This is a genomic window from Rhizobium sp. BK619 (assembly GCF_014195245.1).
GTDB classification, from domain to species: domain Bacteria; phylum Pseudomonadota; class Alphaproteobacteria; order Rhizobiales; family Rhizobiaceae; genus Rhizobium; species Rhizobium acidisoli.
In genome coordinates, this window is the sequence record NZ_JACIBH010000007.1 from 113,245 (window position 1) to 228,587 (window position 115,343).

Annotated in this window: 98 protein-coding genes, 1 tRNA gene and 2 pseudogenes (2 of these 101 only partly in view); 59 read left to right on the plus strand and 42 right to left on the minus strand. The window is 62.2% G+C overall.

Going from position 1 to position 115,343, the window contains the following annotated elements:
* Positions 1–257, plus strand: partial view of a YciI family protein gene (locus FHX14_RS14845; RefSeq protein ID WP_003590281.1) — the 3' portion only. It extends 82 nt beyond the left edge of the window; the window shows 257 of its 339 coding nt (coding positions 83–339); its start codon lies beyond the left edge, outside the window; it ends in the stop codon at positions 255–257.
* Between the two features lie 7 nt (positions 258–264).
* On the plus strand, positions 265–1,515 hold the full coding sequence (locus tag FHX14_RS14850; RefSeq protein WP_184377641.1) for a DUF6596 domain-containing protein: 1,251 nt from the start codon (positions 265–267) through the stop codon (positions 1,513–1,515).
* Here the strand turns inward: FHX14_RS14850 and FHX14_RS14855 are convergent, their stop codons facing one another.
* From FHX14_RS14855 to FHX14_RS14915, 13 genes are all read right to left on the minus strand, one after another.
* Positions 1,516–2,547: a peptidoglycan -binding protein gene (locus FHX14_RS14855; RefSeq protein WP_184377642.1), complete on the minus strand. Its 1,032-nt coding sequence runs from the start codon at positions 2,545–2,547 to the stop codon at positions 1,516–1,518.
* A gap of 3 nt (positions 2,548–2,550) precedes the next feature.
* Entirely contained in the window at positions 2,551–3,654 is a 1,104-nt protein-coding gene (locus tag FHX14_RS14860; RefSeq protein ID WP_054185080.1) for a MotA/TolQ/ExbB proton channel family protein, read from the minus strand.
* 112 nt (positions 3,655–3,766) lie between these two features.
* On the minus strand, positions 3,767–4,567 hold the full coding sequence (locus tag FHX14_RS14865) for an inositol monophosphatase family protein (RefSeq protein WP_003566429.1): 801 nt from the start codon (positions 4,565–4,567) through the stop codon (positions 3,767–3,769).
* Positions 4,568–4,764: 197 nt separating this feature from the next.
* Positions 4,765–5,862, minus strand: coding sequence for a chemotaxis response regulator protein-glutamate methylesterase (locus FHX14_RS14870; protein WP_003590277.1), 1,098 nt, complete (start codon positions 5,860–5,862; stop codon positions 4,765–4,767).
* Between the two features lie 7 nt (positions 5,863–5,869).
* Positions 5,870–6,727, minus strand: a complete 858-nt coding sequence (locus FHX14_RS14875; RefSeq protein ID WP_054185081.1) for a CheR family methyltransferase — start codon at positions 6,725–6,727, stop codon at positions 5,870–5,872.
* 29 nt (positions 6,728–6,756) lie between these two features.
* Complete coding sequence (locus FHX14_RS14880; RefSeq protein WP_003590275.1) at positions 6,757–7,233, minus strand: chemotaxis protein CheW; 477 nt, start codon at positions 7,231–7,233, stop codon at positions 6,757–6,759.
* A gap of 2 nt (positions 7,234–7,235) precedes the next feature.
* Complete coding sequence (locus FHX14_RS14885) at positions 7,236–9,044, minus strand: methyl-accepting chemotaxis protein (RefSeq protein WP_184377643.1); 1,809 nt, start codon at positions 9,042–9,044, stop codon at positions 7,236–7,238.
* Between the two features lie 216 nt (positions 9,045–9,260).
* Positions 9,261–11,183 (minus strand): methyl-accepting chemotaxis protein, encoded by a 1,923-nt coding sequence (locus FHX14_RS14890; RefSeq protein ID WP_184377644.1) that lies wholly within the window; start codon positions 11,181–11,183, stop codon positions 9,261–9,263.
* 216 nt (positions 11,184–11,399) lie between these two features.
* Positions 11,400–13,109, minus strand: a complete 1,710-nt coding sequence (locus FHX14_RS14895) for a methyl-accepting chemotaxis protein (protein ID WP_184377645.1) — start codon at positions 13,107–13,109, stop codon at positions 11,400–11,402.
* 32 nt (positions 13,110–13,141) lie between these two features.
* Positions 13,142–13,654 carry a chemotaxis protein CheW gene (locus FHX14_RS14900; protein WP_003585722.1) on the minus strand — a complete coding sequence of 171 codons (513 nt, stop codon included), beginning with the start codon at positions 13,652–13,654 and terminating at the stop codon, positions 13,142–13,144.
* A complete protein-coding gene (locus tag FHX14_RS14905; protein ID WP_184377646.1) occupies positions 13,651–15,690 on the minus strand; it encodes a chemotaxis protein CheA in 2,040 nt (679 codons plus the stop codon). The genes FHX14_RS14900 and FHX14_RS14905 overlap by 4 nt, the downstream gene beginning before the upstream one ends.
* The gene (locus FHX14_RS14910) at positions 15,687–16,055 is read right to left on the minus strand and encodes a response regulator (protein WP_184377647.1); all 369 of its coding nucleotides are present in this window, start codon (positions 16,053–16,055) and stop codon (positions 15,687–15,689) included. Before FHX14_RS14910 ends, FHX14_RS14905 begins: the two co-directional genes overlap by 4 nt.
* A complete protein-coding gene (locus tag FHX14_RS14915) occupies positions 16,052–16,381 on the minus strand; it encodes an STAS domain-containing protein (protein ID WP_184377648.1) in 330 nt (109 codons plus the stop codon). The genes FHX14_RS14910 and FHX14_RS14915 overlap by 4 nt, the downstream gene beginning before the upstream one ends.
* Before the next feature lie 341 nt (positions 16,382–16,722).
* Between FHX14_RS14915 and FHX14_RS14920 the strand changes: the two genes are divergently transcribed.
* Positions 16,723–18,465 carry a chemotaxis protein gene (locus FHX14_RS14920; protein WP_184377756.1) on the plus strand — a complete coding sequence of 581 codons (1,743 nt, stop codon included), beginning with the start codon at positions 16,723–16,725 and terminating at the stop codon, positions 18,463–18,465.
* 38 nt (positions 18,466–18,503) lie between these two features.
* Here the strand turns inward: FHX14_RS14920 and FHX14_RS14925 are convergent, their stop codons facing one another.
* Positions 18,504–19,586, minus strand: a complete 1,083-nt coding sequence (locus FHX14_RS14925) for a tetratricopeptide repeat protein (protein WP_184377649.1) — start codon at positions 19,584–19,586, stop codon at positions 18,504–18,506.
* 10 nt (positions 19,587–19,596) lie between these two features.
* A complete protein-coding gene (locus FHX14_RS14930; protein ID WP_003585734.1) occupies positions 19,597–20,250 on the minus strand; it encodes a thiamine phosphate synthase in 654 nt (217 codons plus the stop codon).
* Positions 20,251–20,358: 108 nt separating this feature from the next.
* Here FHX14_RS14930 and FHX14_RS14935 point away from each other — a divergent pair, with 108 nt between their 5' ends.
* Positions 20,359–21,123 (plus strand): sulfite exporter TauE/SafE family protein, encoded by a 765-nt coding sequence (locus FHX14_RS14935; protein ID WP_003585735.1) that lies wholly within the window; start codon positions 20,359–20,361, stop codon positions 21,121–21,123.
* 158 nt (positions 21,124–21,281) lie between these two features.
* Complete coding sequence (locus FHX14_RS14940) at positions 21,282–21,542, plus strand: metalloregulator ArsR/SmtB family transcription factor (RefSeq protein ID WP_003542830.1); 261 nt, start codon at positions 21,282–21,284, stop codon at positions 21,540–21,542.
* Positions 21,543–21,742: 200 nt separating this feature from the next.
* Here the strand turns inward: FHX14_RS14940 and FHX14_RS14945 are convergent, their stop codons facing one another.
* On the minus strand, positions 21,743–21,916 hold the full coding sequence (locus FHX14_RS14945; RefSeq protein ID WP_003566443.1) for a DUF465 domain-containing protein: 174 nt from the start codon (positions 21,914–21,916) through the stop codon (positions 21,743–21,745).
* 228 nt (positions 21,917–22,144) lie between these two features.
* Here FHX14_RS14945 and FHX14_RS14950 point away from each other — a divergent pair, with 228 nt between their 5' ends.
* The 6 genes from FHX14_RS14950 to FHX14_RS14975 all read left to right on the plus strand — a co-directional run bounded on the left by FHX14_RS14950 (position 22,145) and on the right by FHX14_RS14975 (position 26,121).
* Complete coding sequence (locus FHX14_RS14950) at positions 22,145–22,348, plus strand: YdcH family protein (protein WP_003566445.1); 204 nt, start codon at positions 22,145–22,147, stop codon at positions 22,346–22,348.
* Between the two features lie 18 nt (positions 22,349–22,366).
* Positions 22,367–22,861 (plus strand): 5-(carboxyamino)imidazole ribonucleotide mutase, encoded by a 495-nt coding sequence (gene purE, locus FHX14_RS14955; protein WP_037073830.1) that lies wholly within the window; start codon positions 22,367–22,369, stop codon positions 22,859–22,861.
* Positions 22,858–23,934 (plus strand): 5-(carboxyamino)imidazole ribonucleotide synthase, encoded by a 1,077-nt coding sequence (locus FHX14_RS14960; RefSeq protein ID WP_003585740.1) that lies wholly within the window; start codon positions 22,858–22,860, stop codon positions 23,932–23,934. The genes purE and FHX14_RS14960 overlap by 4 nt, the downstream gene beginning before the upstream one ends.
* A 164-nt stretch (positions 23,935–24,098) precedes the next feature.
* Positions 24,099–24,224 (plus strand): type B 50S ribosomal protein L36, encoded by a 126-nt coding sequence (ykgO, locus tag FHX14_RS14965; RefSeq protein WP_003566454.1) that lies wholly within the window; start codon positions 24,099–24,101, stop codon positions 24,222–24,224.
* A 110-nt stretch (positions 24,225–24,334) separates the two neighbouring features.
* Positions 24,335–24,949 carry a hypothetical protein gene (locus FHX14_RS14970; RefSeq protein ID WP_003585742.1) on the plus strand — a complete coding sequence of 205 codons (615 nt, stop codon included), beginning with the start codon at positions 24,335–24,337 and terminating at the stop codon, positions 24,947–24,949.
* A gap of 116 nt (positions 24,950–25,065) precedes the next feature.
* Positions 25,066–26,121, plus strand: coding sequence for an alpha/beta hydrolase (locus tag FHX14_RS14975; protein WP_184377650.1), 1,056 nt, complete (start codon positions 25,066–25,068; stop codon positions 26,119–26,121).
* Positions 26,122–26,141: 20 nt separating this feature from the next.
* On the opposite strand, the gene FHX14_RS14980 is transcribed toward FHX14_RS14975, so the two are convergent.
* The gene (locus FHX14_RS14980) at positions 26,142–26,858 is read right to left on the minus strand and encodes an SDR family oxidoreductase (protein ID WP_184377651.1); all 717 of its coding nucleotides are present in this window, start codon (positions 26,856–26,858) and stop codon (positions 26,142–26,144) included.
* Between the two features lie 120 nt (positions 26,859–26,978).
* On the opposite strand from FHX14_RS14980, the gene FHX14_RS14985 reads away from it, so the two are divergent.
* The 3 genes from FHX14_RS14985 to FHX14_RS14995 all read left to right on the plus strand — a co-directional run bounded on the left by FHX14_RS14985 (position 26,979) and on the right by FHX14_RS14995 (position 30,741).
* Positions 26,979–27,833 carry a helix-turn-helix transcriptional regulator gene (locus FHX14_RS14985; protein WP_172643232.1) on the plus strand — a complete coding sequence of 285 codons (855 nt, stop codon included), beginning with the start codon at positions 26,979–26,981 and terminating at the stop codon, positions 27,831–27,833.
* 74 nt (positions 27,834–27,907) lie between these two features.
* Entirely contained in the window at positions 27,908–29,644 is a 1,737-nt protein-coding gene (ggt, locus tag FHX14_RS14990) for a gamma-glutamyltransferase (RefSeq protein ID WP_003585750.1), read from the plus strand.
* Between the two features lie 122 nt (positions 29,645–29,766).
* Positions 29,767–30,741 carry a threonine/serine dehydratase gene (locus FHX14_RS14995; RefSeq protein WP_003585752.1) on the plus strand — a complete coding sequence of 325 codons (975 nt, stop codon included), beginning with the start codon at positions 29,767–29,769 and terminating at the stop codon, positions 30,739–30,741.
* 95 nt (positions 30,742–30,836) lie between these two features.
* On the opposite strand, the gene FHX14_RS15000 is transcribed toward FHX14_RS14995, so the two are convergent.
* Positions 30,837–31,643: a phytanoyl-CoA dioxygenase family protein gene (locus FHX14_RS15000; RefSeq protein ID WP_184377652.1), complete on the minus strand. Its 807-nt coding sequence runs from the start codon at positions 31,641–31,643 to the stop codon at positions 30,837–30,839.
* A 229-nt stretch (positions 31,644–31,872) separates the two neighbouring features.
* Positions 31,873–32,769 carry a LysR substrate-binding domain-containing protein gene (locus FHX14_RS15005; RefSeq protein WP_184377653.1) on the minus strand — a complete coding sequence of 299 codons (897 nt, stop codon included), beginning with the start codon at positions 32,767–32,769 and terminating at the stop codon, positions 31,873–31,875.
* Between the two features lie 114 nt (positions 32,770–32,883).
* Between FHX14_RS15005 and FHX14_RS15010 the strand changes: the two genes are divergently transcribed.
* From FHX14_RS15010 to FHX14_RS15020, 3 genes are read left to right on the plus strand one after another with little or no spacing between them, the layout of a single operon-like run.
* A complete protein-coding gene (locus FHX14_RS15010) occupies positions 32,884–33,303 on the plus strand; it encodes a tautomerase family protein (RefSeq protein ID WP_184377654.1) in 420 nt (139 codons plus the stop codon).
* Positions 33,300–33,704 (plus strand): cupin domain-containing protein, encoded by a 405-nt coding sequence (locus FHX14_RS15015; RefSeq protein WP_183698195.1) that lies wholly within the window; start codon positions 33,300–33,302, stop codon positions 33,702–33,704. Before FHX14_RS15010 ends, FHX14_RS15015 begins: the two co-directional genes overlap by 4 nt.
* Positions 33,701–34,252, plus strand: a complete 552-nt coding sequence (locus FHX14_RS15020; RefSeq protein ID WP_184377655.1) for a DUF4865 family protein — start codon at positions 33,701–33,703, stop codon at positions 34,250–34,252. The genes FHX14_RS15015 and FHX14_RS15020 overlap by 4 nt, the downstream gene beginning before the upstream one ends.
* Positions 34,253–34,260: 8 nt before the next feature.
* On the opposite strand, the gene FHX14_RS15025 is transcribed toward FHX14_RS15020, so the two are convergent.
* The 3 genes from FHX14_RS15025 to FHX14_RS15035 form a co-directional block, all read right to left on the minus strand.
* Positions 34,261–34,896 carry a LysE family translocator gene (locus tag FHX14_RS15025; RefSeq protein WP_184377656.1) on the minus strand — a complete coding sequence of 212 codons (636 nt, stop codon included), beginning with the start codon at positions 34,894–34,896 and terminating at the stop codon, positions 34,261–34,263.
* A 133-nt stretch (positions 34,897–35,029) separates the two neighbouring features.
* Complete coding sequence (gene pyk, locus FHX14_RS15030) at positions 35,030–36,469, minus strand: pyruvate kinase (protein ID WP_003585763.1); 1,440 nt, start codon at positions 36,467–36,469, stop codon at positions 35,030–35,032.
* Entirely contained in the window at positions 36,469–36,954 is a 486-nt protein-coding gene (locus FHX14_RS15035; RefSeq protein ID WP_183698198.1) for a DUF1036 domain-containing protein, read from the minus strand. The genes pyk and FHX14_RS15035 overlap by 1 nt, the downstream gene beginning before the upstream one ends.
* Before the next feature lie 199 nt (positions 36,955–37,153).
* On the opposite strand from FHX14_RS15035, the gene FHX14_RS15040 reads away from it, so the two are divergent.
* The 3 genes from FHX14_RS15040 (at position 37,154) to FHX14_RS15050 (ending at position 38,631) form a co-directional block, all read left to right on the plus strand.
* Complete coding sequence (locus tag FHX14_RS15040; RefSeq protein ID WP_184377657.1) at positions 37,154–37,942, plus strand: N-formylglutamate amidohydrolase; 789 nt, start codon at positions 37,154–37,156, stop codon at positions 37,940–37,942.
* Positions 37,943–37,972: 30 nt separating this feature from the next.
* On the plus strand, positions 37,973–38,278 hold the full coding sequence (locus FHX14_RS15045) for a DUF1244 domain-containing protein (protein WP_054185096.1): 306 nt from the start codon (positions 37,973–37,975) through the stop codon (positions 38,276–38,278).
* A gap of 89 nt (positions 38,279–38,367) precedes the next feature.
* A complete protein-coding gene (locus FHX14_RS15050; RefSeq protein ID WP_003585771.1) occupies positions 38,368–38,631 on the plus strand; it encodes a DUF2312 domain-containing protein in 264 nt (87 codons plus the stop codon).
* Positions 38,632–38,897: 266 nt separating this feature from the next.
* On the opposite strand, the gene FHX14_RS15055 is transcribed toward FHX14_RS15050, so the two are convergent.
* Positions 38,898–40,745 carry a DUF882 domain-containing protein gene (locus tag FHX14_RS15055; protein ID WP_184377658.1) on the minus strand — a complete coding sequence of 616 codons (1,848 nt, stop codon included), beginning with the start codon at positions 40,743–40,745 and terminating at the stop codon, positions 38,898–38,900.
* 178 nt (positions 40,746–40,923) lie between these two features.
* Positions 40,924–42,468 (minus strand): sigma-54 dependent transcriptional regulator, encoded by a 1,545-nt coding sequence (locus FHX14_RS15060; protein WP_003585777.1) that lies wholly within the window; start codon positions 42,466–42,468, stop codon positions 40,924–40,926.
* 207 nt (positions 42,469–42,675) lie between these two features.
* Between FHX14_RS15060 and FHX14_RS15065 the strand changes: the two genes are divergently transcribed.
* From FHX14_RS15065 to FHX14_RS15125, 13 genes and pseudogenes are all read left to right on the plus strand, one after another.
* Positions 42,676–44,529, plus strand: a complete 1,854-nt coding sequence (locus FHX14_RS15065) for a M3 family oligoendopeptidase (RefSeq protein WP_184377659.1) — start codon at positions 42,676–42,678, stop codon at positions 44,527–44,529.
* A 185-nt stretch (positions 44,530–44,714) separates the two neighbouring features.
* Positions 44,715–45,903, plus strand: a pseudogene (locus FHX14_RS15070) (aminodeoxychorismate synthase component I).
* The gene (locus FHX14_RS15075; RefSeq protein ID WP_184377660.1) at positions 45,900–46,529 is read left to right on the plus strand and encodes an aminotransferase class IV family protein; all 630 of its coding nucleotides are present in this window, start codon (positions 45,900–45,902) and stop codon (positions 46,527–46,529) included. The pseudogene FHX14_RS15070 and the gene FHX14_RS15075 overlap by 4 nt, the downstream one beginning before the upstream one ends.
* A gap of 2 nt (positions 46,530–46,531) precedes the next feature.
* Positions 46,532–46,816 carry a YciI family protein gene (locus FHX14_RS15080; RefSeq protein ID WP_184377661.1) on the plus strand — a complete coding sequence of 95 codons (285 nt, stop codon included), beginning with the start codon at positions 46,532–46,534 and terminating at the stop codon, positions 46,814–46,816.
* Between the two features lie 99 nt (positions 46,817–46,915).
* The gene (locus FHX14_RS15085; RefSeq protein WP_184377757.1) at positions 46,916–47,167 is read left to right on the plus strand and encodes a transcriptional regulator; all 252 of its coding nucleotides are present in this window, start codon (positions 46,916–46,918) and stop codon (positions 47,165–47,167) included.
* Between the two features lie 2 nt (positions 47,168–47,169).
* On the plus strand, positions 47,170–47,520 hold the full coding sequence (locus FHX14_RS15090) for a type II toxin-antitoxin system RelE/ParE family toxin (protein WP_184377662.1): 351 nt from the start codon (positions 47,170–47,172) through the stop codon (positions 47,518–47,520).
* Positions 47,521–47,650: 130 nt separating this feature from the next.
* Positions 47,651–49,102: a homospermidine synthase gene (locus FHX14_RS15095; protein WP_003585787.1), complete on the plus strand. Its 1,452-nt coding sequence runs from the start codon at positions 47,651–47,653 to the stop codon at positions 49,100–49,102.
* 171 nt (positions 49,103–49,273) lie between these two features.
* Positions 49,274–49,642: an outer membrane lipoprotein Omp10 gene (gene omp10 / locus FHX14_RS15100; protein WP_012558911.1), complete on the plus strand. Its 369-nt coding sequence runs from the start codon at positions 49,274–49,276 to the stop codon at positions 49,640–49,642.
* A gap of 26 nt (positions 49,643–49,668) precedes the next feature.
* Entirely contained in the window at positions 49,669–49,989 is a 321-nt protein-coding gene (locus FHX14_RS15105; RefSeq protein ID WP_183698043.1) for a hypothetical protein, read from the plus strand.
* 170 nt (positions 49,990–50,159) lie between these two features.
* Positions 50,160–52,139 carry a bifunctional UDP-sugar hydrolase/5'-nucleotidase gene (locus FHX14_RS15110; protein ID WP_184377663.1) on the plus strand — a complete coding sequence of 660 codons (1,980 nt, stop codon included), beginning with the start codon at positions 50,160–50,162 and terminating at the stop codon, positions 52,137–52,139.
* Between the two features lie 124 nt (positions 52,140–52,263).
* The gene (hemH, locus tag FHX14_RS15115; protein ID WP_184377664.1) at positions 52,264–53,298 is read left to right on the plus strand and encodes a ferrochelatase; all 1,035 of its coding nucleotides are present in this window, start codon (positions 52,264–52,266) and stop codon (positions 53,296–53,298) included.
* A gap of 146 nt (positions 53,299–53,444) precedes the next feature.
* The gene (locus tag FHX14_RS15120) at positions 53,445–54,482 is read left to right on the plus strand and encodes an SPFH domain-containing protein (protein ID WP_054185104.1); all 1,038 of its coding nucleotides are present in this window, start codon (positions 53,445–53,447) and stop codon (positions 54,480–54,482) included.
* Between the two features lie 3 nt (positions 54,483–54,485).
* Positions 54,486–54,941 (plus strand): NfeD family protein, encoded by a 456-nt coding sequence (locus FHX14_RS15125; RefSeq protein ID WP_184377665.1) that lies wholly within the window; start codon positions 54,486–54,488, stop codon positions 54,939–54,941.
* A 14-nt stretch (positions 54,942–54,955) separates the two neighbouring features.
* Here the strand turns inward: FHX14_RS15125 and FHX14_RS15130 are convergent, their stop codons facing one another.
* A complete protein-coding gene (locus tag FHX14_RS15130; RefSeq protein ID WP_184377666.1) occupies positions 54,956–55,951 on the minus strand; it encodes a KpsF/GutQ family sugar-phosphate isomerase in 996 nt (331 codons plus the stop codon).
* 143 nt (positions 55,952–56,094) lie between these two features.
* Between FHX14_RS15130 and FHX14_RS15135 the strand changes: the two genes are divergently transcribed.
* A complete protein-coding gene (locus FHX14_RS15135) occupies positions 56,095–57,633 on the plus strand; it encodes an outer membrane beta-barrel protein (protein ID WP_184377667.1) in 1,539 nt (512 codons plus the stop codon).
* A gap of 22 nt (positions 57,634–57,655) precedes the next feature.
* Here FHX14_RS15135 and FHX14_RS15140 read toward each other — a convergent pair whose 3' ends face one another.
* A complete protein-coding gene (locus tag FHX14_RS15140) occupies positions 57,656–58,507 on the minus strand; it encodes a LysR family transcriptional regulator (protein ID WP_184377668.1) in 852 nt (283 codons plus the stop codon).
* A 132-nt stretch (positions 58,508–58,639) separates the two neighbouring features.
* Here FHX14_RS15140 and FHX14_RS15145 point away from each other — a divergent pair, with 132 nt between their 5' ends.
* From FHX14_RS15145 to FHX14_RS15155, 3 genes are read left to right on the plus strand one after another with little or no spacing between them, the layout of a single operon-like run.
* Complete coding sequence (locus FHX14_RS15145) at positions 58,640–61,090, plus strand: FAD-dependent oxidoreductase (protein WP_184377669.1); 2,451 nt, start codon at positions 58,640–58,642, stop codon at positions 61,088–61,090.
* Entirely contained in the window at positions 61,087–63,540 is a 2,454-nt protein-coding gene (locus tag FHX14_RS15150; protein ID WP_184377670.1) for an FAD-dependent oxidoreductase, read from the plus strand. The genes FHX14_RS15145 and FHX14_RS15150 overlap by 4 nt, the downstream gene beginning before the upstream one ends.
* Positions 63,541–63,548: 8 nt before the next feature.
* The gene (locus tag FHX14_RS15155; RefSeq protein WP_184377671.1) at positions 63,549–64,775 is read left to right on the plus strand and encodes an aromatic ring-hydroxylating dioxygenase subunit alpha; all 1,227 of its coding nucleotides are present in this window, start codon (positions 63,549–63,551) and stop codon (positions 64,773–64,775) included.
* Positions 64,776–64,904: 129 nt separating this feature from the next.
* Here FHX14_RS15155 and galU read toward each other — a convergent pair whose 3' ends face one another.
* A complete protein-coding gene (galU, locus tag FHX14_RS15160) occupies positions 64,905–65,792 on the minus strand; it encodes a UTP--glucose-1-phosphate uridylyltransferase GalU (RefSeq protein ID WP_003585803.1) in 888 nt (295 codons plus the stop codon).
* 204 nt (positions 65,793–65,996) lie between these two features.
* Between galU and FHX14_RS15165 the strand changes: the two genes are divergently transcribed.
* Positions 65,997–67,220 (plus strand): lytic murein transglycosylase, encoded by a 1,224-nt coding sequence (locus FHX14_RS15165; protein WP_003585804.1) that lies wholly within the window; start codon positions 65,997–65,999, stop codon positions 67,218–67,220.
* A 62-nt stretch (positions 67,221–67,282) separates the two neighbouring features.
* Positions 67,283–68,518, plus strand: coding sequence for a DUF459 domain-containing protein (locus FHX14_RS15170; RefSeq protein WP_174293581.1), 1,236 nt, complete (start codon positions 67,283–67,285; stop codon positions 68,516–68,518).
* A 187-nt stretch (positions 68,519–68,705) separates the two neighbouring features.
* On the opposite strand, the gene FHX14_RS15175 is transcribed toward FHX14_RS15170, so the two are convergent.
* Entirely contained in the window at positions 68,706–70,160 is a 1,455-nt protein-coding gene (locus FHX14_RS15175) for a glutamate synthase subunit beta (RefSeq protein WP_184377672.1), read from the minus strand.
* A gap of 227 nt (positions 70,161–70,387) precedes the next feature.
* Positions 70,388–75,112 (minus strand): glutamate synthase large subunit, encoded by a 4,725-nt coding sequence (gene gltB / locus FHX14_RS15180; protein ID WP_184377673.1) that lies wholly within the window; start codon positions 75,110–75,112, stop codon positions 70,388–70,390.
* 536 nt (positions 75,113–75,648) lie between these two features.
* On the opposite strand from gltB, the gene FHX14_RS15185 reads away from it, so the two are divergent.
* Positions 75,649–76,701 carry a low specificity L-threonine aldolase gene (locus FHX14_RS15185; RefSeq protein ID WP_184377674.1) on the plus strand — a complete coding sequence of 351 codons (1,053 nt, stop codon included), beginning with the start codon at positions 75,649–75,651 and terminating at the stop codon, positions 76,699–76,701.
* Positions 76,702–76,750: 49 nt separating this feature from the next.
* Here FHX14_RS15185 and FHX14_RS15190 read toward each other — a convergent pair whose 3' ends face one another.
* A complete protein-coding gene (locus FHX14_RS15190) occupies positions 76,751–77,605 on the minus strand; it encodes a LysR substrate-binding domain-containing protein (protein ID WP_184377675.1) in 855 nt (284 codons plus the stop codon).
* An 89-nt stretch (positions 77,606–77,694) separates the two neighbouring features.
* Between FHX14_RS15190 and FHX14_RS15195 the strand changes: the two genes are divergently transcribed.
* Positions 77,695–78,699, plus strand: coding sequence for a bile acid:sodium symporter family protein (locus FHX14_RS15195; protein WP_184377676.1), 1,005 nt, complete (start codon positions 77,695–77,697; stop codon positions 78,697–78,699).
* A gap of 63 nt (positions 78,700–78,762) precedes the next feature.
* Here the strand turns inward: FHX14_RS15195 and FHX14_RS15200 are convergent, their stop codons facing one another.
* A complete protein-coding gene (locus tag FHX14_RS15200) occupies positions 78,763–79,233 on the minus strand; it encodes an Hsp20 family protein (protein WP_012558929.1) in 471 nt (156 codons plus the stop codon).
* A gap of 423 nt (positions 79,234–79,656) precedes the next feature.
* On the opposite strand from FHX14_RS15200, the gene FHX14_RS15205 reads away from it, so the two are divergent.
* Complete coding sequence (locus FHX14_RS15205) at positions 79,657–80,631, plus strand: alpha/beta hydrolase (RefSeq protein ID WP_184377677.1); 975 nt, start codon at positions 79,657–79,659, stop codon at positions 80,629–80,631.
* 28 nt (positions 80,632–80,659) lie between these two features.
* Here FHX14_RS15205 and hisN read toward each other — a convergent pair whose 3' ends face one another.
* Positions 80,660–81,433 (minus strand): histidinol-phosphatase, encoded by a 774-nt coding sequence (hisN, locus tag FHX14_RS15210; protein WP_003585816.1) that lies wholly within the window; start codon positions 81,431–81,433, stop codon positions 80,660–80,662.
* Between the two features lie 312 nt (positions 81,434–81,745).
* Positions 81,746–82,627 (minus strand): N-formylglutamate amidohydrolase, encoded by an 882-nt coding sequence (locus FHX14_RS15215; RefSeq protein ID WP_164008263.1) that lies wholly within the window; start codon positions 82,625–82,627, stop codon positions 81,746–81,748.
* Positions 82,628–82,814: 187 nt separating this feature from the next.
* Here FHX14_RS15215 and cpdR1 point away from each other — a divergent pair, with 187 nt between their 5' ends.
* From cpdR1 to FHX14_RS15235, 4 genes are all read left to right on the plus strand, one after another.
* Positions 82,815–83,177 carry a response regulator CpdR1 gene (cpdR1, locus tag FHX14_RS15220; protein WP_003542883.1) on the plus strand — a complete coding sequence of 121 codons (363 nt, stop codon included), beginning with the start codon at positions 82,815–82,817 and terminating at the stop codon, positions 83,175–83,177.
* Between the two features lie 84 nt (positions 83,178–83,261).
* A tRNA-Val gene (locus tag FHX14_RS15225) sits at positions 83,262–83,336 on the plus strand.
* 543 nt (positions 83,337–83,879) lie between these two features.
* A complete protein-coding gene (locus FHX14_RS15230; protein ID WP_003585820.1) occupies positions 83,880–84,923 on the plus strand; it encodes a porin in 1,044 nt (347 codons plus the stop codon).
* A gap of 368 nt (positions 84,924–85,291) precedes the next feature.
* Positions 85,292–85,786 (plus strand): hypothetical protein, encoded by a 495-nt coding sequence (locus FHX14_RS15235; protein WP_246713408.1) that lies wholly within the window; start codon positions 85,292–85,294, stop codon positions 85,784–85,786.
* 63 nt (positions 85,787–85,849) lie between these two features.
* Here FHX14_RS15235 and FHX14_RS15240 read toward each other — a convergent pair whose 3' ends face one another.
* A complete protein-coding gene (locus FHX14_RS15240) occupies positions 85,850–86,575 on the minus strand; it encodes a hypothetical protein (RefSeq protein WP_184377679.1) in 726 nt (241 codons plus the stop codon).
* A 219-nt stretch (positions 86,576–86,794) separates the two neighbouring features.
* Here FHX14_RS15240 and FHX14_RS15245 point away from each other — a divergent pair, with 219 nt between their 5' ends.
* Positions 86,795–87,307 (plus strand): MgtC/SapB family protein, encoded by a 513-nt coding sequence (locus FHX14_RS15245; RefSeq protein WP_184377680.1) that lies wholly within the window; start codon positions 86,795–86,797, stop codon positions 87,305–87,307.
* Between the two features lie 55 nt (positions 87,308–87,362).
* On the opposite strand, the gene FHX14_RS15250 is transcribed toward FHX14_RS15245, so the two are convergent.
* Both FHX14_RS15250 and FHX14_RS15255 read right to left on the minus strand, forming a co-directional pair.
* On the minus strand, positions 87,363–87,575 hold the full coding sequence (locus tag FHX14_RS15250; RefSeq protein WP_128715566.1) for a hypothetical protein: 213 nt from the start codon (positions 87,573–87,575) through the stop codon (positions 87,363–87,365).
* A 20-nt stretch (positions 87,576–87,595) separates the two neighbouring features.
* Complete coding sequence (locus FHX14_RS15255; RefSeq protein WP_033179672.1) at positions 87,596–87,826, minus strand: hypothetical protein; 231 nt, start codon at positions 87,824–87,826, stop codon at positions 87,596–87,598.
* Positions 87,827–88,163: 337 nt separating this feature from the next.
* Between FHX14_RS15255 and FHX14_RS15260 the strand changes: the two genes are divergently transcribed.
* On the plus strand, positions 88,164–89,255 hold the full coding sequence (locus tag FHX14_RS15260) for a DUF475 domain-containing protein (protein WP_184377681.1): 1,092 nt from the start codon (positions 88,164–88,166) through the stop codon (positions 89,253–89,255).
* A gap of 123 nt (positions 89,256–89,378) precedes the next feature.
* On the opposite strand, the gene FHX14_RS15265 is transcribed toward FHX14_RS15260, so the two are convergent.
* The 4 genes from FHX14_RS15265 to FHX14_RS15280 all read right to left on the minus strand — a co-directional run bounded on the left by FHX14_RS15265 (position 89,379) and on the right by FHX14_RS15280 (position 92,739).
* Positions 89,379–89,549 carry a hypothetical protein gene (locus FHX14_RS15265; RefSeq protein ID WP_184377682.1) on the minus strand — a complete coding sequence of 57 codons (171 nt, stop codon included), beginning with the start codon at positions 89,547–89,549 and terminating at the stop codon, positions 89,379–89,381.
* A gap of 150 nt (positions 89,550–89,699) precedes the next feature.
* Positions 89,700–91,217: a tripartite tricarboxylate transporter permease gene (locus tag FHX14_RS15270; protein WP_003585833.1), complete on the minus strand. Its 1,518-nt coding sequence runs from the start codon at positions 91,215–91,217 to the stop codon at positions 89,700–89,702.
* An 89-nt stretch (positions 91,218–91,306) separates the two neighbouring features.
* Positions 91,307–91,798: a tripartite tricarboxylate transporter TctB family protein gene (locus FHX14_RS15275; protein WP_012558939.1), complete on the minus strand. Its 492-nt coding sequence runs from the start codon at positions 91,796–91,798 to the stop codon at positions 91,307–91,309.
* Positions 91,795–92,739 (minus strand): tripartite tricarboxylate transporter substrate binding protein, encoded by a 945-nt coding sequence (locus tag FHX14_RS15280; protein ID WP_184377683.1) that lies wholly within the window; start codon positions 92,737–92,739, stop codon positions 91,795–91,797. Before FHX14_RS15280 ends, FHX14_RS15275 begins: the two co-directional genes overlap by 4 nt.
* A gap of 441 nt (positions 92,740–93,180) precedes the next feature.
* Between FHX14_RS15280 and FHX14_RS15285 the strand changes: the two genes are divergently transcribed.
* Entirely contained in the window at positions 93,181–94,794 is a 1,614-nt protein-coding gene (locus FHX14_RS15285) for a right-handed parallel beta-helix repeat-containing protein (protein WP_184377684.1), read from the plus strand.
* 6 nt (positions 94,795–94,800) lie between these two features.
* Here FHX14_RS15285 and FHX14_RS15290 read toward each other — a convergent pair whose 3' ends face one another.
* Entirely contained in the window at positions 94,801–95,847 is a 1,047-nt protein-coding gene (locus tag FHX14_RS15290; protein WP_184377685.1) for an ABC transporter substrate-binding protein, read from the minus strand.
* An 82-nt stretch (positions 95,848–95,929) separates the two neighbouring features.
* Positions 95,930–96,798, minus strand: a pseudogene (locus tag FHX14_RS15295) (ornithine carbamoyltransferase).
* Positions 96,799–97,225: 427 nt separating this feature from the next.
* On the opposite strand from FHX14_RS15295, the gene FHX14_RS15300 reads away from it, so the two are divergent.
* From FHX14_RS15300 to glgC, 10 genes are all read left to right on the plus strand, one after another.
* The gene (locus FHX14_RS15300) at positions 97,226–99,094 is read left to right on the plus strand and encodes an adenylate/guanylate cyclase domain-containing protein (protein ID WP_184377686.1); all 1,869 of its coding nucleotides are present in this window, start codon (positions 97,226–97,228) and stop codon (positions 99,092–99,094) included.
* An 89-nt stretch (positions 99,095–99,183) separates the two neighbouring features.
* A complete protein-coding gene (locus tag FHX14_RS15305) occupies positions 99,184–99,861 on the plus strand; it encodes a response regulator transcription factor (RefSeq protein WP_003585843.1) in 678 nt (225 codons plus the stop codon).
* Positions 99,858–101,240, plus strand: a complete 1,383-nt coding sequence (locus FHX14_RS15310) for a sensor histidine kinase (RefSeq protein ID WP_184377687.1) — start codon at positions 99,858–99,860, stop codon at positions 101,238–101,240. The genes FHX14_RS15305 and FHX14_RS15310 overlap by 4 nt, the downstream gene beginning before the upstream one ends.
* A gap of 98 nt (positions 101,241–101,338) precedes the next feature.
* On the plus strand, positions 101,339–104,665 hold the full coding sequence (locus FHX14_RS15315) for a transglutaminase family protein (RefSeq protein WP_184377688.1): 3,327 nt from the start codon (positions 101,339–101,341) through the stop codon (positions 104,663–104,665).
* Positions 104,666–104,695: 30 nt separating this feature from the next.
* The gene (locus tag FHX14_RS15320; RefSeq protein WP_184377689.1) at positions 104,696–107,113 is read left to right on the plus strand and encodes a circularly permuted type 2 ATP-grasp protein; all 2,418 of its coding nucleotides are present in this window, start codon (positions 104,696–104,698) and stop codon (positions 107,111–107,113) included.
* 5 nt (positions 107,114–107,118) lie between these two features.
* Positions 107,119–107,997 carry a transglutaminase family protein gene (locus tag FHX14_RS15325; protein WP_184377690.1) on the plus strand — a complete coding sequence of 293 codons (879 nt, stop codon included), beginning with the start codon at positions 107,119–107,121 and terminating at the stop codon, positions 107,995–107,997.
* A gap of 113 nt (positions 107,998–108,110) precedes the next feature.
* Positions 108,111–109,346 carry a TadE/TadG family type IV pilus assembly protein gene (locus FHX14_RS15330; RefSeq protein WP_184377691.1) on the plus strand — a complete coding sequence of 412 codons (1,236 nt, stop codon included), beginning with the start codon at positions 108,111–108,113 and terminating at the stop codon, positions 109,344–109,346.
* Positions 109,347–109,612: 266 nt separating this feature from the next.
* Positions 109,613–112,075 carry a glycogen/starch/alpha-glucan phosphorylase gene (locus FHX14_RS15335; protein WP_184377692.1) on the plus strand — a complete coding sequence of 821 codons (2,463 nt, stop codon included), beginning with the start codon at positions 109,613–109,615 and terminating at the stop codon, positions 112,073–112,075.
* Positions 112,072–114,279 carry a 1,4-alpha-glucan branching protein GlgB gene (gene glgB, locus FHX14_RS15340; RefSeq protein WP_012558949.1) on the plus strand — a complete coding sequence of 736 codons (2,208 nt, stop codon included), beginning with the start codon at positions 112,072–112,074 and terminating at the stop codon, positions 114,277–114,279. Before FHX14_RS15335 ends, glgB begins: the two co-directional genes overlap by 4 nt.
* Before the next feature lie 18 nt (positions 114,280–114,297).
* Positions 114,298–115,343 carry the 5' portion of a glucose-1-phosphate adenylyltransferase gene (glgC, locus tag FHX14_RS15345; RefSeq protein ID WP_003585857.1) on the plus strand. Its footprint extends 217 nt past the window's final position, so 1,046 of the gene's 1,263 nt are visible here — the first part of the coding sequence; its start codon is at positions 114,298–114,300; its stop codon lies off the right edge, out of view.

Consider the following 115,343-nt stretch of genomic DNA (forward strand, 5'->3'; position numbering starts at 1 on the left):
CCTACAGCAAGGCGCTTGCCCAGGCGGGGATCATGACCGGCGGGGCCGGGCTGACGGCTCCGGAGACCGGTACGATCGTGCGCCGCAAAGGCGAGGATCACGACGTTCAGGACGGCCCCTATCCGGAAGGCAAGGAACAGCTCGGCGGTTTCTATCTGATCGAAGTCCCCGACATGGACACCGCGCTCGAGTGGGCAACACGCGTTCCGATCTCCGACAGGGGTTCGGTCGAGGTGCGTCCGCGCCTGCAGATGTGAGGCGGTGATGCCGCCCGATGCCGGACGCGCCGCCGAACAGGTGGCGCGTCAGTCCTACGGCAAACTGATCGCCTTTCTCGCCGCCCGCTCGCGTGACGTGCCGGCGGCGGAAGACGCATTGTCGGAAGCGCTGGCTTCGGCCCTTCGCGTCTGGCCGGAGCGCGGCGTTCCCGACAAGCCGGAAGCCTGGCTGCTGGTGGCCGCACGCCGCAACCTGATGCAGGCCGCCCGCCACCGCACCGTCGCGGCCAATGCGCAGACGACGATAACCGTCGCCTTCGAGGAGGCGGAGGAACGCATGAACGAGGCCGGCAAAGCCGTCTTTCCCGATGAGCGGCTGAAGCTGCTTTTCGCCTGCACCCATCCCGCCATCGACAGCTCGGTGCATACCGCGCTGATGCTGCAGACCGTTCTCGGCATCGAGGCGAAAACCATCGCACGGGCCTTCGTCGTTTCGCCGGAGGCGATGAGCCAGCGGCTGGTGCGGGCCAAGGTGAAGATCCGCGATGCCGGCATTCCCTTCGCCGTTCCCCCTCGTCCCGCCCTGCCGGAGCGGCTCGCTGCCGTACTTTCGGCGATCTACGCCGCCTACGGTCTCGGATGGGACGGTCTCGACGGCGAGGAAGAGCGCCATTCGCTTGCCGGCGAGGCAATCTGGCTCGGCCGCGCGCTTCTGGCGGTACTGCCCGATGAACCGGAAGCGATCGGCCTGCTGTCGCTGATGCTTCACTGCGAGGCTCGCCGCAGCGCCCGGCGTGACCGCAATGGCCGATATGTGCCGCTCGACGAGCAGGATACGGCTGCCTGGAACGCGATCATGATCGCCGAGGCGGATGCGCTGCTGCGCAAGGCCGGAAGTTTTAACCGTTTTGGTCCCTTTCAGTGCCAGGCTGCGATCCAATCCGTGCATGCGGCGCGCCGGCTTTCGGGAACGACCGATTGGCAGGCGCTGACAACGCTCTACGCGGCGCTGGTGACGATGAAACCCACGCTCGGCGCACGCGTCGCCGAAGCAGCGGTGATCGGCAGGGCCCTCAGCGCCGCCGCCGGCCTGGAGCGGCTCGACAGGCTCGATCCACGCGATACCGCGGCCTATCAGCCCTATTGGGCTGTGCGTGCCTTTCTTCTGGCGCGCGCCGGCGACCATGCAGCAGCAGCCGACGCCTACATGACGGCGATCGGCCTCAGCGACAGCCCCGCCGTGCGCGATTTTCTCGCCGACCGGCTGAAGGAAGCGCGGCAAGCCGCGGCGGGCTGATTATTTCTCGGTCAGCTTCAGCTCGATGCGGCGGTTGGTGGCGCGTGCATCCGGCGTTTCGCCGGGCGCGATCGGCTGGAACTCGCCGAAGCCGGCGGCAACCAGCCGGTCGGCAGGCACGCCCTGCCCGATCAGGAACTTGACGACCGAAATCGCACGCGCCGAGGAGAGCTCCCAATTGTCGCGGTAGCGGCCCGTCCCGGCCAGCGGCACATTGTCGGTATGGCCGTCGACACGCAGCACCCAGTTGATTTCCGGCGGAATTTCCTTGGCGAGATCGAGAAGAGCGGCGGCGAGTTTGCCCATCTCGGTCTGTCCCTCCGGATTGAGATCGGCGCCGCCCGAGGGAAACAGCACTTCCGATTGGAAGACGAACCGGTCGCCGACGATGCGGATATTCTCGCGGTCGGAAAGGATCTCGCGTAGGCGGCCGAAGAAGTCGGAACGGTAGCGGTTCAACTCCTGCACGCGCGCGGCGAGCGCAACGTTGAGGCGGCTGCCGAGATCGGCGATCTTGGTCTGCGAGACCCGGTCTTTCTCCTCCGAAGCTTGAAGGGCTGCTTCGACGGCGGCGATCTGGCTGCGAAGTGCTGCAATCTGCTGGTTCAGCAGTTCGACTTGGCTCAGCGCCCGCTCGCTGACCTGCTTTTGCTCGTCAAGCTCCTGCGTCATCGCGCCGATCCGCTTCTGCGCGGCGTCCTGGCCGCCGGACCCGGCATTCAGCAGCGCCTGCAGCCGCGAACGATCGCCCTCGGCACTGGCAAGCGAGGCCTGCAGATTGGCGACCGAATCCTGGAGGTCCTGATTGCTGCCCTTTTCCAACGCGAGAAGCTGCGTCAACTCGTTGATCTGGCTGTTGAGGCGACTGAGCACCTCATCGCGTCCGGTGATCTCGCGGCTGAGGATGAACTGCCCGACGACGAAGACCGTCAGCAGGAACATGATCGAGATGAGCAGCGTCGACAGCGCGTCAACGAAGCCCGGCCAATAATCCACCGTACGTTCTCGGCGCCGGTTGCGGGCAAGAGCCATGGCTTACTTGCCCTCGCTCTTTTCTGCCTGGCTGGCGCGGTCACGCACGCGCTCGCTCCGGTCGCCGGCGCGCTCCTGAACGCCGATGCGTTCGGCCAGCCGATCGAGCGTGCGGCGCATCGCCTTGGCCTCGTCCTGTTGCGCCTCGATCCAGTCGCGCAACATCTGCTGCTCGTTGCGCATGTTCTTGACCAGACCCTGAATGCCTTCGGCAAGGCTCGCCATGGCGGCGACCGAGCGCTGGCTGCCGGCGCCCCCCTCCTCGGAGACCTTGCGCAGATAATCGGAGAGCGCACGCATATCGTCCGAGGAAGCGCCGGCAACGGCGTCGAGGGCCGGCGCCAGGTCGGAGCCGACATCGGTGACCGAGGAGAGCCAGTTTTCCAGCTCCATGTAAAAGCGGTTCTGCGCGCGGCCGGCCTGAAGATCGAGGAAGCCGAGAATGAGCGAGCCGGAAAGGCCGAGCAGCGAGGAGGAGAAGGCCTGGCCCATGCCCGAAAGCGGCGTGGAAAGCCCTTCCTTCAGCGCCGCCAGCACATCCCCCGTGCCGTTCGAGCCGGCATCGAGCGACTGAATGACCATGCTGATCGAACCGATCGTGCCGATCAGGCCCCAGAAGGTGCCGAGCAGGCCGAGGAAAACCAGAAGGCCGATCAGGTAGCGCGAGACATCCCGCGATTCGTCGAGGCGGGTGGCGATGGAATCGAGGATCGAGCGCAGCGCCGTCGTCGATAGCGCCACCGAGGACTTGCGGCTGCCGATCAGCGCCCGCATCGGCGCGAGCAGCCGCGGATTGCGATTGACCTTGTCGGCGCTGCCGGCGGCGCGGAACGAATTGAACCAGCGCACTTCGGGGCGAAGCGCCAGCACATGGTTGAAAACAAGAATGATTCCGACTGCGAGAACACCGACGATCAGGCCGTTGAGGCCCGGATTGTGCATGAAAGCGGTCTGCGTCTGCCGGAAGAGGATGGCGGCGATAAAACCGACGATGACGAGGAAAAGCAGCATCGTCCAGAGGAAGGGCATGGGGCTCGAAAGCCTGTAGGCATAACCGCTGGCCGTCTTTTCGGTGGAGCCGATCTCCGCCACATTCACATTTTCCATAGGGTCCGCTGCCTCCGGAGTCATTGCTGGCGGAGACTAGAGCAACATTGTGCCGAATTGAAGTATGCCGAGGCGAAAACCGTGACTTTACAACAGCCGGATTTTCGTCCGCTCACTTGGCGGGAATTGGCCGCTTGACGACTTCGATCAGCGCCTTGTGGATGGCTTCGTTGCCGGCGACGATCGCGCCGCTCTCCAGAATGGCCGTCCCGCCGTCCCAATCGGTGGCAAATCCGCCGGCTTCGCGGATGAGCAGGATGCCGGCCGCCATGTCCCACGGCGCAAGCTCGGCTTCCCAGAAACCATCGAAACGCCCGGCCGCGACATAGGCGAGATCGAGCGTCGGCGATCCCAAGCGGCGGATGCCCGCCACTTCGCCCATCACGTGGCGAAGCTCGACCAGGAACTTGCCGTGATTGCGCTTGCCGAGCGCCGGCACGCCGCAGCCGATGACGCAATCCGACAGCGCGCGACGTGCGGCGACGCGCAGGCGCCGGTCGTTGAGGAAGGCGCCGCCGCCGCGCTCGGCGGTATAGAGTTCGTCGGTCGCCGGATTGAAGATGACGGCGGCGACGATCTCGCCATTGCGTTCGAGCGCGATCGAGACGGCGAAGGCCGGGATGCCGTGCAGGAAGTTCGTGGTGCCGTCAAGCGGATCGACGATCCAGCGATGCGCGCCGTCCGTGCCCTTGATCTCCTCGCTTTCCTCGCCGAGGAAGCCATAGGTCGGACGCGCCTTGAGCAGTTCTTCCCTGACGATCTTCTCGGCCTTGCGGTCGGCGGTGGAAACAAAGTCGCCCGGTCCCTTCACCGAAACCTGCAGGTTCTGCACTTCACCGAAATCACGCCCCAGCGATTTTCCTGCCTTGAGGGCAGCCTGAACCATGACATTGAGAAGAGCTGAACGGGCCATCGGCGCATTTCCTTGGGACTGATACGGGGTGCGCGCTGCCAGGGGCGGGAAGTGTCCCTGAACTTGCATGACAGGCAGCGCTGCAAAGATTGGCGGCCTCAAGACCACAAAATCAGGGAAATTTCAAGGGCCGGCGCGCATAGCTGCCATCCTGTGCAGGAAACCGGGATTGATACTGGACTATCGGACAATCAGTCTCAGAATTTCTGCTGCGCCATCAGCACTTCGCGGGCGATCTGATCGAGCGGCAGGATACGGTCGACCCCGCCCTTGGCGATCGCCTCTTTCGGCATGCCGAAAACGACCGAACTCGCCTCGTCCTGCGCCACCGTATAGGCGCCCACCTCATGCATTTCCAGCATGCCGCGCGCACCATCATCACCCATGCCGGTCATGATGATCCCCATGGCGTTCGAGCCGGCCGAGCGCGCCGCCGAACGAAAGAGCACGTCGACGGAAGGCCGGTGCCGCGATACCAGCGGCCCGGTCTTTACGCTCACATAATAGCGCGCACCCTGGCGTTCGAGCAGCATATGCTTGTCGCCTGGCGCGATCAGCACGTGGCCGCGCAGCACGGGATCGCCGTCGACGGCTTCCTTGACCTCGACCTCGCAGAGACCGTTCAGCCGTTTGGCGAAGGCGGCGGTGAATTTTTCCGGCATATGCTGGACAATCACCATGCCGGGCGCATTTGCCGGCAGCTCCTCCAGAAACTCGCGCAGCGCTTCGGTGCCGCCGGTGGAGGCGCCGACGCAGACGACCATTTCCGTCGTCTTCGCCATAGCCCGCCCCGTCGGCGGCGGCAGCATCGCATCCGCCGTCAGCTTTTTGGTCGGCCCGTCGGCCGAAGCCGAGCGGATGGTTCCGGCAGCGCGGCGGACGGTGGTAAGCCGAGCATGCGAGGCGCTCTTGACGATTTCGCGAATGCGTATCGCATCATCCGAAAGACTGTCGGCGGCCCCGATCTTCGACTTCAAAATGACGTCGACAGCGCCGGCCTCCAGCGCCTGGATCAGCGTTTCCGAACCGGCTTCCGTCAGCGACGAGCACATCACGACAGGGATCGGCCGCTGCGCCATCAGTTTGCGCAGGAAAGTGATGCCATCCATGCGCGGCATCTCGACATCGAGCGTGATGACGTCGGGGATTTCTTCCAGCAGCTTGCGCGCCGCCACGAAGGGGTCGGACGCCACCGCCATGATCTCGATATCGGGATCCTGCTCCAGCACATGCGTCAGTGTCTGACGGATGCTCGCGGAATCGTCGATGATGAGAACGCGGATTTTCTTAGCCATGAAGCCTCTAAATGCGCTGAAACACCGTGTTCGAGACCTGCTTCAACGGCAGATCGAAACCGGTGATCGATTCGGAATGGCCGATGAACATGTACCCTCCCTTCGCCAGGCAATCGCAGAGGCGGTTGAGCACGCCGGCCTGAGTCTGCTTGTCGAAGTAGATCAGCACATTGCGGCAGAAGATGACGTGCATCGGCTCGCCGATCGGGTATTTCTCGTCCATCAGGTTCATGCGGGCAAAGCCGATCCTGCTGCGCAGTTTCGGCGTGATGCGCACCTCCCGCCGATCCGGCTGCTTGGCCGTCAGCACGTATTTGCGCTGCAGGTCGCGCGGCACCGGCGCGATGAGATCTTCCGGGTAGATGCCCCGGCGGGCCGTCTGCAGCACGTCGGTGGAAAGATCGGTCGCCAGCACGCTGTAGGAGACGTCGTTACGGCCTTCGGTAAACTCCGCCAGCACCATCGCCATCGTATAGGGTTCGGCGCCGGTCGAGCAGGCCGAACTCCAGGTACGAATGGTGCGGACGCCGCTGCCGGCGATCGCCGGCAAGGCCACGCTCTGCATATAGTCGAAATGTTTGGCTTCGCGGAAGAAGTCGGTCTTGTTGGTCGTCACCACGTCGATCAGGTAGACGGTTTCCTGGGCAAGGCCATCCTGATTGAACAGGAAGTCGCAATAATCGTCGAAGGTCGCATGATTGGTTGCCCGAAGGCGGCGCCTCAGCCGCCCCTCGAGCATCGTCAGCTTGGCCGGGGGCATCTTGATGCCGCTATAGTCGTAGATGAACCGGGCAAGCTTGTCGAAATTGCGCTTGCTGATCCGGTCGCCCGGCAATTGGGTTTCCACCGCTGCTGCCATACTCATGAAACGCAATACTCCGAGTGACGCGGCGGTCAGGCCGCCGATTGCAGTGCAGAGGCGTCCTCGCGCGACAGCAGCCGCGCGAGATCGATGATGACGACAAAGCCGTTTTCACGGCGAACGACGCCGGCGATATAGTCCGAACGCCAGCGCACACCGATATCGGGCGCCGCCTCGATCTGGTCACGCCGAAACGGCGTGACCTCGAAGACGCGGTCGGCAACGAGGCCGAGAGTGAGAAGCCGGCTTTCCATCGGCACGTCGAGGACGAGCACCCGCGTATGCGGTGTCGGCTCGGTCTTCGTCATGCCGAGCTTCAATCGAAGATCGATCGTCGGCACGCCCTGCCCGCGCACATCGCGCAGGCCGAGCAGATAGTCGGGACCATTCGGAATCTTGAAAGCTTCCGCATAGTCGAGGATTTCCCGGACGACCTCGACCGGCACGGCGAAAATCTCCTCGCCGAGGCTGAAGGTCACGAATTGCGCTTCCAGAGATGTTGGAGCCATGATCAGGCGCTTTCCTTAAATTCGACGTCCCTATCATCGGGACCGCCCATGGAGAGATCGAGAGCGAAGCCCTTTGCCCGCGCTTGCTGACCAGCAACGCTGTTGGCGGCGAGCTTCCTGCCGCCGAGGCTGCGGCCGGCGACGGGCGCCGAGCTGCGGACCGTTACCCTGGCTGCCGGCATGCGGGATTGGCGATCGCCTGCCGTATCGACCTTGAAGAAGGCGATCGACGTCTGCAGTTCTTCCGCTTGGCTCGCGAGCTCTTCCGATGTCGCAGACATTTGCTCGGAGGCGCCTGCATTTTGCTGCGTTACCCGATCGAGCTGCTGGATCGCTTCGTTGATCTGGCCGGCACCGATATCCTGTTCTCGGCAGGCGGCGCTGATCTCCGAAACCAGCTCGGCCGTTTTACGGATATCGGGCACCAGCCGGCCGAGCATGTCGCCCGCGTCCTGGGCGGCCTTGACCGTGTCGCCAGACATCGAGCTGATTTCGGCGGCAGCCGATTGGCTGCGTTCGGCAAGCTTGCGTACCTCGGAGGCGACGACCGCAAAACCCTTGCCGTGCTCGCCGGCACGCGCCGCCTCGACGGCGGCGTTGAGCGCCAGCAGGTCGGTCTGGCGGGCGATTTCCTGGACGATGCCGATCTTCTCGGCGATGGTCCGCATCGCCTGCACGGCGCGCGACACCGCTTCGCCGCTCATCTCCGCATCCTTGGCCGACTGGCGGGCGATCTTTTCCGTCTGCGCCGCATTGTCGGCATTCTGCTTGATGTTGGCGGCCATCTCCTCCATCGATGCGGAGGCCTCTTCGGCGGAAGCCGCCTGTTCGCTGGCGCCCTGCGATACCTGTTCCGAGCTTGCCGAAAGTTCCTGGCTGCCGGCCGAAACATTTTCGGCGGCCACGATCGCATCGGCGACGACGCCGCGCAGGCGTTCGACCATCTGCTCGAGCGCAATGCCGAGCGTATCCTTCTCCGAAAGCGGCTTCGGAGACACCGTCAGGTCACCGCCGGCGATCCGCGCGGCGATGTCAGCGGTGACGCGAAGGTTATCAGTCATCGTGTTTATCATGTTGACCAGATCCTTGATCTCATCGTTGCTCTTGATCTCGACCTTCTGGTTCAGGTCGCCGATGGCAACAGCGCTGGCGACGTTCATGATCTTGCGCAGGCCGCTGTTGACGCCGAGCGCGATCCACAGCGCAGCCGCAAAAGCGATGACGGAAGCCCCGATTGCGATGCCGATCAACATGGTCTTCGTCGAACTATAAAGAACGTCGGTGTCGTTATCGGCTTGCGCCATCGACTTCTGCTGAAGCGCGACGAGTCTTCCAAAAACATCCTCCATTTCCACGACGAGGGCGCGAACCTCCCCCGAGGAAAGCGCCACGGCACCTGCCCTGTCGCCGCTCTCCTGCGCGGAAGCAACTTTGTTGGAGCCTTCGTCGAAGCGCTTGGCAAGTTCGACCAGCCTGTCCCAATTGGGCTTGCCCTCGGCGGTTGCGAGCTGCAGGCCACTCGTTACGAGGGTAAGCATTTCATCCACGCTTTTCGCCGAATTCTGATAGTCCTTCCTGGCGATTTCGGGATCCATTTCCAGAAGGGCGTTCTTCTGCCAGCGGACGGCGTTGAGCTCGGCCGTCTTCGCTTCCAAGGCCAGTTCCAGCCTTTTTGCAGGACCGGAAACAAGGTCGCCGACAGCGTCGTTCAGCGAGCTGAGGCTGATAATTCCGTAAACCGCGCTGCCCACCAGCAATAATATGACAAAGCCGAATGCGGCTGCGAGCTTAAGTTTGATCGTAATACGCATCTCAATATTCCTCTCAGAGAGCGAAGCAATAAATGTGGACCGGGGGGCGCGGCATCATGCAGCAAAAGAAATTCCGGCAGGCAGGACAGGCCGCCAAAAATCGGCGGACTTTTATTTCCGGCGCCCGGCGAACACCAGGAGCCTACGCCGCGGGCCATGCTAGCCGGCCCACGACAGCTGCGAAGGGGAGCAGCTAAGCGTTCCCCAAGGGAGCGCTCACGCGCTCTCCCGAAACTCGTCATCAACGGTGTCGGGACCGCCCATCGACATATCGAGGGCAAATCCCTTCACGCGGGCCTGCTGGCCGGCGACCGTATTGGCCGGCGCCTTGCCGCCCGTTTTGCGCGGTGTGGCTTGGACCCGGCTGCGAGCAGTGACTTTTGCGGCCGGCGCGCGCTCGCGCTGCCCACTCGTCGTGTCGACCTTGAAGAAGGCGATCGAGGTCTGCAGTTCCTCGGCCTGGCTCGCAAGTTCTTCCGAGGTCGCAGACATCTGCTCGGAAGCGCCAGCATTCTGCTGCGTCACCTTGTCGAGCTGCTGGATCGCTTCGTTGATCTGCGCAGCCCCGATATCCTGTTCGCGGCAGGCGGCACTGATCTCGGAAACCAGCTCAGCCGTCTTGCGGATATCGGGCACCAGCCGGCCAAGCATCTCGCCCGCTTCCTGGGCCGCCGTCACGGTATCGCTCGACATGGCGCTGATTTCGGCGGCGGCCGACTGGCTGCGTTCGGCAAGCTTGCGCACCTCGGAGGCCACGACCGCAAAGCCCTTGCCGTGTTCACCGGCACGCGCCGCTTCCACAGCGGCATTGAGAGCCAGCAGATCGGTCTGGCGGGCGATCTCCTGGACGATGCCGATCTTCTGGGCGATCGTGCGCATGGCATCGACGGCCCGGGAAACGGCCTCGCCGCTGGCTTCCGCATCCTTTGCCGACTGGCGAGCAATCTTTTCCGTCTGGGCCGCATTATCGGCATTCTGCTTGATGTTCGACGCCATCTCTTCCATCGAGGCAGAAGCTTCTTCGGCGGAAGCCGCCTGTTCGGTAGCGCCCTGCGATACCTGCTCGGAGCTTGCTGAAAGCTCCTGGCTGCCGGAAGAGACATTTTCCGCCGCTGAGATCGCATCGGCAACGACGCCGCGCAGGCGCTCGACCATCTGCTCCAGGGCGAGGCCAAGCGCATCCTTGTCGGAGAGTGGCTTCGGGGACACCGTCAGGTCGCCGTTTGCGATCTGATCGGCGATGCCGGCGGTGGTTCTAAGGTTGGAGATCATGCTCTGCATGGCGATGCCGAGCGCATCTTTGTCCGAAAGCGGCTTTGCATCGGTGCTGAGGTCACCCATTGCGATCTGGTCGGCAAGGGCCGCCGTGGCGCGCAGATTGGTGGTCATGGCGTTCACCGTATCGATAAGATCCTTGATCTCGTCGTTGGTCTTGACATCGACTTTCTGGTTGAGGTCACCGATTGCGACGGCGTTTGCGACCATCGTGATCTTTCGCAGACCATTGTTGATACCAAGGGTAATCCACAAGGCGGCGCCGAGCGCGATGAGCACTGCAATGCCGGAAGCACTGCCGAGGATCAGCTTGGTCGAGCCATAGAGCTCAGTGTTTGAAGCAGCGGTCGCCTTCATTCCTTTGCGCTGGATTTCGACGAGAGCCGCGATTGCAGTGCCCATATCGTCGGTCATTGTTCTCAGGTCACCCAGTGAAAGGGCCAGCGCGCCGGCTTGGTCACCTTTTGCGTCAAGTTGCTGCAGTTCGGCGGATCTTTCGCGGAACTTCGCGCCGATCGTCTGCAACTTCTCCCAATATGGCTTCCCCTCCGGCAAGGCGATGGCAAGACCGCTGTCGACGGCGCCGAACATCTCCTGCAGGTATTGGTCGGCGTCCCTATAGAAACCGGCAGCAGTTTCGGGATCGGTGGAGAGAAGTGCGTTCTTCTGGGAACGAATGGCGTTGACTTCGGCAACATTGGCGGTCAGTGCCAGCTCCAGACGACGGACTGAGCCGTTGATCATCTGGCCGCTTGCATCATTCAAAGTCCCGAGACTCATGCTTCCGTAGACGGCGATGCCGATCAGCAGCAGCGTCATGATGCCGAAGGCAAGGCCCAGTTTGAGTTTGATGGTGAAACGCATGTGATACCCCCGATTTGCGGTCAAAACGAATGGAGAGAGACATGTCCCCCTGGCGGGACGTCGAGCTTGGAAGGATGTGTCTGAAAGGGGACAAGCGACTTCATTCGCTTCCCGGTGGCCGACATCTATCGATCGCAGCACCAACGCCTACACGCGTTGGGGGATATTCCCGCCTCGGGTCGCTGGGGCAACCCGAGGATCACATTGGCGAAAGCGCTATGCGCTCTCCCTGAAGTCGTCATCGCCGGCGTCTGGACCGCCCATCGACATGTCGAGGGCAAAGCCCTTGAGACGCTGCTGCTGAGCCGAAACCGTCTGGCCGCGGCCCTGTCCGTAGGCTTGCGGAGCGGGCTTGCGGGCAGAGGCAGGGGACTGGAGACCCTTGGGCGAAGCTTTTGGCTGCACCTTGCGGGCGTCGGGCCGCACGCTGCCCGCCGTATCGACCTTGAAGAAGGCGATCGAGGTCTGCAGTTCCTCCGCCTGGCTCGCGAGTTCTTCCGAGGTCGCAGACATCTGCTCGGAAGCGCCGGCATTCTGCTGCGTCACCTTGTCCAGCTGCTGGATCGCTTCGTTGATCTGCGAGGCGCCGATATCCTGTTCGCGGCAGGCCGCACTGATCTCGGAGACCAGCTCGGCCGTCTTGCGGATATCGGGCACCAGCCGGCCGAGCATGTCGCCGGCATCGGCTGCAGCCTTGACCGTATCGCTCGACATCGAGCTGATTTCGGCGGCGGCCGACTGGCTGCGTTCGGCAAGCTTGCGCACTTCCGAAGCGACGACCGCAAAACCCTTGCCGTGTTCGCCGGCACGCGCCGCCTCGACGGCGGCATTGAGCGCCAGCAGATCGGTCTGGCGGGCGATTTCCTGGACGATGCTGATCTTCTGGGCGATCGTGCGCATGGCGTCGACAGCGCGTGTCACCGCCTCACCGCTCATCTCGGCATCCTTGGCCGACTGGCGGGCGATCTTTTCCGTCTGCGCGGCATTATCGGCATTCTGCTTGATGTTGGCGGCCATTTGCTCCATCGAAGCGGAGGCCTCTTCAGCCGAAGCGGCCTGTTCGGTGGCGCCCTGCGACACCTGTTCCGAACTTGCCGAAAGCTGCTGGCTGCCGGAAGAGACGTTGTCGGCAGCCGACAAGGCGTCGGCGACGACACCGCGCAGGCGTTCGATCATCGTGTTGACGTTGCCCAGAAGCGCGCCGATTTCATCGTGGCTGGTGATATCGGCCATCTTCGTCAGATCGCCTTCCGACACTTCGCGCACCACATTGTTGGCGCGGTTGAGGCCCTTGCTGATCGAGTTGGCAATCCAGAAGGCGGTGACGGCGGCGATCAGCAGAGCTGCGGCGGCCACCGCAACCATCGTCGTGCGTGTCGTCATATATTGCGCTTCGGCACCGTCGTCGGCAGCCTTCATGCGCTGCTTTTCAAGGGTCAGGATTTCGCTGAGCGTTGCGTCGATGTCGTTGGCAGCAGCCCGCGCCGTGGTAACGGAAATCGTATTCGCGCCTTCGGCATTGCCGGCTTTCACATAGTCGCGGATCTGATCGTCGGCTGCATTGAACGTCTTGGAAAGCTCGGCGATGCGCGCCCAGCGCGCCTTGCCCTCTTCCGTTGCCAGCGCGAGCACCTGGCCGAAAGCGTCGGCGAAGTCCTTGCGGGCCTGATCGCCCTTTGCGATCGAACCGGCCGTCTCATCCGCGGTCCGGGCGGTGAGCAGGTTCTTCTGCTGGCGGATGGCCTCGAGCTGGGCAATGTTGATCTGCTGCGCGAGATCGAGACGGGCTGCCGGGCCGGAGAGAAGTCTATCGATCGTGTCGTTCAGCGATCCAAGGCTGAGGACACCGTAGGCGGCGGTACCCACCAGCATCAGAATGATAAAGGTGAACGCCGTCACCAGTTTCGTCTTTATTGTCATTCGCATCGTCAAACCCCCAAGTTTGAATTCATCCGGCCTCAACTGGCGGCTCCCGCCGCCTTATGCCTCGATGAAAAAATGGCCTGGAGATTCGGGAGAATGATGAACTCCCCGCCCCTCTTCACCAGGCAGTTGATGTAGTCGGCGCGCCAGCGCATGCCGATGCTCGGCGGCGCCTCGCTCGCGGATTTTGCAAGTGTCGTCACCTCGTTCACCTTGTCGGTCCTGAGCCCGACGAGCGTCTGCTCGCCCTGCAGATCGATCTCGATGACGATGATGCGGCTATCGATCGTCGCCTCCGCTGCCTCCATCCCGAAGGCAAGACGCAGATCGGCGAGCGGAATGACTTTGCCGCGGAAGTTGATAACGCTGGCGACGAAGGGCTGGCTTCCCGGCACTGCGGTCTCCGGAAGCAGGTCCAGGATTTCCTGGACGATGACCGCTTCCAGCGCGAAGGTCTCGCCGTTGAGATCGAAGGTCAGCACCTCGACTTCCTCGGCATAGCTCCAATGATTGTCAAATCGTTCGGCTGTCGCTGCTGTTGCGCTCATCCTGCTACCCGCAATTGCGCCTCCTGTTGCTGACCCGCGGCAACTAGGTGCCCGACGTCGAGAATGAGAGCGACGCTGCCGTCGCCGAGAATGGTCGCGCCCGAGAAGGTCGCGACGTCGTTATGCAGTTTCGACATCGACTTGATGACCGTCTGGTGGTCGCCGATGATCTGGTCGACGACGAGGCCGACGCGCTCCGTGCCTGTGGAGATGACGACGACCTTCTGGTGGACGTCGGGTTTGGTGCCGGTGCGGAAGAGGTCGCGCAGGCGCAGGAACGGCACCAGGCTGTCGCGCAGCGAGATGAAGCTGCGGCCGCGCGAGCGAAGATCTTCCTCGAGCGAAAGTTCGAGGCATTCCTCGACCGCCGAGAGCGGGATGACGTAACGGCCGGAACCGACACGCACCAGCAGGCCGTCGATGATGGCAAGCGTCAGCGGGATGCGCAGCGACACTTCCGAGCCCTGTCCCGGCACGCTGACGATGTCGATCGCGCCGCGAAGCGCTTCGACCGTCTTCTTGACCACGTCCATACCGACGCCGCGGCCGGACAGGTTGGTGATTGCCGCGGCCGTCGAGAAGCCGGGAGCGAAGATCAACTGCAGCAGCTCGGGATCGGACAGTGGCTGGCCGGGGTGGATAAGGCCGGAGGATTCCGCCTTGGCGCGAACCCGTTCGCGATTGATGCCGCGGCCGTCGTCCTTGATCGAGATGATCACCTCGCCACCGGCCTGACGGGCCGAAAGCGTCACCGTGCCGGCTTGGGTCTTGCCGGCGGCAAGGCGGTCGGCAGGCATTTCGAGGCCATGATCGATCGAATTGCGCACCAGATGCACCAGCGGATCGGCCAGCCGCTCGATGACCGTCTTGTCGACTTCGGTGCTCTCGCCCTCCGTCACCAGCTCGATCACCTTGCCGGTTTCGCGGGCGAGATCGTGGACGAGGCGGCGGAAACGGGAGAACAGGGTTGCGACCGGCACCATGCGCAGCACCATCATCGTGTCGCGCAATTCACCGGACAGGCGTTCGATTTCTTCCGAGACGGAGCGCAGCGCGATATCGGCGCTGGCGCTGGCAAGCTGGCTGAGACGCGACTGCGCGATGACGAGCTCGCCGACGCGGTCCATCAGCTCATCGAGACGCTCGGCCGGAACGCGGACATTCTCGGCCGCCTTCGCCTGGCTGACGGCGGCAGGCGGCTCGCGCCTCGCCGGCACCGCCTCGACGGGACGCAACTCGGGAACAGCCGCAGAGACCGCGGCGACGGGGAGAGGTGCTGTCTTTTGCTCAATCGGAGCAACATTTACCGTCGCCGGCCCGTCGATCTCCTCGACGCTGAGTTCCATATCGTCGAGCACGAAGATAAAGACGTCGTCGATCGCTGAGCGGCCCTGCTCGCTGGCCAACATCACGTCCCAGGAAATATGGAGTTCCGTCGGCATGAGCTCGCCAAGAGGCGGAATGGCCGAAGTGTTGGCGCGCACGGTGCATTCGCCGAGATCGCGCAGCTCGTCCAGCAGGCCGAGCGGGTTGGTGCCGTTGGCCATCGAGTTGGCCGGCAGGCTGAAACGGATGCGCCAGCTGTTTTTCTTCTTCGCCGACACTTCACGCACGACCGCGGGGGCGGCAAGAGCGGCCGGTGCGGCAGCCGGCGCCGCCGGCTTGCCGCCGACGGCCGTCTGCAACTGCGCCAGAAGCTTGCTGCCGGTATCGCCGTGATCGGCGTCCGGCTGGTCGACGAGGGCGCGCATATGGTCCTGGGCGGCAAGCACGGCGGCGACGAGTTCGCTGGTCGCGGCGACCTCGCCCTTCCGTACGCGGTCGAAGGCGGTTTCGCAATGATGGGTGAACGCGGCGAGCGCCTCGAAACCGAACATCGCGCCGGAGCCCTTGAGCGTGTGAAGCCCGCGGAACACGGCGTCGACGAGATCCTTGTTGTCGAGCTGGTGAGTGAGGTCGAGAAGACCCGCCTCGATCGCGTCAAGGCATTCGGCAGCCTCCATGCGGAACACGGCAACGGGATCGAGCGTGCTCATCGTCCGAGAACCTTCTTCACGATCTTCACGAGATGTTCGGGATCGAACGGCTTGGTCAGCCAACCCGTCGCGCCGGCGGCCTTGGCGCGCGCCTTGAGATCCGCATCCGATTCCGTCGTCAGGAAGATGATCGGGACGCCGGCCTGCCCCGGCAGTTTCCGCAGCTCCTCGATCATCGTCAGGCCGTCCATGACCGGCATATTGAGATCGGTCACGATCAGATCGAAGCGGCCACCCTTGGCCGTCGCCAGGCCTTCGGCCCCGTCGGCGGCTTCGGTGACGCTGTAACCGGCATTGCTCAGCGTGACCTTGGTGGTCAGGCGGATGCTGGCGGAATCGTCGACAGTCAGGATATTTGCAATCATAACTTTACCTCTTTATGCAACCAGAAATTTTCGTCTTCTTCATCGAAGGATTCAATGAAACCTGCGCGTTCAAGTACCTTGAGCACCGAGCCGCGAGCAGGCATAGAAAGTTTGAACGTTTTCCCGTCAGCTTTTGCTTGGCGGCGCGCTGACTCTATGAGCTGAATGAAACTCAGATCGGCTTCCGCACTTTCGGAAATGCTAACTACGATTGTATCGTTGCTATCAAATTCATCGATAAATTTTGAATATAGTTCGGACGCGGAGCGAATACTCAGCACGTCAGGCAAATTTATAGATTCGTAATATTGTTTAGGAGTGTCCAACGCAGCCTCCCCGGCCAGAGAAATACTTGACGGCCCTAAAAGGACTCTCACGGCAGCGTTAATGCGGGGTAAACAGCGGTTGTAGGAAACTGCCGTATAACGAGTCTTGAGACTCCGAATTCTCATCCGGAATAAGTTGTATTTTTTTCTCCAAATTTAGAAACAAATAAAATAAAAGCAGTGGGTTAAGCAATATTACCCGGCCACGAGGCTGGGGTGGCGCGCCATCCACATCTTTCGTTAATCACAACGCTGACGAGTCCGGCGCGTTTACCGGACGTTTCCATCCTGCCCGTAAAACGAGAGTCGAATATGCCTGTGTTTAAGAAAAGGGATAAATGTTGGCACACGCTCTGGTATCGCCGACCGCTGCAGCCTACACATCCGGACGGGACATCGGCCGGACCCTGGAATCCGCCCGCAGCCGGGTCGAGGAGCGTTTTCTCGAAGGCGGCACGGTCCTGCTTTCGGTGATGGATGTTCTCAACCGTCTGTTGAATTCTCTTGAGAGTGTCACCGCAGCGCTCGACAATGGGGAGTCGAGCGATACCGGCGCCGATCTCCGTGCCACCGTGGAGAGCCTGACGGCGCTGCCGGTCACTGAGGAAAACCGCCAGCAGGCGCTCGTCTCGCTGGCGCAGACCGGCAGGGAACTGCGCAAGCATGTCTCCGACATGCAGGAGACGATGCGTTATCTCAGAACCTTCGCCGTCACCGTGAAGATCACCGGCGCCGGCCTTGCCGAATTCGCCGGCTTCGCACAGGAGATCCTGGAGCGAATCTATTCCGGCACCGATGAAGTCAACCGTTTCGCCACCCATCTCGACAGCCTCGACAAGGAGGTCAAACTCGCCGCCTCCTTCGGCGCCAGCGTCTCCAAGGGTTACGCCGATACCGTTCCGGCCGTTGCCGCCGCCCTGCGCGCCGATGCCGCCAAGATCGCCGAACACCGTAAGCATCTCGGCATCGTCGCCCGCGAGGTCGGCGCGATTGCCCGCGGCGTCCAGAGCAAGGTCGCCTCGACGCTGTCTGCGCTGCAGATCGGCGACATTACCCGCCAGCGCATCGAGCATGTGCAGGCCACCCTTTCGCTGCTTGAGGAATTCTTTGCCGGCGAGGAGGGCGCGAAGCTCGATGCCGGCGCGCGCAAGCGCCTGCAGAATGTCATCCACCATCTCACAGCAGCGCAGATGAGCGACATGTGTGCCAATTTCCAGCGGGATTCGGAGAATGTCGTCAAGACGATCGCCAGTTTCGACCACGACATGCGGGAGATCCTCAAGCTGCGCGACCAGATGAGCGGTGCGAGCGGCGAAGCCGGCGGCAATTTCATGCGCGCGCTGGAATCCAGCGTTTCGGCCGCCCACGAAATCGTCCAGCAGGTCGACACGGCAAGCCGCCAGGCCGACCAGGTGAGCCAGTCGACGATCGGCACGGCTGCCAAGCTCTCCGAAGCGATCGCCAACATCCGCGCCGTCAAGACCGACATTCACTATATGGCTTTGAACACCAACCTACGCTGCAGCCGCCTCGGCGAGGAAGGCAGATCGATCAACGTCGTCACCGCCGAGCTGCGCATCTTCGCCGGCAAGCTCGACGAATCTGCCGACGCCATCGTCACCGGCCTGCCGGCACTCGAAGCCGCGGCCGGGCGCGTCACCCCCGCCGCCGATGTCGGGACCGGCGGTCTGGGAGAAAGCCTGACATCGGCCGTCGGTAACATCCGCACCGCAGCCAATACGATGGAAAATGAGCTGAAGGTGCTCGCCGAGAACGGCCGCGAGGTCGCCACCAAGATCAGCCTGCTGATCGGCAAGCTCGATTTCCAGCGCGATCTCGGCGAAGTCTTTGCCCGCTGCGCCGATCTGCTCGAAAGCGCCGCCGGCACCGAGGTCGCCGATATCTCCGATCTTACTGATGCGATCGCTCCGCTCGACCGCAAGATCTTCAAACACTATACGATGGTCCAGGAGCGCAGCATTCACCGCGACATCATCCCGGCCTGCGAAGACAGCATCCCGGCGCCCGCCGAGACCGTCAAAGCCGAAAACGACGAGGATCTTTTCGCCGACGCGCTGTTTTAAAATCGTTCTCGGTTGGGACCCGCAAAGGACGCCGTAATTTATCGCCGCCGGAACTTGTTGGCGGCCTCGATCGCCGCCTTCTGCTGATCGTCCTCGATGCCGAGATAGAAATCCTCGAGCGACGGATCGGCGAGCCCCGCCCGGCGCGACAGGACGTACCACTTCGCCGCCTCGACCGGGTTGGGCGCCGTGCCGATGGCATTGATATAAAGGTGGGCGAGCTTGTTCTGAGCGACGACATTGCCGCCATTGGCGGCAAGCTTCAGCCATTCGAAGCCCTTGACGTAATCCTTCGACCCGCCGACGCCGTTGACGAGCCAGATGCCGAGATCGAGCTGGGCCGTGTCGAAACCGGCGCGCGCCGCACGTGCCATCCACTCGCGGGCGAGCTGCTTCTTTTCCTCAGGCAAGTCCTTCAGCGTCGCATAGATCTGCGCCACGGCATATTGCGAATCGGCAATGCCCTGCTCGGCCGATTTCTCGTAGAATGGCAGCGCGAGCTTCAGTCCCGTATCGCCGGGATGATCGGCGATGACAAGCTGCGCCCAGTTGAATTCCGCCGAAGGATTGCCGGCCTCGGCCGCCTTGCGCATGTAGTCGTCGGCCTTGACCTTGTCGCGCGGCACACCCTGGCCTTCCATCAGGATCAGCGCATATTTGAACATTGCCGCCGCATCGCCGCCTTCGGCCGCCTTGCCGTACCAGAAGGCGGCGTTCTTGACGTCCTTCTTGACACCAAGCCCCTGCGAGAGGATTTCGCCGATCAGCGTCTGCGCCGCTGCATCGCCGAGTTGAGCGCGCGGCAGCGCCTTGTCCATTGCCGTCAGGTAATAACCGCGCTGGAAGGCGCCGTAAGCCTCGTCGACAGGTCCCTTGTAATCCTTCTCCGGCGGCAGGTCCGGCAGCTTCGCACCCATGCGGTCGAACACGCCGACACCATCGGAGGGCCGCACACCCGGAGCGGAAGGCCGGTCGGTGCGGAAGGTCGAGGCCGGGGCCGAGCCCGGCTGGCTGATGACGCTGTCGGTGGCCTGCGCCAAGACGACAGCCGGTCCGGCCGCAACGAAGGCGGCCATGCTGGCAAGGATAAATTTCAACGGGCGGGCGGTGGGGATCGGCATGAGCGCGATTTCAATCCTCAAACCGTGGCGCTTTTTCGTCAAGCAAAGCGTTGACTTCGGCGACGATAGACGGCGCCCGGTTGGGCTCGCCGAAGACAGCCAGCCGCAGCGCCACGAATTCCGCTCCGGTCTCGGCGACGGCAAGCGCAGAGGCCGGATCGGTACCGCCCATGACGATGCAGGGAATCTCGATCATCGAGGCCCACCATTCGCCGAGCGCAAGGTTCTTCGGATGTGCCTCCGGCTTGATATCGCCGTCGAGCTTGCCGAAGAAAATATAGTCCGGCCTGGCTTCGCCGATCTCAAGCGCGTTGTGCCGGTCGGCTGCGTTGCCGCCGCCGACGATCAGCTTCGGCGCATGTTTTTCGATCGCTTCCGAAAGTGCCTCGGCATTGCCGGAAAGGTGCAGGCCGTCGGCCTTTGCCCGTCCCGCCACGCGGCTGTCGCCTGCAATCAAGGCGGCCGCCCCGGCATCCTGGATCAGCGGCACTAGCTTCTCCGCATGTTTCTGGAAGGTACCGTCGTCAAGCCCGTATTGCGGCACGATCACCGAGGCGACATCGCCGCCCTTCAGCGCGTCGGCAACGATCCTTGCCTGTTCATCGGCATCGGCAATATCGGGTACGATGAGCACAAGGCGGCAGCGGTTTTCCGGTTCGGTCATCAGGTCTTTCCGTTTCCTCGCGAATTCCCCGTTGAGAGGAGGGATCCGCACTCGTTTTGTGTGAGTAGTTCCGTTAGACGAGGCTTGCAAGAGGAGGACGTCGAAAGCATGCCGCAGGATTTATCATTCTACTATGCCGCCGTGCCCGCGGTTCTGCTGGTGGGCCTCGCGAAGGGCGGTATGGGCGACGCTTTGTCGCTGATCGGCCTTCCCTTCCTCGCTCTCGTCGTCTCGCCGGTCGAGGCGGCGGCCATCTTGCTGCCGATCCTGGTCTTTATGGACATGATCTCGCTCGTCATCTGGCGCCAGCACGGCGACTGGGCAACGCTGAAGATCATGCTGCCGGGCGCAGTCTTCGGCATCGCGCTGGGCTGGGCGACCTCGGCGCTCGTTCCGGGCAACATGCTGCGCATTGTCATCGGCGCTGTGACCATCCTCTTCTGCCTGCGCTATTTCTGGAACAATTATGGCCCGGGCGCCGGCAAGATCGTCCCGCCGCGCGGCCAGCGGCCGGTTGCCGCCGGCCTTTGGGGTACATTTTCCGGCTACGGCAGTTTCGTCGCCCATGCGGGAGGCGCACCTTTTCAGATCTATGCCCTGCCGCTCAAGCTGCAGCCACGCGAATATACCGGTACCAGCGTGCGCTTCTTCGCGATCCTCAACGCCATCAAGCTCATTCCCTATTTCGCACTCGGCCAGCTCGACACCCAGAATCTGGCGACCTCCGCAACACTCCTGCCCTTCGCCCCGCTCGCCACCCTTGCCGGCGCCTGGTGTGTGCGCCGCATGAAGCCGGCAATCTTCTATCCGTTCATGTATGCGATGGCCCTGATCGCCGCCTTCCTGATCGTGCGCGAGGGTCTTGGCTGGTAAGGGCGGCCGTGCTGAGTAATTCCTTCAATCGGAACCGAGCTAATGCAGCAATGCTAAGTGTAACCATTCTTGGCGCGTCTGAAAGACTGCAACGCCGTAGTACGCTGCAATGCACAATTTCCTTGCTGGAACGGCCGGTTTGACGTAGCTTTCCCGCTATGTCGAACACGGACCCCTTCTCTGCGATTGCCGATCCGAACCGGCGTTTTCTGCTGGAGGAATTGCGTCGTGCGCCGCGGACCGTCAACGAACTCGCCGAGGGCCTGCCGATCAGCCGCCCCGCCGTGTCGCAGCACCTGAAGGCGCTGCTCGACAGCAACCTCGTCTCGGTGACCTCGGAAGGCACGAAACGCATCTACACGGTCAACAACCGCGGTTTCGACAAGCTCAATCTATGGCTGGATCAGTTCTGGGCTTGAAGCAGGCTCACAATTACAGCCCCGCCCCTCATATGGATGTGACTTGAAGCGCGACACTCGCAAAAGCGCCAGCCGCGATGCCGCTGGCATCGGGCTGGCGCAATTCTGGTGTAAAATCACCGGGTCTTGCTGATTTCAGGCGGAATGGATGGATTTACCTTTTCTTTCGCAAGATGATCGACCGGCGACCCTTGGGAAGATCAGTGGACGGATGACTTGAGACGCATGATCTCGTCCTTGATGCGCAGCTTGCGGCGCTTGCATTCGGCAATTTCCGTATCGGAGATAGAGGGAGCTGTTCTGAGCGCGTGCAGCTCCTCTTCAAGAGCGACATGCTTTTTCTGGAGTGATTCAAGATGAGCTTGAACTGTCATTTGACCCTTCCTTCCTCTTACCCTCCCCGGCCAACATCGTCGGGGATCAAGGTGTCAACGCGGCGGACTGTGACATATTTTTGAAGGCTTGTCGAAGGCCAAAAGATGAAGACTGGATGGCAATTTCATGATCAAGACTAACTAGCCGTTACCCGTATTTGGTGATAGGAGCTTGCGGAAATCATCGGCAGATCGGACAAGGTCCGGGGACGATAACGGGGAATGCATATGGCCGATCAGGAACAGGCGGAAATCAGGCTCACCGTGGCGCGGCTGCGCCAGGAGCACGAGGATTTCGACGCCGCGATCAACGCCATGATCCAGATCGGGTGCGATGCTCTGCGGATCCAGCGCATGAAGAAGAAGAAGCTCGTCATCAAGGACAGGCTTTCGAAGCTGGAAGATCAGATCATCCCTGACATCATCGCCTGAGGGGGATAGCGACAAATGATGACAGACCGACCGTCCGTCGCCATCATCATGGGCAGCCAGTCCGACTGGGAGACCATGAAGAACGCCGCCGACACGCTGGAGGCGCTGGAAATCCCTTATGATGCGCGCATCATTTCGGCGCACCGCACACCCGACCGGCTGGTCAATTTTGCCAAGGGTGCACGGGCCGAGGGCTTCAAGGTCATCATCGCCGGCGCCGGCGGCGCCGCCCACCTGCCTGGAATGGCCGCATCGATGACGCCGCTGCCGGTTTTCGGCGTGCCGGTCCAGTCCAAAACCATGTCCGGCCAGGACAGCCTTCTTTCCATCGTGCAGATGCCAGCCGGCATTCCTGTCGGCACGCTCGCCATCGGCAAGGCCGGCGCGGTCAACGCCGCCCTTCTCGCCGCCGCCGTGCTTGCCCTTTCCGACGAAGAAGTCGCCGACCGGCTCGACGAGTGGCGCGAGCGCCAGAGTGCTGCCGTCGCCGAATACCCGATGGACGACCTATGACGGCAAGAACGATCGGTATCATCGGCGGCGGCCAGCTCGGCCGCATGCTGGCCATTGCCGCTGCCAGGCTGAATTTTCGCACGGTCATTCTCGAGCCGCAGGCCGACTGCCCGGCCGCCCAGCTCGCCAACCGGCAGATCACCGCCGCCTATGACGATCCGGCGGCCCTGGCCGAACTCGCCGATGTCTGCGATGTCGTCACTTACGAATTCGAGAACGTGCCCGTCTCAGCCGCCGAGGCGCTTTCGGCAAGCATTCCCGTCTATCCGCCGCCGAAGGCGCTGGAGGCCGCCCAGGACCGCCTGGTCGAAAAGCGCTTCCTGAATGATTGCGGCATATCAACCGCCCGCTTCCATGCGATCGACAGCCAGGCCGATCTTGAGGCGGCACTCCGGGATTTCGGCGGCCAGGGCGTGCTGAAGACGCGCCGTCTCGGTTATGACGGCAAGGGCCAGAGGGTTTTCCGTTCAGCCGCCGACAGCGCTGATGGCGCCTATGCCGCGCTCGGCGCCGTGCCGCTGATCCTCGAAAGTTTCGTCGCCTTCGAACGCGAGGTCTCGATCATCGCCGCCCGCGCCACGGACGGCACGGTCGTCTGCTTCGATCCCGCCGAGAATGTCCATCGCAACGGCATCCTTCACACCTCAACGGTTCCGGCGGCGATCTCGCCGGCGACGGCGGACGCCGCGCGCCGATCGGCCGAAAAGATCCTTGCAGCATTGAACTATGTCGGCGTCATCGGCATCGAATTCTTCGTGCTTGCCGATGGCGGCCTGATTGCCAACGAGATGGCGCCGCGTGTCCACAATTCCGGCCACTGGACGGAGGCCGCCTGCGTCGTCAGCCAGTTCGAGCAGCATATCCGCGCCGTCACAGGCCTGCCGATCGGCAATGCCGAGCGGCATTCCGACTGCGTCATGCAGAACCTGATCGGCGACGATATCCTGGCCGTTCCCGACTGGCTGCAACGCCCCGATACCCTGGTTCATCTCTACGGCAAGACGGAATGGCGTCCCGGCCGCAAGATGGGCCATGTCACCACCTTGACGCCGAAATCGCCGGTTTTGGCCTGAGAAAACACAGCTTCGCCTTGGGAAAAACACCGTCATGCGGTTGACACGGAAAAGGTGACGGGGTATCTGCTCCCCCACCTAAACAGCGCGCCCGATGGCGCGCTTTTGATTGTTAAAGATACGGGCGAATGTGAATTCCCCCATAGAGATCGCGGATCAGAAAAATGAAGATCAAGAATTCGCTCAAGTCGCTCAAGGCTCGCCACCGTGACAACCGTCTGGTTCGCCGCAAGGGTCGCATCTACATCATCAACAAGCTGAACCCGCGCTTCAAGGCCCGTCAGGGCTGATTTCGCGCACCCGGATCGCTTCGCCCGCGCAGTTTGCGCCGGCAGATATCCGGTGGGTCGCTGCGGTGATCACGTCAAATTTGTTTGATCTTCGGCGTTGGCGGGCTAATATGTCCGCCATGCGCTTTTTTGCTTTGACGTCAGCGGCGCTGCCGCTCGCCCTCATCTTCTTCACAGCCTCCTTTCCCGCCACGGCCGCGGAAAAGGACGTTATTGTCGAGCAGGCGGATGTCACCAATTCGCCGAAACAACACCTCGACCAGCTCTTCAGCCAGCTGAAACGCGAGCGCGACCCCGACAAAGCCAGCGGCATCGCCAATGAGATCCGCATGGAATGGAACGATTCCGGCAGTGCCACCATCAATCTGCTGATGCAGTGGGCCGACAAGGCGATCGAGGAAAAGCGCAATCCCGCCGCCCTCGATTTCCTTGACGAGGCGATCGCGCTGAAACCCGATTATGCCGAAAGCTGGAACCGCCGCGCGACTCTGAACTTCGTCATGGGCAATTATCGCAAGTCGATGTCCGATATCGAACGGGTGCTCGATCTCGAGCCGCGCCATTTCGGCGCGCTCTCCGGCATGGCGGCGATCCTCAGCAATTCCGGCAACGACCAGCTGACCTTGAAGGCCTGGGAGCGTTTTCTTGACATCTACCCCGCCGAACGCACCGCGCAGGAACAGGTCAACACGCTTGCGGAAAAACTCGCCGGAAACCGCACCTGATCCTCGGGCGTCGATCTTGACCTCCGGCCAAGCCGCGCAATTTAGAACTTTAAACGAGAAACGACGCCGCGCGTCCGCTCTCGGCAAAACCGCCGCAACTATCGCCCGTTAAGATCATGCTTGCAGAAGTTTCCGCTCTTCTCGCCCCGCTCGCCGCCGCCATCGGCTACTCCTCCTACAAGGCGCGGCAGTTCGAACAGACCTATCCGAATATCGGCGAACTGACGGATGTCGGCGGCTACCGCATGAATGCCGTCCATATCGAGCGCTCCGAAGGCGCCGACCTGCCGGCCCTCGTCTTCATTCACGGCGCCAGCGGCAATCTGCTCGACCAGGTCGTCGCCTTCCGCGCCGCACTCGAAGGCCGGGCGGAAATGCTGTTCGTCGATCGTCCCGGGCACGGTTATTCCGAACGCGGCGGCCCTGATAACGCTGTCCCTTCCGGCCAGGCCGATGCGATCGCCAGACTGATGGAAAAGCGCGGCATCGAAAAAGCTATCATCGTCGGCCATTCCTTCGGCGGCGCGATCACCGCCGCTTTCGGCCTGCGCCATCCCGATAAGACCTTGGGCCTGCTCTTCCTCGCCCCCGCCACCCACCCCTGGCCGGGCGGCATCGACTGGTATTATCACGTCGCAACTGTGCCGGTCCTCGGCTGGCTCTTCAACCACGCGATCGTCGTGCCGCTCGGGCTGAGCCGGCTGGAGCGCGGCACGCGGAACGTCTTCCACCCCAATCCGCGCCCGGCCGATTACATCGAAAAGACCGGTCCGTCGCTGGTGCTGCGACCCGACGCTTTCCACAACAATGCCGCCGATTTCAAGAGACTGCTTGCCTATGTGAGGGAACAGTCGCCGCGCTATTCTCAGATCACCGCGCCGACCGTCATCGTCACAGGCGACAGCGACGAGATCGTCTGGGAGCACCTGCATTCGCGCGGCCTGGCTCGCGACATAGCGGGCTCCGAACTCATCACCGTTCGCGGCGTGGGCCACAAGCCGGATTATCTCGCAACCGATGTCGCCATCGCCGCCATCGAGAAGATCGCCGGCATGCCGCGCGACCTTCAGGCGATCGCCCGCCGGGCCGAAGAGAGGCTCGCCGCCGCATTACACGATCGGACGCTTACAGCCGCGCCGTCGTTGCGGGCAGGCGCCCTTCGCGGCGCATGACCTCTGTGGCTCGAGTTTCATCAGGCGCTTAGACGCACACCGCCGTCGCAGGTGATGACGTGGCCACTCATGAAGCCGTTTCCGATCAGAAAGACGATCGCCTCCGCGATATCCTCCGGCCTGCCGACGCGACCGACCGGTGTGCGGCTGGCGAAGTCCGCAAAGACGCTGCCGCGCTGCTCCGACGGCAGGAAACTCCACCACGGCGTATCGACGACCCCCGGTGAGACGCCGTTAACCCGCAGCGGCTTCAATTCGGCGGCCAGCACCGGCACCATCGCCTCGATGCCGGCATTGACGGCAGCAAGCCCAGCCGTACCGGGCATCGCGGCCTGCGCACTGACCGCCGAAACGAAAGTGATGCTGCCGCCCGGCTGCAGTAGCGGCAATGCTGCCTGGGCTGCCGCGGCATGCGGAATGAGCTTGGTCTGGAACCCGGCGAGCAGATCCGCCATATCGAGTGTAGCAAAAGGTCCGGCACCGTGACCGCTGCCCATGGCCAGCACCAGATGACCGAACGCGCCGATCCCGGCAAAAGCCTCGCCGAGTGCCGATACCTTCGCCGCATCAAGCACGAGGCTCCGCAGATCGCCGTCGAGTGATGCTTTCGCCGCGGCAAGCTTCTCGCCGTCGCGGCCCGCAATGGTGACCGTATATCCCTGTTTTAAAAGTAATTTCGCCGTGGCAAAGCCGATACCGGAAGACCCGCCGATGACGACGACATGCTGTAAAGACATGATGCTGTTCCTTGATTAGATTAGTCTAGCCGCAGGCGCTTCAATCACCCGCGGCGCCTGCATCATGCGCCGCCTGGAAACGTCAAACAGTTCCATTTTTATCCTGGTATCGATACTGATATGATCCCCGGCATGGACCAGAGAGCCGACACATTCGAAGCCCGCCGCCGTGAGTTTGCAGCCTTCCTGCGTTCTCGTCGCGAGCGGCTGGCGCCGTCCGAAGTCGGCTTGCCGAAAGGTTTTCGCCGGCGCACGCCAGGTCTGCGGCGGGAGGAACTCGCCATGCTCGCCGGCGTCGGCACCACCTGGTACACATGGCTGGAACAGGGCCGCGATGTCCGCGCCTCGGCACAGGTGCTCAATGCCCTTGCCGATGCGCTGCGTCTCGACGAGGCCGAGCGTCAACATCTCTTCACCCTCAACGACCGCCAGATCGCGCAGACAGTATCCAGCGCGCCCGAATGCGTCGACGAACCGCTGCAGCGCATGCTCGCCAACCTCACCCACCAACCGGCCTATGTGCTTGGCCGCCGGTGGGATGTGCTCGGCTGGAACCGCGCCGCCGAAGTACTCTTCGGCGGTTATGACACGCTCGACCGTGACCAGCGCAACACCATGCATCGCCTCTTCGCCGACCCGGCGCATCGCCGGCTGCTCGTCGATTGGGAGGCGGTTGCCCGCGTCTCGCTGGCGATGTTTCGCGCCGACAGCGCACGTTATGCCGGTGATCCGGATTTCGAGCGACTGATCGCGCTGCTGCAACAGGCAAGCTCTGAATTTCGTGACTGGTGGCAGCGCCACGAGGTCGTCAGCCCGCTGTCGGGTATCAAACGCATCGATCATCCGGTTAAAGGCCGCATGTGCTTCGAGCATACGGGGCTGACACTGACGAACCGGCCGGAGATGAAGCTCGTCGTCTATACGCCGCTGGATGACGAGGACACCAACCGGAAACTCGCCGAGCTTCTTGCCTAAAGCCAAACCCTTGCATTGCCTCGGGCCGTCGCGGCCCCATATGTTTTCCATCATTGTCCATAGGAGGGGAAATCATGGGCCGCCTGCATATCGGGACGATCTCGGTCATATCGGCACTGTCGCTGAGCCTGACCTCTGTTTTCGCCGCCTCGCCCGCGCCTGTCGAGGCCGAGCACGGCATGGTCGTCACCGCCCAGCATCTGGCGACCGATGTCGGCGTCGAGGTGCTGAAGGGCGGCGGCAATGCCGTCGATGCAGCCGTTGCCGTTGGTTATGCGCTGGCGGTCGTCTATCCCTCGGCCGGCAATCTCGGGGGCGGCGGCTTTATGACCATTCGCCTGAAGGACGGCACCAAGACCTTCCTCGATTTCCGCGAACGCGCGCCCCTTGCCGCCACGAAGACCATGTATCTCGATGCCAAGGGCGATATCGTGCCGCGCGCCAGCCTCGACGGCTATCTTGCCGTCGGCGTTCCCGGCTCCGTGATGGGCTTCGAAACCGCACGCGAGAAATACGGCACAAAGCCGCGCCAGGATCTGATCGCGCCGGCGCTTCGCTTCGCCAGGGAAGGCTACACGCTGGAACAGGGCGATGCCGCAAGTTTCGCCGGCAGCGCCAAGCGCCTCGCCAAGGACGAGGCGGCGGCGAAGATTTTCCTGAAACCCGATGGCAAAGCCTATGCATCGGGCGAAAAACTCCAGCAGCCCGACCTTGCCGCGGTCCTGGCGGCCATATCGGAAAAAGGTCCTGACGCCTTCTACAAGGCCGCGCCCGCCGAAGCGATCGTCAAGGCAAGCCAGGCTAAGGGCGGCATCCTCGCCAGGCAAGATTTCGAGCAATATGCCGTGCGCGAGTTGAAGCCGGTCGAATGCAATTATCGCGGTTACGACATCATCTCCTCGCCGCCACCTTCCTCCGGCGGCGTCATCATCTGCGAGATCCTCAACGTTCTCGAAGGTTATCCGATTTCCTACCTGGGCTACGGCTCGGCCGAAACCGTGCATGTGATGGTCGAGGCCATGCGCTATGCCTATGTCGACCGCAACGCTGCGCTCGGCGATCCCGATTTCGTGGAGAACCCGGTCGCAAAGCTCATCGACAAGACCTATGCCAAGGAGATCGCCGCCAAGATCGATCCCTACAAGGCCGGCACGTCGGCCAACCTCAAACCGCTCGGCGGCAAGGAAAGCACCGAGACGACGCATTATTCGATCATCGACGACGAGGGCAATGCGGTCGCCGTCACCTATACGCTGAACGGCTCCTTCGGCGCCGCCGTCGTAGCACCCGGCACCGGCGTCCTGCTCAACAACGAGATGGACGACTTCACCTCCAAGCCCGGCGTGCCGAACCTTTATGGCCTCGTCCAGGGCGAGGCGAATGCCATCGCTCCGAAGAAGACACCGCTCTCCTCGATGAGCCCGACGATCGTCACCAAGGACGGCAAGCCTTTCATGGTGATCGGCAGCCCCGGCGGCTCACGCATCATCACCATCACGCTGGAGGCGATCCTCAACGTGGTCGATTTCGGCATGGATATCAGCCAGGCGGTGAATGCGCCGCGTATCCACCACCAATGGCAGCCCGATAAGGTCTATCTCGAACCTTATGCAATTTCGCCCGATACGGAAAAGACCCTCGCCGCCATGGGCTACAGCTTCGATGGCGGCAATGACGCACCGCTCTGGGGCCAGGCCGCCGGCATCCTCGTCGGCGGCAAAAGCCTCACCGCCATCGAAAAGGGCGGCGGTGCGCGGTATAACGGCGCCATGGACAGCCGCGCGGCGGAGGGTTCGGCGAGCGGCTACTGACGATCGCCAGCAGCGGGCGACAAATGCGACGGGCCATTCATGTCACGGTGACAAAGTCGCCGTTCACAAATGGCTGGCCGCGCCCTAAGCATGAGCGAACCCGCAAGCAGGACGATTCCCGAATGGCCAGCATTGAAATGATTGTCGCCGCCCGCGCCCGTCTGCGCGGTCATGCGAGGCGCACGCCGCTTCTCTCCTCTCCCTTCCTGAACGAAATCGCCGGCCGGCGCCTGTTCGTGAAGGCGGAATGCCTGCAGCATTCCGGCTCGTTCAAGTTTCGCGGCGGCTGGTCGGCCGTCTCCGGCCTCGATCCGGTGATACGCTCGAAGGGCGTTATCGCCTTCTCCTCCGGCAACCATGCCCAGGGTGTCGCCCTTGCCGCCAAGCTGCACAATGTGCCCTCCGTCATCATCATGCCGAGCGACGCGCCGAAGCTGAAGATCGCCAATACCCGCGCCTTCGGCGCCGAAGTGGTGCTCTACGACCGTGTCAACGAGGACCGCGACGAGATCGGCGCGAGACTGTCGGCCGAGCGCGGCCTGACGCTGATCAAGCCCTTCGACGAACCGCTTGTCATCGCCGGCCAGGGCACCACCGGCCTCGAAATCTCCGAGCAGGCGGAAGAGGAAGGCGTGACATCAGCCGAAGTCCTCGTGCCCTGCGGCGGCGGCGGATTGGCCTCCGGCATCGCGCTCGCGCTTGAAGCCAGCGCCCCCGGTTTTCGCGTCCGCCCCTGCGAGCCCAAGGATTTCGACGACACCGCCCGCTCGCTTGCTTCGGGCAGCATCGAGCGCAACGTGGCAATATCAGGCTCGATCTGCGATGCGATCGTCACGCCGCAGCCCGGAAATATCACCTTCCCGATCCTCAAGCGCCTCGCCGGCGCCGGCATCGTCGTCACCGACGAGGAGGCGCTACGCGCCATGGCGCTCGCCTTCGTCAGGCTGAAGATCGTCGTCGAGCCCGGCGGCGCGGTGGCGCTCGCCGCCGCCCTCTTCCATGGCGAGGCGCTGGAAAGCGACACGGTGGTCGCCGTCACCTCCGGCGGCAATGTCGATGCCGACATCTTCGCCATGGCGCTGGAACGCTTCGGCTGAGGGCATCGTGAGGCAGCCCGCCGCGCGGAAGCCCCGATAACAAATGCAGGTCGTGAGGCATCCGGCTCTCTCGAGCCGAATGCCGCATTTGGCCGTCAGATGGCTTGAAGCGCCCGGCGGATTGCCATCTCGACCGGCGAATAGACGCCGTCCTCGCGCTCGAGCCGGAGCGGTTCGGAGGGTGCAAGGCCGGGCTGCCCCATGAAGCGCGGTTCCTTGCCGCGATGCTTTTGCGCTGCATGGATCAGGAAAGGATGGCACAGATAGACCGTGCCTGCCTGCCCGGTCGCCAAGGCCAACGGCCGGTCTTCACCGACATGCTCCAGCCTGAGATGGGCCATACCCGCTTCGCCCGCCGGTGCCAGAAGGCGCGCGACATCCTTGTGTGAGCCGATACGGATGCGGGTCGGCGCATCCTCTTCCTCGACATCCGAGAACAGGAAAAGCATCAGCAGCGCCCGTCCGCGCGAGGTGATATTCACCCGCCAGGCGGAAAAGTCCCGCTGCTCGTTCGGATCGGAACCCCCACCGGGAAAGCTCAGATCGACATGCCAGCCGGCATCGCCGGGATCGTCCGGATGGGGAAAGCGCACCGGGAAACTGCCAAGCCCGGTGCGTGGCTCCCAGCGCCCTTTGCCGACAAGCTGGTCGAACGCCGAATGCAATATCGGTGTGTTGACGGCTTTCTCGAACGGGCCGCCACCATAACCGGCAAGCCACACGACTGGCTGCGTCCATGTCCTTGGATCATCCGCATCGAAGGGAATATCGCGCCACATGATGGCTTGAGCTTCCTCGGCCAGATCGCGGGGAAAAGCCTCATCGATCCGGATAAAGCCGTCCTCGATAAATTGCTCGATCTGCGCGGCGCTCAGCGCCGGCGGGATAACATTTGATGTCATGAAATATCTCTCTATCGCCAATCCTGCCGGCTCTTTCCTTGGCCAGATGCAGGGTGGTTGCACCAACGGCAACGCGCCAGCCGCGAAGGCTGGCAAGCGACCGCATCTTCCGATGCCCGAAGGCAGAGCTTTAAAGGCTCAAGAAGAAGGCCGTAGCGATATTGAGAGTGATCGTCTTCATAGCAGTCCGAAGCTATAGCCACGCGATCGAAGGGTCAATGCGGCAATGTCAGGCCGCCGTCCCGCGAAGCGCGCCATTCACCGACTGCAGCACGAGCTCGGCAAGCCGGGCCGCCGCCGGCTGCGGTTCGGCTTCGGCCCGATGCAGGACCAGCCCGAGCTTCGGCAAATCAGGCAAGCCGATCGTCTCCGGCGCCAGCGGCCGGACCTTTGCCGGCAATCCGATCGGTGTGCGGATAGTGATGCCGAGGCCCGCGGCCGCCGCTGCCCAGAGACCGCCAAGGCTGGAGCTGACGAAGGCGAGACGCCAGGAAATGCCGGCTTCGTCAAGTGCCCGGGTCGCCGCACTGCGCATCAGGCATGGCGCCTCCAGCGAGGCGAGCGGTATCGGCTCGCCACTTGCCGCATGCCAGTCGGGCGATCTCTCGGCAGGCCCGATCCAGCGCATCGGCACCTCGCCGATGCGCTCACAATGCGCCGTCGCCGTGCCGTCGCTCCAGGCGAGCGCCAGATCAAGCTTGCCTGAGGTGACGCGCTCAAGCAGTTCGACATTGCGCACCACCCGCGCCTCGACGCGGACCTTCGGATGCGCGCGTGCAAAGCGGCCGAGCACCTCCGGCAGCAGGGTCTCGCCAAAATCCTCCTGCAGGCCAAGCCGCACCCAGCCTTCCAGCTCGATGCTGTGCACGGCCGCCGCCGCCTCGTCGTTCAACTCCAGCAACCGCCTGGCATAACCGAGCATCGTCTCACCGGCATCGGTCAGCGCCAGCCCGCGCCCGGCCTTGCGGAAGATCGGCGTGCCCGCCTGCTCCTCCAGCTTCTTCAGCTGCGCGCTCACTGCCGAGGTGGAACGTCCGAGTTTTTCGGCCGCCTTGGCGAAATTGCCGAGCTCCATGCCGGTCGAAAAGCTTCGAAGCACATCGAGATCGAAGATCGTCCGTCGCATCATAATCCCATTTTTCAGGACCATCTGTTCATGAAATTCTGATTTTCGGCATCATCGTGGCGTGCGATGGTGCTGTTGTCAAGGCCGACGACGGCCCGAACCATGGAGATCCCGATGCCCTTCGTTCGCATTTCCCTTCGCAAAGGCAAGTCGCCGGAGTATCTTACGGCACTCGCCGACACCATCCAGCGCGCCCTGGTCGAAACCTTCGACGTGCCGGAAAACGACCGCTTTCAGGCCATCCATCAGCATGATGAGAACGAGCTGATCTTCGACAGCAGTTATCTTGCTGGGCCGCGCTCCGCTGATTTCGTCTATATCTCGATCACCATCGGCCGACCCCGCACGGCCGAGATGAAGGCAGCGCTCTATCGGCGGCTCGCCGATCTGCTGGGCCAATCGCCGGGCCTGCGGCCCGAGGATGTGATGATCGTCATCAGCACCAGCGCCCCGGAAGACTGGTCCTTCGGCAACGGCATCGCCCAGATGACCGACCCCGACTGGCGGCTGCGGGTGGCAGGAGGCCAAAGATGAGCGCTTCGAACCCGAAGGCCATGACGGTCAGCCGCCCCGGCAGGGCGGTGCGCTCGCCGGAGGGTGTCGCGACGGCGCCTTTCTGGGTCGAGATGCTGCTCGAAGGCAGCGCCGATGGCGAAAACACGGCCATGCGCGCCACACTCGATCCTGGCACCATCACCCGCTGGCATACGCACCCTCGAGGCCAGTTGCTCTATGTGCTTTCGGGGCATGGGCTGGCGCAGAGCGAGGGTGGTCCCGTCGCGGAACTGCGTGCCGGCGACGCCGTCTGGTTTGCGGCCGGCGAGTGCCACTGGCATGGCGCGGCCGATGACAGTCCCTTCGGCTATCTCAGCATTCAGGCAACGGAAAACGGCAGCATCGTCGAATGGCTGCAGCCGGTGGAGGCCCGGTCATGATCGCCATGCAATATAGCTTCACCCTGCCCGCCGATTACGACATGTCGGTCATCGACCGGCGCATCCGCGACAAGGGACCGCTGCTCGACGGTTTCCCGAATCTCGGTTTCAAGGCCTATCTAAGCGCCCGCCAAGGCGAATTCGCCAGCCGCGACAATCTCTATGCGCCCTTCTACCTCTGGCAAAAGCCGGAAGGGGCAAGCGACTTCCTCTGCGGCCCCGCTTTCCAAACGCTCGCCGGCGCCTTCGGCTGGCCGCAGGTAAAAACCTGGATCGTCTGGCAGGCAAATATCTCGCCCGATATTGCCGCAGCCAGGTTTGCCACCCGCGAGATCCTGCAAATGGAGCCGTATGCGCCGCTTGCCGATATCCGCCACGCCGAAAGCGCTGAGGCTGAAGCCGAGGTTCGGGCCGGCGGCGCCCTCGCCTCCATCCGCGGTTTCGAGCCGACGACATGGACACGGGTGCGCTTCAGGCTATGGCGAGAAATCCCCGAGAGCGCTGAGCACATGCAGGCCTATCGCGTCGGTCACCTATCCCTGCCTTAAGCCTGACCTTAAACAGTGGCCCGGCGATAGAAGGCGAGCGAGCCGGCAAGCGCCAGCAGCGCGCCGCCGCAGGCGCGCTCCAGCCATAGGGCGCCCGAGGTTTTCAGGAACCGCACCGCCTGCGAGCCGAAGAACGCGTAGCCGAACATGATGAGGAAATCGAGCACGGCAAAGGTGAGCGCGAGCAGCGCATATTGCGTTGCCTGCGGCAGCGCCGGATCGATGAATTGCGGCAGGAAGGCCGAGAAGAATAGATAACCCTTCGGATTGGTCGCCGCGACCATGAAGCTCTTCAGCCCGATCGAGAAAGTCGACGTCGCCCCCACCGGCGCACCTGCTTTCAACGCCGCATCGATCCCGCCCTTCGAGCGCAGCAGCATGATGCCGAGAAAGGCGAGATAGGCAGCACCGGCCCATTTCAGCATCGAGAACCAGAATTCCGATGCCGCCAACAGTGCGCCGAGCCCGACCGCCACGGCGCCGATCAACACGAAATCGGAGAGGATCGCACCGATCATGCCGGCCATTGCCCGGCGCAGGCCATGCCGCGAACCGTTGGTCAGCGCCAGCAGCACTGTCGGCCCCGGCGTGGCGATGCCGACAAAGGAAACGGCTGCAAAAGCCATGAGCGTAACGATATCCATGAAGATCCCTCCGAACCGAGCGCTATAGGGAAGGAAACTTGCATGCACCGCCGCCCTTGGCAATGGCGGGTTATCAACGAAAAAGCCCGCCGCCTGTTTTGAGGCGGCGGGCTTTCGGAGGGATACGATCGGATCAGATGCCGCTCTGGCCGTCGGAGCCGATATAGGCGATGCGGATCATATTGGTGGCGCCTGGTGTGCCGAGCGGCACACCGGCCGAAATGATGATGCGGTCGCCGGGCTTGCCGAAGCCTTCGTCGGCGACGATGCGGCAGGCGCGGTTGACCATGTCGTCGAGATCGGTCGCGTCATGCGTGACGACGCAATGCAGGCCCCAGACGACGGCAAGGCGGCGTGCCGTCTTGATGATCGGCGACAGCGCCAGGATCGGCACCTGCGGACGTTCACGCGAGGCGCGAAGGCCTGTCGTGCCCGACGAAGTGTAACAGACGATTGCAGACAGCTTCAGCGTCTCGGCGATCTGGCGCGCAGCGAGCGAGATCGCATCCGCACCGGTTGCTTCCGGCTGGGCGCGCTGGGCATAGATGATGCCCGGATAATGCGGCTCGCGCTCGATGGCGGTGGCAATCGACGCCATGGTCGAAACGGCTTCGACCGGATAGTCGCCCGAGGCCGACTCGGCCGAGAGCATGACGGCATCGGCGCCTTCGAAGACGGCGGTTGCGACGTCGGAAACTTCCGCGCGCGTCGGCACCGGCGCCGAGATCATCGATTCCAGCATCTGCGTGGCGACGACCACCGGCTTGCCCGAACGGCGGCAGGCGCGGATCAACTGCTTCTGGATGCCGGGAACAGATTCGAGCGGCATTTCGACGCCGAGATCGCCGCGGGCGACCATCAAGGCGTCGGAAAGCTCGATGATTTCCTCGATACGCTCAAGAGCCTGCGGCTTTTCGATCTTCGACATCAGGCCGACACGGCCGCGGGCGATCTTGCGCACTTCGGCAAGGTCGTCCGGGCGCTGGACGAAGGATAGCGCCACCCAGTCGACATCGTCGGTGGCGAGCACCGCGTCGAGATCGGCGCGATCCTTGTCCGTCAGCGCGCCGACGCCGAGCAGCGTGTCGGGAAGGCTGACGCCCTTGCGGTCGGAGATGCGGGTGCCCGAAATAACGGTGGTAACGATGCTCTTGCCATCGCATTTTTCGGCGCGCAGCGCGAGCTTGCCGTCGTCGATCAGCAGGCGATGGCCGGGCTGCACCGATTCCAGGATCTCGGGGTGCGGCAGATAGACGCGGTTCTGGTCGCCGAGCGCTTCGTTGTTGTCGAGCGTGAAGGTCTGGCCGGGTTTCAGGTCGACCTTGCTGTCGACGAACTTGCCGACTCGCAGTTTCGGCCCCTGCAGGTCGGCGAGAATGCCGATCGGCCGGCCGGAGCGCGCCTCGACCGAGCGGATGCGCTGGATGAGCGTACGCATCACGTCGTGGCTCGCATGGCTCATATTGATGCGGAAGACATCGGCACCGGCCTGATGCAGCTTCTCGATCATCGATTCCTCAGCGGAGGCGGGCCCGAGTGTGGCGAGGATTTTAATTTTGCGATTACGCTTCATCAATTCTGGCTTTCTTGCGTCCCTGGGGTGTCGGAGAGTTGGACCATCCAGCTGCCCTGGCGGCCCGTGTCATATTCCTTGAAACCCATCTTCTGGTAACCGCGGGCATAACAATCCTGCACACCCGAGATCTTGAACTCGTTTTCCGCCACGCACATCTGCACGTCCCCCGTCCATCGTCCTCCCCGGGCAGCGTCCTCTGCGTAGAGGTAATAATAACGCGACTGCAATTCTCCCTCGATCAACACGGCGCAGGTCGTTGCCGGCACCTGCCACCAGCCTTCCGTCATCCAGCCGTCCTTGGCCCGATAGCCGATCGCCACGCCGACGAGATTTTGCGTTCCGTTGCAGACGCGAAAATCGGCGCGCGCGGCATCTGCGATGAAGAACGGCATACAGGCTGCAAGAGCAAACAGAGCGAGACGGACCAGCGGTCCGGACCGCGTGAGGAAACTTGGCGCGGCTTGGATCAACACGGCTCCCAAATAGCTCCACGGTTATTCGTATGCTTGTCTTCTTGCGCCGCCGTCAAGCGAAAGTCAACGCAATGCTAATCGATTATATTTCCTTTCACAAACCGCCCGTCGGGGGTCCTGCTCAACCTCTGTCCGCCTGCGGCGCTTGAACCTGGCGCGGACGCATGCGATCACTGCCCGACTGCGCAATGACGAACGGCAATTCCTGATGGACGACTTCCAATCCTTCGAAATCCTATCCGGCAAACATGACAAAGGCATGGTGATCCTCGCAGATCACGCGATGAACCGCCTTCCCGCGCGCTATGGCCGGCTCGGCCTGCCGGACGCGGCCTTCACCCGCCACATCGCCTATGACATCGGCATCGAGGGGCTGACGCGGCAGCTTTCGGAAGGCCTCGGCGTGCCCGCGGTGCTCGGCGGCTTCTCGCGCCTGCTGATCGACCCGAACCGCGGCGAAGACGATCCGACCCTGATCATGAAGATCTCCGACGGCGCCGTCATATCAGGCAATCATCCGATCACGCCGCAGGAGTGGGAGAACCGCATCGAAACCTTCCATCGCCCCTATCACCACGCCGTCGCCGCAACGATCGACAGGGTGGCGAACGCCACCGGCAAGGCGCCGCTGGTGCTGTCGCTGCACTCCTTCACACCCGCCTGGAAAGCTATTCCCCGCCCCTGGCACGCCGCCGTGCTTTGGGACAGCGATCATCGCGCCGTCGGCCCGCTGCTCGACATGCTGCGCGCCGATCCCGATCTTATCGTCGGCGACAACGAACCCTATGACGGCGCACTGAAGGGCGATACCATGTACCGCCACTGCATGATCACCGGCATTCCGCATGCGCTGCTCGAAGTCCGTCAGGACCTGATTGCAGACGAGGCCGGGATCACGGCATGGGCCGAGCGCCTCGCGCCGATCTTTGCGGCAATGAACGCCGATCCCGCCTTGCACGAATACGACGTCCACGTCTCGCGCACAGATCCTTATTGAAGGATAGGCCCCTATTGAAAGGAGAGCGAGATGACCGCGCTCAGCAGAAAACAGCAGACCGAATTCGAGGCCGCCGCTTTCCGCCGCCTTGTCGCGCATCTTCGCGAGCGCAGCGACGTCCAGAATATCGACATGATGAACCTCGCCGGCTTCTGCCGCAACTGCCTGTCGAACTGGTATCGCGAGGCAGCCGAGGCCGACGGCGTGCCGATCACCAGCGACGAATCGCGCGAGATGGTCTATGGCATGCCCTACGAGGACTGGAAAAAACTCCACCAGAACGAGGCCTCGCCTGTGCAAAAGGCTGCTTTTGAACTGAACAACCCACACAAATAGCCTGGCCGACCCGGAACAGGCTTGACCGTGACGCCGCTTCGCGGCAGTCACGTGCCTTCGAATTGATCATCCCCAATCAGGAGAACACGATGTCTGATGCTCATGGCGTCGCCCGCGACCAGCTTCGCGCTTTCATCGAGCGCATTGAACGGCTGGAAGAAGAAAAGAAGACCATCGCCGACGACATCAAGGACGTCTATGGCGAAGCCAAGGGAATGGGCTTCGATACCAAGATCCTGAAAAAGGTCGTGGCACTGCGCAAGAAGGACGAGCAAGAGCGCATGGAAGAGGAAGCGATCCTCGACACCTACCTGCACGCACTCGGCATGATCGAGTCGCCACCGGAAGGCTGATCCGTCCCTCCTTGCTGACATGTCGACAAGCCGCCGGACCGCCCGGCGGCTTTTCTTTTGCCCAATGCATGTCGCCGGAAGTGTGAAGCGATTCTGGGATAACGACATGCATCAAAACAAAGAGCCGAAGCGCGTCGCATGATTCAAATTTGCTGCGACGCGCTTTAGGCTGGACTAGCCATAGACTGTCCGCCGCTGGTCGAAGCAGCCAAAAGAAAAACCGCCGGATCGCTCCGACGGTTTTGATGTTCGGGCTATCGACCGACTCAGTTCGTGTTGAACTTGCGCACTTCCATGAAGTTCACAGCCGTGCCGCTGAAGCGGGCCGGGTCGACCGAAGCGGTCTTGACGTTGAAACCTTCGGTATAGACGGTGGTCGGCTGCGCGCGCATCGTCTGGCTGACGAAACGTGGCGCCTTCACCTGCTTGGAGGCCATTTCCAGACGGGCATTGGTCAGCGCCCACTGCGAAATCATCTTCTGCGTCAGCTTCGGCTCGGTGCGAACAGTCGCGCGGCTGGCGTCCGCCGCGGCGGCTTCCTTGTGCGTCGGGCGGCCGCCCTTGGTGGGCAGACCCTGCGCCACGGCGTTTTCGGTGGCCGGCTCATCAAAGCCGTCGCCGAAGCTTGCCGATTTGGTCATCGGCGCCAAGGCTGCGAGTTCGAGCGGCGGTTTTGCGGCGGGCGCCTTTTGCGTCATCGCGGCGTTGATTGCCTGCTCCACCGTCATCTCAGGCGCATTTGCGGCGACCTGGTTTTCCCCACCCTTGTTCTGCTGGTCGAGCGCATCGGCGACGGCGGGAGACAGTCCGCCGTCCTGATCCGCCTCGTCGGCCTCGGCTTCCGGATCGGCATTGGCCGCAGCCAGAAGGTTCTCGGCAACGGCAGGGCGTTCGACCGGCGTCGGAACCGGCATTCCGCTCAGCATGGCAGGATCGGTCGATGCGAGCTCAGCATCGCCCGGCGCGCGGCGCTGGCCGAGAAGCGAGGGAACCGGAATGCTGTAGGCGCTGAGATCGGCGAATTGCTGCGGCTGGGCCTGATCGGCCGGAAGCGCTGCGACAAGGGCCTGTTGCGCGGCATTACCCGAAGGCGGTGCGACGAGCGCACTCGCCACGTCGCTGCCGGCCGGCTGGTTGCTGAATGCCGGGCGAACCTGCGGCACCGGCGCGTTCAGATCGGCGACTTCGGTCTGCTCCGGCTCGGCAGGCGCCTGTGCCGGCGCGGCCTTCGGCGGCGTCGCCTTGGCAACGGCAACAGGCGTCGAATCGTCCGAATCGTCTTCCTGCTCGTCCGCTCCGCCGCCAAACAGCGCAGCAAACAGCGTCTTATGCTTCGGCGCCGATTCGGAAGCGCTGGCGATTTCGATCTGCGTACCGCTGACACGGCGCTTATAGTCGGCCATCGCCTGCTGATAGCCAGGCAGCGGCTTGCCGTCAGCCGGGATATGAATGGTGTTGCCGTTCGGGAAAAGCCGAACCAGCTCGTCGCGGCTCATGCGCGGCCAGGCACGGACGCCGCCGACATCCATATGCACGAAGGGAGAGCCGGATTTCGGATAGAAGCCGACGCCGCCGACCTGCATCTTCATGCCGATCCCGCGCAATGTCGCAAGCTTGACGTCCGGAATGAAAAAGTCCATCGCCTTGCCGAGCATATGCTGGCTCTTTTCGGCGACGCCCGAGTTGCGCGAGCGGCCGCGCAGCATCTCGTTGGTACCCGGAGAACGGAAACCGCAGACGACGTTGATATAATCCCGCGAACCGCTCTGGCGATAAACTTCCCAGATCAGGTCGAACAGGCGCGGGTCCATCTTCGTTGGCTGGTTCTTGCGCCAGTCGCGCAGGAAGCGGTTCAGCTGCTCCAGGCCCTTGGGGTCGAACTTGCCGTTGCGCTTGTAGGTGATGACGGCTTTTTCGCCGGTATGGATGAAATAGAGCTTGAGGCTGCGGGTGTCCCCCGCTGCCTCGGAAGGTGTACTAACGAATACCGGTGAGGAAACCGCGAGCGCAAGAAGGGCGGCCACTGCCGTCCTTACTGCCTTTCCGCAAATGTCGGCGCACAACATACGCCAGCTCAAGCGCGAAGGCTTGGAATTCCCATTCAGATTCGGCAACTCGATCCCCGTCAGACAGACAATGTCCCGTACTGTCTCAGATGACTGTCAAATGCGGTCACACGATGGCAAAAATGCCACACATGATCAACCTTTTCTTTACATAGTGAACGAGCCACTAACAAGTGGTTTATGATCAGTAACAAATCGTGGTTGCCTTAGTCTTAATAAAAAGCGCTTAAGCCGCATCTTTCTGGGGATTATCGGGGTCTATGCCGTAATCTTTGAGCTTGCGATAAAGTGTGGACCGGCCGATGCCAAGTTTGCGCGCCACTTGACTCATCTGCCCACGATAGAATTTGAGCGCGAATCGGATGAGCTCCTCCTCGACATCGGCAAGCCTGCGCACGTCGCCGGCCGGATTGACGCTGGCGATCGCGTTTTCGGAGACTTCGGACAGACGGTGGTGCACCTCTCCGGAGATCGACGCCCTGAACTCCTCGCCATAGCTGTCGTCGGGATCGAGGCCGGTATTGTCGGCAACCAGCGCCAGGTGATCGACGACCTCGTATTCCGGAAGCTGGGCGGCGATCTGCGGGAAGTCCCCTTCGGTCAGCTCCGGCCCTTCGGCCAGAACGACCGCGCGGAAGATCGCATTTTCGAGCTGGCGGATGTTGCCCGGCCAGTCATAGGCGGTCAGCAGCGCCAGCGCGCCTGCGTTGACCGTCATGCGGCGGCCGTTCTTCTGCTCGCTGGAGAAGCGTTCGGCAAAGACGCGCACCAGATGCGGAATATCTTCCTTGCGCTTGCGCAGCGCCGGGATGGTGATCGGGAAGACGTTGAGGCGGTAGTAGAGATCCTCGCGGAAATGGCCGTTCTTGACCTCCTCGATCAGATCCTTGTTGGTCGCCGAGATCAGCCGGACATTGACCTTATGTGCGGTCCGTGCACCGACGGTCTCGATCTCGCCCTGCTGCACGGCGCGCAACAGCTTCACCTGCACCTCGAGCGGCAGGTCGCCGATCTCGTCTAGGAAGATGGTGCCGCCGTCGGCTTCCATGAATTTGCCGATATGGCGCTCGGTCGCGCCGGTAAAGGCGCCCTTCTCGTGGCCGAAGAGAATGCTCTCGACGAGATTGTGCGGGATCGCCCCGCAATTGACCGTGACGAAGGGCTTGTTCGAGCGGTCGCCGCCGGATTGGATGGCGCGCGCCACCAGTTCCTTGCCGACGCCGGATTCGCCTTCGAGCACGACCGGAATGTTGGACTGAGCCGCCCGCTGGGCGAGGTCGATGACGCGGAGCATCGCCGGGCTTGCCGAGACGATGTCATCGAAGCCGACCGAGCCGGAGCGCGACCGGCGTCCGGCCCGCGCCTTCACCTCGCGCTGATCGAGTTTCATCGCATTCGAGATCGACGTGGCGATGCGTTCGGGCGAAACCGGCTTGACGACGAAATCGAAGGCGCCGGCGCGCATTGCCTGCACCACGGTCTCGATGCCGCCCTGGCCCGTCTGCACGATGACGGGGATCTGCGTGCCGAATTCATGAAGCGCGTCGAGGAATTCGAGGCCGGTCATCTCCGGCATCATCAGGTCGAGCACGATGACGTTGAAAAGGCCGCTGTCGCGTTTGACCATTTCCAAGCCGATGCGGCCGTTTTCCGCCTGGTGCACGACATGGCCGTGACGCTCGATTGCGTTCTTGAGCAGGCGGCGCTGCACGGGGTCGTCCTCGACCACGAGAATTTGCCCTGCTCCCTTGAGCTCATTGTAACCGGTCATTGTCGCCTCACTTCATGCGAAACCATGAAGCGCACTCTGACAGCAAGGCTTGAACATCCAGTTTTGAGAAATAATTGCATTTTAACGATTGGAACGGGTCGTTTTCGTGCCGAAGCGAGGCCTTTCTTGCGCCGAAAGGCCCTTGATGCCGGGCCTTCTCGCGCTTATTCAAACAGACCTGTTATGAAAGTGGAGAGGAATTGCCCCATGAAAATCGCGCTCCCGCACGCACGCCTTCTTTTGTCGGCAGCAGCGCCGGCCGGGGCGGCCAATCCGGCGCTCGGCGATCTGCCGGTCTGGAAGCTGCAGGATCTTTATCCCTCCGCCACCTCGACCGCCTTCGTCGCCGACATGGAAAAGGCCGGCAAGGCTGCTATCGCCTTTGAGGAGAAGTGGAAGGGCAAACTCGCCGACGCCGCAACGAAGACCGGCACTGAGGGCATCGGCGCGGCGCTGAAGGAATATGAGGCGCTGGATGATATCATGGGCCGCCTCGGATCCTTCGCCGGCCTCACCTATTTCTCCGATACCACCGATCCGGCAAACGGCAAGCTCTACGGCGACGTGCAGACCAAGATCACCGAATTTTCCGGGCACCTGCTGTTTTTCGCACTCGAACTCAACCGCATCGACGACGCGGTGATCGACGCCAGCATGGCCAAAGACCCCGCTGCCGGCCACTATCGCCCCTGGCTGGTCGACCTCCGGAAAGACAAGCCCTACCAGCTCGACGACCGGCTGGAACAGCTCTTCCTCGAGAAGTCGATGACATCGGCCGCCGCCTTCAATCGCCTCTTCGACGAAACCATGGCGGAACTGCGCTATGAGATCGATGGCGAAAAAGTGCCGCTCGAAGTGGCGCTGAACATGCTGCAGGAGAAGGATCCCGACGTGCGCCGCAAGGCGGCCATGGCGCTTGCGGCAACCTTCAAGGCGAATATCCGCATCTTCACCCTGATCACCAATACGCTCGCCAAGGACAAGGATATTGCCGACCGCTGGCGCGGCTTCGAGGATATCGCCGACTCCCGGCATCTCGCAAACCGCGTCGAGCGCGAGGTCGTCGATGCGCTGGCCGCGGCCGTCCGCGAAGCCTATCCCCGCCTTTCGCACCGCTATTACAGGATGAAGGCGAAATGGCTCGGCATGGAGCAGATGAATTTCTGGGATCGCAACGCGCCGCTGCCGGAAACCTCCAGCGCCGTCATTTCCTGGCCCGAGGCGAAGGACACGGTGCTTTCGGCCTATGGCAATTTCGCCCCCGAAATGGCTGATATCGCCAGGCGCTTCTTCGACGAACAATGGATCGACGCCCCAGTTCGCCCCGGCAAGGCGCCCGGCGCCTTCGCCCATCCGACGGTTCCCTCGGCCCATCCCTATGTGCTCGTCAATTATATGGGCAAGCCGCGCGACGTGATGACGCTTGCCCATGAGCTCGGCCATGGCGTGCACCAGGTTCTCGCCGGCGCGCAAGGGGCGCTGATGTGCCAGACGCCGCTGACGCTTGCCGAAACCGCCTCCGTCTTCGGCGAGATGCTGACCTTCCGCGCGCTTCTGGAAAAGACCAGCGACAAGCGTGAGCGCAAGGCGATGCTCGCCCAGAAGGTCGAGGACATGATCAACACGGTCGTCCGCCAGATCGCCTTCTATGAATTCGAGCGCAAGCTGCACACCGCCCGCAAGGCAGGGGAACTCACAGCCGACGACATCGGCGAACTCTGGCTCTCCGTCCAGTCGGAAAGCCTCGGGCCGGCAATCAGCATTTCGGAAGGATACGAGACCTATTGGGCCTATATCCCCCACTTCATCCACTCGCCCTTCTATGTCTATGCCTATGCCTTCGGCGATTGCCTGGTGAATTCGCTCTATGCCGTCTACCAGAAGGCCGAGACCGGTTTCCAGGCGAAGTATTTCGAACTGCTGAAGGCCGGCGGCACCAAGCATCACTCGGAACTTTTGAAGCCCTTTGGCCTCGACGCCACCGATCCGTCGTTCTGGAGCCAGGGCCTGTCGATGATCGAAGGGCTGATCGACGAATTGGAGGCTTTGGATAAGGGCTGAGAGAGGCGAGTCCCTTCTCCCCTTGGGGAGAAGGTGCCGGCAGGCGGATGAGGGGGCCACACGGCAGAACCTCTCCTTCGCATACGTTCAGGACGTCGCTTCGCTCCACCCTCTGCCCTTCGGGCATCTTCTCCCCGAGGGGGAGAAGAGGGAAAATATCTGACGCTCCCAATCGCATCTGAGCAATGAGGAGCAGAACAAACCGAAAGCGTTGCGTGGCCGATCAACCCTATATTCTCTTCCGCGACGACACATCAGGCCAGGTGATGCTTTTCGCCGAACCGGCGGAGATCATCGTCGCGCGAACGCGCGCCGAATTCTTTGCCGGCCTTGTCAGAATGGAACAGGCCAAAGCCGAGGGCAAATGGCTCGCCGGCTATATCGCCTACGAGGCCGGATATCTGTTCGAGGAGAAACTCGCCTCCTTCGCTCGGGAAGATCGCGAAACCCCGCTCCTCTCCTTCGGCGTCTTCGATGCTCCGCAGCCGGACACACACCCGCTTGCCCAACCGAAACAGCGCCTCGAAAACGAAGAGTTCCTCACCGCCCCGCAAGCCGCCTGGGATTTCCCTATATATAAAGAGCGCTTCGACCGTCTGCATGAGCACCTGCGGCTCGGCGACGCCTATCAGGCGAACCTCACCATGCCGGTCCAGGCCCGCTGGAACGGCGATCCCCGTGCCGCCTTCTGGTCGCTGATCGAACGCCAGCCGGTCAAATACGGCGCGCTCGTCGATCTCGGCGGCCCGCTCATCCTGTCGCGGTCGCCGGAACTGTTCTTCCGCACCGATGAAGAGGGCTGGATCGAGACCCATCCGATGAAGGGCACGGCGAAACGCGGCGCCACCGCCGCCGAGGATGCCGAAATCGTCGAGACCATGCGCCGCGATATCAAGACGCAGGCGGAAAACCGCATGATCGTCGATCTCTTGCGCAACGATATCTCCCGTATCACCGAGGTCGGCACGCTCGATGTCCCGAAGCTCTTCGACATCGAGACCTATCCGACCGTCCACCAGATGGTCAGCCATGTGCAGGCCAGACTGCGCCCCGGCCTTTCGATCCGCGACATCTTTGCCGCCCTCTTTCCCTGCGGTTCGATCACCGGCGCACCGAAGGATGCGGGCGATGGAAATCCTCCATACACTCGAGGATGCTCCCCGCGACGCCTATTGCGGTGCGATCGGCATGATTTCGCCCAGCGGCGCCATGCGGTTTTCCGTCGCCATCCGCACCATCACGCTTTTCGAAGGCGGCAAGGCCGTCTTCAATGTCGGCGGCGGCATCGTCTTCGATTCCACAGCCGAGGCCGAATATGAGGAATGCTTGCTCAAGGCCCGCTTCGCCGTCGGCGACCAGTGGATTGCGCGATGATCGAATTTTCGCTGATCGAAACGCTGCGCTGGCAGCCCGGCGACGGCTTTATCCGCCTGCGGCTGCATCTCGCCCGGCTTTCCCGCTCCGCCCGTCGCCTTGGCTTCCCGCAGCCGATCGATGCGGTGGCCAGCCTTGACGCAGCCGTTGCAGATGCCGCCGGTCCGCTGCGCCTCCGCCTGACCTTCGACACCCAAGGCCGCATCGAGGTGACGAGCGCCGCCTTCGTCCCGCTGGCACCCGACACCACGTGGACCGTCCGCATTGCCGAGACCCGTCTCGATTCCACCGACAAGCTGCTGCGTTTCAAGACGACGCGACGCGCCGTGTACGAGGCCGCGCGCGCCGAATATACCCCTGCCGAGGCCGATGACGTCATCCTCTTGAACGAGCGTGGCGAAGTCTGCGAGGGCACCATCACCTCCGTCTTCCTGGACGACGGGAACGGCATGCTGCGTACCCCGCCGATCTCCTGCGGCCTGCTTGCCGGCGTGCTGCGCACCGAGCTCATCTGCGCGCGCAAGGCCCGTGTCGGCCGCCTCACCCTTGCCGATCTCGATGCCGGCACGCTTTATATCGGCAATTCGCTGCGCGGCCTGATCCGTGCCAACCTCATCAGGAACTGACCATGTTCATTCTCTCCCTCACCTATCTCAAATCCAACGGCGAAGCCGACAGGCACATGGAGCCGCATATGGCCTGGGTGAAGGAAGGTTATGCCAAGGGCTGGTTCCTCGCCTCCGGCCGCAAGGTGCCGCGCACCGGCGGCGCGATCCTCGCAATCGGCGAGCGCGCCGCAATCGAGGCCTATGTCGCCGCCGATCCCTTCACCCTTCACGGCGTCGCCGAATACGACATCACCGAGCTTGCCGTGACGACGACGGTCGAAGGACTGGAAATCCTGAAACGCTGATTTTGCAGGAGTTGGTCGGATGATCTCGACGGCATGCGTGAAGAATATTGACAATATATGCTACGCTACACACAATTGAAGAAGGTGAAGGACCCGCCAATCGCCTCAGGTAGCATTCACGTAAAGGTTAGCGGCGCGCTGCAGGATCACATCCAACAGCAGATAGGCGATGGCGGCTTGTATGAAAACGCGAGCGAATACATCCGCGCTTTGATCCGCCGCGATTTGCAGACCCGCGACGAGGCATGGGATGTCCTGCAAAAGGAACTCGCGCCCGCGATGCGGGCCGCCGACAGTGAGTTTATCACCGTCACCGCCGAGGACGTTATTGGCCGCAATAAGCGCCGCTGATCATGGTTGCTTATCGCTTCTATCCGCGCGCTGATGTCGCTCAGGATACCATTTGGCGCGATACGTTCGAGAGGTGGGGAGAGACGCAGGCGGATGCGTATATACTCGGGCTGCACGGGCAACTGCAACGCTTGTGCGAGAACCGGCTGATCTGGCGTCTACTTCCGCAGCGCCTGGTGGTTCCTGCCGATATCAAGCGTTACGAAAACCGCTATATTTTCTTTCGTGAACTCGAAAACGGCGACACTGGCGTGATGAGCATTCTTCACGAGCGGATGAATCTGCCGGTACGGCTCAGAGAGGACTTGGCGGCCCTTTACGCCAATCCGACCTCTCGCCCGCCCGATATTTGAGCTTTCCCCCTCAACACTCTTTATTGTGACGCCGATTTGTGGTTAGAGCCGGTCACCTCGCAATTTCTGCGGCAATTTCAAAAGAATTCTTCAGGCTGAACGCCTTCGTCCTCTTCCACAGGAGAAAAGAATGACGGAACAGAACTATCCGGTATATGCCGAAATTACCGGTCCGATCGTGATGATCGGCTTTGGCTCCATCGGCCGCGGCACCCTGCCCCTGATCGAGCGCCACTTCAAATTCGACAAGAGCCGGATGGTCGTCATCGACCCGCGCGAAGAGCCCTCCGACATGGAGATCCTCAAGAAGCACGGCGTTCGCCATATCAAGGAATATGTCACCAAGGACAATTACAAGGAGCTGCTGAAGCCGCTGCTGACCGAAGGCGAAGGCCAGGGTTTCTGCGTCAACCTCTCGGTCGACACCTCCTCGCTCGACCTTATCAAGCTCTGCCGCAAGCATGACGTGCTCTACGTCGATACCGTCGTCGAACCCTGGCTCGGCTTCTATTTCGACAAGGGCATGAGCAATGCCGACCGCACCAACTATGCGCTGCGCGAAACCGTGCGCAAGGAAAAGGCGAAGAACCCGGGCGGCGCCACCGCCGTTTCCACTTGCGGCGCCAATCCCGGCATGGTTTCCTGGTTCGTCAAGCAGGCGCTCGTCAACCTCGCCAACGACACCGGCCTGAAGTTCGACGAACCGGACCAGCACGATCGCGAAGGCTGGGCCAAGCTCATGAAGAAGCTCGGCGTCAAGGGCGTCCACATCGCCGAGCGCGACACCCAGCGCACCAAGCACCCGAAGCCGCTCAACGTCTTCTGGAACACCTGGTCCGTCGAAGGCTTCATCTCCGAAGGCCTGCAGCCGGCCGAACTCGGCTGGGGCACCCATGAAGAATGGATGCCGAAGAACGCCAAGAAGCACAAGAAGGGCAACAAGGCGGCGATCTACCTGGAGCAGCCGGGCGCCAACACACGCGTGCGCACCTGGTGCCCGACGCCCGGCCCGCAATATGGCTTCCTCGTCACCCACAATGAGTCGATCTCGATCGCCGACTACTTCACCGTTCGCGACAAGGACGGCGAAGTGACTTTCCGCCCGACCTGCCACTATGCCTACCATCCGGCCAACGACGCCGTGCTCTCGCTTCACGAGATGTTCGGCAATGGCGGCACGCCGCAGCCGGTCCATCACGTTCTCGACGAGGACGAGTTGGAAGACGGCATCGACGAACTCGGCGTCCTGCTCTACGGCCACGAGAAGAACGCCTACTGGTTTGGCTCGCGTCTGTCGCTGGAAGAAACGCGCCGCATCGCGCCCTATCAGAACGCCACCGGCCTGCAGGTCACCTCAGCCGTTCTCGCCGGCATGGTCTGGGCGCTGGAAAACCCGAAGGCCGGCATCGTCGAAGCCGACGAGATCGATTACAAGCGCTGCCTCGAAGTGCAGATGCCTTATCTCGGCCCGGTCGAAGGACATTACACCGACTGGACCCCGCTCGATGGCCGCCCGGGCCTGTTCCCCGAGGATATCGACACCAAGGATCCGTGGCAGTTCAGGAACATTCTCGTGCGCTGAGATCGCTCAGCGCGAGTTTGAAAATGCCCGCCGCAAGGCGGGCATTTTTGTAACGCCTGCTGTCTAAATGCCGCCCGGCACCCCGCCAAGGCTTGCCTTCGCGGCGGTCGCACGCCATGTTTTGCCCCAACTTGGCGGCTGTCCGCCGCGCAGATTCCCTGGAGAAGCCTTATGAAAATCAGAACTGGTCTCGTTCTTGTCGGTGCAGCGGCCGCTCTTGCCGCCTGCGTTTCGCCAGAGCCGCGCCGCCTGCCGGTTGCAAACGCACCGGCCGCCACCGGCGTCGAAGGCAACTGGAGCGATCCGAACGGCATCGTCTCCACCTTCCAGGGCGGTAGCTTCACCACCCGCACGACCGACAGCAACCAGCTCCTTGCCTCGGGCACCTATATCAATACCTCGCCGACCCTGGTCGAGATCAACATGACCTCGCTGGTGCGCAAGACCCAGTCCAAGGTCAATTGCGCCCTCGTCAACCCGAGCCAGCTCAACTGCACCTCCGATTCCGGCGCACAATTCACACTTTCCCGCCGAGGCTGAAGATAAGGCGATAGGCTAAGCACACCATGCGCGCCCTCGCCGGTTACCTCGTCCTCCTGCTCGCGCTGCCGCTTGCAGCACTTGCCGTCCTTTTTCCGGCCAACGTCTATCGTGCTCAGGGCATCGCCGCTCTCGATTGCGACGGACCGCTGCAGGTGCTGATCTTGGCCGTGCCGACAATATTGATCTATGGCGCCGGCGCGCTCTTTGCCTATCGGGCCGGCCGGCGCTTTCACCGCCTCGTTTTTCTTCTGTGTCTGATCATCGCCCTCGCGACCGTTCTGAATATCGCGGAGGCCGTGCACGAACTCTACCGAAACGCCGCCGACGGCGAATGCCTGTCATAGCTCCCGGCTTTTTTGCCCCGCCCCCTTGGAAAGCGCCTGGCCTGGCCCAGCTTTCTCTTGCGGTCGCCCATCGTCTGATGGAACATCCGCAGGCCGGGAACCGCCCCGGCGGATTAGGAAGGGATCGGCGAGGATCAGGGGGATCTCTCGCCTCAATCAGGAGAACAGGGATGACGAAGTCTTTCAGCTTCGGTCTTTTGACCGCGTCCATGCTGGCGCTGAGCACGGGCGCCGCTTTTGCGGATTACGAACTCAATATTCTTCATATCAACGATTTCCATTCACGCATCGAATCGATCAACAAGTTCGACTCCACCTGCTCGACCGAGGAAGAAGGCAAGAAGGAATGCTTCGGCGGTGCTGCCCGCCTGAAGACCGCGATCGACCAGCGCCGTCAGGCGCTTTCCGGCAAGAATGTCCTCCTGCTGAATGCCGGCGACAATTTCCAGGGCTCGCTGTTCTACACGACCTATAAGGGCGCGGCCGAAGCCGAATTCCTCAACCTGATGAAGTTCGACGCCATGACCGTCGGCAACCATGAATTCGACGACAGCGAGGACGGGCTTGCGACCTTCCTCGACAAGGTGCAATTCCCCGTCGTCACCGCGAACGTCAAGGCGACAGCCGCCTCAAAGCTCGGCGACCGCATCAAGCCCTCGCTGGTGCTCGATGTCGGCGGCCAGAAGATCGGCATCGTCGGCGCCGTCACCAATGACACCGCCGAACTATCCTCCCCCGGCCCGAACGTCACGATATCAGATGACGTCCAGGCCATTACGTCAGCCGTTCAGGATCTGAAGGGCCAGGGCGTCAACAAGATCATCGCGCTGACCCATGTCGGCTATCCCCGCGACCTCGCTTTGATCGCCAAGATCCCGGATGTCGACATCGTCGTCGGCGGCCATTCCCACAGCCTGCTCTCCAATACCGACCCCAAGGCCGAAGGCCCCTATCCGACGATGGTCGACAATCCGGGCGGCTACAAGGTGCCGGTCGTCCAGGCCGCCTCCTACAGCAAGTATCTCGGCGATCTCGTCGTCAATTTCGACGATAGCGGCGTCGTCAAGGATGCCAAGGGCGATCCGATCCTGATCGATTCCAGCTTTACGCCCGATCCGGCTGTCGTTGCCCGCATCGCGGAACTCGCCAAACCGATCGAGGAACTGCGCAAGAAGGTCATCGGCTCCTCCGACGCCCCGATCGACGGCGACCGCAAGGTCTGCCGCGTCAAGGAATGCTCGATGGGCAATCTGGTGGCCGATGCCATGCTCGACCGCACGAAGAACCAGGGTGTTGCCATCGCTTTCCAGAACGGCGGCGGCCTGCGCGCGTCGATCGACGGCGGCGAGGTCACCCAGGGCGAAGTCATCACCGTCCTGCCCTTCCAGAACACGCTCGCCACTTTCGAGGCCACCGGCGCAGATGTCGTCAAGGCGCTCGAAAACGGCGTCAGCCAGATCGATCAGGGCGCCGGCCGCTTCCCGCAGGTCGCCGGCCTGAAATTCTCCTTCGACCAGTCCAAGCCTGTCGGCAGCCGCGTCAGCGATGTCCAGGTGAAGGAGGGCGACACCTTCGCTCCGATCGACCAGGCCAAGACCTACAAAGTCGCCACCAACAATTTCATGCGCGCCGGCGGCGACGGCTATTCGATCTTCAAGGAAGGCAAGAACGCCTATGATTTCGGTCCGGATCTGGCCGACGTGACCGCCGAATATCTGGCCGCCCACTCGCCCTATAAGCCCTATACCGACGGCCGCGTCACCGAAAACGGCGCGGCAGTGGCGCAGGCACCGGCTGCCGAACCGGCCGCTCCCGCACCAGCAACGCCGGCAGCCCCTGCACGAACCACAGAACCTGCCCCCGCTCCTGCTGCACCGGCAACGCCTGCGCCTGCGGCACCGGCAGCACCAACCCCGGCAACACCAGCAACGCCTGCACCCGCCGCGGAGCCGACACCGGCGCCGGCAGCCTCCGCACCTGCCGCAACGACGCCGTCCACCCACGTCATCGCCGCCGGCGACACCTTCTGGGATCTCGCCGTGACCTTCTATGGCGACGGCACGTTGTGGCGGAAGCTTTCGGAGGCCAACGGCAGTCCGAACCCGCGTCACCTGACGGTCGGCAAGGAGATCGAGGTTCCCGCCAAGTAAGACGATTTGTCCCGATGGCACTGGCCGGCCCGGGCTTTCCCGGGCCGGCTTTTCTTTCTATAGGGTGAACCACGATCTCGGGGCTGCGTATGAGCCGACGAGACAAAAGAGCATTGGGACCAGAATGACAGCAGATACTTCACTCCGCCCGGCAGACCATCCGGCCGTCAAGTCAGGCAAGGTCGGTGTCCTGCTGGTCAATCTCGGCACGCCCGATGGCACCGACTACACGTCGATGCGCCGCTATCTCCGGGAATTCCTGACCGATCGCCGCGTCATCGAATGGTCGCCGTGGAAGTGGTATCCGATCCTGTTCGGTGTCGTGCTCAACACCCGCCCGCGGAAAGTCGGCAAAGCCTATGAGCTGATCTGGAACAAGGAGAAGAACGAAAGTTATCTCCGCACCTATACGCGCAACCAGTCCGAGCTGATGGCCGAGCGCCTGAAGGATCTGGCGACGGTCAAAGTGGATTGGGCGATGCGCTACGGCACGCCGTCGATCGCCTCGCGCATCGAGGCGCTGAAGCAAGAAGGCTGCGACCGTATCGTGCTCTTCCCGCTTTATCCGCAATATGCGGCGGCAACGACCGCCACCGTCAACGACAAGGCGTTCCAGAAGCTGCTTTCAATGCGCTGGCAGCCGGCATTGCGCACCGTGCCCGACTATCACGACGACGAGACCTATATCGAAGCGCTCGCGAAGTCCGTTGAAAAACATCTTACGACGCTCGACTGGCAGCCGGAGATGCTGCTCGCCTCCTTCCACGGCATTCCGATGTCCTACTTCAAGCAGGGCGATCCCTATTACTGCCAATGCCAGAAGACCGGCCGGCTGCTGCGCGAGCGGCTGGGGCTGACCAAGGAAAACTTCATGGTCACCTTCCAGTCCCGCTTCGGGCCGGAGGAATGGCTGCAGCCCTATACCGACAAGACGGTGGAGAAGCTCGCCCAAGACGGCGTCAAGCGCATCGCCGTCATCAATCCGGGCTTCGTTTCCGACTGTCTGGAAACGCTTGAGGAGATCGCCGAACAGGCCGCCCATTCCTTCCATGAGAATGGCGGCGAGAAGTTTGCACATATCCCCTGCCTCAACGACGGCGAGGACGGCATGAAGGTGCTGGAAAAGGTCGTCCGCCGCGAATTGCAGGGCTGGATCTGAGAGATCCCACGCTGAAAAATCTGCCCTGACTCATCCTTCTTTTCCTAGGAGGCGGGGCATCCGTGGGTCATTTCTTCCTCGCAAAGAACATGCTACCTCACCACATCAGTTGTGAGGCGCGCTGCATGCGCCGATAGGAGGAATTCATGCTGTTCGGCGGCTTCGATATCGTCGTGATCGTACTGGTTATCTTCGTCATCCTGGTGCTTTTTGCCGGGATCAAGACCGTGCCGCAGGGCTATCGCTATACGATCGAGCGCTTCGGCCGCTACACCCGTACGCTGGAGCCGGGCCTCAACCTCATCACCCCCTTCATCGAGCGCGTCGGCGCCCGGTTGAACGTGATGGAGCAGGTGCTGAACGTGCCGACCCAGGAGGTGATCACCAAGGACAATGCCTCGGTTTCGGCCGATGCCGTCGCCTTCTATCAAGTGCTGAACGCTGCCCAGTCCGCCTATCAGGTTGCCAATCTCGAAAACGCTATCCTCAATCTGACAATGACCAATATCCGCTCGGTCATGGGCTCGATGGATCTCGATGAGCTGCTTTCCAACCGCGATGCGATCAACGACCGGCTGCTGCGCGTCGTCGACGAGGCCGTGCAGCCCTGGGGCATCAAGGTCACCCGCGTCGAAATCAAGGACATCCAGCCGCCCCGCGATCTCGTCGATGCGATGGCCCGGCAGATGAAGGCCGAGCGCGAGAAACGCGCCCAGGTGCTGGAAGCCGAGGGCTCACGCAACGCCCAGATTCTAAGGGCCGAAGGCGCCAAGCAATCCGCCATTCTCCAGGCTGAAGGCCAGCGCGAGGCCGCCTTCCGCAATGCCGAAGCCCGGGAGCGCCTGGCCGAGGCCGAAGCCAAGGCGACGAAGATGGTTTCCGAAGCCATTGCCGCCGGCGACATTCAGGCGATCAACTATTTTGTCGCGCAGAAATACACCGAGGCGCTCACCGCGATCGGTTCGGCATCCAATTCCAAGATCGTGATGATGCCGATGGAAGCCTCTTCCATCCTGAGCTCGCTCGGCGGCATCGGCGCCATTGCCCGCGAAGTGTTCGGCGATGGCGGCAACAACCCGGCTTCGCCGCCACCCCTGCCGCGTCCCCGCCCGGCCCCAGCGCGCTCGACGCCACCGATCAACCCGTCGACCCCCAATCCTTTCAATCCCGATCAGGAGCGCTAAGCCATGCTGGCGAAGATCGTCGCCGAACTTGGTCCGTGGAGCTGGTGGGTCGCGGGACTGGTGCTGCTCGCCGCGGAAATGATCGTGCCCGGCTTCTTCCTGGTCTGGATCGGCCTTGCCGCCTTGATCGTCGGTGCGCTGTCGCTCCTCTTCTGGGACAGCGCTTTCTGGGTCTGGGAGCTGCAGGCGATCCTTTTTGCGCTGCTAGCCGTCGCCACGACCTTTGCCGGTCGTCGGCTGACGCTGCGCAATTCGACGACCGACGAGCCCTTCCTCAATCAGCGCGGCGCCAGCCTCGTCGGCCGCACGGCGACGCTGCACGAACCGATCCGCGAGGGCCGCGGCCGCATCCGCCTCGACGATACGCTATGGCAGGTGATGGGACCGGACCTGCCGGCGGGAACACAGGTGAAGGTGGTGTCGAGCAACGGCCGCGACCTGACGGTCGAGCCCGTCTGATCAAACAGCTCTGATCAGGCGACGCCGATCCGCAGCAGATCGTGGAAATGCACCAGCCCGACCGGCCGGTGGTCGTCGTCGATAACGATCAGCGCGCCGATATGATGCTGGTTGAGCAGCGCCAGCGCGGCAGTCGCCAGCATCGTCGGCTTCACCGTCTTCGGCGTCCGCGTCATGATGTCGTCGACGGCAAGCTCTGAAAGATTGCGGGTCAGGTTGCGCGCCATGTCGCCTTCGGTGACGATGCCACAGAGCCGCCCATCCCCGTCAAGCACGCCGACGCAGCCGAAATGCTTGCGCGACAGCACCGTGATCGCCTCCGGCATCGGTGTGCCCTTGGCAACGAGCGGCAGCCGCTCGCCGGTATGCATGATATCGGCGACATGCATCAGACTTGCGCCTAATTTGCCGCCGGGATGGAACACGTGGAAATCCGTGGCGGTAAAGCCGCGCGCTTCCAACAGCGCCACCGCCAGCGCATCACCCATCGCAAGCTGCATCAGCGTCGAGGTCGTCGGCGCCAACCCATTCGGGCAGGCCTCCTGCTCGTTCGGCACGAGAAGGACGATATCGGCGGCGGTTGCAAGCGAGGAACTGTCGCTGCAAGTGATCGCGATCAGCGGAATTGAGAAACGCCGCGTGAAGGAAATGATGCTCTTGAGTTCGGCGCTCTCGCCGCCTTTGGAAATCGCCAACACGACGTCGTCGGTCGCGATCATGCCGAGATCGCCGTGATTGGCCTCCGCCGCATGCACGAAAAAGGCAGGCGTCCCGGTTGAAGCGAACGTCGCCGCAAGCTTGGCGCCGATATGACCGCTTTTGCCGACGCCGGTGACGATGACACGCCCGGAGATATCTCCGATGGTTTCGACGGCGCGGGTGAAAGGACCGGCCAATCCATTGTCGAAGGCCTGTTCGAGCGCTTCAAGGCCGCGTCTTTCGGTCTCTATCGTGCGTTTTGCCGATTCGAGCACGCTGTTTTCAACGAGGTTTATCGCTCTTCTGTTCATGAAGCTGCGTTAGACCTTTTCACTTTCCAAGTCCACCCCGCACTCTTTCCGAAATGTGAACGGCGCCCGCCGTCGGCAACGAATGATTAACCACGAGGCTTTACCTTTGGGTAAGAACCGAAAGCATGTCAGGCGCGAATTGCATGGGCCAGCCAAAACAGACGAGCAGTGTGACGCCGCTCCGCGCCATGAGCCGTGCCGTCACTTTTGCTGCGTTCGGTGGCCTGCTTCTCAGCCAGACGGCAGCCCTGGCGCAGTCCGCTTCGCAACAGCCGGCAACGACGGCAAATAGCCGCTCCACCGTCTCTCAGGACAGCACGAACGCCGCCGCCGCCTTCGATGACGGCACCGACGATACCGCCACGCCTGCGGCGAACGGCACAACCGCAAACCCGGATGATGATGCCGCGCAGAGGCCAGCCATACCGGATGCGCAAGCCGGCGACGACATTACCGGCTCCATCCTCGATGAGGATATCCGCCGGCTGAACACCCGCGAAGCACCGATCGACGAAGCGCTGCCGCGCCGCCGGGCTGCCGAAAGTGCCTCGACGGCCGAAACGCCGGGCATTCCGATCGGCACCTTCGTGCTCCGCCCGAGCGTCACCCAGAGCATCAACACCGAGACCACCAAGGACGGCAGCAGCACGCAACGGCGCGCCTTCCTCGAAACCGATGCAGCCGCGACGCTTACCTCCGACTGGGGCCGGCATCAGCTGACCGTCACTTCGGAAGGCGCCTGGCAGAGGAATATCAGCGGCGAGGGTGAGGAGCAGCCGTCTTTCAAGGTCAACGGCGACCTCCGGCTGGATCTTCCCGACGATACGGTCGCGCATCTCACTGCCGGTTACAATTTCTACCGCGAGGATACGGACGACCCCGATGCGATCGCCAATGCGACACAACAGTCCGACGTGCAGGAATTTTCGGCTGGCGCCTCCGTCCAACGCGATTTCGGCATCCTGCGCGGCACGACGGCGCTGGCGCTGACCCGCTCGATCTATTCCGATGCCACGCTGACCAACGGCACGACTGTCGCTCTCAGCGACCGCGACCAGACGACCGGCACGCTGCGCGGCCGCGTCGGTTACGAACTGTCTCCCGCACTCATCCCTTTCATCGAGGCGACGGTCGGCCGTACTCTCTATGACGAGACGCGCGACTCCGCCGGTTACGAACGTTCCGGCCACAGCTATGGCGCCAAGGCCGGCGTCGAGGTCGACCTCGGCGAAAAGCTGAAGGGTGAAGTCGGTGTCGGCTACGAGATGGCTGATTTCGAAGACAGCCGGCTGTCGTCGATCGATACCGCTACCCTCGATGCAAGCCTGCTCTGGTCGCCGATCCGCGGCACCGATGTCAATCTCGACCTGCAGACGAGCATCCAGCCCTCGACCACGGCGGGCGAAAGCGGCTATGTCTCGCACGCGTTGACGACGACGGTCACCCACCAGTTGCGCGACAATCTGGTTGGCACGATGATCGGCGGGGTGACGTGGCGCGATTATCCGACCGACAGCACCATCAACGACGAACTCGTCTATACCGCGGCGACCGGCCTGACCTGGAACATCAACCGCTATCTCGATCTCACCAGCACGCTCGGCTACGAGCTGACCGCGCGCAAGGAAGGCACCGATTCGCAGCAATGGCGCGCCGGCGTCGGCCTCAAGCTCAAACGCTAAAGCATGTCGCCCTGCCATCCGCTCAGGCTGATGCTATCAGATCCTGCAGGATGCCGATGATGCGGCGGTGCTGAGGGGCGTGACGTGTGCGGATGCTGGTTGCGGCATAGACCGTCTGTTGAATGGGTGGAGCGTCCTCTACCGGGAAAGCGGCACCTTCCTTGATAAGTCGCGCAGCACTGCTTTTCATGAGGTAGGCAGCGCCCCCCAGCGTCATCAGCAATTCCCTGATGGCGATGTTTTGCCCCGACGCCAGCGGTGCTGCCGACAGATGCGGCAAAGCCAGTCGGTGGGCACGGTCGAAGGCCGGTGAATAGATGGCCTGGATATAGGTTTCGGGTCGAAGTGCGCCGACGGTGCAGGCGACGGTGCTGACCAGATTATATGTCATTTCCCCGATTCTTTCATAGTAAAGGTCGGGCAGGTAGTGCGGAGTATAGAGAACGGCCAGATCGAGATCTCCAGCGGCGAGGTCTCGGTTCATCTGGATCGAGTAGTCCGCTTCCATGTAGATCGATGTCAAAGGCAGCTCGGCGCGGACCGCGGAAAGCCAGCGCCCGGCAAAGATTTCGGCAAGGTCGTGTTGGATGCCGAGCCGCATGGATCGCTCATAGGCGCCCGCATTCTCGACCGCCCGCATTGCCTCATTCCACTGATATTGCAGGGCTTTCGCATGATCCAGGAAACGCAGGCCCGACGCCGTCGGTGCGGTGCCACCCTTGTTGCGGGTGAAGAGCTTTCGGTTGAACTGCGCCTCCAGCGCCTTAACGCGATGGGAAACGGTTGATTGCGTGACGTTCAACCGCTCCGCAGTGCGATTGAAGCTGCGGGTTTCCATCAGGTCGAGAAAAGTCTCGATAAGATCAATCTGCATGTTCTTTCCAGGCTCACTGGGCGAGGGCGATCTGGCATTATCTAATCGAATTCTTCGATCAATAAAGCAAGTTCCCTCCGCTTGATGCCGCTCCCGTTCGTTGCCACACTTCCCTTCGAACGAGGAGCAGCCATGTCGAATTTGCCATCTCAAGCGCGCGTTGTGATCATCGGCGGAGGAGCTGTCGGCGTATCCGCCCTCTATCATCTGGCCATGGCGGGCTGGACCGACGCGGTGCTTCTGGAAAAAAACGAACTGACTGCCGGATCGACTTGGCATGCGGCCGGCAATGTGCCGACGTTTTCTTCTTCCTGGTCGATCATGAACATGCAGCGCTATTCGGCCTCGCTCTATCGCGAGCTGGGCGCTCGGGTCGACTATCCGATGAACTACCACGTGACCGGCTCGATCCGGCTCGGCCACTCGAACGAGCGGCTGCAGGAATTCAAGCGTGTGGTCGGCATGGGACGCCACCAGGGCATGGACCTCGACATCCTGTCGCCCGATCAGATCAAATCGAAATATCCCTTTGTCGAGACCCATGACCTCATCGGCGCGCTCCACGATCCGCATGACGGCGACATCGATCCGGCGCAGCTGACCCAGGCCTTGGCAAAGGGCGCGCGCGACCTTGGGGCGCGGATCTTCCGCTTCTGTCCCGCAACCGGTGCGCGCAGGAAAAACAACGAATGGATCGTTTCCACTCCGGAGGGCGATATCCGCTGCGAATATGTCGTCAATGCCGCCGGCTATTACGCCCGCGAAGTCGGCAAATGGTTCGGCCGCGAGGTGCCGATGATGGTGATGAGCCATCAGTACATGCTGTTCGAAGAAATTCCTGAGCTCGCCGCCTGGTCGAAGGAGGCAGGCCACAAGCTGCCACTGCTGCGAGACGTCGATAGTTCCTACTATCTGCGGCAGGAAAAGACCGGAATGAACCTCGGTCCCTATGAGCGCAATTGCAAGGCGCATTGGCTGACGCCCGACGATCCGATGCCGGAGGATTTCTCCTTCCAGCTTTTCCCCGACGATCTCGAGCGGCTGGAATGGTATCTCAATGACGCAGTCGAGCGCGTGCCGATCCTCGGCACTGCCGGTCTGTCGCGCATGATCAATGGGCCTATCCCCTATTCACCGGATGGCAATCCGCTGATCGGGCCGATGCCGGGCGTGCCGAATGCATTTGAGGCCTGCGTCTTCACTTTCGGTATCTGCCAGGCGGGCGGTGCCGGCAAGGTGCTGGCCGAATGGCTGACCGAAGGGCAGACCGAATGGGACATGTGGTCCTGCGACCCACGTCGCTTTACGCGTTTTGCTTCCGACCAAGACTACTGCATCGCCAAGGGCATGGAAGTTTACGGCCACGAATATGCGATGCATTTCCCGAAACACGCCTGGCCTGCTGGTCGCAACAGGAAACTCTCGCCGATCCATGATCGGATCGCAGCACTTGGTGCGCAATTCAAGCCCTATAATGGCTGGGAGCGCGCCAACTGGTACGCCAAATCAGGCGATGACACGTCGGAACAATCAACGCAGACCTGGAATCGGGCGGGGCCGTGGCAGAAACGGATCGAGGAGGAATGCCTGGTGGTGCGTGATGCTGCGGGCATTCTCGATCTGCCGGGCTTTTCCCGCTACCGCCTGCAGGGTGAGGGCGCGCGGGACTGGCTGCTCGGCCTGATCACCGGCAAGGTCCCGAAACCCGGCCGCATCGGACTTGCCTATTTTGCCGACGACAAAGGCCGTATCGTCACCGAAATGTCGGTGATGGCGCTGGAAGAGAATCTTTTCTTCCTGACCACCGCGGCGACAGCGCAATGGCACGATTTCGCATGGTTGCAGAAGCATCTGCCGAACGACGCGAGTTTCACGCTCGACGATGTGACGGATAATCTGGCCTGCCAGATACTGTCAGGGCCGCAATCGCGTGCCATCCTCGCAGACGTCACCGATGCCGATCTTTCCAAGCCGTGGCTGACGCACCAGTCCTGCCAGATAGCAGGCCGCCCACTGCAGCTAGTGCGCGTTTCCTTCGTCGGCGAGCTTGGCTGGGAGCTTCACACGAAGGTGGACGACACCGCCGCGGTCTTCGACGCGGTCTGGGCTGCAGGCGGAAAGCATGGCCTGAAGCCATTCGGCATGGAAGCACTCGACAGCCTGCGTATCGAGAAGGGTTACCGCGCCTGGAAGGGCGACCTTTCCACCGATTACACCATGCTGCAGGGCGGGCTGGAGCGTTTCGTCGATTGGGCAAAACCCGATTTCAAGGGCAAGGCGGCGCTCGAGCGCGAGAAGCAGCAAGGTGTGACGAAGCGCTTCGTCACATTGGCCGTCGATGCCGGCGAATGTGACGCCCCCTATATGTCGACGCTCTGGCGCGACGGTCAATTGGTCGGAGAGACAACGTCGGGCGACTGGGGCTACCGCGTCGGCAAGTCCGTGGCGCTCGGCATGCTGCGGTCGGATCTGGCGGTGCCGGGCACGGAGCTGGAGGTTGAAATCTTCGGCGACCGGTTCAAGGCCGTCGTCCAGCCCGACCGGCCGTTGTGGGATCCCGAGAACGAGAGGCTGCGAGCATGACGAAACCCATCCCCCAAAAGGCACGTGCGGTGATCATCGGCGGCGGGGTCTCAGGCTGTTCCATCGCCTACCATCTGGCGAAGCTTGGCTGGACCGATGTCGTACTGCTCGAACGCAAACAGCTCACCTCAGGCACCACGTGGCACGCGGCTGGCCTCATCGGTCAGCTCCGCGCCTCGCAAAACATGACGCGCCTCGCCAAATATTCCGCCGATCTCTACGTCAGGCTGGAGGCCGAAACCGGCATCGGCACCGGCATGCGCCAAAATGGCTCGATCACCGTTGCCCTGACCGAAGAGCGTAAGGAAGAGATCTACCGTCAGGCCTCGTTGGCCCGGGCGTTCAAAATCGACGTTCGCGAGATTTCGCCGCAAGAGGCGAAGGCGCTTTACCCGCATCTCAACATCGGCGACATCAAGGCAGCGGTTCACCTGCCGCTCGACGGACAATGCGACCCGGCAAACATCGCCATGGCGCTCGCCAAGGGAGCTCGGCAGCACGGTGCGACCATCATCGAAGGCGTAAAGGTCATCGAGGTGCTTGCCAGGGATGGGCGAGTCGTCGGCGTCGTCTGCGAACAGGCCGGCGAGCGTTTCACGATCGAGACGGAAAATGTCGTCAACGCCGCCGGCATGTGGGGCAGAGATCTCGCTCGGCAATCCGGCGTCACCTTGCCGCTGCATGCCTGCGAGCATTTCTACATCGTCACCGAGCCGGTTGGGGGGCTGAAATCTCTGCCTGTGCTGCGTGTGCCGGACGAGTGTGCCTATTACAAGGAAGATGCCGGCAAGATGCTCATTGGTGCCTTCGAGCCGGTTGCCAAGCCCTGGCCGCCGGCGGGCGAGGCGATCCGCGAGGACTTCTGCTTTGACCAGTTGCCCGAAGATTTCGACCACTTCCAGCCCATCCTCGAAATGGCGATCAACCGGATGCCGATGCTGGAAACCGCCGGCATTCACACCTTCTTCAATGGACCGGAGAGCTTTACGCCCGACGATCGCTATTATCTAGGCGAGGCGCCGGAACTGAACGGGTATTGGGTGGCGGCCGGATACAATTCGATCGGCATCGTATCTTCTGGCGGCGCCGGCATGGCGCTTGCCCAATGGATGAACGACGGCGAACCGCCCTTCGATCTCTGGGATGTAGACATCCGCCGCGCCCAGCCCTTTCAGAGAAACCGGCTCTACCTGAAGGACAGGGTCACGGAGACGCTCGGCCTGCTTTACGCGGACCATTTCCCCTATCGGCAGATGGCGACCGCGCGCGGTATACGCCGCTCGCCGATCCATGAGCACCTTGCGGCGCGTGGCGCCGTGTTCGGCGAAGTGGCTGGCTGGGAGCGCGCCAACTGGTTTGCCAGGGAAGGGCAAGAGCGGGAATACCAGTATAGCTGGCGGCGACAGAACTGGTTTGAAAACCAGCGCGAGGAACATCTGGCAATCAGGACCGGCGTCGGTCTCTTCGACATGACCTCCTTTGGGAAAATCCGAGTCGAAGGGCGAGACGCCTGTCGCTTCCTGCAACGGCTATGCGCCAACCAGATAGACGTGCCCGCCGGCCGTATCGTCTATACGCAGATGCTGAACCATCGTGGCGGCATCGAAAGTGACCTTACAGCAACCCGGCTGACCGAAACCGCCTTTCTGCTCATTGTTCCAGGCGCGACGCTGCAGCGTGATCTTGCCTGGTTGCGTCGGCACGTGGCCGATGAAAATGTCGTGGTTACCGATATGACGGTCGCCGAAAGCGTGCTCTGCGTGATGGGTCCGAAGTCGCGCCAGCTGATGCAAAGGATCAGCCCTGACGATTTCTCCAACGACGCCCATCCCTTCGGCACTGCGCGGGAAATCGAGATCGGCATGGGATTGGCTCGCGCTCACCGCGTCACCTATGTCGGCGAGCTCGGTTGGGAGCTGTATGTCTCCACCGATCAGGCCGCCCACGTTTTTGAGGCGCTGGAACTGGCTGGCCGAGACATTGGCCTAAAGCTTTGCGGCATCCACACGCTCGATAGCTGCCGCATCGAAAAGGGGTTCCGCCATTTTGGCCATGACATTACCGATGAGGATCATGTGCTGGAAGCAGGCCTCGGCTTCGCCGTCAAAACGGGCAAAGGGGAGTTCATCGGCCGCGATGCCGTCTTGCACAAGCAGGAAACGGGCGTTGATCGCCGGCTGGTGCAATTCAAGCTCACAGATCCTGAACCGTTGCTCTTTCACAACGAGGTGATCGTCCGCGACGGAGAGATCGTCGGCACCATAACCTCCGGCAACTACGGCCACTTCCTCGGCGGTGCGATCGGGCTGGGTTACGTGCCCTGTGAGGGTGAGAGCGCGGCGGAAGTGCTTGGCTCATTTTACGAAATCGAGATTGCGGGAACGAGGGTGAGAGCCGAGACGTCACTTGCGCCGATGTATGACCCGAATGCCGCGAGGGTTCGGATGTGACAACGGACATGTCGGTATTTGCAACTGCTGCGCCGTCGGCCGACGGCATCGATCAACTCATTGCCGCTCATAAGCCGGGCCACGGTCTTGCCCGGCCATTCTACATGGATCCGGACATTTATGAGCGTGATCTGGAGCGCGTGTTCCGCCGCCATTGGCATTGCCTCGCGCATGAGAGCGTTGTTCCAAAGCCGAATGACTTCGAAGTGTTTCGGATGGCCTCGGAACAGGTGATCCTCACGCGCCATGCCGATGGAACAATTCATGCGCTGCTCAATGTCTGCCGCCATCGCGGCGCCGAGGTCTGTACCCGGGATAAGGGCAATGCCCGTGTCTTCGTCTGTCCCTACCATGCCTGGACCTATGGCAATGACGGAAGCCTGAAGGCGGCAAGACTGATGCCAAAGGATTTCAAGCGGGAGGATTATGGGCTGAAGACGCTGCATGTCCGTGTGGTCGAAGGCCTGATCTTCATTTCCTTCGCAGACCACCCGCTCGATTTCTCCGAGGTCGAGAATCTGCTCCATGCGACCTGCGGCCAATATGGCTGGGGGCAGGCTAAGGTGGCGCATCGGCAGACCTACCCGGTCGACGCCAACTGGAAGCTGGCGGTGGAAAACTATGTGGAATGCTACCATTGCGGCCCGGCGCACCCCGAATATTCGCAGACTCACGCGCTGGAGCAGCCGGCGCACATGATTGAGGCGCTGAACGCCTCGATGGAGGAACGCACACGCGCCCTCGGCATCGAGGTCGGTTCCGGCGATCACTGGCAGACATCTGCGAAAAACAGAGAAGCCATCCACGCGTTCCGCTATGCGCTTTATGATGGTGTGAAGACCGGCAGCCAAGACGGCTCGCCGCTCGGCATGCTGATGGGCCGATTTACGGAATTTGATGGCGGCGTCACCTCCGTCCATCTCGGCGGCACCTCATTTCTCGTCTGCTATCCTGACTACGGTATGATCTATCGCTTCATTCCGAAGGGCCCGAGAGCTTGCGAGATGGAACTGATCTGGCTCGTCGACGGTGAAGCCGAGGAGGGCAGAGACTATGATCTCGCCAAGCTCGTGTGGCTCTGGACGGTGACGACTGACGAGGACAAGGCCATTATCGAGCACACGTCGCGCGGCGTTGCCTCGCACTATTTTTTGCCGGGACCGATCGCGCCGATGGAGCAGAACGAGCTGCGCTATATCAACTGGTATCTGGACGAGATCAGTCGGCCGAGCTGACCGAGTTCTGATGCATGTCATCAGGAAGTGGGCAGCGGTTCCGGCACAACGACATGCATAAAGACAACAAAGCGCCGCGCATCCGGTGGGACGCGCGGCGATCTAACAGTTCCATGCTGTGCGGAAAACTTACCTCAGACCGGCAAGCAATTCCTTGAAGCCGCCTTCGACGGTCGGGCGGATATCGGCGCGTTCGAGGGCGTAGGCGACATTGGCAAGAATGAAGCCGTCCTTGGCGCCGCAGTCATAGGTCGTGCCGCGGAAGTGATACCCGGCGAAATCCTGTTCCTTCAGCAGCTTCAGCATGCCGTCGGTGAGCTGGATCTCGTTGCCGGCGCCGCGTTCCTGGGTTTCGAGGATCCGGAAAATCTCCGGCTGCAGGATGTAGCGGCCGTTGATGAAGAAGTTGGACGGCGCCGTTCCCTTGGCGGGCTTTTCCACCATGCCGGTGATTCGGAAGCCCTCGCCGATCGCTTCGCCGACACCGACGATGCCGTATTTATGGGCCTGGTCGGGCGCACATTCTTCGACGGCGATGATATTGCCACCGCTCTGGCCGTAAAGGTCGATCATGCCCTTCATGCAGCCCTTGTCGCCCTTCATGATCATATCGGGCAGCAGCAGCGCGAAGGGCTCGTCGCCGACAATCTCGCGGGCGCACCACACCGCGTGGCCGAGGCCGAGCGGCTCCTGCTGGCGGGTGAAGCTCACCGTACCTGCCTTCGGCAATTGCTGGGCGAGAAGGGTGATCTCGGCCTTCTTGGCACGCTCGCGCAGCGTCTGTTCCAGCTCGAAATGGATGTCGAAATAATCTTCGATGACGTGCTTGTTGCGCCCGGTGACGAAGACCAGATGTTCGATCCCGGCTTCGATCGCCTCATCGACGACATATTGAATGATTGGCTTGTCGACGACGGTCAACATTTCCTTCGGAACAGCCTTGGTTGCTGGCAGGAATCGCGTTCCCAATCCGGCAACCGGAAATACTGCTTTACGAACTTTGTTGTGTTGAGCCACACCCGGCCTCCTGCTTCGATCATATCGCTTTGGAAATGGAGCTTTTTAGCTTTAACTAGTATAGAATTGCTACTGTTTTGCAAATGGTGACCGCAGCGGATCGCCATGGTAAAGAATTTGTTGACTCCGTTCCTGTAGTCTCGGGTCTGGGCGGACATGAAGCCCCGTTGCGCCAGAAACTGAAGATGACGGATACGACTGTCGATGACCCAGAATCACAAATACTCCCTTCGTGGTCTTGCTCTCGCCTTCATTGTCGCCGCCCAAGTGGGGCTGGTCCCCGACAACGCGAAAGCCGATTCCCGGTTCCAGAAATGGATCGCGGATTTTTACCAAACAGCCGCTCAGAGTGGCATCAGTAAGGCAACCTATCAAAAGGCCTTTTCTGGGGTGAGCGAGCCCGATCCGACCGTGCTCGAAAAGGCGGCCTACCAGCCGGAATTCACTTCGAAAATCTGGGACTATGTCGATTCCCGCGTCAATCCCTATACGGTCAAGATCGGCCGCGAGATGGCCGTCAAGCATGCCAGGACGCTGGCCGCGATCGAACAGCGATTCGGCGTCGACAAGACCATTCTGCTCGCCATCTGGTCGATGGAATCGAATTACGGCGCCATTCTCGATAAGGACGACCGGCTGCATTACGTGCCGCGGGCGCTCGCAACGCTTGGTTATGCCGATCCGAGCCGCGCCAAATTCGCCAAGAAGCAGCTGATCGCCGCGCTGAAAATCCTGCAGAACGGCGACGTGCCGGCACGCGAGATGACCGGCTCCTGGGCCGGCGCCATGGGCCACACCCAGTTCATTCCGACAAGCTACCTGCTGTATGCCGTCGATGCCGACGGCAACGGCCATCGCGACATCTGGAACTCGGTGCCCGATGCGCTGGCAACCTCGGCCAATCTGCTGATGAAGAACGGCTGGGACACCGGCAAGACCTGGGGCTACGAGGTTGTCGTTCCCGCCGCAGCCGCCAAACAGATCGGCAAGACCCATACGCTCGCCCAATGGGCAGCCCTCGGCCTGACCCGCCCGAACGGCAAGGCCTTCCGCGAGAGCGGTGCCAAGGCGGTGCTGAAAATGCCGGCCGGGCCGAGTGGCCCGGGCTTCCTGATGACCGCCAACTTCTTCACCATCAAGAACTACAATGCGTCGGACAGCTATGCGCTTGCCGTCGGCCTGCTTGCTGACCAGATCGCCGGCTACGGTGGCATGCAGCAGCGCTGGCCGCGCCCGGACGGCGCCCTCGATATCACCGAGAAGTTCGAGCTGCAGACCCGTCTGAAGACGCTCGGTTACTACAATGGCGAGGTCGACGGCAATTTCGGCTCGGGTTCGAAAGCGGCGATATCGGCGGTGCAGTCTCGCATCGGCATGCAGCCGGACGGCGAGCCCTCATTGCCGCTTCTGAACGCCCTTCGTCGCTAGAAGCGGCGGAATCGTGACCTAGATAAGAGCGGGTGTGGACGCTGGCCTGGCTTGCGTGCAAGATGCCGGCAGATGCGGAACTGCCCATGACGAAGAAAACTGACCGGACCCCAATCCGTTGGCTCGTGCTCGCCCTGGCGGCGATTTCGCTATGCCTTGGCGCGCTTGCGCCGGTGCATATGGCGGAAGCCCAGGAGCAGCGCTACCAGCGCCGTTCGATCCTGGATTTCTTCCTCGGCCGGCGCTACCTCGACGATGGGCCGCAGGCGCCTGACGTCCCGCAGCCGCGGCGCCAGCAGCGCAAGCGCCCGCCGCAGCAGAAAGCCATCGTCAACACCCGCACCGCGCCGCCGATCCGCGCGCCCGTGCAGGAGGAGCCGGTCGTGCAAAAGCTCGGCGACGCCAAGAAGATCCTGATCGTCGGCGATTTCCTGGCCAGCGGCCTCGGCGACGGCCTGACTGCGGCCTTCGAGACTTCGCCGGGGGTCGTCGTCGAAGCCCGCGGCAACGTCTCATCCGGTCTTGTCCGCGACGACTATTACGACTGGCCGGAACAGCTGCCGAAGATGATCGACGAGCTGAAGCCGGCCATGGTCGTCGTCATGATCGGCGCCAACGACCGCCAGCAGATGGTGACAGATACCGCCAAGGAGAAGTTCCGCACCGACGGCTGGTTTAGCGAATACCGCCGCCGCGTCCTTTCCTTCGGCAAAGAAGTTACCGACCGCAAGATCCCGCTGCTCTGGGTCGGTCTTCCCGCCTTCGAATCCGATCAGATGACGGCCGATGCCGTCCAGATGAACCAGCTTTACCGCAACCAGGTCGAAAGCATCGGCGGCGAATTCGTCGATATCTGGGATGGTTTCGTCGATGAAAACAGCAACTTCATCGTGACCGGCTCGGATGTGAACGGCCAGCAGGTGCGCCTGCGCACCTCCGATGGCATCAACCTCACGCAGGCCGGCCGGCGCAAGCTCGCCTTCTATGTTGAAAAGCCCGCCCGCCGCATTCTCGGCACCCAGGCAAGCCCGGATTTGGTCCGCCTGGACGAAAGCAATCTGCCGGGCCTCGGCCTTCCCACCAATCCGGTCGAACACACCGTGCCGATCAGCCTCTCCGATCCCAATCTCGACGGCGGCGCCGAGCTTCTTGGCGCCAGGCCCCCGCCAATGACTTTGACGAGGTCGCCCCGCGACCTCCTGGTCGAGCAGGGCGAAATGACGCCCGCGCCGCCCGGCCGCGTCGACGATTACCGCTTGCCTACGGCGAAGACGCCGGCCGAAGTCTCGGTGAAATGAAAAGTCGGCGCGGCAGCCTTCCGCTTCGTTCCGTTTACGTCGCCGCTTGCGGCCCGCTTCCCGGCATTGCTTGAGGTTTGCGGCGGATACCGGCGCGTCAAGCGGTCGCACCGAGAACGTTTCCCAAACAAAAAAACTCCGCCGGAAGGGCGGAGTTTTTGTCTCGGGATCTCTATGCTGCCTGCGGTCAGTTCGGCAGAACGGTTGAGCCCATCAATGCCTCGTCGATGGCGCGCGCCGCCTGGCGGCCTTCGCGGATTGCCCAGACCACCAGCGACTGGCCGCGGCGCACGTCGCCCGCCGTCCAGAACTTGTCGACCGAGGTCTTGTAGTCGCGGTCATTGGCGACGACATTGGTCGAGCCGCGCTTGTCGGTGTTGAGCGTCAGCTTTCCCTCGAGTTCCTTCAGCACGCTTGTCGTGAACGGGCCGCGGAAACCGATGGCGATGAAGGCGAGATCGGCGCGGATGACGAATTCCGTGCCTGGAACCGGCCGCCGGCGCTCGTCGACCTCGCAGCACTTGACCCCAGTCAACACGCCGTCTTCGCCAACGAATTCGAGTGTCGCCACCTGGAATTCGCGCACGGCGCCCTCAGCCTGCGAGGAGGAGGTGCGCATCTTCGTTGCCCAGAAGGGCCAGACGGCGAGCTTGTCTTCCTTCTCCGGCGGCTGCGGCCGGATGTCGAGCTGGGTGACCTTGACGGCGCCCTGGCGAAACGCCGTGCCGACGCAGTCCGAAGCCGTGTCACCGCCGCCGACGACGACGATATGTTTGGCGCCGGCAAGGATCGGGTCCGACGGCCAGCCGACGCTGTCGATGTTCTCGCGCCCGACGCGGCGGTTCTGCTGCACCAGATAGGGCATGGCATCATGCACGCCGGCAAGGTCCGTGCCCGGAATGCCCGCTTCGCGCGGCGTCTCGGAACCGCCGCAATAGAGGACGGCATCGTGATCGGCGAGCAGCTGCTCGACCTTGACGTCGACGCCGACATTGGCGCCGCAATGGAAGGTGACGCCCTCGCCCTTCATCTGCTCGACACGGCGGTCGATGAAGTTCTTCTCCATCTTGAAGTCGGGAATGCCATAGCGCAGCAGGCCGCCCGGCTTGGTCTCGCGCTCATAGACATGCACCTCGTGGCCGGCGCGGCCGAGCTGCTGGGCAGCCGCCATGCCGGCGGGACCCGAGCCGATCACCGCAACCTTCTTGCCGGTATGAACCGTGGCCGGCTGCGGCCGGATGAAGCCGAGCTCATAGGCCTTGTCGGCGATCGCCTGTTCGACCGTCTTGATGGCAACAGGCGCATCTTCGAGATTTAAAGTACAGGCTTCCTCGCAGGGCGCCGGGCAGACGCGGCCGGTGAACTCCGGGAAGTTGTTGGTCGAATGCAGGTTCTGGACCGCCGCTTCCCAGTTGTTGTTGTAGACGAGGTCGTTCCAGTCGGGGATCTGGTTGTGCACAGGGCAGCCCGTCGGGCCGTGACAATAGGGGATGCCACAGTCCATGCAGCGCGCAGCCTGTTTCTGCACTTCCGGGTCCGACATCGGGATCGTGAACTCACGGAAATGACGGATACGATCCGACGCCGGCTGGTACTTCGCCACTTGCCGGTCGATTTCCAGAAACCCTGTTACCTTACCCATATCTTCGTCCCTTACCCTCATGACCGCCTCACCGCAGCCAATCTGTCTATCGTCAGTCCCGGTAACCGGGGCAAGTTGCTTCTCTTGACCGTCATTGGAACATGTCCTCTGAAACATCCGCACGATCTGGACGGCTTTCGGCCGCCGGCATGATCGTCACGGGGTCATCGGGATATTTCCGTCATCCGCCGCATCAGGTCGGCGGATGACGGCTGTCCTGGTGGATATCATTCCGCGGCGATGCCCATCCGGCTGCGCTCCATTTCCTCGAGCGCACGACGGTATTCCACAGGCATGACCTTGCGGAACTTCGGGCGGTAGTCGGCCCAGCTGTCGAGGATCTGCTTGGCGCGGGTGGAGCCCGTATAGTGCAGATGGTTGGAGATCAGCTGGTAGAGGCGCTCCTCGTCATGGCGGGTCATGTCACCCGAGACGTCGACACGTCCCTTGTGCATGAGATCGCCGCCATGATGATGCAGCTTCTCCAGCATGTCGTCCTCCTCGGGCACCGGCTCGAGTTCGACCATCGCCATGTTGCAGCGGCTGGCGAAATCGCCGGTCTCATCGAGCACGTAGGCGACACCGCCGGACATGCCGGCCGCGAAGTTGCGGCCCGTGGCGCCGAGCACCACGACGACACCACCGGTCATGTATTCGCAGCCATGGTCGCCGACGCCCTCGACGATCGCAATCGCACCTGAATTGCGCACGGCAAACCGTTCGCCCGCCACGCCGCGGAAGTAGCATTCGCCTTCGGTCGCACCGTAAAGCACGGTGTTGCCGACGATGATCGAGTTCTCGGCGACGATCCGCGAATTCTCCGGCGGCCGGATGATGATCTTGCCGCCCGAAAGCCCCTTGCCGACATAGTCGTTGCCGTCGCCGATCAGGTTGAAGGTGATGCCGCGCGCCAGGAAGGCGCCAAAGCTCTGACCCGCCGTGCCGCGCAGCGTCACATTGATCGTGTCTTCCTTCAGCCCGCGATGGCGGTAACGCTTGGCGACCTCGCCGGACAGCATCGCACCGGCCGAACGGTCGACGTTCTTGATGCCGACCTCGAAGGCGACGGGCGTCTTGTCGGTCAGCGCCGGCTCAGCCTGCGCAATCAGCGCGCGGTCGAGAATATCGTCGATCGGGTGCTGCTGCCGGCTCGTCCAGAAGGTCTCTTCCTTGGCGGCGTCGACCTTGTGGAAGATGCGGCTGAAGTCGAGACCATTGGCCTTCCAGTGCGCCAGCATCTCGTCCTTCTCCAGAAGCTCCGAGGCGCCGATGATCTCGTCGAGCCGGGTGAAACCGAGCGAAGCAAGGATTTCGCGCACTTCGTTGGCGACGAAGAAGAAGTAGTTGATGACGTGCTCAGGCGTACCCTTGAAGCGCTTGCGCAGCACCGGATCCTGGGTCGCTACCCCCACAGGACAGGTGTTGAGATGGCACTTGCGCATCATGATGCAGCCGGCCGCAATCAGCGGCGCGGTGGCGAAGCCGAACTCGTCGGCGCCGAGCAGCGCCCCGATGATGACGTCGCGGCCGGTCTTCAGGCCGCCATCCACCTGCAGCGCGACGCGCGAGCGCAAGCCGTTCAGCACCAGCGTCTGCTGGGTCTCGGCAAGGCCGATCTCCCAGGGACTGCCGGCATGTTTGAGCGACGTCAGCGGCGACGCACCCGTGCCGCCATCGAAGCCGGAGACGGTGATATGATCGGCGCGCGCCTTGGCGACGCCGGCAGCGACCGTGCCGACGCCGACTTCGGAGACCAGCTTGACCGAAACGTCAGAGGTCGGGTTGACGTTCTTCAGATCGTAGATCAGCTGCGCCAGATCCTCGATCGAATAGATGTCGTGGTGCGGCGGCGGCGAAATCAGGCCGACGCCCGGCGTCGAGTGGCGGGTTTTGGCAACCGTCGCGTCAACCTTGTGACCCGGCAGCTGGCCGCCTTCGCCGGGCTTGGCGCCCTGCGCCACCTTGATCTGCAGCACATCGGCGTTGACGAGATATTCGGTGGTGACGCCGAAGCGGCCCGACGCGATCTGCTTGATCGCCGAACGTTCCGGGTTCATCGAACCGTCGGAGAGCGGCATATAGCGGTCGGATTCCTCGCCGCCCTCGCCGGTGTTCGACTTGCCGCCGATCCGGTTCATGGCGATCGCCAGCGTCGTGTGCGCTTCGCGGGAGATCGAGCCGAAGGACATCGCACCCGTCGAGAAACGCCTGACGATATCGGCCGCCGGCTCGACCTCGTCGATCGAAACCGGCTTGCGGCCGAGCGCCTCGGCGCTCTTGATATTGAAGAGACCGCGGATCGTGTTCATGCGCAGCGCCGAAGCGTTCACCATCTCGGCGAATTCGCGGTAGCGGTCCTCGGCATTGCCGCGCACGGCATGCTGAAGGGCGGCGACCGCATCGGGCGTCCAGGCATGGCTTTCGCCGCGCATGCGGTAAGCATACTCCCCGCCGATCTCGAGCGTCGTGGCCAGCAGCGGATCCGTGCCGAAGGCCGCGTTATGGCGGTCGACGGTCTCGGCGGCGATCGCCTCGAGACCGATGCCTTCGATCATCGTCGCGGTGCCGAAGAAATACTTGTCGATCAGTTCCGACGACAGGCCGATCGCGTCGAAGATCTGTGCACCGCAATAGGACTGATAGGTCGAGATGCCCATCTTCGACATAACCTTGAGGATGCCTTTGCCGACCGCCTTGATGTAGCGGTAGACGACTTCGGAAGCATCGACTTCCTTCGGGAATTCCCCCTTGGCATGCATGTCGAGCAGCGTGTCGAAGGCAAGATAGGGGTTGATCGCCTCGGCGCCGTAGCCAGCGAGCAGGCAGAAATGATGGACCTCGCGCGGTTCGCCGGTCTCGACGACGAGACCGACCGAGGTGCGAAGCCCCTTGCGGATCAGGTGATGGTGCACGGCGGCTGTGGCAAGCAGGGCCGGAATGGCGATCCGATCCGGCCCGATCTGGCGGTCGGAGAGCACGATGATGTTGTAGCCGCCCTTGACGGCGGCTTCCGCGCGCTCGCAGAGCCGGTCGAGCATCTCAGGCATGCCGGCAGCACCCCGCTCGATATCATAGGTGAAATCGAGCGTCTTGGTGTCGAAGCGGTCTTCCGTATGGCCGATCGAGCGGATCTTTTCGAGATCGCCATTGGTCAGGATCGGCTGACGCACTTCGAGGCGCTTGGCGTTCGCCATGCCTTCATGGTCGAGAATATTCGGCCGCGGGCCGATGAAGGAGACGAGGCTCATCACCAGTTCCTCGCGGATCGGGTCGATTGGCGGGTTCGTCACCTGCGCGAAGTTCTGCTTGAAATAGGTGTAGAGCAGCTTCGGCTTTTCCGACATCGCCGAGATCGGCGTGTCCGTGCCCATCGATCCGATCGCCTCCTGGCCCGTCGTCGCCATCGGCGACATCAGGATGCGGGTATCTTCGAGCGTGTAGCCGAAGGCCTGCTGACGGTCGAGCAGCGACACGTCGCGGCGCAGCGCTCTGGGCTCCACCGGCTTCAGTTCTTCGAGGATCAGCTGGGTGCGGCCGAGCCAGCTGCGATAGGGATGCGCCGTCGCAAGCTTCGACTTCACCTCGTCGTCGGAGATGATGCGGCCCTCTTCCATATCGATCAGCAGCATCTTGCCCGGCTGCAGGCGCCACTTCTGGATGATCCTCTCTTCCGGAACCGGCAAGACCCCGGCTTCGGACGCCATGATGACGCGATCGTCATCGGTGACGAGGTAGCGCGCCGGCCGCAGGCCGTTGCGGTCGAGCGTCGCGCCGATCTGCTTTCCGTCGGTGAAGGCAACGGCAGCCGGCCCGTCCCAGGGCTCCATCAGGGCGGCGTGGTATTCGTAGAAAGCCTTGCGTTCTGCAGCCATCGACTGGTTGCCGGCCCAGGCCTCCGGGATCAGCATCATCACCGCATGCGCCATCGAATAACCGCCGCGCACGAGGAATTCGAGCGCATTGTCGAAACAGGCCGTGTCGGACTGTCCTTCATACGAGATCGGCCAGAGCTTGGAGATATCCTCGCCGAACAGCGGCGAGGAGACCGAGGCCTGGCGCGCCGCCATCCAGTTGACGTTGCCGCGCAGCGTGTTGATTTCGCCGTTATGGGCGACCATGCGGTAGGGATGCGCAAGCTTCCACGACGGGAAGGTGTTGGTCGAGAAGCGCTGATGCACCAGGGCGACCGCGCTTTCGAAACGCGGATCCGTCAGGTCCTTGTAATAGGCGCCGACCTGATAGGCCAGGAACATGCCCTTGTAGACCACCGTCGCCGACGACAGCGACACCGGATAGAAATTGCTCTCTTCGCCGTCGAACTCGTCATAGATGCGGTTGGAGATCACCTTGCGCAGCGTGAACAGCCGACGCTCGAACTCGTCGTTGTTTTCGGCATCCTCGCCGGCGCCGATGAAGACCTGCACGTGATGCGGCTCGGTGGCGGCAATCGCCGGCGCCTTGGAGAGCGAGGAATTGTCGACCGGCACGTCGCGAAAGCCGATGAGGACCTGACCCTCCTCGGTGACGACATCCTTGATCACCTTCTTGAAGTGCTCGATCTGCTTTTCATCGCGCGGCATGAAGATGTGGCCGACGCCATATTCGCCGGCCGGCGGCAGGGTGATGCCCTGCGCGGCCATTTCCTCGCGGAAGAACCGGTCGGGGATCTGCACCAGGATGCCGGCGCCGTCGCCCATCAGCGGATCGGCGCCGACGGCGCCGCGATGCGTCAGGTTTTCGAGGATGAATAAGCCGTCCTTGACGATCTGGTGCGACTTCTGGCCCTTCATATGGGCGACAAAACCGACGCCGCAGGCATCATGTTCGTTGCGCGGGTCGTAAAGGCCTTGTTTCTTCGGCAGGCCGGAGGCGGATTTGGACATATTGGCCGTGGCGCGCACATTGGCAGCAGCGAACCGGTCAAATTCCATGGATGGCGTCTTCGTCATCATCTTTCCTCCTGTCGAAGCCCGCGGAGCCGCGGGCGGCTTTTCGTCCTGTGCCGCAACCAAAATAGGTCCGGCGCATGACAGCGCTGTTGCATGGTGAAGATCGGCCGCAGACATCTGCTTATAAAGGAAAGCAAACCGTCGCGTTCCGCGCCTGCCATTCGCCTCCGCGCGCCGCCCATGGGGCTTGACGCTCGGAAGAACTATAGCGTGAAAGCCCGTTCGTTCCAGGGCTTTCGGCGCCTCTTCGGCCGTTCCGGCCAAAATAGGACAGCAACACTGTCCTAATTCATCTGTTCTATGCCAGAAAGCATTCGGGTCCGCAAGAGCGCGCCCTCAAAAAACGTCAATTTGCGACGGAAGATTACCGGATCGGTCGCCGCTGCGAAATAAAATTACGCCAGAGGCAGTCATTTTGTTTATTGATTGCGTAGTACAATTTCTGTGATGTGTCACGGGCAACAGCCTTGATCCTGTGAAGCTTTGGCGTAATCTCCGCCCCGGCCCCGCCAAGCCCTTCCTTTGCAACGGTTCCCCTCATGTTCTTTGCTTCCGATAACTGGGCCGGCGCCCATAGATCCATTGCCGAACGCCTGCTGGCGGAATCGGCCGGTTTTGCCGCCGCTTATGGCGCCGGCGATCTCGACAAGAAGGTCGAGGCCCGTTTCTCCGAGGTCTTCGAGCGCGAGGTTTCGGTATTCTTCGTCGCTACCGGCACCGCCGCCAACTCCCTGTCGCTGGCAAGCGTCCAGCGCCCCGGCGGCATCACCTTCTGCCATTCGGAGGCGCATGTGATCGAGGACGAATGCGGGGCGCCCGAATTTTTCTCCGGCTCCGCCCGCCTCGCCGCCGTCGACGGCGAAGCCGGCAAGATCGATCCGGCCAAGCTTTCCGCAAAAATCGCACACTTTCCGGAAGACGCCCTCCGTCAAGGACGCGCCAGCGCCGTGACCATCACCCAGGCAACCGAGATCGGCACCGTCTATTCCCTTCCCGAGATCGGCGAGATCGCCGCCATAGCGAGGAAACGCAACCTGCCGCTCCACATGGACGGCGCCCGCTTTGCCAACGCGCTGATTGCCCTCGGCGCCACCCCGGCCGAAATGACCTGGAAGCGCGGCGTCGACATGCTGTCCTTCGGCGGCACCAAGAACGGCTGCTGGTGCGCGGAAGCGATCGTCTTCTTCGATGCGGATCGCGCCCGGGAAATGCCCTTCATCCGCAAGCGCGCGGCCCAGCTCTTTTCCAAGTCGCGTTTCATCGCCGCCCAGTTCGATGCCTATTTCGAAAACGGCCTCTGGCTCGATCTCGCCCGTCATTCGAACGGCATGGCCAGCCGGCTGCGCGCCGGTATCGGCGCCAGCAACGCCGCCCGCCTTGCCTGGCCGACCGCTTCCAACGAAGTCTTTGCCGTCGTCAGCAAACATGCGGCAAGAACCGCTGAGGAAAAGGGCGCAAAATTCTACGAGTGGCCAGTGCCGGCGGCAACGCCCGAACTGGTTTCCGAGAACGAAACCCTGATCCGCCTCGTCACCAGCTTCGCGACGACGGAAGCGGATGTGGATGGTTTCCTGAAGTGCCTGGCCGCCTGACCGCCTGCCGAGGCCTGCCTGCCGCAGGCCTTTCGGCGAAGGCCGTGGCTCACGCCGACCTCAGCCGTCTCACTTTCTGCAGAATATCGTCCGAAAGGGCAGCGACCAGCGCCTGATCCGCCCCTTTGCGCGGCACCAGCACGAATTCCACGTCTTCCAGCAGCGGAAGTTTTGCCGCGGCGATCTCTTTCAGCCCCGAAGGCGCCATGCTGCGCGGCTGCACCAGCACGCCCATCCCGGCCCGCGCCGCCGCCGTCAACCCGCTGAGGCTCCCACAGGTGCAGACGATCCGCCACGCCACGCCGTTTCGCGCCAGCGCTTCCAGCGCAATCGCCCGTGTGACGCTCGGCGGCGGAAAGGCGATCAGCGGCAAAGGGCCGGCGGCGAGCACACGTTCGGGATCGCGCGCCAGCCAGACGAGCGGCTCGCGATAGACGAGTTTTCCACGGGCATCGCCGAGCCGGCGCTTGGCAAGCACCAGATCGATCTCGCCATTGTCCTGCATCTCGTAGAGCACGCCGGATAGCGCCACCGTCAGCTCCAGATCGACGGAGGGGTGCGAACGAACGAAATCCTCCAGCACCGCCGGCAGCTGGCTGGTGACGAAATCCTCCGACACGCCGAGCCGCAGGCTGCCGCGCAGGCTGTTGACCCGAAACAGCGACTGCACCTGCCCTTCGATCGAAAGCATGCTGCGTGCATGCGACAGCAGCGCCTCGCCATCGCCTGTTAAAATGACCTTATGCGTGTCACGTGCCAGGAGTTTGCGGCCGAGTGCCGCCTCCAGCCGCTGGATGTGCTGGCTGACCGTCGACTGGCCAAGGCCGAGCCTTTCCGCCGCCAGCGTAAAGCTGCCCATCTGTTCGACGGCGACGAAACTGCGCAGTTGCGAAAGGTCCAGCATGATCCAGATTCTTGATAACTGTTATTTCTTGCATCGTGGATCATAATGATCGACAAAACAATGACTATCTGTCACGCCGCGAGACCGTCATGCGCCGCTTTCTGCCCGATACATTCACGACCCTGCTGGTCTGCACCGTCATTCTCGCCTCGCTGTTTCCGGCAAGCGGCACATTCGCCAGTTATTTCGGCATCGCCACCGATCTTGCCATCGCCGCCCTGTTCTTTCTGCACGGCGCCCGCCTGTCGCGTGATGTCGTCATAGCAGGCCTGCTGCACTGGCGCCTGCATCTCGTCATCCTGCTGACGACCTTCGGCATCTTCCCATTGCTTGGTCTCGGCCTCGGCTTCATCCCCGACACGATCCTGCCGCAGCCGCTCTATCTCGGCATTCTCTTCCTCTGCGTGCTGCCGTCGACGGTGCAGTCGTCGATCGCCTTCACTTCGATGGCCGGCGGCAACGTGCCCGCCGCCATCTGCTCGGCCTCGGCCTCCAACATTTTCGGCATGTTCCTGACGCCGCTGCTGGTCGGCCTGCTCTTTTCCGTCGGCGGCCATGGTGGTTTCTCTTTCGACGCGCTTCAGCAGATCCTGCTGCAGTTGCTTGCCCCCTTCATCGTCGGCCAGATCCTGCAGCCTTGGATCGGCGATTGGATTCGCGCCAAGAAGAAGATCCTGATGCCCGTCGACCGAGGCTCGATCCTGATGGTGGTCTATCTCGCCTTCTCGACGGCAGTGGTCGAGGGCCTGTGGCACACCTTCTCGATCGCCGATATCGCCGTCGTCATCGTCGCCGATATGGTTCTCCTTGGAATCGTGCTGGTACTGACGATGTTCGGCAGCAGCCGGCTCGGCTTCAACAAGGCCGACGAGATCACCATCACTTTCTGCGGCTCGAAGAAGAGCCTTGCAAGCGGTGTGCCGATGGCAAACGTCATCTTTTCAGGCCAGTCGATCGGCGCGATCGTGCTGCCGCTAATGCTCTTCCACCAGATCCAGCTGATGGTCTGCGCCGTCATCGCCCAGAAATACGCCGCCGCCGCGGCCCGCCGCGCAACGGATAAGGAAACAGACGAAGCCGCCAGCCCGGCCTGAACCTATTGCCGCAATAAAAAACGGCGCCCCGATCGGAGCGCCGCTTTTTCTTAAGCGATGTGATTAGCCGTTGATGACCTGCGCCTCGATGGCCTTCGGAGCCTCGACCGGCTCTGCGGCAATCGCAATCTTACGGGGCTTCATGGCCTCGGGAATGTTGCGCAGAAGGTCGATATGCAGCAGGCCGTTCTTCAGCGAAGCGGCGGTCACCTCGACATGATCGGCAAGCTGGAAGCGGCGCTCGAAGGCGCGCTTGGCAATGCCGCGGTAGAGGAATTCGCCGCTCTCGGCAGGTTCCTCGGCCTTTTCACCCTTCACGGACAGCACATGGGCGTGCGCTTCGATCGAGAGTTCGGTCTCGTCGAAACCGGCAACCGCCATGGTGATCCGATAGGTGTTTTCACCGGTGCGCTCGATATTATAGGGCGGATAGGTCTGGGCCTGCTCCGGCTGGGCAAGGCTGTCGAGCATGGTGAAGAGCCGGTCGAAACCGACGGTCGAGCGATAAAGCGGAGAGAAGTCTACGTGACGCATGATGTCCTCCTGTGGAAGCGAGGTGTTGCGATAAAATGCCCCTGAAACCCCATCTTTGGCGGCCTCGGGACGGTTGCGCGGGCCCTCTTCGGCACCCGCAGAAAGGAGATGGTGATGCGATTTGACGAGTTCAAGACCCTCCCGAAATCGCCCGTCCGGTACCGTGAACCCCGCATGAACGGCCGGTTCGGAACGCATTCAGGCGCCGCCGCCTAGAGATCGCAGCGTCGGGTGAATCTGGTCCCGATGGCTGAAGTGCATCGTCCCTTCTTCTTCAGCCTCAAACTCGGCCGGCTGTGAGCACCCTCATGCTCCTGCCGGCCCTTTTCGCGCTTTACGGGCCTTGCGGACGCCGCTTTCCAAGCCGGGTGCCATGCGTTATCCCTGATGCGAAGCAGACAGCAGCGGCGCATTGGCAAAGTCATGGATCAGGTTCTCTATTCGACGCCCGACAATCCCGCCCCGGAAAACCGCACGGAAGGGTTCTTCGAAACCCATGACGGCCACCGGCTGCGGTATGCCGTTTTCCGCTCCGCCGCCCAGGTCGCCAAGGGCACAGTCGTCATCCTGCACGGCCGCAACGAATATATCGAGAAATATTTCGAGACGATCCGCGACCTGACGGCCAAAGGTCTCTGGGTCGCCACCTTCGATATGCGCGGCCAGGGCGGTTCGGGGCGGCTCCTGAAGCGCCGCAACCACGGCCACATCCGCCGCTTCGGCGATTACGAACGTGATCTCGACACCTTCCTCGAAAAGGTGGTGCTGCCGGATACCCGCCTGCCCTTCTACCTGCTCGCCCATTCCACAGGCGGGCTGATCGCGCTCTCGGCCGCGCCCTACCTCAACACCCGTATCGATCGCATGGTGCTGTCGGCGCCGTTCATCGGCCTGACCGGCCAGTCGGCCTCGCCCCGCGTCATCCGCACCCTGGCCGGCGCGTTGACGGCAATCGGTCTTGGTTCCTTGCCGCTGACTTCGAAACTGAAGGAACCGGATTTCCGCGACAACCCGCTGACCTCGGACGAAACCCGCTTCGAGCGCAATGTCGCGATGATGAAAGCCCATCCGGAGCTGACGCTCGGGCCGCCGACGGCCCGCTGGCTGACCGAGGCTTTCCGGACGATGGACCGGGTCACCTCGCCCTACCATCTCTTTTCGATCACGATCCCGACCATCGTCATCGCTCCGACGCGTGACGGTGTCGTGCCTTACACCGCGCAGGAGCGGCTCTCGCGTTATTTCCGCGCCGGCCAGCTGATCCCGATCAACGGCGCCCGCCACGAGATTCTCCAGGAACGGGATACCTACCGCGCGGCCGCCCTTGCCGCCTTCCACGCCTTCATTCCCGGCAGCGATGCCGAAGAGAACCACGACGTCGCCGCCCTAGGAACCTGACACCCGATCGGCACGGCCGACCTTGGGATCAACGCTGCAGAACGGCGATCGCCTGCTCATAGACGGCCCGGCTGCCGGCGGCGATGATCGAGCCGCCGTTCTCAGGCCGCCCGCCGTCCCAGGTGGTGATGATGCCGCCCGCCCCCTCGATGACGGGAATGATGCCGCCAACGTCATAGGGCTTCAGGCTGTTTTCGATGACGAGATCGATATGGCCGGCGGCAAGCAGCGCATAGGCATAGCAGTCGCAGCCGTAGCGGAAGAGCCGGACCTGGCTCTCGATCTCGCGGTATTTCTCCATCTCGTCGCCGGCGAAGAGATGTGGTGAGGTGGTGAACAGGATGGCGTTCGAAAGCGTATCGCACTGCCGCGTCGCCAGCCGCCGGTCCCCCTCCGGCCCGGTATAGAGCGAGCCGTTCTGGTCGGCGAAATAACGTTCGCCGGTAAAGGGCTGTTCGATCATCCCCATGATCGCCCGGCCGTCTTTCTGCAGGCCGATCAGCGTCCCCCACACCGGCACGCCTGAAATGAACGCACGCGTGCCGTCGATCGGATCGATCACCCAGACATATTCGCGGTCGAGCCCGACATTGCCGTGTTCCTCGCCGAGAATGCCGTGGCCGGGGAAGTTCTCCTCGATCAGCGCCCGGATGGCGAGTTCGGCCGCCCGGTCGCCCTCTGTTACCGGATCGAAACCGGAGGAAAGCTTGTTCGTGATATCGAGGCCGGAGCGGAAGCGCGGCAGCGTCTCGGCTCGGGCGGCTTCCGCAAGGCGGTTGAAGAACGAACGGTCAGGAAGCATGAGGGATCCGTTTGGCTGGCGGGAGTGACGCTTTTCATAACGAAAAGCAGCGGGAATGCAAACACAGCAGGCAGTTCGATAGGGTTGCGACGAACCCTCCAATCGCTTCCATTGCACGCCCACTGCCCAAAGATGTCGCAGCGCAATATATTGCTTGACATTTGTGCAATGCAATAGTAGCGTCCTTGGTACAGTCTTCTGACTGTAAATACCCTCCTTGGGTGTTTCCTCCCTAGACTTAGCCGCGCTTACAAGCGCGGTTTTTTTTGGCCGGGAGACCTGGCCGGAGAATATCGGTGTAATCGACGCAGGCTATTCGGCGGCCAGCGCCCGATCGCCGGCGAATTTCTCGACATAGTCCGCCATCTGCTGCATGAAACCCGTGACTGCCTCGGCGACCGCGGCGAAGTCGGCGCGTTTCTCCAGCGTCACCTCGTCGACATAGATCGCCCGGTTCACTTCGATCTGCAGCGCGTGCAGTCCGCGCGATGGCCGGCCGTAATGTTCGGTAATGAAGCCGCCGGCATAAGGCTTGTTGCGGATCGCCGCGAAACCCATTTCCTCGAGGATGGCGATGGCGGCGCGCGAAAGCTCGGCCGAGGCGCTGGTGCCATAACGATCGCCGATGATGAAATCAGGCCGCGCGGTGCTGCCGGCGACGCGCACATTGCCGGGCATCGAGTGGCAGTCGATCAGCACGCCGAAGCCGAACTGCACATGCGTCCGCGCGATCAGCCGGCGGAGCGCCGCATGATAGGGCTTGTAGACCGCCTCGACCCGGTCGAGACCCTCCTGCACCGGCAGGCGCCGCGCATAAATCTCCATGTTCTCGGCGACGATGCGCGGAATCGTGCCGAGCCCGCCGGCGACCCGGAGCGAATTGACATTGGCATAGGGTGGCAGCAGCCCGTCGAACATCCGGGGATCGAGTTCGTAGGGCTCACGATTGACGTCGAGATAGGCGCGCGGAAAATTGGCCGCCAGCAGCGGGGCGCCGAGTGCCACGGCCGAGCCGAACAGCTCGTCGACATAATGATCCTCGGAACGGCGGATGGCGATACCCTCGAGCCTGGACTGCGCGATAAATTCCGGTGGATAAATACGGCCGCTATGGGGGGAGTTGTAGACGAAGGGGATGGTCTGCGACACGGGCTCATGAACCTCAAAAAGCTCGTATTCGCGTATTTCCGGCACTTTCGGCCCTCTTTACCATGTCATGAACTGACTGCTTTGCCCATGTTGCCAGTTGCCCGGCCTCAAGTCCATACTATGTAGAAGGGATGGCGGCCGCGCACAGGCAATTCACCGGTTGTTTACCGGGTCAAGACTAGTGTAAACGCCTGACAGCCCACCAAAACTTATTGATCAGCGGTCTGGATTGATGACTCAGAAGATACTTCTCGCAGAAGACGACAACGACATGCGCCGCTTCCTGGTGAAAGCGCTCGAAAAGGCCGGTTACAAGGTCCTTTCCTATGACAATGGCGCCAGCGCCTATGACCGGCTGCGCGAGGAACCGTTTTCCCTGCTGTTGACCGATATCGTCATGCCCGAAATGGACGGCATCGAGCTGGCGCGCCGTGCCACCGAGCTCGACCCCGACCTGAAGGTCATGTTCATCACCGGTTTTGCGGCCGTGGCGCTGAACCCTGATTCGAAGGCGCCGAAGGACGCCAAGGTCCTTTCCAAGCCTTTCCACCTGCGCGATCTCGTCGACGAGGTCAACAAAATGCTTGCCGCATAAGGCTTGCCGGGTGGCGTGTCACAAAACTGAAAAAAGCCTATTGACGGCTCCGAAGGTTTTGTGATCTATGCGCCGCCATCGGATGGGCGTGTAGCTCAGCGGGAGAGCACTACGTTGACATCGTAGGGGTCACAGGTTCAATCCCTGTCACGCCCACCATCCGATCCTCTTGCCCCACAAGGGGTTTTCGCCAAACCGCTGATTGGTGAATTTCTCCCGGTTCTTTTCTCATTTAGCACTGCCGATGCCGGATCTTCGTCGCTTCTCGTGGAGGCGACATATCGTCGATCGCTGATCCACTGCCGGTGAGACTTTGTGCCCGACATCGGCACCTCCGCACAAACCGTACTGGCGTCAGGTTGAGCCGATTCACGCAGATTGCAGCCATCTGCGCTCGCATATGAGAACGCGCTCATTCGAGCCTCAATTGCATACCGCGCTTGAGCTCTCAGCCCCTCGTTGTTTGTGATGGGCAGATGACAAGTTTGTGACAAAACGCGTGTTATTTCAGCAACATAGCCGATGCGGCCTATTGTCATGATCGACTCTGACGTTGCAGCGCAACATCCCTTATGTAAGTTCCGCGGCGAGGCAGGCGCCGAGCCAAAACAGGCGCCGCTTCGCTCACACGGGGTGAAGATTCGTAGGGACTGCCGATGGCAACGGTCTTCATCCTCTTGCATCTGAACTGGAGGTTATTCCATGAACATCAAGAGCCTTCTTCTCGGCTCCGCTGCTGCACTTGCAGCAGTATCCGGCGCTCAGGCTGCTGACGCTATCGTTGCTGCCGAGCCGGAACCGGTTGAATACGTCCGCGTCTGCGACGCTTACGGCACCGGCTACTTCTACATCCCGGGCACCGAAACCTGCCTCAAGATCAACGGCTACATCCGTTTCCAGGTTGACGTTGCTCCGAACGCCAGCTCGATCGGCGCCAGCGGCGGCGGTTCTGTTGCCAACGACTCGGATTGGGATGCCCGTACGCGTGGCCAGGTTCAGTTCACCGCCAAGAGCGACACCGAATACGGTCCGCTGACCGGCGTCATCGTCATGCAGTTCAATGCTGACAACGCTTCGGCTCAGAAGGCTCAGCTCGACTCCGCTTACATCGACATCGCCGGCTTCCGCGCTGGTCTGTTCTACAGCTGGTGGGACGACGGCCTCTCGGGCGAAACCGACGACATCGGTTCACCGGTCACGCTGCATAACTCCATCCGTTATCAGTACGAAACCGACGCCTTCTACGCCGGCATCAGCGTCGACGAGCTGGAAGACAGCCCGTTCTATGACGGCGAAACTGCCAACAACGTCGGCGTTGCCGTCGGTCTCGGCGGCAAGGCCGGTGCCTTCAGCTACCAGATCACTGCCGGCTACGACACCGACAACGAAGAAGGCGCCGTCCGCGCAATGGGTACGGTTGCTGTCGGTCCGGGCACGCTCGGCCTCGCAGTTGTCTACGCAACGAACCCGAACGCCTACTACAACAAGGCTGAATGGGCGATCGCTGCCGAATACGCCATCAAGGCGACTGACAAGCTGAAGATCACCCCGGCTGTTCAGTACTACGACAACTACGGCGTCACTGCAGGCGAGTTCAACGACGACGTCAGCGCCTGGAAGGCCGGCGTAACGATCGACTACCAGATCGTTGACAACCTCGCAGCCAAGGTCTCGGTTCAGTACCTCGATCCGGACAACGCTGCTGACGTAACCTCGGGCTACTTCCGCCTGCAGCGCGCGTTCTAATAAAAGGCTGCTGGCTACTTGCTACGGCGCTGTAAGCCGGCAGCCACAAATTCCTGATCCGACTGACCTCCGATCGGGAAAGAATGGGCCTGGACTTCCCTGCCTGGGCCCATTCCCCCTGACCAGAAATGCGTCCAAGACGGCAGGCGCTCTATCAGCGCCTTGCCACCGTCATGTCGCTGTCGATGCCCCCACATCCCATGCCATCGCCGGACCTTGTGACCGCTCACCGAGCCGGCCCGGCCGCCGATGGAAACTTTCCGCCGCGGGGAATAACAGAACCAAATTTCGGACACAGAACCATGCCATGGCCGAACCGAGGATGAGGTGGTGATTCGCCTCGCCAGCACATGGGGTTTGACATCGAAATGAAATTATCCGCGCCTGTTGCCGCCGCCATTTTTTCCGCCGCCCTCGCCTTGCCGGCCGCTGCAGCGCCGGCGTCTCCTCCCGAGACGTTTCCCGGCGCGCCCGGCGTCATTACGCTTTCCGGCAAATGCGCCAAGCTTGTCGTCGCCAAATTCGACGCCACCAAGGGCTGCAAGAACGAGCTCGCCAGCGTCACGCTGGTCAATGGCCTGGTGACCTTCATCTTCACGTCGGACGGCAAGGCGCTCGGCTTTCAGGGCGATGGCAGCGGCATCAAGCCCGCTTCCAACGGCAATGCCCGTCTGCCGCTCAGCCTCGTCACCACGGGCGTCGGCAACAAGATGACCGGGGAGGTCAAGGTCGCCGGCTTCTGCACCTTCGGCAATCCCTATGCCGGCAAGCCGATCGCGATCGAATGCACGGCCGAAAGCAAGGATTCCTCGTTTACCGGCAGCTTCCGCACCGGCGGCAAGCTGGTTAAAAAGGGAAAGTAGAGCAATCCCGGCAAAAGCGCGCAGCGGTTTAGCGTCCGGGATTGTGTGAAAATGTTCTAGCCGTCAGGCGCACCAAGCGCCGCCGGCAGCGCCCGGCTTGCGCGCCAGCCCTTCATTGATCAGCTGCGCGCCGAACGAGCGCCCGTCGCGCGAGACGACACGCGGCGCTCCTGATGACTCAGCCTTGCCCGCGGCATTCATGGTGAAGGGACCGGCGTTCAGAAGCGCCAGCAGCCGCGACTTGGCGGCAAAGGCCACCCTGCGTTCGCCGTCACAGCGCGCCTGGTCGACGACAGGGCTTGCCATATCGGCGATCACGATCTTCTCGCCCTTGTACCAGAAGACGCCGCCATCGCCGACGCAGTTGATATGGGCGCCCTGCCCGCAATAACCAAAGGCGATTGTCCCGGTTTCCGGATTGGCGGGGGTAAGCGGGGACGGCACCGCCTTGACCGGCTGGACGGCCGGCGTCGGGATAGTCGCCGGCGGCAGCAGCTGCGATTGCGGCGCCGGCGGGACGGCTTTCGGCGTGGGTGTGGCAAGCGCCACCTGCTTCGGCGGCACGTCCTTCCTGGCGGCAGGTCTGGGCTCGGCCGTTTCGCGCGCCACCGGCGCCGATTGCCGGGCAAGCATCGGCTGAATGCTCTTCCAATGGTCGTGGGCGACGATGCCGCCGATCGCGGCAATGCCGATTACCGCCCAGGGCAGCAATCCGCCACCGCTGCTGCGCGCTTTGCTCTTTCCTTTGGCCGGCGCCTTGCGGCGGCCGCGTGTCGCTGTCTTGGCCATCTGTCCGATTCCCGTGAGGCCGGGATTATCGCCGCCCAATCCTTTCTGAAAGGTTGGCGCGGCGACACGACGATGCCGGGTTCGCCGATCTTTCGTGCGAGCACCAGCCGGCTTGGGAGAAGCGCCTCGTGGAATCCACGCGCATGAGTGAAAAAAGCCGAACAAATCTAGCGTTCAGACGTTAGCCAGCGAAAAATTCATCCACTGTAGGAAAAATCCATGGATCTGATCATCGCCGACATGATACCGGCGTCGCGCATCCACTATCCCGTCATCTTCGCCCGCCTGCTCGGCGCCATCGTCTTTGGCGGGCTGATCGGCTTCGAGCGTGAGGCACGCGACCGCCCGGCAGGCTTCCGCACCCATATTCTGATCAGTCTTGCTGCGGCCCTCTTCGCCATCATTTCGATCGAGGCGGTGCACATGCCGGGTTTTGCCGATGACGAGCAGGTGCGGATCGACCCGCTGCGCGTCATCGAAGCAGTGACGGCCGGCGTCGCCTTCCTTGCCGCCGGCATGATCGTCTTTGCCAGGGGCCGGGTGCACGGGCTGACGACGGGGGCCGGCATGTGGCTTTCCGGCGCGATCGGCCTTGCCATGGGTTTCGGTTATTGGCCGATCGCCTTCTTCACGACGTTGGCCGCCATCTGCGTGCTCTTCGCCTTCGGCAAGCTCGAACACCGCTTCGGCTACAATTCCGCAAGTCGCGCCAATCGGGATGAAGACCAGTAAAAAGCGAAACGCCCGGCATTATGCCGGGCGTATATCATTGCGACCGTCTGTTTCGTCATTCGGAGCGCGCGGCCGGAGCATCGCTTTTTCCAACCGGTGCCGGGCCGCCGGAGGCGGTCAGCGGCTTCTGGCGTTTGCCGATATTGATGCGCTCGTCCGCCGCCTCGCGCACGGCCTGCCATTCATTTTCGTGCCGGATAAAGATCTCGCGGGGCACAAAGTTGATCGTCATATTTTTCTCACCCTGTTTCAATTCTGCGGTCAGCAAGCAGGCTTGTGCAATGCCGGTTATTTCTTTGTCTCTGCATTACCCTTGATGTCGGGACCGCCCTTGGAAAGATCCGCACCGGTAACGTGGGCCGGTACGTGAATGTCGTGGTAGACGCCCGGTGTCAGCGTCAGGTCGACATGATGCGGCGGCAACACCTGCGCCTTCTGCATGCGGTTCGGCTTCGCCCGCTTCATGCGGTCGGATGCCTCCGTGCGTTTGTCGGGAACATGGGTCGAAGTGTGCATCATCGGCCTCCTTTTAAGCTCAACCAGTGTCTAACGAGCAGGCACCGGGATGGTTCCAAAAAAACACTTCGCCTCTGTGCGGCCGCCGGCCTTGACTGGCCCGCGAAGTTGATTACCTAAGGCCTGTCCCGCCGCCTTCCAGACATCGGCTGCGGGTAATTTTGGTGCCGGGCCCCTCTGGCGAGAGTTTTTACGGCGCTCTCGTGATGTCGGTACCGCCTGCAGCTTAGCCGGCGGATTTTTCATCGATGAACAAGCTCACCATGCCTTATCCGCATGCCCGTCGTGGCATGCCGCGTTCCTCCCTCTCCACCATGATTTGCGGCCGCGAGGTGCGGCCATGAACCAGCCCGCGACCCACCACTCCTCGCTCAGCTATTTCCGCTGGGCCTTTATCGTCACCGCCCTCGGCCTCGTTCTCGGCGCCGTGCTCGGCTGGCAGACGACAGGCACGATCGGCGGCATGGCGACCGTCTTCTTTATCTGCACCGTGCTTGCGGTGCTGGAAATCTCGCTCTCCTTCGACAATGCTATCGTCAACGCCAACAAGTTGAAGGAGATGACGCCGGTCTGGCAGAAGCGCTTCCTCACCTGGGGCATCATCATCGCCGTCTTCGGCATGCGCATTGTCTTTCCGCTGGCGATCGTTGCGATCGCGGCACGGATCGGCCCTTGGGATGCGCTTGTGCTTGCCGCCCGTGAGCCGGAAGAATATGCCCGCATCATGAATGACGCGCATCTGCCGATCGCAGCCTTCGGCGGCACCTTCCTGATGATGGTCGGCCTCAGCTACTTCTTCGACCATGAGAAGAAAATCCATTGGTTCCGAGGCCTGGAAAAGGTGATGGCGCGCTCAGCCACCATCAGGGGCATCGAGATCGCTTTCGTTCTGGCGCTGATGCTGGTTTTCTCCTGGCTGATCGGCGGCGAGCAGGCGAGCGTCTTTGTCCATTGCGCCATCTACGGGCTGCTCACCTTCCTCGCGGTCGAGGTAGTTGGTGAACTGCTCGATGCTTCGCAGCAGACGATGAGCGCTGCCGCCAAGGGCGGCCTCGGCGCCTTCATCTATCTCGAGGTGCTGGATGCCAGCTTCTCCTTCGACGGCGTCATCGGCGCCTTTGCGCTGACGCAGAACCTCTTCGTCATTGCGATCGGCCTCGGTATCGGCGCCATGTATGTGCGCTCGATGACGATCATGCTGGTGGAGAAGGGGACGCTTGCCGAATACCGCTATCTCGAGCACGGCGCCTTCTACGCCATCCTGATCCTCTCGGTGATCATGTATGCGCAAACCCTGGTGCACATCCCCGAAGTGATCACCGGGCTCGGCGGCGCGACGCTGATCGGTCTGTCGCTCTGGTCTTCCATTCGCCACAACAAGCGCGAGCGGCTGGAAGATCCCGCCAACCGGCAGGAAGAACTTCACGCCTGACGATTGCAATGCATTTAGAAACAGAGCCGCAGCGCTTGGGGTTGCGGCGTTCCCTTTGGACAAAAATAAAGCCCGCGACCATATGGTTGCGGGCTAATTCATTCCTGCATCGCTTCCGGCTTGTTAGCGCGAAACATGACCGAAGGAGGCCGGATCGATGCCGAGTTCCCTCAGGTCGCTGGCACGCGGCCGGCGGCCGGCTTCAACGGCGGCGCTGACAGCATTTGCTGCACCAAGCACGGCAAATGCGCGACCGAAGAAACCCATGCGGACTGAATTGCGGATGGCGGACATTGTCCATTTCCTCTTGTTTTGATTGACCGCTTATAGGTGGTATCGCGCAGATCTCCCCACAATGCTCAGAAAATCACCGCAGCCATGCAAAAACAGAAGGCCGGCGCATGTTTCCATGGCCAGCCTTGAGGGAGGGGTAATGTCGTCTTTTTAGTCTTCGTTTGCAGCCAGCTGCGACAGCACCTGGCCGCGACCGCGAATCCGCAGGATCAGCGGGATGAGAAAGGCGGCCGCCGCAACGATCAGCAGGCCCGCGGCGATCGGCGACATCACCAGCGTCGTGACGTCGCCCTGGCTGATCGCCAGCGCACGGCGCAGCTGCTGCTCGGCCAGCGGCCCGAGGATCAGGCCGACGACGGCAGGCGCGATCGGATAGCCGAAGAGCCGCATGAGATAGCCGAGCAGGCCGAAGGCGAGCAGCATGCCGAGTTCGAATACCGACGGGTTTGCGCCGATCGTCCCAAGCGTAGCAAACAGCAGGATGCCCGCATAAAGCCACGGCTTCGGGATCGTCAGCAGCTTTACCCACAGCCCGATCATCGGCAGGTTCAAGACCAGCAGCATCGCATTGGCGATGAGCAGGCTGGCGATCAGGCCCCAGACAAGCTGCGGATTGGTGGCAAACAGCAGCGGCCCCGGCTGCAAGCCGTATTGCTGGAAGCCGGCAAGCATGATCGCCGCGGTTGCCGTCGTCGGCAGGCCGAGCGTCAGAAGCGGCACCAGCGTGCCGGCGGCCGACGCGTTGTTGGCCGCCTCAGGGCCGGCCACGCCTTCGATCGCGCCATGGCCGAACTCCTCCGGGTTCTTCGCCAGCCGCTTTTCGGTGGCATAGGAAAGGAAAGTGCCGATTTCGGCGCCGCCCGCCGGCATCGCGCCGATCGGAAAGCCGATCAAGGTGCCGCGCAGCCAGGGCTTCCAGGACCGCGCCCAGTCCTCAGCCGTCATCCACAGCGAACCTTTGACCGCCTCGACCTTCTCGGCAATGCGGTTGCCCTGCGCGGCGATATAAAGCGTCTCGCCGATCGCAAACATCGCCACCGCAAGCGTCGTCACCTCGACACCGTCGAGCAGGTCGGGAATGCCGAAGGACAGCCGCGCCTGTCCCGTCTGCTGGTCGATGCCGACCATGGCTAGCGCGAAGCCGATGAACAGCGCCGTCAGACCCCTGAGGGCTGAATCGCCGAACGCCGAGGAGACGGTGACGAAAGCAAGCACCATCAGCGCGAAATATTCGCGCGGCCCGAAAACCAGCGCCAGCTTGACGATATAGGGAGCAATGAAGGCGAGCCCCAGCGTCGCGATCAGGCCGGCGACGAAGGAGCCGATCGCCGCCGTCGCCAGCGCCGGTCCGCCGCGCCCGGCGCGCGCCATCTTGTTGCCTTCGAGCGCCGTGACGATCGAGGCGCTTTCACCCGGCGTGTTGAGCAGGATCGAGGTGGTCGAGCCGCCATACATGCCGCCATAATAGATGCCGGCGAACATGATCAGTGAGCCGCCGGGATCGAGCTTGTAGGTGACGGGCAACAGCAGCGCCACGGTCAGTGCCGGGCCGATGCCGGGCAGCACGCCGACGGCGGTGCCGAGCGTCACGCCGACCAGCGCATAAACCAGGTTCATCGGCTGCATCGCAACCAGGATACCCTGCCATAGGAATTCGAATGTGCTCATCTTGGTGTCCCAAGCAGCCTTCCCGACCATACGATTTCGAGGTCAGGCGCCGCGTAAAATCAAAAGAGCTGACAGCGCGTGCCGCGCGATCAGAAGAACAGATGTTCGAGCGGGCCGGCCGGCAGCGTCAACTGCAGCAGCTGCGAGAAAATCGCCCAGACGACGAAGCTGAGGACGATGCCAAGCGGCAGCGAGAACCAGAGCTTGCGTTTGCCGAAGCCGCGTGCCGTCAGCGCAAAGAGGATGCCGGTGGCGATCGAGAAACCGGCGACGCGCAGCAGCAGCATTTGGCCGGCAAGACCGGCGACGATCCAGATCACCGGCGCCACTTCCTGCCGATCGCGCTCCGGAAACTCGCCGCGCCACGCTTCGGCGACGGTCCAGACCCCGAGACAAAAGAGGCCGAACGCCACCACTTGCGGCACGGTCGCCGGGCCGATGCGGTCGTATTGCGCGATCGTCTTCAGATGCGAGGCATCCCAGGCCATCACGCCGGCGACGACGAAGAGGAAAACGGCAATGATGAACGCCGCCCAATCAGGGCGGCGTGTCGTTGCCGAGGAGGTGTTATCCTCGCTCATTGAACAAGTCCGATATCTTTGAGAATGCCTTCGGTGGCGGAGACATCCTTTTCGAGCTGCGCCTTGAAGGCATCGCCGGACAGATAGGTGTCGGCCCAGCCCTTGGTCTTCAGCGTTTCCTGCCAGGTGGCAGAGCTATGCAGCTTCTCGAAATCGGCGGTGACGCTTGCCACCTGCTCTGCCGACAGGCCGGGAGCTGCGGCAACCATGCGCCAGTTCTGGATGGTAACGTCAGTGCCGGCTTCCTTCAGCGTCGGGGCATCGATACCGTCGATGCGCTTGTCGCTGGAGACGGCGAGAAGACGGAGCGTGCCGGATTTCACCTGCGATTCGAACTCGCTGTAGCTCGAGACGCCGGCCGTCACCTGGCCGCCGAGAATGGCGGCGAGCGCTTCACCGCCGCCGGAGAAGGCAACGTAGTTGATCTTCGTCGGATCGACGCCGGAGGCCTTGGCGATCAGGCCGACCGTGATGTGGTCGGTGCCGCCGGCCGAACCGCCGCCCCAGGAAACCGCGCCCGGATCCTTCTTCAGCGCCGCAACCAGATCGGCCATGGTCTTGATCTCGGAAGAGGCCGGAACGACGACGGCTTCATATTCACCGGTCAGACGGGCAATCGGCGTGACGTCCTTGAGCGTCACCGGCGACTTGTTGGTGAGGATCGCGCCGACCATGACATAGCCGCCGACAATCAGCGAATTCGGATTGCCGGCAGCCTGGCTGCTGAACTGTGCCAGACCGATGGTGCCGCCGGCGCCCGGAACGTTCTGGACCTGGACGTTGCCGGAGATCTTCTCCTGCTGCAGTGCCGTCTGCAGCGAACGGGCCGTCTGGTCCCAGCCGCCGCCGGGAGCAGCCGGCGCGATGATGGTGTAGTCGGCCGCATAGGCCGGCAGCGCAATGGTCGCGGCAAAAAGGGTTGCGATGAACGTATGCTTCACGATGTTTCCTCCGTCTGCGGCTGAGCGAACCGCCTGTTATTCTCTGGGAATCGGGAGGAACGGCCGGCCAGCGGACGCAAGCGTCCTGAATGACGAGCAGAATACCTCCCGAGGCTTCAGCTCTCCGCCTCCACGGAGAAGAAGTAGCCAAAGCCACCACAACAAGCTGTCATTTAGCTGACATCGGCGAGATATCCAGGAGAAGGGGCCACTTTTTTGCCGTAATTGGGTTGGGGTGGGTCTCGATCCCGCGTCGCCGCCCGCATCATGCAGGCAGGTCATACCCCTTGGCTCCCAATCCGTGTATTGCGCGCAAGTCTCTGAAGTTTAACCCTTGCACGCGCGACCTTAAGTAAATTACGTCTTGTACAATTCAAGGTTTTGCTCCGGCTATCTCAATTTCTGCAGATCTTTATTTTACCGATCCCCATAGGAAACGATATGTCGCGCTGCCTGCACACGAATCCCGACCGGATTTATGAGGACCTGCGATCGCTGTGCCCCGGCGCGGCACTGACGCTGGACGGCGGACGATACGCAACGCCGCTTGTCCTCTCCTCTGTCAGCGGCTCCCAGCAGCAGCCGGCGGTGATCCGCGGCCCCGATGCCGTCATCGACGGCGGCAGAAGCTATGACGATTATCGCGACAACGCCAACCGTCTCTCCGCCGTGCAGGAAGCCAATGGCCGCTTTCCCGGCATCTACTACCTTGCCGATGATGCAGCAGTTGTGCTGCGCAATTGCCAATGGGTCGTCATCGAGGATCTGACCTTCGAGGGCTGCTGGCCGACCGCGATCTATCTCGACAACTGCCAGCATATCACGCTCCGCCGCCTGCATATTCGCGGCAGCACGATCGCCATCGGTGCGGCCGGAGCCTATACGCGCCACCTGCTGATCGAAGGGTGCGACTGGATTCAGGATCTGCAGTCGCACGGCGAGGCGGACCTTGCCGCGATCCGGAAAGCCGGCATGGTCGATGCCGCGCTCGATCCCGAAGATTGCAGGCTCTGGCGAAAAACCGACTGGGGCCAGGTTCACGGCAATATCGAGGACACCGCGAGCCGCGTGAACGTCGAAAAGGACGAGCGCGGTTTTGACGGCGACTTCTTCCGCGCATGGACCATCGCCGGTTATGTCGTGCTGCGCGACAACGCCATTCTCGATGCCTTCAACGGCATCCATTTTTTCAACGATGCGTCCGATTCGACGGTGGAGGATTTCTGCCGCAACATCGTCATTGAAAACAATTGGTTCGTCCGCATTCGCGACAACGCCGTCGAGGCGGAGGACTATGCCTGGAATTGGACCGTGAGCGGCAACCGCTTCGTTGACTGCTACATGCCTTTTTCGCTGGAGATGCGGCGATCCGGATATTTCTATATCTACGGCAATCTCGGCTGGAACCAACACCGGCCTGGCCCCGATGACGACGATCGCAATTTCGGCCAGCTTTTCAAATTTCCCAAAAAACACGAAGCGGTCGGCCCGCATTATGTCTTCAACAATTCATGGATGCTGAGAGGGCCGATCAGCAAGCGCTACCGCTTCCGCCAGCTCCACCACCTGAACAATGCGATAGGCTATTATGGCGCGACAGGCCTTTCGACGCCGGAGGATTCCGTACCCTTTGGCGCGGGCTGGCAGAGCGTGCCGAAAGAGGGACAGGATGAAGCTTCGCTCGAAGGCAAGCATTTCACCAGGCTTTGGCAGGAACTCGACATACGCTTCGACGGCGATCTGATCGATCACAAATATTTCCCCAATCTGCTGCGCGAGGCGGGATATGCGATCGGCGTCGACGCCCATCCCGGACCGGTTCCTTTCCACTCGCCCGTCCTCGGCCAGCCTGAGGGGCTGAAGCTGACCACAAAGGTTCCAGCAATCGCCTTCCTGATGCAGCTTCCCGACGGGCGAACCCAGGCCGTCGGCTGCGCGGACTACACCGTCGGCGCCTGGCAGGGGGAAGATCCCTTCACGGTCGATAGACCGATGTTCTACGAATATTGGCTTTACGCCGCTCCTTGCGGAAAGGGCGAAGCGGCCGAAAGCTGAGGCTCGTCATTGCGCCCGCAAAACCTCGTTCCAGTGTGCGATCAGCCGCGCCCGTTTCACCTGATCGAGATAGACCATCAGCCCGGGGCTGACCGGCACCGGCCGCAGTTGGGCGCCGAGCAGTTCCTGCAGCGTATTGGCGGTATTTTCGCCGGCCACCTCTGGGCTGACGGCCGGAATCTGTAGCTCGCGCGCCATGATCGTCTGCCCTTCCCTCGACATGAAGAAGGTGAGATAGCGCCGCCCGAGCTCCGGCTCGGCTGCCGCCTGCGGCACCAGCCCGATCCGCGACATCACCACGGTATAATCTTTCGGCAGCACGATGCCGACATCCGGATAGCGCGAGGCCCAGTCGGCCGCATAGGAGCCGAGAATATTGTAGCCGAGCACGAAGCGCCCGTCGGCAACACGTTCGAGGATCGCCGAACTCGTCGAATAAAGCTTGACGCCGGCAGCCCCCATCGCTCCGATCACCGACCAGATATCGCCGAACTGCTCCTGGTCACGCGCCATGAACAGAAAACCGACGCCGGAGCGCTCGATATCGTAGGTGCCGATCCGCCCATAGACGTCATTGCCCTTGCGGCTCAGGTAATCGACGAATTCCGCCCGCGAGCTCGGCACCGGCTCATCCGCAAAGCTCGGCTTGTGATAGACGAACACCGCCGGCTCGAAGGTCAGCGCATAGGCGGTGTTGCGCCAGTTCGCCCATTTCGGCCATGCAGCACTCATCGGCAGATTGCTGACCTGCGCATATCCGTCGTTGGAGAGCTTCACCTGCAAGTCCATCGCCGAGGAAAAGGCAAAATCCGCCGTCTTCTTCCCGGCATCCGTCTCCCTGACGATCCGGTCATAGATATCGCCCGTCAGCATGTCTTCGTATTTGACCGCGACATCAGGATTGGCATCCTGGAAACCCCGGATCATCGGCTGCGCCAACGGTTCGTCGAGCGAGGAATAAACCGTCAGCACCGGCGCATCTGAATTGCCCGACTTCGCCGCATAGAAGGCCTGATCGGCGAGCGCAGAGCCCGGCCAGAACGCCAGCAGCAAGATGAAAATTCTCCTCATGCAGCAACAATGCCTGAGCGTGCCGGGTGGAGCAAGGCCGCCGGCAGGAGCAAGGGCGGTGGAACTAGCCGACGACCCATTCCATCAGCGCATTTTGTGCGTGCAGCAGGAAGGCCTTGGCGGCGCGACTTTGGCAAAGCGAATGCTCCATCGCCTCGGCCGTCACCTCCTGGCCGCGCGTCACCGGCGGGCACGGCAGGAAGATCGCATCCTCCGGCAAACGATCGAGAATATCGGTCCCGATCCGGTAGCTGGCAAGCGCGTCATCAACAGCGTCACCCGGCCATGAATCGGTGATGACGACGTTGGCATCCGATAGCTCGCCCATATCGGTGCTCGCGCGAAAACGCTGGTTGAGCAGTGCGGCGTCACTTATATGCCAGGGTTCGGGATAGACCTGCACCACCTCGATCGGCAACACGATCGATGCCTCGACCCAGGAGCGGAGGATATTTGCGTCTGCCGCCAACCCAACGACCTTCAACCCGTCGATCGAACCGCGCCGGCTGTTGATATAGGCAAGGTCACCGAGTGTCTCGCAAGGGTGGTTGGAGCGTGTGCGCGCGTTGATGATGGGCACCGGCGCGGCGACCGCCACCGCCTTCAGCGTCGCCAATTCCCTTGTGCGGATCACCAGCATGTCGAACCAGTTGCCGAGATAACCCGCAAGATCGCCGGATTCCTCTCGGCCGTTGAAGCCGATCGGCACATGCACGCAGATACCACCCATCGCCTGCACGCCGAGATCGAAGGCAGTCGTATTACGCCAGCCGCTATCGTCGGCAATCAGCGCGACGCGCCTGCCTGCCAGGCTCTGCGGCATGGTGCGCTCATTCCAGGCCTGGCGAGCACCCCCGCGCGAGCGATAATCGACCGAAGCCCGGCCTCAGGAATATCGTGAAGCTCCAGAAAATTCCGGGCCGAAGCTGTCATCCAAAATCTTGCTTGCGCATGAACCGTCACCACAATAACCGGCACCAGCCTGACAGCAACCGCCCAAGCAGCCGCGAATCACACTCGATATTGGATACCCCTCGCAACCGTCCTCCGGCCCGCACCATGGGTCCGCTTTCAAGTCACGAACCGATCGACGGCCACTTTTTATGGTGCCTGTCCGAAGCTTTGCCTGAAGCAAATCACTCCGTCTGCTGCAATTAGAATCCACTTTTTATCACAAAGGATTAGCGCCGAACGCTATCCTTCACCCATTCAGAGTATTGATGAAGAACGGCGACGCTATATGGTCGCGCTACCGTGTCAAAACGTCGAATCCGCCCGAATTTCTATTCCGGGGGCGACTCTACGCGACAAAAACTCTATAAAAAGCTGGACTAAACTGGGAAGATCCATGGGAGGGGTCATGGAACGACGACTGAGCGCTATTCTCGCTGCGGATGTCGTTGGCTATAGCCGACTGATGGGCATTGATGAGGCAGGCACGCTGCAGGCGCTGAACCGCCACCGCTGCGAACTGGTCGATATCAGGATTTCAGACTACAAGGGCCGGATCGTCAAACTCACCGGCGACGGCATCCTTGCCGAATTCCAGAGCGTGGTGAACGCGGTTGCCTGCGCCGCCGAAATCCAGCGCAGCATGGCCGCCCGCAACGAGAACGTGCCCAAGGACGAGCGCGTCGAATTCCGTATTGGCATCAATCTCGGCGATGTCGTGGTCGAGAACGGCGATATCTTCGGCGATGGCGTCAACCTTGCCGCCAGGCTTGAGCGTATCGCGACCCCGGGCGGCATCGCCGTGTCGGCCTCGGTGCGCGATCAGGTCGGCGCGCGCCTCAATCTCGGTTTCGAATTCATCGGCGAGCATATGCTGAAGAACATCCGGCAGCCGGTTCAGGTCTACACCGTCACCCTGGCGCCGCCCTCCTCGGCGAAATTGGTCGCGCAGAACCGCAATACCTGCTTCATTGCCGTGCTGCCCTTCACCAATATGAGCGGCGATGCCGACCAGGACTATTTCTCCGACGGCATCACCGAAGACATCATCACCGATCTCTCCAAGATCTCCAGCCTGCACGTCGTGCCGCGCAATACGATTTTCACCTATAAGGGCATATCGGTGAAGGTGAAGCGGCTCGCCCAGGAACTTGGCGTGCGCTACGTGCTCGAGGGCAGTGTGCGCATCTTCGGCAATCGTGTGCGCATTTCCGGCCAGCTGATCGACACCGCCAACGGCGATCATCTCTGGGCCGAACGTTATGACCGCGATCTGACCGACATCTTCGCCATTCAGGACGAGATCACCCATGCGATCGTCGGCCAGTTGAAAGTGCGGCTGCTGCCGGAAGAGAAAAAGGCGATCGCCACTGAACCGACCGCCAATGTCGAGGCCTATACCTATTATCTCCGGGGTCGTCAGCTCTCTCACACCTGGACCAAATCCTATCTCCAGCTCGCAAGGCGCATGTTCTGCAAGGCGGTCGAGCTCGACCCCGACTATGCCCGCGCCTACGCCGGCATTGCCGATTGCGACGCGGCGATCCGCGATTGGGCACCTGACGACGTTCCGCTAAGGCGCATCCTCGAGATGAGCGCCCGCGCGCTTGCGCTTGATCCAGACCTTCCCGAAGCCCACGCCTCCCACGGTCTGGCCCTGCATCAGAGCGGCTTTGATGACAGGGCGGCGGCAGCCTTCGAACGGGCCCTGTCGCTCGACCCGAACCTGTTCGAGGCGAATTTCCATTATGCCCGCTTCTTCTTCATGCACGGCAACTTTGCCGAATCGGTTCAATATTTTACCCGCGCCGCCGCAATCCGCCCTGACGACTACGTCTCGCCGATCCATCTGATGTCCGCCTACCGCTCGCTCGGGCGTGTGTTGGATACCGAAAACTGGGCGCGTCTCGGTCTGCTGCGCGCCGAACGCGCCCTGAACCTCAATCCGGAAAATTCCGGCCCGGCCCATCGCGGCGCGCTGGCGCTTGCGCATATGGGCGATACCAAGAGGGCGCGTGACTGGGCCGCCCGCGCCATCGCTATTGATCCCGACGACATCGTCGCGCAGTACAATCTTGCCTGCGTCTATTCCGTCCTCGGCGATGTCGACCAGGCGATCGACCTCCTTGAGAGACTGCTGCCGCACAGCTCCGTCTATCATATCAAATGGTTCAACAATGATTCCGATCTCGACAACATCCGCGACGACCCGCGCTTCCGCAGGCTGCTGGCCGCCGCAATGATGCAGCGCGAACAGATCGAAAGGACCGGGAGCTGACGCCCGGCTTTTCCTTCACCCAATCTTTAAAATCGCTGTGACATCGCTCCCCCACCTCTGTAATCTCTCTTGAAAAACAGGGGACATTCGTGCGCATCCTGCTCACCGAAGACAATATCGCGCTGGCCGACGGCCTGTCGGCGATCTTGCGCGGCACGGGCCATGCCGTCGATGTCGTCCATGACGGCGCATCCGCCAATGCGGTGATCGCCGCGGAAAATTTCGATCTGGTGATCCTCGACCTCAACCTCCCCGAGATGGACGGGCTCGACGTGCTGCGCGCCATGCGCGCCCGGCAAAACCAGGCGGCCGTCCTTATCCTGACCGCGCGCGGCGCGCCGGAAGAGCGGGTGAAGGGCCTCGATCTCGGCGCCGATGATTATCTGATCAAACCCTTCGACATATCAGAATTCGAGGCCCGCGTGCGCGTGCTTCTGCGCCGTCAGGCCGGCCTGCGCTCGGCGACCGTGAGTTTTGGCGGCATCTCCTTCGATCTCAATTCCCGCGCCTTTTCGGCCGGGGCCACACCGCTCGATATTCCCGCCCGCGAGCTTGGACTGCTCGAAATTCTCTTCATGCGGGCCGGCAAGGTCGTCGCCAAGGAAGCGATCATCCAGTCGCTGACGGCCTTCGACGACGACATTTCTTCGAACGCCATCGAGCAATATGTCAGCCGCCTGAGGAAACGCCTCTCGCCGCACGGCCTGACGGTCAAGACCGCCCGCGGCATAGGCTATTATCTCGACAAGCTCCCCGAGGCCTCATGAAAGCCGCCTATTCCCTCAGGCGCCGGCTGCTCTTCTGGCTGCTCGTCTCCACCGCCGTCATCGGTACGCTGGCGCTCGCCGATACCTATCGCGAGGCTGTGCAGACCTCGAACATCGTCTCCGACCGGGTGCTTGCCGGCTCGGCGCTTGCGATCGCCGAACGCGTCGTCGTTGCAGAGGACGGCTCGCTGCAGGTCGACATCCCCTATGTCGCGCTGGAAATGCTGACCTCGGCCGCGCAGGACCGCGTCTTCTACCGCGTCGACGGTCCGCCGGGCAAATTCATCACCGGTTACCAGTCGCTGCCGGTCCTCAAGAAAACGCCGGCCAATGCTGCCGCTTTCGCCGACGACACTTTCCGCGGCGAGCCGATCCGCGTCGCCACGCTCGAACGCTCCGCCTCCACAGGCATCCGCTCCGTGCCCTTCGTGGTGACGGTCGCCGAAACCACCATCGCCCGCCGGCAGTTGGCGCAAGCGATCCTCGTTCGCTCGGCCCTGCGCCTCGCCTTCATGATCGCGGGTGCCGCCCTCATCGTCTGGATCTCGGTCACCGTGGCTCTGCGCCCGCTCTACAAACTCGGCGATGCCATCGGCGAACGCAGCCCCGATGACCTGCACCCGATCGAGCAGACCGTGCCGAGCGAGGTCGAACCGCTGGTCGATACCGTGAATAGCTTCATGGTCCGCCTGCAATCGGCGCTCGATGCGCTGCGCCATTTCACCGGTAATGCCAGCCATCAGTTGCGCACGCCGCTGGCGATCATCCGCACCCAGCTTGCGCTTTCCGCCCGCGCCGGCTCGCTTGCCGAGGCCCAGGCGGCAGCGCTGAAGGGGGATCAGGCCGTGGCGCATGCCGAGCGCATCCTTGCCCAGCTTCTGCTGATGGCAAAGATCGACGCCGCCACCGCCAAGGAGGCGCTGACCGCCTCCGCCATCGATCTTGCGGCAATCGCCCAGGAAATCACCGGCGAGCAGATCCCGACGGCTGCCGTCGCCGGCATCGATCTCGGTTTCGAAGGCGAGAGCCCGGCGATGATCCGCGCCGAGCCGCTGCTGATCGGCGAAATGCTGCGCAATCTTGCCGGAAATGCCATCGCCTATGCCGGCAAGGGGGCGGAGGTCACCGTCCGCATCATCGCAGCCACTGAGACGATCCGCCTCGAAGTCGAGGACAATGGCCCCGGCATTCCACGCAATAAACTGGAGGCAGTGCGCGGGCGTTTTTCGCGCGGCAATCAAACAGGTGCGCAAGGCACGGGCCTCGGCCTGCCGATCGTCGAGGAAATCGCCAATCTTTTCAACGCCGACCTGACGCTGGAGCCGGGCCCGGACGGCAAGGGTCTGAAGGCGGTCGTCACCTTTGCCAAGGCGGCTTAAAAGCCTTCGGCCCTCCTTGCTTTATTTCGCTGCATTGCACACACTGATTTCGGGAACAGCAAGCCGCACGACGATGCGAGCCGGATAAAAAGAGAAATATGTCGATCAAAGCCAGTATCTATCATCTGACACATTACACTTATGACAAGCCGGTCCGCCTCGGCCCCCAGATCATCCGGCTGAAACCTGCCTCGCATTCGAAGACAAGGGTGCTCAGCCACTCGCTGAAGGTCACGCCTTCAAACCACTTCGTCAACCTGCAGCAGGACCCCTACGGCAATTACCTCGCCCGCTACGTTTTCCCGGACCCGGTGACCGAATTCAAGATCGAGGTCGATCTCGTCGCCGACATGACGGTCTATAATCCCTTCGACTTCTTCGTCGAGGAGGAGGCGACCAAATGGCCGTTCGGCTATCCCGAAACGATCCAGGAAGATCTGTCGATCTACATGACGCCGGAACCGGCCGGCCCGCGGCTGAAGGCGCTGCTGCCGACGCTCGACTGGTCGCCCGGCCAGCCGACGGTCGATATGGTCGTCGGGTTGAATGCCCGTCTGCAGCGGCAGATCGGCTATGTCATCCGCATGGAAACCGGCGTGCAGACGCCGGAGGAAACCCTGGAAAGCGCCAAGGGCTCCTGCCGCGACACCAGCTGGCTGCTCGTCCAGATCCTTCGCCATCTCGGCCTTGCCGCCCGTTTCGTCTCCGGTTACCTCATCCAGCTGACGCCCGATCTGAAGGCGCTCGACGGGCCTTCCGGCACCGAAGTCGATTTCACCGACCTGCATGCCTGGGCCGAGGTCTATCTGCCCGGCGCCGGCTGGGTCGGCCTCGATCCGACCTCCGGCCTCTTGACCGGCGAAAGCCACATCCCGCTTGCCGCCACGCCGCATTACCGCAATGCCGCCCCAATCTCCGGCGGTTATTTCGGCGAGGCCGAAACCGAATTCGCCTTCGACATGAAGGTGTCGCGCGTCGCCGAACATCCGCGCATCACCAAGCCCTTCTCCGACGAAAGCTGGGACGAACTCAACGAACTCGGCGAGAAGGTCGACCGTGTCCTCGAGGCCGAGGACGTACACCTGACGATGGGCGGCGAGCCGACCTTTGTTTCGATCGATGATTTCCAGTCCGAGGAATGGAACACCGCCGCCGTCGGCCCGACCAAGCGCCAAAAGGCCGACAGCCTGATCCGCCGGCTGCAGGAACGCTTCGCCCCCGGCGGCTTCCTGCATTACGGCCAGGGCAAATGGTATCCGGGCGAAAGCCTGCCGCGCTGGACCTTCTCGCTCTACTGGCGCCGCGACGGCAAGCCGGTCTGGCAGAACCTCGATCTGGTCGCCGCCGAAGGCACGGATACCGGCGTCACTTCAGAGGATGCCGAGAAGCTGCTGACGGCGATCGCAAGAGAACTGGCGATCAAGCCCGACATGGTGCAACCGGCCTATGAGGATCCGGCCGACTGGATCATCAAGGAAGGCAATCTTCCCGAAAACGTCGATCCGGCGAATTCAAAGCTGAAGGATCCCGAGGAGCGCAATCGCATCGCCCGGGTCTTCGCCCGCGGCCTTACCGTCGCCACCGGTTACATCCTCCCGGTTCAGGCATGGAACGCCAAGGCGGCCGAAAGCCGCGTCTGGATCAGCGAGAAATGGCGCAGCCGCCGCGGCCGGATCTTCCTCGTCCCGGGCGACAGCCCGATCGGTTACCGTCTGCCGCTCGGCACCCTGCCCTATGTTCCCCCGGCGCGTTATCCTTATATCCACCCTACCGATCCGACGATCCCGCGCGAACCGCTGCCCGATGTCTTCGTGCCGGCCGGCCGTGCCATGCCGGAAGCCTCCTTCCAGGCCGGCGAGAGCAATCGCGGCCGGATCGAACAGACGCTCGGTGAGATCGGCGGCGCCGTGCGCACCGCCATGTCGGTCGAGCCGCGCGACGGCAGGCTCTGCGTCTTCATGCCGCCGGTCGAGCGCATCGAAGATTATCTCGAGCTGATCGCCGCGGCCGAAAACGCCGCCGCCGAACTCAAGCTTCCCGTCCATATCGAAGGCTACCCGCCGCCGCAGGACGAGCGTATCAACGTCATCCGCGTTGCCCCGGATCCCGGCGTCATCGAGGTCAACATTCATCCGGCCTCGAACTGGAAGGAATGCGTCGACATCACCGCGGCGGTCTATGAGGAGGCGCGGGCCACGCGGCTCGGCGCCGACAAGTTCATGATCGACGGCCGCCACACCGGCACCGGCGGCGGCAACCATGTCGTCGTCGGCAGCGCCAATCCGAACAACAGCCCCTTCCTGCGCCGTCCCGATCTCTTGAAGAGCGTCGTCCTACACTGGCAGCGCCACCCCTCGCTCTCCTACCTCTTCTCCGGCATGTTCATCGGCCCGACCAGCCAGGCGCCACGCATCGACGAGGCCCGTCACGACAGCCTCTACGAGCTGGAGATCGCCATGGCGCAGATCGCGGCCCCCGGCAGCAGTCAGCCGCCGCTGCCCTGGCTGGTCGACCGGCTGTTCCGCAACCTTCTGACCGATGTCACCGGCAACACCCACCGCGCCGAGATCTGCATCGACAAGCTGTTTTCGCCCGACGGCCCGACCGGAAGGCTCGGCCTCATCGAGTTCCGCGGCTTCGAGATGCCGCCGAACGCGCGCATGTCGCTTGCCCAGCAATTGCTGGTCCGCGCCCTGATCGCCCGTTTCTGGGTCAACCCGGTCGACGGCAAGTTCGTCCGCTGGGGCACGACCCTGCACGACCGCTTCATGCTGCCGCATTTCGTCTGGGCCGATTTCCTCGACGTGCTGGCCGACCTTCGCGAAAACGGCTTCGACGTCAGCCCGGAATGGTTCAAGGCCCAGCTCGAATTCCGCTTCCCCTTCTGCGGCGAAGTCGAATACGAGGGCTCGAAGCTGGAACTGCGCCAAGCGCTGGAGCCTTGGCACGTCATGGGCGAAGAGGGCGCGCCGGGCGGCACGGTCCGCTACGTCGACTCGTCCGTCGAGCGCCTTCAAGTGCGGCTCGAAACCAGCAATACAGCGCGTTATACCGTCACCTGCAATGGCCGCACCCTGCCGCTGACGCCGACCGGCACGGCGGGCGTTTCGGTCGCCGGCGTCCGTTACAAGGCCTGGCAGCCGGCCTCCGGCCTGCATCCTGTGCTGCCGATCAACACGCCTTTGACTTTTGACATTTATGATACATGGTCGAAGCGTTCGATCGGCGGCTGCATCTATCATGTTGCCCATCCGGGCGGCCGGACCTATGACACCTTCCCGGTCAACGGCAACGAGGCGGAAGCAAGGCGGCTCGCCCGCTTCGAGCCGTGGGGACATACGGCGGGCGGTTACATCCCGCGGGCCGAGACGGGCTCGCTGGAATTCCCGCTGACGCTGGATCTGCGGCGGCCCGCTGGAATTTGATGCCGGGGTTGGGGGATAGCTTGGGTTTTGATGGGTAAGAGGCCGGCAACAGAGCGCAGGGAAGAGACAGAGGACCGCACCGGCAAGCGTGCGGCCTTCGACTATGCGCCGCTTCCCGGCACCGCCGACGAGATGGTTGACAACAAAGGCAGGGTCCGCCCGGTCTGGCAGCATTTCCTCTCGCATCTGAGCGCAATGCCGGAAAAGGATCTTGCCGAGCGTTTCGCCCGCGCCGACCGCTACCTCAGAGACGCCGGCGTCTTCTACCGTGCCTATGGCAGCAAGGGCACCGGCGAACGCGCATGGCCGATCTCGCATATCCCGGTGCTGATCGACGAGCGCGAATGGCAGACGCTGTCGGCCGGCCTCGTCCAGCGCGCCGACCTGCTGGAAGCGATCGTCGCCGATATCTACGGCGACAACCGGCTGGTGGAGGAAGGCGTCCTGCCGCCGGCGCTGATGGCCGCCAATCCCGAATTCCAACGCCCGCTCGCCGGCATCCGGCCGGCCTCCGGCCACTATCTGCACTTCTGCGCCTTCGAGATCGGCCGCGGGCCGGATGGCAATTGGTGGGTGCTGGCTGATCGGACGCAGGCGCCATCAGGCGCCGGTTTCGCGCTGGAAAGCCGCGTTGCGACCACCCGGGCCTTCTCGGATATCTATGCCGAAACCCCGGTCCACCGCCTCGCCTCGTTCTTCGGCGGCTTCCGTGACGCGCTGCAGGGCATGAAACACTCCGGCGACGACCGCATCGCCGTGCTGACGCCTGGCCCCGCCAACGAGACCTATTACGAACACGCCTACATCGCCCGCTATCTCGGCTTCATGCTGCTCGAGGGTGAGGATCTCACCGTCGTCAAGGGCCGCGTCATGGTGCGCACCGTCGCCGGCCTGAAGCCGATCGGCGTTCTCTGGCGCCGTCTCGATTCGGCCTTTGCCGACCCGCTCGAACTGAACCAGAATTCGCATATCGGCACGCCCGGCCTCGTCGAAGCGCTGCGCGCCGAGAGCGTCACCATCGTCAATGCGCTCGGCACCGGCGTTCTCGAGACAAGGGCACTGCTGGCTTTCATGCCGACCATCTGCCGCCGCCTGCTGGGGCAGGATCTGCAACTGCCTTCGATCGCCACCTGGTGGTGCGGCCAGGAAGACGAACGCGAGCACGTCGCCAAGAATATCGAGAAGATGGTGATCGGCCCGGCCTATTCCCGCGCCCCCTTCTTCGACGATGACGGCGAATCCGTGCTCGGCTCGTCGCTGCGGGCGACCGCCAAGGATTCCATCACCGACTGGCTGAGTTCGGACGGCCCGAAACTGGTGGGACAGGAGGTCGTCACGCTCTCGACGACGCCCGCCTGGGTCGACGGCAAGCTGGTGCCGCGGCCGATGTCGCTGCGCGTCTTCGCCGCCCGCACGGCGAACGGCTGGCAGATCATGCCCGGCGGCTTTGCCCGCATCGGCTCCGGCGCCGATGTCGCGGCGATCGCCATGCAGTCGGGCGGCGCGGCCGCCGACGTCTGGATCGTCAGCGACAAGCCGGTCGAGCGCCACACGCTGCTGCCGGCCGAGGGCAGCTTTACCCGCAACATGCCGGGCAGCCTGCCAAGCCGGGCGGCCGACAATCTGTTCTGGCTCGGCCGCTACATCGAGCGTGCCGAAGGGGCGCTGCGCATTCTGCGCGCCTGGCATGCGCGTTTTGCCGAAGCCGCCGATCCGAGCCAGCCGCTGCTCGCCGACGTCTCCGCCTATCTCTCAGCCGTCGATATCGATACCGCCGAACCCGTCCCGGAAACGCTGTTGCGCAACATCGACAGCGCCGTTTACTCGGCAAGCAATATCCGCGACCGTTTTTCGCCGGACGGCTGGCTGGCGCTCAACGATCTCGCCAAGACCGCCCGCCGCTTCCATGTCACAGTCGCCGCCGGCGACGACGCCAGCCACGCGATGACGATCCTTCTGCGCAAGCTTGCGGGCTTTGCCGGCCTCGTGCACGAAAACATGTACCGCTTCATGGGCTGGCGCTTCCTCTCGCTCGGCCGCTATATCGAGCGCGGCCTGCACATGACGCGGCTGCTCGGCCACATGTCCGGCCCGGAAGCGCCCGACGGCGCGCTCGACATGCTGCTCGAGATCGGCGACAGCGTCATGACCCACCGCCGCCGCTACAACGTCAACACGGCGCGGCTGACCGTCACCGACCTGCTGGCGCTCGATCCCCTCAACCCCCGCTCGGTCCTCTTCCAGGTCAACGAGATCCACCACGAGGTCGAGCAACTGCCGAACGCCCTGATCAACGGCCAGATGTCGCCTTTCTACCGTGAGGCGATGCGGCTCCACTCGGGCCTGGCGGTGATGACCCCGGAGGGCATGGGGGCCGAGGTCTATCAGCGGCTCGAACGCGAATTGGAGCAGCTTTCCGATCTGCTCGCCCAGACCTATCTCGGGTGACGGCGATGCTTTACGATCTTTCGCTGCGCATGGGTTACAGCTACGACGTGCCGGCCTCCGGCGCCCGCCACATCATGCGCCTGATGCCGCTGTCGCTGACCAACCGGCAGCGCCTGGTCGCCGGCTCGATCACCATTTCGCCGACGCCGGACGAGCAGTCGCATTTCGTCGATTTCTTCGATCATCCCGCCACCGCCTTCATGCTGCGCGCGCCGCACGAGACGCTCGACATTCGCATGCAGGCCCGCGTGCAGGTGGAAAGCCAGCCGATCGCCGCCGATTTTTCGCCGCTGCTGGCCGACCTGCCGGAGGAATTGTCAGGCGTCTGGTCGCTGGCACCGGATTCGCCGCACCACTTTCTCGGCGACAGCCCGCGCCTGACGCAGGCGCGTGAAATCGCAGACTATGCGCGAAGCTGCGCCATGCCTGATCTGACGGCGATGCAGATCGCCTACGCGATCTGTGCCCGCATCTACAAGGATTTCACCTACGACGCCGACGCGACGACGGTGGACACGACGCCGCTTGAGGCATTCAAGCTTAAGTGCGGCGTCTGCCAGGATTTCACCCACATCATGATCCTGGCGCTCCGAAGCCTCGGCATTCCGGCCGGCTATGTCTCGGGTTTCCTGCGCACCATCCCGCCGCCCGGCAAGGAACGCCTCGAAGGGGCGGATGCCATGCATGCCTGGGTGCGGATCTGGTGCGGCGAGACGATCGGCTGGATCGAACTCGACCCGACCAACAACATACCCGCCGGCACCGACCACATCGTCGTCGCCTACGGCCGCGACTATTCCGACGTCGTTCCCGTCATCGGCGTATTGAAGAGCTATGGCGGCCAGCGCGCCGTCCAGGCGGTTGATGTGATCCCGCTGAAATAATCCCAAAACTGGAAAAATCCGCCGGTTCGTTAAAATTCTATTGACGCTGTAAGGCAGGCGTAAAGAAGCAGCGTGCGTAATGTCACCCACAGGGTCTATTTCGGGTGAACATGATGAGCACCTCCTTTTTGCATCCCTGCCTGCGTCGCATGTTGAGCGATCGAGGCGGTAATTTCGGCATCATGACGGCAATCATGATGCCGGTTCTTCTCGGCGTTGCCGGCATGGCGATACAGGTCGGGGATATGATGCTTTCGAAGCAGCAGTTGCAGGAGGCGGCCGATTCGGCGGCGCTGGCGACCGCTACGGCGCTAGCGAACGGCACGATCCAAACGTCGCAAGCCGAGGCGTTTGCGCAGAATTTCGTCGCAGGGCAAATGGCGAATTACGTGCAGAGCGGCGTCGATATCAAGAGCGGGACGAGCGTCAATGTGCAAACAAGCACATCGGGCAAATCAACATCCTACCAGGTAACGGTTTCACCGAGTTACGACCTCACGGTCAATCCGCTGATGCAGGCGGTCGGCTTCAAGACGCAACATCTTTCGACGTCCGGCACGACGGTCGGCGGCCATTCGCAGACTCAGGGTTCGATCTCGATGTATCTCGCGCTCGATAAATCAGGGTCCATGGGAGATCCCACCGCAACCGTCAATGCGGACGACCCAACGGAATCGTACACCTACGACTGCAACCTCCATTACAACAGCAAGAATAATAAGTGGGTTTACGACAAATGCACCGGCAGCCGCACAAATTACTACACCAAGATCGAGGCGCTTAAGATCGCCGCCGGCAATCTCTTCGGCCAGCTGAACAGCGCCGATCCCAATGCGGAGTACGTGCGCACTGGCGCCGTGTCCTATGATATCAACCAATACACTCCGAGCAATCTCGCCTGGGGAACGACCGGTGTCACCAGCTATGTCAACGCACTTCAGGCGAATGGCGGCACGAATTCGAGCGGCGCAATGAGCACCGCCTATTCGTCCCTGACGGCGAAGAATGCTGCGGGGAACGACGCCGAAGACTCCGCCCACAAGCTGAAGACCGGGCAAACACCCAAAAAGTACATCGTCTTCATGACGGACGGCGACAATAACGACGATAGCAGCGGTGGCCGTTCATATGATACGCTGACCAAGGCAACATGCGACACGGCCAAATCCAAGGGCATCGAGATCTATACGATCGCCTTCATGGCCCCGGCGGGGGGACAAACGCTGCTGCATTATTGCGCCTCCGATGACTCGCACTATTTCCAGGCGGAAAAAATGGAAGACCTGCTCGCCGCGTTCAAAGCGATCGGAGCGAAGGCCTCTGCCCAGATGACACGTCTGACGAACTGATAAGGACCCGGGAAACCGAAAAGCCGCGCCGGAACAAACCGGCGCGGCTTTTCGTTATCGCTATCCCACCCATCCGATCGGGAAAAGCGATTGAAATCAATCCCCTTGAGCCCGGTGAATATGAAGGTTTCGCAAATTTTTCGTTTGTCCAAATCCCTTGTTGCAAGTGCTTCCTAACGATGCATAAACTGTCGCTGAGACAGCGACAAATCGATTAGATCAGGCTTAATAGCCTGAAACCAAATTAAAATTGGCGAGATCTGACCATGAATACCGTTTCCAAGCCAGTTATTCCCTCCCCCGCCCCGCGCAGCTCGAAGCCGGAAATTCTCGCCGAAGAAATTATCGAACGCCTGACCTACCGCATCGGCAAGGATGCCAAGGTGGCAAAGCCGCATGACTGGCTGACGGCGACGATCCTGGTGGTGCGCGATCGCATCATCGACAGATGGATGGCCTCTACCCGCGAAGTTTACGCGACCGGCGCCAAGCGCGTCTATTATCTTTCCCTCGAATTCCTGATCGGCCGCCTGATGCGCGATGCCGTCTCGAACCTCGGCCTGATGGAGGAGGTGCGCGATGCACTCACCTCGCTCGGCGTCGATGTTAACGTCATCGCCGGCCTGGAGCCGGATGCCGCCCTCGGCAATGGCGGCCTCGGCCGTCTGGCAGCCTGTTTCATGGAAAGCATGGCGACGGTCGACGTGCCCGCCTATGGCTATGGCATCCGCTATGTCCACGGCCTCTTCCGCCAGCAGCTGGCCGACGGCTGGCAGGTGGAGCTGCCGGAAAACTGGCTCGCCCATGGCAATCCCTGGGAGTTCGAGCGCCGCGAGAGCGCCTATGAAATCGGCTTCGGCGGCGCCGTCGAATTCATCACAACCCATGACGACCAGCCGCGTTACGTCTGGAAACCGGCCGAACGCGTCATCGCCGCCGCCTTCGACACGCCGGCCGTCGGCTGGCGCGGCAAGCGCGTCAACACGCTGCGCCTCTGGTCGGCGCAGCCGATCGATCCGATCCTGCTCGATGCTTTCAACGCTGGCGACCACATCGGAGCGTTGCGCGAAAGCAACAAGGCAGAAAGCCTGACCCGGGTTCTCTATCCCGCCGACGCGACCCCGGCCGGCCAGGAACTGCGCCTGCGCCAGGAGTTCTTCTTCTCGTCGGCCTCGCTACAGGACATCCTGCGCCGCCATCTGCAGCAATATGACGATTTCACATCGCTGCCTGATAAGGTGGCGATCCAGCTGAACGACACCCATCCGGCTGTCTCGGTGGCCGAACTGGTGCGTCTGCTCTGTGACGTGCACGGGATGGATTTCGACCAGGCCTGGGAAATCACCCGCCATACTTTCTCCTACACCAACCACACGCTTCTGCCGGAGGCACTGGAAAGCTGGGCGGTGCCGCTGTTCGAGCGTCTGCTGCCGCGCCACATGCAGATCATCTATGCGATCAACGCCAAGATTCTGATCGACGCGCGCAAGGGCAAGAATTTCTCCGATGGGGAAATCCGCTCGATCTCGCTGATCGATGAAAGCGGCGACCGCCGTGTGCGCATGGGTAACCTTGCTTTCGTCGGCTCGCATTCGATCAACGGCGTCTCCGCCCTGCACACCGACCTGATGAAGGTCACGGTGTTTGCCGACCTGCACAAGCTCTATCCGGATCGCATCAACAACAAGACCAACGGAATCACGCCGCGCCGCTGGCTGCAGCAGTGCAATCCCGGCCTCACCGGCCTGATCCGCGAGGCGATCGGCGACGAATTCCTCGACGACGCCGAAAAGCTGCGCCCGCTCGAGGCGCATGCTTCCGATCCGAGCTTTCAGCAGAAGTTCGCAGCGGTGAAGCGCGCCAACAAGGTGGCGCTCTCCAACCTGGTCGCCAGCCGCATGGGCGTGAAGCTCGATCCGTCGGCGATGTTCGATATCCAGATCAAGCGCATCCACGAATACAAGCGCCAGCTTTTGAATATCATCGAGGCCGTGGCGCTCTACGACCAGATCCGCTCGCATCCCGAACTCGACTGGGTGCCGCGCGTGAAACTCTTCGCCGGCAAGGCGGCGCCGAGTTATTACAACGCCAAGCTGATCATCAAGCTGATCAACGACGTCGCCCGCACGATCAACAACGATCCGTCGGTGCGCGGCCTGCTGAAGGTCGTCTTCGTGCCGAATTACAATGTCTCGCTCGCCGAAGTCATGGTGCCCGCCGCCGACCTCTCCGAACAGATCTCGACCGCCGGCATGGAAGCATCCGGCACCGGCAACATGAAGTTCGGCCTCAACGGCGCGCTCACCATCGGCACGCTCGACGGCGCCAATGTCGAGATGCGCGACAATGTCGGCGAAGACAATATCGTCATCTTCGGCCTCAAGGCCGACGAGGTCTCGAAGGTCCGCAGTGATGGCCACAATCCCCGCGCCATCATCGAGGGATCGCGCGAACTCGCCCAGGCGCTCGCCGCCATCGGCTCCGGCGTCTTCTCGCCCGATGACCGCAACCGCTATACCTCGCTGATCGACGGCATTTATTCGCACGACTGGTTCATGGTCGCGGCTGACTTCGACGCCTACGCCCAGGCCCAGCGCGAAGTCGATCAGATCTGGACCAACCAGTCCGACTGGTACACCAAGACGATCAACAACACGGCGCGGATGGGCTGGTTCTCGTCCGACCGCACGATCAGGCAATATGCAGACGAAATCTGGAGAGCCGGATGAAAACGCCGAAAAACGTCCCTGAAGTAAAGCTTTCCTGGGAAATTTCGGCAGATGAAATCGCGGCGATCCTTGCCGGTTCGCATTCCAATCCCTTTGCCGTCCTAGGGGTGCACCAGGCAGGCGACGCCTTCGTCGCCCGCTGTTTCATCCCGGGCGCGGAGGAAGTCACCGCCATGACGCTCGACGGCAGCGTCATCGGCGAACTGAAACAGCTCCATGCCGACGGCTTTTTCGCCGGCCCGGTTTCCCTAACCAAGCTCCAGCCGGTGCGTTACCGCGCCCGGCGTGGCGATGCCGAATGGGCCGTCACCGACCCCTACAGCTTCGGTCCGGTGCTCGGGCCGATGGACGATTATTTCGCCCGCCAGGGCTCGCATCTGCGCCTGTTCGACAAGATGGGCGCCCACCTTATCAAGCATGATGGCGCCCAGGGCATCCATTTCGCCGTCTGGGCCCCGAATGCGCAGCGCGTTTCCGTGGTCGGCGATTTCAACAATTGGGACGGCCGCCGCCACGTCATGCGCTTCCGCTCCGATAGCGGCATCTGGGAAATCTTTGCCCCAGATGTGCCGATTGGCGTTGCCTACAAATTCGAGATTCGCGGTCAGGACGGCGTGCTGCTGCCGCTGAAGGCCGATCCCTTCGCCCGCCGCAGCGAGCTCCGGCCAAAAACCGCTTCGATCGCCGCCGCCGATTTGGAACAGGAGTGGGAAGACGAAGCCCATCTGAAGCACTGGCGCGAAACCGACAAGCGCCGCCAGCCGATCTCGATCTACGAGGTGCATGCCGGCTCATGGCGGCGCCGCGACGATGGCACGATGCTGTCCTGGGACGAGCTCGCCTCCAGCCTCATCCCCTATTGCGCCGACATGGGCTTCACCCATATCGAATTCCTGCCGATCACCGAGTACCCATATGACCCCTCCTGGGGGTATCAGACGACCGGCCTCTACGCGCCGACCGCCCGGTTCGGCGAGCCGGAAGGTTTCGCCCGTTTCGTCAACGGCTGCCACAAGGTCGGCATCGGCGTCATCCTCGACTGGGTGCCGGCGCATTTCCCGACCGACGAACACGGCCTCGGCTGGTTCGACGGCACGGCGCTCTACGAGCATGAAGACCCGCGCAAGGGCTTCCACCCCGACTGGAGCACGGCGATCTATAATTTCGGCCGGACCGAAGTCGTTTCCTACCTCGTCAACAACGCGCTTTACTGGGCCGAGAAATTCCATCTCGACGGTCTGCGCGTCGACGCCGTCGCCTCGATGCTCTACCTCGATTATTCCCGCAAGCACGGCGAATGGATCCCGAACGAATATGGCGGCAACGAGAACCTCGAAGCCGTCCGCTTCCTGCAGGATCTCAACACCCGCATCTACGGCAATCATTCCAACGTCATGACCATCGCCGAGGAATCGACCTCCTGGCCGAAGGTCTCCCAGCCCGTGCATGAAGGTGGCCTCGGCTTCGGCTTCAAGTGGAACATGGGCTTCATGCACGACACGCTGAGCTACATGAGCCGCGATCCGATATACCGCGGACACCATCACAACGAACTCACCTTCGGCCTGCTCTACGCCTATTCGGAAAATTTCGTCCTGCCGCTCTCGCATGACGAGGTCGTCCATGGCAAAGGCTCGCTGATCGCCAAGATGCCGGGCGACGACTGGCAGAAATTCGCCAATCTGCGCGCCTACTACGCCTATATGTGGGGCTATCCCGGCAAGAAACTGTTGTTCATGGGCCAGGAATTCGCCCAGTGGAGCGAGTGGAGCGAGGCGAAATCGCTCGACTGGAACCTGCTTCAGTATCGCATGCACGAGGGCATACGGCGCCTGGTGCGCGACCTCAACTTCACCTATCGCAGCAAGCCGGCGCTGCATGAGCGTGACTGCGAGGGCGAAGGTTTTGAATGGCTGGTCGCCGACGACCACCAGAATTCCGTCTTTGCCTGGCTGCGCAAGGCGCCGGGCCAGAAACCGGTCGCCGTCATCACCAATTTCACTCCCGTCTATCGCGAGAATTACACGATCCGCCTGCCGTCCGCAGGCCGCTGGCGGGAAATCCTGAACACCGATGCCGACATCTACGGCGGCAGCGGCAAGGGCAATGGCGGGCGCGTGCAGGCCGTCGATGCCGGCGGTGACATCACCTGCTCGATCACCTTGCCGCCCTTGGCGACAATCATGCTTGAACCTGAAAATTAGTACTGGTGGGAGGAGAAAATGGTAGAAAAGCGTGTTCAGCCACTTGCCCGCGATGCAATGGCTTATGTTCTGGCAGGCGGCAGGGGGAGCCGTCTCAAGGAACTCACCGACCGGCGTGCCAAGCCTGCCGTCTATTTCGGCGGCAAGGCCCGCATCATCGATTTCGCCCTGTCGAACGCCCTGAACTCCGGCATCCGCCGCATCGGCGTTGCCACGCAATACAAGGCGCATTCGCTGATCCGTCACATGCAGCGCGGCTGGAACTTCTTCCGCCCTGAGCGCAATGAGAGCTTCGACATCCTGCCGGCCAGCCAGCGCGTCTCGGAAACGCAGTGGTATGAAGGCACCGCCGACGCCGTCTATCAGAACATCGACATCATCGAGGATTACGGTGTCGAATACATGGTCATTCTCGCCGGCGACCACGTCTACAAGATGGACTATGAGTGGATGCTGCAGCAGCACGTCGATTCCGGCGCCGACGTCACCATCGGCTGCCTGGAAGTGCCGCGCATGGAAGCGGTGGGCTTCGGCGTCATGCATGTGAACGAGAAGGACGAGATCATCGCCTTCGTCGAGAAGCCGGCCGATCCGCCGCCCATTCCCGACAAGCCGGATTTCGCGCTCGCCTCGATGGGCATCTACGTCTTCCACACCAAGTTCCTGCTCGATGCGCTGCGCCGCGACGCTGCCGACCCGAACTCCAGCCGCGACTTCGGCAAGGACATCATCCCCTATATCGTCAAGAACGGTAAGGCGGTCGCCCACCGCTTCGCCAAGTCCTGCGTCCGCTCCGATTTCGAGCACGAGCCCTACTGGCGTGACGTCGGCACGATCGATGCCTATTGGCAGGCCAATATCGACCTGACGGCGATCGTTCCGGAGCTCGATATCTACGACAAGTCCTGGCCGATCTGGACCTATGCCGAGATCACCCCGCCGGCGAAATTCGTCCATGACGACGAAGATCGCCGCGGCTCCGCCACCTCCTCCGTTGTCTCCGGCGATTGCATCATCTCCGGCGCCAGCCTCAACAATAGCCTGCTCTTTACCGGCGTCAGGGC

Coding starts and splice junctions, on each gene's coding strand:
- FHX14_RS15235 (WP_246713408.1), top strand. CDS start 85,292: ATGAAATTATCCGCGCCTGTTGCCGCCGCCATTTTTTCCGCCGCCCTC.
- FHX14_RS14945 (WP_003566443.1), bottom strand. CDS start 21,916: ATGACAGTTCAAGCTCATCTTGAATCACTCCAGAAAAAGCATGTCGCT.
- FHX14_RS15275 (WP_012558939.1), bottom strand. CDS start 91,798: ATGAGCGAGGATAACACCTCCTCGGCAACGACACGCCGCCCTGATTGG.
- FHX14_RS14890 (WP_184377644.1), bottom strand. CDS start 11,183: ATGCGTTTCACCATCAAACTCAAACTGGGCCTTGCCTTCGGCATCATG.
- FHX14_RS14855 (WP_184377642.1), bottom strand. CDS start 2,547: ATGGCTCTTGCCCGCAACCGGCGCCGAGAACGTACGGTGGATTATTGG.
- FHX14_RS14880 (WP_003590275.1), bottom strand. CDS start 7,233: ATGGCTCCAACATCTCTGGAAGCGCAATTCGTGACCTTCAGCCTCGGC.
- FHX14_RS15335 (WP_184377692.1), top strand. CDS start 109,613: ATGAATACCGTTTCCAAGCCAGTTATTCCCTCCCCCGCCCCGCGCAGC.
- FHX14_RS15015 (WP_183698195.1), top strand. CDS start 33,300: ATGAGCGCTTCGAACCCGAAGGCCATGACGGTCAGCCGCCCCGGCAGG.
- FHX14_RS15270 (WP_003585833.1), bottom strand. CDS start 91,217: ATGAGCACATTCGAATTCCTATGGCAGGGTATCCTGGTTGCGATGCAG.
- FHX14_RS15230 (WP_003585820.1), top strand. CDS start 83,880: ATGAACATCAAGAGCCTTCTTCTCGGCTCCGCTGCTGCACTTGCAGCA.
- FHX14_RS15090 (WP_184377662.1), top strand. CDS start 47,170: ATGGTTGCTTATCGCTTCTATCCGCGCGCTGATGTCGCTCAGGATACC.
- FHX14_RS14930 (WP_003585734.1), bottom strand. CDS start 20,250: ATGACCGAACCGGAAAACCGCTGCCGCCTTGTGCTCATCGTACCCGAT.
- FHX14_RS15175 (WP_184377672.1), bottom strand. CDS start 70,160: ATGGGTAAGGTAACAGGGTTTCTGGAAATCGACCGGCAAGTGGCGAAG.
- FHX14_RS14905 (WP_184377646.1), bottom strand. CDS start 15,690: ATGAGCACGCTCGATCCCGTTGCCGTGTTCCGCATGGAGGCTGCCGAA.
- FHX14_RS14865 (WP_003566429.1), bottom strand. CDS start 4,567: ATGGCCCGTTCAGCTCTTCTCAATGTCATGGTTCAGGCTGCCCTCAAG.
- purE (WP_037073830.1), top strand. CDS start 22,367: ATGACAGACCGACCGTCCGTCGCCATCATCATGGGCAGCCAGTCCGAC.
- FHX14_RS15060 (WP_003585777.1), bottom strand. CDS start 42,468: ATGACCGGTTACAATGAGCTCAAGGGAGCAGGGCAAATTCTCGTGGTC.
- FHX14_RS15000 (WP_184377652.1), bottom strand. CDS start 31,643: ATGACATCAAATGTTATCCCGCCGGCGCTGAGCGCCGCGCAGATCGAG.
- FHX14_RS15165 (WP_003585804.1), top strand. CDS start 65,997: ATGACCCAGAATCACAAATACTCCCTTCGTGGTCTTGCTCTCGCCTTC.
- FHX14_RS15140 (WP_184377668.1), bottom strand. CDS start 58,507: ATGCAGATTGATCTTATCGAGACTTTTCTCGACCTGATGGAAACCCGC.
- FHX14_RS14940 (WP_003542830.1), top strand. CDS start 21,282: ATGTCGAACACGGACCCCTTCTCTGCGATTGCCGATCCGAACCGGCGT.
- FHX14_RS14875 (WP_054185081.1), bottom strand. CDS start 6,727: ATGAGTATGGCAGCAGCGGTGGAAACCCAATTGCCGGGCGACCGGATC.
- pyk (WP_003585763.1), bottom strand. CDS start 36,469: ATGAAGCGTAATCGCAAAATTAAAATCCTCGCCACACTCGGGCCCGCC.
- FHX14_RS14870 (WP_003590277.1), bottom strand. CDS start 5,862: ATGGCTAAGAAAATCCGCGTTCTCATCATCGACGATTCCGCGAGCATC.
- FHX14_RS15315 (WP_184377688.1), top strand. CDS start 101,339: ATGTCGATCAAAGCCAGTATCTATCATCTGACACATTACACTTATGAC.
- FHX14_RS15325 (WP_184377690.1), top strand. CDS start 107,119: ATGCTTTACGATCTTTCGCTGCGCATGGGTTACAGCTACGACGTGCCG.
- ykgO (WP_003566454.1), top strand. CDS start 24,099: ATGAAGATCAAGAATTCGCTCAAGTCGCTCAAGGCTCGCCACCGTGAC.
- FHX14_RS15150 (WP_184377670.1), top strand. CDS start 61,087: ATGACGAAACCCATCCCCCAAAAGGCACGTGCGGTGATCATCGGCGGC.
- FHX14_RS15025 (WP_184377656.1), bottom strand. CDS start 34,896: ATGGATATCGTTACGCTCATGGCTTTTGCAGCCGTTTCCTTTGTCGGC.
- hisN (WP_003585816.1), bottom strand. CDS start 81,433: ATGCTTCCTGACCGTTCGTTCTTCAACCGCCTTGCGGAAGCCGCCCGA.
- cpdR1 (WP_003542883.1), top strand. CDS start 82,815: ATGACTCAGAAGATACTTCTCGCAGAAGACGACAACGACATGCGCCGC.
- FHX14_RS15330 (WP_184377691.1), top strand. CDS start 108,111: ATGAGCACCTCCTTTTTGCATCCCTGCCTGCGTCGCATGTTGAGCGAT.
- FHX14_RS15050 (WP_003585771.1), top strand. CDS start 38,368: ATGTCTGATGCTCATGGCGTCGCCCGCGACCAGCTTCGCGCTTTCATC.
- FHX14_RS14885 (WP_184377643.1), bottom strand. CDS start 9,044: ATGCGTATTACGATCAAACTTAAGCTCGCAGCCGCATTCGGCTTTGTC.
- FHX14_RS14925 (WP_184377649.1), bottom strand. CDS start 19,586: ATGCCGATCCCCACCGCCCGCCCGTTGAAATTTATCCTTGCCAGCATG.
- FHX14_RS15075 (WP_184377660.1), top strand. CDS start 45,900: ATGATCGAATTTTCGCTGATCGAAACGCTGCGCTGGCAGCCCGGCGAC.
- FHX14_RS15105 (WP_183698043.1), top strand. CDS start 49,669: ATGCGCGCCCTCGCCGGTTACCTCGTCCTCCTGCTCGCGCTGCCGCTT.
- FHX14_RS14950 (WP_003566445.1), top strand. CDS start 22,145: ATGGCCGATCAGGAACAGGCGGAAATCAGGCTCACCGTGGCGCGGCTG.
- ggt (WP_003585750.1), top strand. CDS start 27,908: ATGGGCCGCCTGCATATCGGGACGATCTCGGTCATATCGGCACTGTCG.
- FHX14_RS15285 (WP_184377684.1), top strand. CDS start 93,181: ATGTCGCGCTGCCTGCACACGAATCCCGACCGGATTTATGAGGACCTG.
- FHX14_RS15120 (WP_054185104.1), top strand. CDS start 53,445: ATGCTGTTCGGCGGCTTCGATATCGTCGTGATCGTACTGGTTATCTTC.
- FHX14_RS15205 (WP_184377677.1), top strand. CDS start 79,657: ATGGATCAGGTTCTCTATTCGACGCCCGACAATCCCGCCCCGGAAAAC.
- FHX14_RS14985 (WP_172643232.1), top strand. CDS start 26,979: ATGATCCCCGGCATGGACCAGAGAGCCGACACATTCGAAGCCCGCCGC.
- FHX14_RS14935 (WP_003585735.1), top strand. CDS start 20,359: ATGCCGCAGGATTTATCATTCTACTATGCCGCCGTGCCCGCGGTTCTG.
- FHX14_RS14980 (WP_184377651.1), bottom strand. CDS start 26,858: ATGTCTTTACAGCATGTCGTCGTCATCGGCGGGTCTTCCGGTATCGGC.
- FHX14_RS15195 (WP_184377676.1), top strand. CDS start 77,695: ATGCGCCGCTTTCTGCCCGATACATTCACGACCCTGCTGGTCTGCACC.
- FHX14_RS14895 (WP_184377645.1), bottom strand. CDS start 13,109: ATGCGAATGACAATAAAGACGAAACTGGTGACGGCGTTCACCTTTATC.
- omp10 (WP_012558911.1), top strand. CDS start 49,274: ATGAAAATCAGAACTGGTCTCGTTCTTGTCGGTGCAGCGGCCGCTCTT.
- FHX14_RS14970 (WP_003585742.1), top strand. CDS start 24,335: ATGTCCGCCATGCGCTTTTTTGCTTTGACGTCAGCGGCGCTGCCGCTC.
- FHX14_RS14900 (WP_003585722.1), bottom strand. CDS start 13,654: ATGAGCGCAACAGCAGCGACAGCCGAACGATTTGACAATCATTGGAGC.
- FHX14_RS15245 (WP_184377680.1), top strand. CDS start 86,795: ATGGATCTGATCATCGCCGACATGATACCGGCGTCGCGCATCCACTAT.
- FHX14_RS15020 (WP_184377655.1), top strand. CDS start 33,701: ATGATCGCCATGCAATATAGCTTCACCCTGCCCGCCGATTACGACATG.
- FHX14_RS15065 (WP_184377659.1), top strand. CDS start 42,676: ATGAAAATCGCGCTCCCGCACGCACGCCTTCTTTTGTCGGCAGCAGCG.
- FHX14_RS15130 (WP_184377666.1), bottom strand. CDS start 55,951: ATGAACAGAAGAGCGATAAACCTCGTTGAAAACAGCGTGCTCGAATCG.
- FHX14_RS15255 (WP_033179672.1), bottom strand. CDS start 87,826: ATGATGCACACTTCGACCCATGTTCCCGACAAACGCACGGAGGCATCC.
- FHX14_RS15170 (WP_174293581.1), top strand. CDS start 67,283: ATGCCGGCAGATGCGGAACTGCCCATGACGAAGAAAACTGACCGGACC.
- FHX14_RS15005 (WP_184377653.1), bottom strand. CDS start 32,769: ATGCGACGGACGATCTTCGATCTCGATGTGCTTCGAAGCTTTTCGACC.
- glgB (WP_012558949.1), top strand. CDS start 112,072: ATGAAAACGCCGAAAAACGTCCCTGAAGTAAAGCTTTCCTGGGAAATT.
- FHX14_RS14850 (WP_184377641.1), top strand. CDS start 265: ATGCCGCCCGATGCCGGACGCGCCGCCGAACAGGTGGCGCGTCAGTCC.
- FHX14_RS15040 (WP_184377657.1), top strand. CDS start 37,154: ATGGACGACTTCCAATCCTTCGAAATCCTATCCGGCAAACATGACAAA.
- FHX14_RS15265 (WP_184377682.1), bottom strand. CDS start 89,549: ATGTCCGCCATCCGCAATTCAGTCCGCATGGGTTTCTTCGGTCGCGCA.
- FHX14_RS15200 (WP_012558929.1), bottom strand. CDS start 79,233: ATGCGTCACGTAGACTTCTCTCCGCTTTATCGCTCGACCGTCGGTTTC.
- FHX14_RS15185 (WP_184377674.1), top strand. CDS start 75,649: ATGTTCTTTGCTTCCGATAACTGGGCCGGCGCCCATAGATCCATTGCC.
- FHX14_RS15310 (WP_184377687.1), top strand. CDS start 99,858: ATGAAAGCCGCCTATTCCCTCAGGCGCCGGCTGCTCTTCTGGCTGCTC.
- FHX14_RS14860 (WP_054185080.1), bottom strand. CDS start 3,654: ATGGAAAATGTGAATGTGGCGGAGATCGGCTCCACCGAAAAGACGGCC.
- FHX14_RS15320 (WP_184377689.1), top strand. CDS start 104,696: ATGGGTAAGAGGCCGGCAACAGAGCGCAGGGAAGAGACAGAGGACCGC.
- FHX14_RS14995 (WP_003585752.1), top strand. CDS start 29,767: ATGGCCAGCATTGAAATGATTGTCGCCGCCCGCGCCCGTCTGCGCGGT.
- FHX14_RS15045 (WP_054185096.1), top strand. CDS start 37,973: ATGACCGCGCTCAGCAGAAAACAGCAGACCGAATTCGAGGCCGCCGCT.
- FHX14_RS15155 (WP_184377671.1), top strand. CDS start 63,549: ATGTCGGTATTTGCAACTGCTGCGCCGTCGGCCGACGGCATCGATCAA.
- FHX14_RS15110 (WP_184377663.1), top strand. CDS start 50,160: ATGACGAAGTCTTTCAGCTTCGGTCTTTTGACCGCGTCCATGCTGGCG.
- FHX14_RS15125 (WP_184377665.1), top strand. CDS start 54,486: ATGCTGGCGAAGATCGTCGCCGAACTTGGTCCGTGGAGCTGGTGGGTC.
- FHX14_RS15190 (WP_184377675.1), bottom strand. CDS start 77,605: ATGCTGGACCTTTCGCAACTGCGCAGTTTCGTCGCCGTCGAACAGATG.
- gltB (WP_184377673.1), bottom strand. CDS start 75,112: ATGATGACGAAGACGCCATCCATGGAATTTGACCGGTTCGCTGCTGCC.
- FHX14_RS15095 (WP_003585787.1), top strand. CDS start 47,651: ATGACGGAACAGAACTATCCGGTATATGCCGAAATTACCGGTCCGATC.
- FHX14_RS15080 (WP_184377661.1), top strand. CDS start 46,532: ATGTTCATTCTCTCCCTCACCTATCTCAAATCCAACGGCGAAGCCGAC.
- FHX14_RS15260 (WP_184377681.1), top strand. CDS start 88,164: ATGAACCAGCCCGCGACCCACCACTCCTCGCTCAGCTATTTCCGCTGG.
- FHX14_RS15240 (WP_184377679.1), bottom strand. CDS start 86,575: ATGGCCAAGACAGCGACACGCGGCCGCCGCAAGGCGCCGGCCAAAGGA.
- FHX14_RS15010 (WP_184377654.1), top strand. CDS start 32,884: ATGCCCTTCGTTCGCATTTCCCTTCGCAAAGGCAAGTCGCCGGAGTAT.
- FHX14_RS14975 (WP_184377650.1), top strand. CDS start 25,066: ATGCTTGCAGAAGTTTCCGCTCTTCTCGCCCCGCTCGCCGCCGCCATC.
- FHX14_RS14960 (WP_003585740.1), top strand. CDS start 22,858: ATGACGGCAAGAACGATCGGTATCATCGGCGGCGGCCAGCTCGGCCGC.
- FHX14_RS15300 (WP_184377686.1), top strand. CDS start 97,226: ATGGAACGACGACTGAGCGCTATTCTCGCTGCGGATGTCGTTGGCTAT.
- FHX14_RS15145 (WP_184377669.1), top strand. CDS start 58,640: ATGTCGAATTTGCCATCTCAAGCGCGCGTTGTGATCATCGGCGGAGGA.
- FHX14_RS15135 (WP_184377667.1), top strand. CDS start 56,095: ATGGGCCAGCCAAAACAGACGAGCAGTGTGACGCCGCTCCGCGCCATG.
- hemH (WP_184377664.1), top strand. CDS start 52,264: ATGACAGCAGATACTTCACTCCGCCCGGCAGACCATCCGGCCGTCAAG.
- FHX14_RS14910 (WP_184377647.1), bottom strand. CDS start 16,055: ATGATTGCAAATATCCTGACTGTCGACGATTCCGCCAGCATCCGCCTG.